The sequence below is a fragment of the Sphaerisporangium rubeum genome, assembly GCF_014207705.1.
In the GTDB taxonomy this organism is placed as follows: domain Bacteria; phylum Actinomycetota; class Actinomycetes; order Streptosporangiales; family Streptosporangiaceae; genus Sphaerisporangium; species Sphaerisporangium rubeum.
This window is the reverse complement of the sequence record NZ_JACHIU010000001.1, coordinates 7,333,851-7,447,354: the sequence shown is the minus strand read 5'-3', so window position 1 is coordinate 7,447,354 and position 113,504 is coordinate 7,333,851. Positions and strand designations below refer to the sequence as shown.

The window sequence follows — 113,504 nt, the reverse complement described above, 5'->3', positions numbered from 1 at the left end:
CCCCGGTGCTGCTGAAGCCCGAGGCGATGGCCGGCACCGGCTTCCTCGGCGCGCACGCCTCCGAGGTGTACCGCCTGGAGGCCGACGACCTGTACCTCGTCGGCACGTCCGAGGCCCCGCTGGCGGCCTACCACTGGAACGAGATCCTGGACGGCCGGTCGCTGCCGCTGCGGTACGCCGGGTGGTCCTCGTGCTTCCGCCGCGAGGCCGGCTCGTACGGCAAGGACACGCGGGGCATCATCCGGGTGCACCAGTTCGACAAGGTCGAGATGTTCTCCTACTGCCGGCCCGAGGAGTCGCAGGAGGAGCACGCGCGGCTGCTGGCGTGGGAGCGCGAGATGCTCGCCAAGGCCGAGTTGCCGTACCGCGTGATCGACGTGGCGACGGGTGACCTCGGCTCGTCGGCGGCGCGCAAGTTCGACTGCGAGGCGTGGCTGCCGACGCAGAACCGCTATCTGGAGCTGACCTCGACGTCCAACTGCACCGAGTTCCAGGCCCGCCGGCTGTCGGTGCGTTACCGGGACGGCGAGGAGAAGCCGCGGCACGTCGCCACGCTCAACGGCACGCTCGCGACGACCCGGTGGATCGTCGCGATCCTGGAGAACCACCAGCAGGCCGACGGCTCGGTGGTGGTGCCGCAGGCGCTGCGGCCGTACGTCGGGCTGGACGTTCTGGAACCGGTCAAGTAACTGTTCGACCGGCCGGTCAGCCCAGGGAGGCTCGGCCGCTTATCCAGGTGTTCTCCGGTAAGCGGCCACTCCCTGAGAGTTATGTTGACTTATGTCCACTTTCCGTAGTTAGTGCGCCCTATGGAACACAAAGGCGGAGGTCGCGTAAACGCGAACTCCGCCTACTGTGTGTCAGTGGTCAGACGGCGCGGACCTGCGACGCCTGCGGGCCCTTCTGCCCCTGTGTGACCTCGAACTCGACACGCTGGCCGTCTTCGAGGCTACGGTAGCCGCTGCCTACGATCTCGGAGAAGTGCACGAACACATCCGGAGCGTCATCGTCCGGAGCGATGAAGCCGTAGCCCTTCTCGGCGTTGAACCACTTGACGGTTCCCTGAGCCATTAAAGCTCTCCCTGCGATTGATCTGGGGGTTCACACCTCGCGAACCCCGGGTTGTGTCGCACAGCTACCCGGGGCCGCTCAGACAGTCAAGCTGGTTCTGCACATCGGGTTCAGCTAATACAACGCCACCACATCTAACACTATCGGAGAGCCTTTGTTCCCCCTCACGCGAGATTCTTTTCCGGGACTCCGGTGGTGGCCGCACCGCCAGGGGGAGGCAAACTGGAGCTTGTTATGGTCAGCCCCAGACTCGTCGCCACCGACCTGGACGGCACCGCCCTGCGCTCGGACGGCAGCGTCTCCCCGCGCACCGCGGCGGCGTTCGCGCGCGTGGAGGAGGCCGGCGCGAAGCTCGTGTTCGTCACAGGCAGGCCGCCACGCTGGATGGCCACCGTGGCGGGTGCGGTGCGCCACCGCGGTCTCGCGATCTGCGCCAACGGGGCACTGGTCTACGACCTGCACACCGAACGCATCGTCGAGTCCCACCTGATCGAGGCCGAAGTGCTCACCGAGGCGGTGGGACGGCTGCGCGAGCGGCTCCCCGGCCTGAGCTTCTCGGTGGAGTACGAAGGCGGCTTCGCGCACGAGAGCGGCTTCGGGCTCGGCCGCTGGGACAGGCAGGAGACCTCAGGCCTGCGGGTCGGGGTCTCGACCCTCACCTCACGGCCCTGCGCCAAGCTGCTGGCCTTCCACAACGACATGGACCCCGATCTGCTGCACCTGCGCGTCGAGGAGGTCGTCGGCGATCTGCTCACCGCCACGCACTCCAGCGGACGGGCCCTGATCGAGATGAGCGCGCACGGCGTCACCAAGGCGACGGCGTTGGCGCGGCTGGCGGGCCGCCACATGATCGGCCAGGCGGACGTGGTGGCGTTCGGCGACATGCCGAACGATCTCCCCATGCTGAGCTGGGCCGGCACGGCCTACGCCGTGGCCAACGCGCATCCGGACGTGCTCGCCGCCGTCACCCACGTGACGGCGGCGAACGACGAGGACGGTGTGGCCGCCGTACTCGAACGGCTCTTCGGCGTGACACCGCCTGAACGGCCCTGAGCGGCCTTCGGCACCGGCGACGCCGGGGTGCGGCCGTCTCGGAGCCGGCCGCGCAGCCGCAAAGGCTTACAGGCTCACAGATAAGGGCCGGAGGAGCGGTGGGGTTGCTCCTCACCCTGGGACACGCCACCCGGCAGCGCGCGCCGCATCTGCTCCAGCTGAGCGCGTGCGGCCATCTGCTGCGCGAACAACGTGGTCTGGATGCCGTGGAAGAGGCCTTCGAGCCACCCGACGAGCTGAGCGTGCGCCACACGCAGCTCGGCGTCGCTCGGCGTCGGGCTGCCTTCGCCGTCCGCGAACGGCAAAGAGAGGCGCTCGAGCTCTTCCACGAGCTCAGGCGCCAGGCCGTCCTCAAGCTCCTTGATGGAGCTGGCATGGATGTCCTTGAGCCGTTTGCGGCTCGCCTCGTCCAGGGGGGCCGCCCGCACCTCTTCGAGGAGCTGCCGGATCATGCTGCCGATCCGCATCACTTTGGCCGGCTGTTCCACCAGCTCGGCGACCGGCCGCTCCTCGGGCTCGTCACCCTGCCCCTCGACCGACAGGCCCTGCGGGCCCACGACCAGGATGTGCGGCTTGCTCTCCTCAGCATTCATGAAACTCAACCTAGCTCACCTCGCCAACAGGACTTTCCCGATGTGGGAACCGGATTCCATCAGGCGGTGGGCCCGCGCCGCCTCCTCCATCGGGACGATCGTGTCGACCACCGGCCGTACGGCTCCGGCCGCCACCAGCGGCCAGACGTTGTCGCGGACCCCGCGCACGATCGTCCCCTTCTCCGCGACCGGCCGGTCACGCAGCCGGGTGCCGATGACGGTGGCCCGCTTGCCGGTCAGCACGCCGAGATCGAGCTCTCCCTTGGTGCCGCCTTGCATGCCGATCACCACGAGCCGGCCCCCGCTGTTCAGCGCCTTGAGGTTCCTGCTCAGGTACTTCGCGCCGATCACGTCGAGGATCACGTCCGCCTCGACCAGCTCGGCGAAGTCCTCCTCGCGGTAGTCGATCACCTGGTCGGCGCCGAGCTCGCGGCACCGCGCGGCCTTCTCGGGGCCGCCGGTCGTGACCGCCACCCGTGAACCGAAGGCCTTGGCGAGCTGGAGCGCGAACGTGCCGATGCCGCCACCGCCGCCGTGCACCAGCAGCGTCTCGCCACGGCGCAGCCGCGCCGCCATGAAGACGTTGGACCACACGGTGCACGCGACCTCAGGCAGCGCGGCGGCCTCGACGAGCGGGACCCCCTCAGGGGCCGGCAGCACCTGCTCCCACGGCACCACGACCTTCTCCGCGTAGCCACCGCCGGCGAGCAACGCGCACACCTCGTCGCCGGGTGCGAACCCCATGACGTTCTCACCGATCTCGGTGACCACCCCGGAGCATTCCAGCCCCAGCACAGAGGAGGCGCCTGGCGGCGGCGGGTAGAAGCCCTGCCGCTGCAGAAGGTCGGCGCGGTTGAGCCCGGCGGCGGCCACAGTGATGACCAGTTCGCCAGGCCCGGGGCGGGGCTCTGGCACCTCACGCCACTCCAGTACCTCGGGTCCGCCCGGCTCGGTGACGACGATCGCGTGCATGTGCCCAAACTATCCGGGTAGCGAGATCGGCGGTTGACCGCGTTGCGTGTGATAGCGGGCGGTAATCTTCATTCTATTTGCTGCCCCTTTAGCCCAGTCCCGAGGGGGAACACGGTGGCAAGACACGATCGCGAGGATCCTCATTCCCTGGAGGAGCAACTCGCCTGGCTTGACGCCATCAAGGAGAACGAGGACGACTCCCTCTCCGACGCCGTCACCCCGGAGGAGGCCGCGGCCTCGCCGTACCCCAAGGACCCCTGGGCCCACATCCCGAGCGGGCCACCCGCGTCGTCGTCACCGCTGCTGCGCGCCGCCGCCGACACCGCTCACCCGCGGAAACCCGCGGAACCCGAGCCGTTCTCCGCACCGGAACCGGCGGAGCCGGAGCCGTTCTCCGCGCCGATCACCGCGGCGTCCGAGCCGCTGTCACGGACGAGCACCGGCGAACAGCCCACCCCCGGTGAACGCACCGGCGGCGGCCCGTTCGGCGAGCGGCAGACGCCGTCGTCCGGCGGCGCCTTCGGGGAGCGCTCCAGCGGTGGCTTCGGCGAGCGGCCGGCCGGCGGCGCGCTCGGTGACCGCGGCACGCAGGAGCGGCCCTCAGGTGGCGCCTTCGGTGAGTCGTCCCGCGGTCTCGGCGCGTTCGCCGACCGGCCCGCGCCGTCCGGTGGCGGAGCGTTCGGGTCCCCCGGCGCGTCCCGGGGTGGCGGCGCGTTCGGCGAGTCGCAGGAGCCGGCCAAGGAGCAGCAGGCCGTCAGCGACGACACCGACAGCTTCACCTTCGGTTCGTTCGACGATCCCCCGGTCGAGACCGGCACCGGCTGGCTGCCTCCGGGGCCGCTCACGCCGAGCGCGGACACCGGCACGCAGCGTCCGCCGGAGCCCCAGACCGGTGAGCAGCCGGTACGCGGCTGGCTTGAGGCCGCGCTTCCCGCCACCAGGTCCGGTGAGGCCCGGCCCGACGAGACCCGCCACCTGGAGCCGCCGGTCGCGGAGAAGCCCGCACCGGCCGAGGAAACGCCGCGGGCCGAGGAGAGCGACCCCGAGCAGGAACGTTTCAACAAGTTCGCCGCCGGCACCGACGAGGAGGCCGTCGTCGTCCCCCGCGGACCGCTCGCCGGCCGCGCCACGACCGAGACCGAACGGCCGGACCCGTTCACCGGCCGCGCCACCGAGGCAGAGCGACCGGACCCGTTCACCGCACCCCCCGCCACGACACCCCCCGCAACGGCGCCGGCCGCCGAGGCTCCGGTGACGCCGCCTCAGGCACCACAGCCCGCGCCGGCCGCCGAGCCCGAGAAGCCCGCGGCCCGCGAGGAGACCTCCGGCGAGAGCGAGGAGCGCGAGCCGTACCGTCCGCGCCGCGGCCGTCCCGCTCCCGCCGCTCCGCAGCCGTCCTTCGGCGCCCCGGCACGCCGCGGCACCCCCAAGACCGGTGCGCCGCCTCGGCCGAGCGCCGACAGCCTCGACCCGGTGTCCCTGCTGCGAGGCCGCAGGAACGCTCCGGCGAGCGGCTGGCGCCGTCTGGTCTTCAAGGCCTCCGCCGGCCTGATCAAGCCGGGTGAGTCGCCGGAGGTCCGCCGCCGCCGCGAGCTGCTCACCCGGGCCCGCACCCCCGTCGCCACGGGCCACCACCGTGTCGCGGTGCTGAGCCTGAAAGGCGGTGTCGGCAAGACGACCACCACCGTCGGACTCGGCGCCACCCTGGCGTCCGTGCGCGGCGACCGCGTGATCGCGGTGGACGCCAACCCCGACCGCGGCACCCTGTCGGACAAGGTGGAGCTCGAGACCTCGGCGACGGTCCGCGACCTGCTCAACGAGCGGCAGCAGATCAAGAGGTACGTCGACATCAGAGCGTTCACCTCGCAGGCGCCGTCCCGGCTGGAGATCCTCGCGTCCGACCGCGACCCGTCGGTCTCCGAGGCGTTCAGCGCCTCCGACTATCAGAGCGTCGCGCAGGTCCTGGAGAACTTCTACTCGATCTGCATCACCGACTGCGGCACCGGCCTGCTCCACTCGGCGATGTCCGGTGTGCTCGGCCTCGCCGACCAGCTCGTGCTGGTCAGCTCACCTTCGGTGGACGGCGCGCGGGCCGCGTCGGCGACCCTGGACTGGCTGGAGGCCCACCACTACGGCGACCTGGTGAAGGCCGCGACCGTGGTGCTGTGCAGTGTGCGGCCCCGCTCGAAGTCGGCCATCGACCTGGACAAGCTGGAGGCGCACTTCGCGGCCCGCTGCCGCGCGGTGATCAGGGTGCCGTACGACCCCCACCTTGAGGAGGGGGCCGAGATCGACCTGGACCGGTTGCAGCCCGCCACGCGGGAGGCCTACATGCTGCTCGCGGCCTCGGTGGGTGACGGCTTCGGCGGTGCGTCGGGCTGACGCGCCGTGAGAGCGGAGGGTGTGGGATTCGAACCCACGAGACCGTCGCCGGCCTGGCCGCTTTCAAGGCGGCTGCACTCGTCCACTATGCGAACCCTCCCGTGCGACACCAACGATAGCGGTGCCGGACGGCCTCCCGCGCGCGAGGCGGGCCCGCTGGGGCCGTCACTCGTAGGGCTCGTCCGGCTGCGCGATCGTGACCACCGAGGTCGCGCGCAGCTCCGGGGCCACGGTGCCTGCGGGGATCCGGTCGTACGGCGTCGGCACCCACGTGCCGGTGACCTCGACCCAGGTGTCGATCTTGGGTGCGGGGACGCCGAGCACGCCGACCCGCAGCGGGAACGCGTCCGCGGCGCAGCACCGCAGCTGCATGCGGGTGAGGTACCACTGGCCGTGTTTCCTCGACGGCGTCACGAACCCGGCGAGTCTGACCTGCCGGTCCCTGAGTGACGCGTGCTGGTCACCCCAGGCACGGCCGATGAACTCGCCGAGCGGCATGGCGGCCGGCCCCCGGGTCGTGAGCGCCGCGTACGAACCGGTGGCGGCGGTGGGTCTGGCCTGCGGCGTCTCGTCGCGTCCCGCGGCGAAGGCGCCGAGCGCGGGGGGTGAGATGAGGAAGATGGCGACGACCGGCAGGCAGAGCAGCCACGCCACCCCCGGCCCGTGGTCGTCGTGTCCCTTCTCGCGCGGCGCGTACGGCCGCCGCCACTCCTGCACCAGGCCGTGCACGCCGAGCACGAGGACGACGACCCCTGCGGTGATCAGGAACGGCCGGAAACCGGGTCTGACGTAGTTCAGGTAGATGGTGGAGAAGGCGGACACCCGCAGCAGCGCGCCGCCGAGCAGGGTGAGCACGAGGCCCTGGGCCATGCGGTTCACAGCAGCACCCACCCCGCCAGCACGCTCATGGCGATCGCGAGCGTGAACGTCAGCGGCACGAACCGCGCCGCGAACGCGCGGCCGAACGTCCCCGCCTGGAGCGCGATCAGCTTCAGGTCGACCATGGGCCCCACCACGAGGAACGCGAGCTTGGCGGTGGGGGAGAACGCCGTCAGCGACGCCGCGACGAAGGCGTCGGCCTCGGAGCAGATGGACAGCACGACGGCGAGCACCGCGAGCACCAGCACCGACAGCCAGGGATTGCCGGCGACCGCGTCCAGCCAGGAGCGCGGCACGACGACGTTGAGTGTGGCGGCGGTCAGGCCGCCGACGACCAGGAACCCGCCGGCGTGCAGCAGGTCGTGCCGCATGGCCGCGACGAACGACGCGACGCGCGACCTCCCCGCCACCTCGGGCCGCACCGGCACGCGCAGCAGGCCGGGCCGGCCGAGCAGTTGCCACAGCCAGCCCGCCAGTACGGCCACGGCGAGCGAGGCGGCGAACCTGGCCAGCACCATCTCGGGCCGGCCGGGGAACGCCACCGCGGTCGCCACGAGCACGACCGGGTTGACCGCGGGTGACGACAGCAGGAACGCCAGGGCCGCCGCCGGGGTGACCCCCCGGGCCATCAGCCCCGCGGCCACCGGCACCGAGGCGCACTCGCAGCCGGGAAGCACCACGCCGGCCGCTCCGGCGACCGGTACCGCCGCGTACGGCTTGGCCGGCAGCAGCCGTGTCCACAGCGACCGGGGGACGAACGTCGTGATCGCGGCGGAGAGCGCCACGCCGAACACGAGGAACGGCACGGCCTGCACGCAGATCGCCACGAAGATCGTGGACCAGGTGCGCAGCGCGGGTGCGGTCAGGTGGGGGGCGAGCAGCAGGTTGCCGAGCAAGAGGAACCCGACCAGGGCCACGAACACCCAAGGGAGGACCTGCGCCTCCGGGGCACGCCTGCCCCACGTCGGCGGCGGGACAGGGCTGTCCGGCTCGGCTGCCCAGTCGAGGGTACTTCGGTCGTTCATCTAGTGATTCAGTACGAAATAGCGGTATCTGGGAGGAGCTACAGGCAAAACGGCCGCCTTGGTAGTCGTTCTACGTCCCCCGACGCTACACCCGTCATGTTGCTGGAAGTTGCCCAAGCAGCCAACCCGGCCCCGCCACCTCGGCGCCGAGCGCCGTCACCCGGCGCCGCAGCTCACGGTCCGCCGTCACCACCAGCACCTTCTCGTGCGGCCTGTTCTCCCTGATCTCCCGCACCGTGCCGGCGATCGTGTCGTCCCCCTCGCCAGGCGCCTCCACCACCTCGACACGCCGGACCGGCGTGAGCCCCCTGGCGCGTCCCTCGACCACCATCACCACCCGCGGGAACCACGTGGCCGGCGCGGGGAACCCCTCCGGCGGACGCAGCCCCTGCTCCGCGGCCGCGTCCACCGCGTCCCGCAGCCGCCGCGCCGCCGCCGCGCGGTCCCGCCACCAGCCGTGCTCGGCCCGCGCGCCGACGATGTTGGCGGCGTCCAGCACCACGACGGACGGTGGCAGCGCGGGACGGATCTTCGGCCACGTCCGCGCGAACCCCGGATGCAATTGCTCACCGCCGACCTCGTCGGCCGGCAGCCACCGCAGCGCGATGCTCTCGCCGTTGGCCGGGACGGCAGGCAGCAGCGAGGCCGCCTCGGCGATCACGGTCTGGAACGACCAGCCGCCGTGGTCGTCGGTGTACACCCCGAGCACCCGCAGCGCGTCGGCCAGCAGCGCCGCCTCTTCGAGCGCCTCCCGCAGAGCCCCGGACACCGCGTCCTCATGGCTGTCCAGCGCACCCCCCGGCAACCCCCACGTCCCCCCGTGGTGGCTCCACAACGCGCGGTGCTGCATCAGCACGTGCGGCACGCCGCCTGAGTCGAAGTGGACGGCCAGCAACCCCGAGGCGCCGTGCAGCCCCCAGTGCCTGTGCCCCTCAGCGCACAGAGCCCAACCGTCTCCATCCCCGGACGCCACATCTTCCATCCTGCCGCAACCACCCGTCCGCGCACTCCGGGGTTCGCTAGCATCCGACACGCGATGGACGGTTCACTCTCCCCGATCCGCCTGCCGTACGACACGGTACGGCTGGCGGCACGCCTGTTCCTGCCCCTCGCCTTCTTCTACACGCTCGGCCGCCTGGCCCACCAAGGCGTCCTGCTGCTGGCCGTCCGCCTGTCGGAGCCCCGAGGCTGGCAGGCCTACGCCGGCTTCGCCGTCCTCAGCCTCGGCGTCCTCGTCACCCTCGCCGCGTACATCGCGATGCTCAACACCGTGGGCCGCGCACTCGGCACCGTCACGAACACGACACTCACCCAGGACCAGCGGGAACGCCGCCTCGTCGACGCCATCGCGCACACACTGCTGCCGTTCCTGGTCTTCTACAGCGCGTGGGGCCTGTTCGTCGAGGACGTACGCGCCTTCCTGCGCCTGTTCACCGAGATGCGTCCCGAGATCGACCCCGAGGCCGGCGCCGTGCTGCTGGACCTGATGGACGTCAACGTGCTGATCGTCGTCGTCACGCTCGTCATCTACGGGTTGAAGGCCGGCTGCGAGCGCCTGTACGACACGTTCGGCAACCGCCTGCTCGGCTTCGGCAACAGCGTGCTGGAGTGCATGTGGATGTACTTCGGCATCATCTCGCTCGGCAACTGGATCGGCGGCGGCGTCGACTGGCTGACCGGCCGGGTCTTCTGGGCCGATCTCACCGGGCTCGCCGACCTGGTCCCGTTGGTGCCGCAGCTGAAGGAGGCGTGGGCCTTCCTCGCCCCCTACCGGGCCGAACTCGGCGACGGCCTGCTGCAGCCGCTGGTGTGGCTCGCGATGGCGGCCGTCGTTCACGGGTCCTCCGTCACCGACGAGACCAAGGTCATCGAGGGGACCCGGCTGGAGCCGCGTCTTTCCGGACTCTGGCGCCGCCTTCCCGCTCCTGTGCGGGTGACCGCGGAGTTCTTCTCGCGCGGCCTGCGCGACAAGTACGTCCCCGTGGCCAACGGCCTGCGTTTCGTCCTGCGTAGCGGCCTGGTCTTCTACCTGGTGTTCTGTCTCGCCTACGTCATGATCGAAGCCCTCGCCGCCGTCGGTTTCATGGCCCTGACCCGGCTCGTCGGCCCGCACGAGACGCTGTGGTGGCAGATGTGGGAGGGTGCGGTCACCTTCCCGGTGGACCTGCTGCACGAGGTGCTGCGGATCTGCCTGCTCGCCGCCGCCTTCGACCTGGCTCTGCGCCGCGCCGGACCCGCGGCGGTCCCCGCGCGGCCGGCCGCTCCGCGGGACAGGGTTTCTCCCGCGGCTACCGCGCCAGCCGTATCGTGACCGGGTCCGGCGACAGCCGGATCTGTGACGACAGCGTCGGGAACGCGTCGGCCGGCACGACGTACACGACCTGGATCGTGAGGGTGCGGCCCACCGGCAGAGGGACCATGTTGTAGTCGGCGTCGAAGGCGCGGCAGGTCATCGCGTAGTCGGAACGCTCGACCAGGTCACTGCGCGTCGCCGGGCTCCAGACGCGTCCCGCCGCGTCCGTGGCGAGGAACTTGCAGGAACCGGTCTTCTGGCCGAACCACTTGCTCGCGGCCTCGGTGAGCGGCCGCGCCGAGATCAGCATGACGGCTATCTTGGTGCGCGGCGGCAGCGGCCGTGACGGGTCCTTCGGCGGGCTCTCCTCGACCTCGACCAGCCGCCACTCCACCCCGGCGTGCCGGGCCGCCTGGCCTCGCGCGGCTGCGACCTCCGTGGCCCCCTCCCCGCTGAAGGCGACGTACTTCTCCCGCCACGGCAGCACCGTGGCGGCGAGCACCGCGGGGACGAGCACCAGCAGGCCGAGGCCGTACAGCAGGTTCGCGCGAAGGCTCACAACGCCTGCACCTGTCCCACGGTCAGCGACGGCGGCGCATCGGCCACCAGACGCGCGGCGTACTCGGCGGACAGGCCGAGATCGACGTCGATCGCGGGGCCGAGCGTGTCAAGGGCTCTCGCGCCGCCGCTGTGCCGACGTACGGCGAGCCAGGTCCCGGCCAGCCGGTCTTCGGGGATCTCGAACAGCATGGGCCCGTACATCGGGATCCCCGGCTGGAGCGGCGTCTTGTCCAAGGTGGAGAAGATCGAGCTGTTCGCCAGGTACTCCGTGCCGTCCGGCGTGCGAAGCCGGGTGCCCTGGACGGCCATCTCCTCGCGTGTCGCCACGACGGTGGCCCAGACGACCACCCACACGCCGGACGTGCTGCTCGGGTCGCGTACGAAGCCGAAGTCGTCCGTCATGCGGATCGAGGTCGCGAGCTGCACGCGGTCCACCCGGAACCGGAACGCGGTGGTGTCGACCTGCTCGCCGAGCCTGCCTCGCGAGACGATGGGGCCGTACCGCTGGTCGACGGACGGGGTGGCGCGCTGCACCACGACGATCGCCACGAACAGCGAGGCCGCGGTCAGCACCCCGAGGACCGCGCGGATCATCGCGTCACCTCCAGGTCGTACCTCGCCAGCGTCTCCCCGGCCCACCACTCCGACAGGGAGGATCGGAAGCCACCTCTGTACTCGGAGTCCTCGACGGTGACCGCGACATGGGTGGGGTCAGGCAGCGGTACCGGCACCTGGTACACGATGGCGACCTGCTCGGGAAGCCCCGGCTGAAGCTGGTCGCGGTCGTGACGACCGTCCCTGACAACGAACCGCGCGGTGCCGTTCTCCAGCCACGTGAGCGAGGCCCCGCTGGGGGACAGGACCACGGTCAGCCGTCGCGCCAGGTCCTGCACCGTGGCCGTCTCGTGGCTCACGTTCTCGACCCGCGTCTCCAGCATCAGGAACCGTCCGGGTCTGGCGTCCCCGAGCCCTGGCGCCGGGTCCTTCTCCACGTACGCGGCCTTCCGCGGCGTGATGGAGAACCGCTGCCCCGTGGTCGTCTCCCCGGCCCCCCGGCGCGCGACATCCTGCGGCGCCTCTTCGAGCCCACCGGCCGGCCACGCCAGCGCCGGCACCGTGGCCAGCACGAACAACAGGGCCGTGACCACCACCCACGGCCCGGGTGCCCTACGCCGCGGCGCGTCCCGCCGCGGTACCAGCTCCCGAGACGTCACGGCCAGCGATCATAGCCATCAAACCACCGCAAATACGGCCGAATCCTCCATCAGCCGCCACCCTTGGCGAAGTGCTGGTAGTCCTTGGCTCCGTTGAAGTACCCACCCCACTCCCAGCCGTGCTCGGCGAACAGGTCCACCACGCGGTCACCCGGGTTGATGACCCCCGGCTTGCGCAGCGGCCGGGTCGCGAAGCGTTCGGCGTTGCGGTGGGCCACCGAGCCGTCCGGCTCCACCCAGGGGTTCTCGCGGGGGTTGATGTCGATGGCCTTGCCGTAGGAGTGCTTGGACCAGCCGCTGCCGCCGGTGACCTTGCGGCAGTTGAAGGCGGAGGTGTTGTCGGCCTCGATCGAGTCGAAGTCGCTGGCCTCGTAGGCGTCGATGTTCTCCATGCGGGTGATGGGGTAACGCCATTCGTACAGCTTGCCGAAGATGTCGGTCACGTCGCCGGTCACCGAGCGGTGCACGATGAGCTCACCGGTGTGCGCCTTCTTGTCGAAACCCCAGTAGGTCATGGTGACCTTGCGCAGGCCGGACGGCTCGACGGGGCAGCCGGGACGCCAGGACGTGCCGAGTTCCTTCGCGGTGACGGGGGAGACCTTGGCGGTGAACTCCGGCGGGCCGGTGGGGGACGGCGACGGTGACGGGCTCGGCGGGGTCGTCGTGGGTTCGGCGGAGGTGGTCTCAGCGGACGTGGGAGCCGCGGATGTGGGGCCGGCCGCGGGGGTCCCCGCGCCGCCGCAGGCGGTGACGGCCGCCGCGACACAGGTCAGGGCCAGGACACCCAGGTGACGAGGCTTTCCAATCTCGGGCATACGCCAGCGTACGGCTGCGTCATGACTGGTCGTGACGTGATTGTGATCCTCGGCGGCAGGGATGTGTGGCCGGTCTGTGTCGTGCCTTTTACCGGCGAGTGCTCGCGCACGTGTTCGAAGAGGCGCTACAGTTCTGGCAGTCGGATCGAACACCGGTTCGGTCCGAGGGGTCCCAGATGAGGGGTGGTGTGCCATGGCGGCGCTCGCTGCACCCGTGCGCACGGTCACCGGCCTGGTTCCAGAGCCACGCTCCTCCGCGACACGCCGTAGCCCTTTCTACGGAAATCTAGGACGGCCGGTATATCCGGTCATACAGTCCGAGAGCGTGGACCCCGTGCGCAATCCCTACGCCCCGGGTGCGGGGCAGCGTCCGCCGGAGCTCGCCGGACGCGATCGTGAGCTGCAACAGTTCGAGGTCGTGCTGGAGCGGGTGGCCCGGGGCCGTCCCGAGCGGAGCATGGTCCTCACCGGGCTGCGCGGAGTCGGGAAGACCGTGCTGCTCAACACCTTCAAGTCCATGGCCATCCAGCGGCTCTGGGGCACCGGCAAGATCGAGGCGCGTCCCGAGCAGTCGATCCGCCGGCCGGTCGCCGCGGCGCTCCACATGGCCATCCGAGAGCTCGCCCCCCGGCACCGCGCGCCTGAGCGCATCGAGGAGTTCCTCGGCGTGCTCAAGGCCTTCGCGATGCGTGACCCGGCCGCCGCCAAAGGCACCTCCCACTGGTCGCCGGCCATCGACGTCCCGGCCGGCCGGGGCCGTGCCGACTCCGGCGACCTCGAGATCGACCTCACCGAGCTGTTCGTGGACGCCGCGTCGGTGGCCACCGACCTCGGCGTCGGCATCGCCTTGTTCATCGACGAGATGCAGGACATCCAGGCCCCCGACGTCTCGGCCCTGTGCGCCGCCTGCCACGAGCTGTCCCAGAGCGGCGGCCCGCTGATCGTGGTCGGCGCGGGCCTTCCTCACCTGCCGGGTGTGCTCAGCGCCAGCAAGAGCTACTCCGAGCGCCTCTTCCGGTACGCGCGCATCGACCGCCTCGACCGCGACGCCGCCGACCTGGCGCTCATCGCCCCCGCGGAGCGCGAGGAGGTCGAGTTCACCCCCGACGCGCTCGACGCGCTGTACGAAGCGGCCGACGGCTACCCCTACTTCGTCCAGGCGTACGGCAAGGTCGCCTGGGATCTCGCACCGCGCAGCCCCATCACCGCCGACGACGTCCGGGTGGCCGCTCCCGAGGCCGAGGAGGAGCTCGCCGTGGGTTTCTTCGGCAGCCGGTACGAGCGCGCCACCCCCGCCGAGCGCGACTACATGCACGCGATGGCCTCGGTCGGCGACGAGCCGGTGCCGACGGCCGACGTCGCCGAGCGGCTCGGCCGCAAGCCGTCCAGCCTGTCCCCGGCCCGCGACAGCCTCATCAAGAAAGGGTTGATCTACAGCGCCGAGCGCGGCCTGATCGCGTTCACCGTCCCGCACTTCGGCCGGTTCCTCCGCGCGCAACCGGTCTAGCGCGCGAGGTGTCCGTCCCCATTGGCCTCTCTACGGCTTTCTAGAGGGGAAGCTAGAGAGCCGTAGAGAGCTGAATTCGTGGTGCCGGCCGTCCGATCGGCGGTCGGCCGACCGGCACCACGACAGACGTACTCGCGACCATGTGTGTGCGGCCTAGAGCTGTCTAACGCTGTCTAGCGCACAGCCGATACTCCGATAGATTCACGCATACCGTTCCCCTCCAGCTCCATCACTCCCACCCGCACCGGAGCCCGGCGGCCTGTGAGGTAGACCGCGAAGACGACCTCGGCCGGGGTGCCGTCGGCCGTGCGGCCGGGGTAGACGAAGAACCGCCAGCACAGTTCGCGCCAGGTGTCGGACGGCTCCGCCGAGACCAGCAGCGGCGCGTGCGCACGCCACTCGCCGCTGGCACGCAGGCGGTGGAGCGCCTTCCCCGCCGCGATGGGACGCTGCTCGCACGGCGCGCGGTGCCGTACCCGCGCGATCCCCTCACTCATCTCCGGGGACAGCAGTATCAGGACCGCGAAGCCCGCCGCGCTCGCCATCACCAGGCCAGGGGAGAAGCCGGCGACGACATCGGCCCCGGACACCGGCACCACCGTGACCACGACGGCGAGGCCGGCGAGGAGAGAGGCGCGCGCGATGGACCGCAGGCCCACCGGCGCGGAGCTGGCGTCGCCGAAGCAGCCGCAGCCGACGTCGGGACGGCGGCGGCGCAACTCCCACAGCACATATGTCGCCACCGCGAAGAACGCGATCGTCCCCCAGCGGGCCGGCGGCCACGTGGTGCACAGCAGGCCGGCGGCGAGCACGACCTCTCCGGCCGCGCAGAAGATCATGAAGGGCCTTCGCCACCGCTCCGGCATCAGGACTCCGGGCCCGAGCCGCGAGAGGTTCCCCGGCTGTCCGCGCTCGCCTGCCGTCGCGAGCTTGGCCAGGCCGCCGAGCAGCAGCATGAGGACCAGGAGTTCCAGTGCGACGCCGGCGAGCGTCGTCTGCGCGGTCATGCCTCACTCCCCTCCATGGCCGCGCCGCCGTGAGCGGCCCGGCCGTACCGGCGTTCCGGCACGCTCATCCAAGGCCCACGCGAGCGTTGAAGCACCCCACGGTCAGGTCGCCGCCGAGCTCGACGAACGACACCGGGGACAGCTCGGCCACCCTGCCGCGCGGCGAGGTGCCGCACTCCACGCACCGGTCGCAGAACCGGCCCGCGACGCAGCCGCAGGCCACGATCGGCAGCACCGCCGACCGTCCTTCACACACGTTGCCGACGTACAGCATCGAGCCGAGCGCCAGGTAGGGGAGCCCGGTGCAGGAGACCCCGGTGTCCTCGCAGTCGGCGTCGGCCCGCTCCAGCTTGGGGTAGGCGGCGCCGGACTCGCCGTCGTCGAACGCGTCCGACCAGGCCACGGCGCCGGAGATCCGGGACTGTGTGCCGCCGTACCCGGGTGGCGGGGCCGGCACGGCGGTGGCGCGGTACGCCGGCTGCGAGGCGGCAGGCAGCCAGGCGCGCGTGATGCCGGCGGTGCGGGTGCCGATGGCGTCGAAGAGGAACCCCGGCTCCAGCTGGGGGTGCCGCACCCGGATGCGGCCGGAGGCGGTGTAGGGGATCACGACGGTGCGGGTGCCGCGATGGGGCCCGCAGTCGAGCTCGGCCACGACGTCCTTGCCGTCGGCGCCGATGGTGCGGATCACACCGGTGACGCGGGTGATGTCGGCCCAGATGCGCTCAGCCACCCGGCCCGCCTGGCGGGTGCGGACCACGACGCGCGACCCGGTCGGCAGCTCGGCCGGCGCGACGGCCTTCCCGCGCCACGCGACGGCCCACGGCGCGATGACCAGCCGCTCCTCTGCGCCGTCCGGTGTCTCCACGATGAGCAGGTGAGGGCTGATGTCGCGGATCTCGCCGGTGATCCCAGTCAGCGGCGCCGCGCCTGGCTCGGTCTCTGGACGCGGCGCGGGGCCGCGGCCGAGCGCTGCGGATGCCAGGGCATGGCGGCGCTCGACACCCATCGGCCCCTCCCCGGTCGCCGTCCTGACGCAGTGATCCGGGGATAGCGTCACATGTTTTCCAGCCGGCCGGTAATCGGGTGGGAGCAAAGAATCACTCCTCTCCCGGCTTCCGTGGCAAATCCCTCATACCAGGGTGAATTACTCACCGCCTGGAGCGTGCACCGGGCTGTAAACGATCTTTGCCGTTGGCGGGGCGAAACCAGGACGAAGGTTCGTCCGCCGCGAGGCGCCGGGCTGCGATTCTGACCCCGAGACCGAATGACTCCTGCCTCCCGGTACCGGTGAACCGAATGAGCGGTAAAGACGAGGAGTTCCGCGAGTACGTCGTCGCCCGTGGTCCCGCGCTGCTGCGCGCCGCACACCGGCTGACCGGCCAGCCCGCCGACGCCGAGGACCTGCTCCAGGCGGCTCTGGCCAGGACCTACCTCGCCTGGGAACGGATCAACGACCCCGCCGCGCTCGACGGGTACGTGCGCCGCGCCATGGTCAACATCAACATCTCGTGGTGGCGGCGCAGGAAGCTGGAGGAGTACCCCGCCGAGCATCTGCCGGATACTCCGGCACGGGAGGTGCCGAGCCCCGGCGAGATCCACGAACTGCTGGAGGAGGCACTGGCCCGGCTGCCGGTGCGGCAGCGTACGGCCATCGTGCTGCGCTACTACGAGGACATGAGCGAGCCGGAGATCGCACAGGCGCTCGGCGTCAGTGTGGGGACGGTGAAGAGCACGGTCTCCAGGGGGATGGCCAAGCTCCGCGGCGACGTCGTGCTCGTGCGGGCCCGCCGCGACCCGCTGCCACGGTGAGCCGGACGGCCGGCGCGTGCGCGCCGGACGGCCGGCGAGGCCGCGCACCCGCGGGGGACCGCGGACGGCCCCGCCGGCGTGGGTGGGAAGCTAGGAGATGCCGACCTCCTGTTCGGCTCCGGCGGTGGCGCAGGGGCGCACCACGTCCCGGATGACACGCAGCGCGTCGAGCAGCGTGTCGAGCTGGTCCGGGGCGAGGAGGCCGGTGAACCACCGGTCGATGTCCTCTATGTGCTTGGGAATCACGGATTCAAGGCGTGTCAGGCCTTCGCCTGTGAGGGTCGCGTAGGATGCTCTCCGGTCGCTGGCACACGCGACACGCCGCACGAGCCCCTCGCGTTCGAGGCGATCGACGACGCGGGTCACGCCGCTGGTGGACAGCGAGGTCTGTGCCGCCAGGTCGCTCATGCGCAACCGGTGGCCGGGGGAACGTCCAAGACGGATCAGGGTCTCGAAGTCGATGTCGGACAGCTTCGACTCCGCGAAGGCGCCCGCCATCTTGGCCATCAGACCGGTGTGCACTTCGGCGAGCAACCCCATCGCGGTCAGTCTGGGGTCGTCGAGTGGGATCACGTTCATAGTCTACGCCAGAGATAGTTGACGTGGGGAATATTCCTCAGGTAGATGTTTGTTGCTGCAAACATCCGCACGGAAACCACTGATCCTCAGGAGTAACACCATGGGCACTCGCGCCTGGGAAGGCCTCACCATCCCCGAGGCCGGCACTTTCGACCTCGACGCTTCGCACACCCACGTCGGCTTCGTCGCCAAGCACATGATGGTCACCAAGGTCCGTGGGTCTTTCACCGACTTCACCGGCAGTGTCACCCTCGCCGAGGACCCGCTGCAGTCGTCCGCCGAGCTCACCCTCAAGACCGCGAGCATCGAGACCGGCAACGTCGACCGCGACGGGCACCTGCGCAGCGACGACTTCCTGTCGGTGGACAAGTTCCCCGAGATCTCCTTCCGCTCCACCCGCGTCGTCAGCCACTCCGACGAGGACTTCGTGGTCCTCGGCGACCTCACCATCCGTGATGTCACCAAGGAGGTCACCCTCAAGGTCGAGTACGGCGGCACCGGAACCAACCCGTGGGGCGCCGAGGTCTTCGGCTTCTCGATCTCGACCGAGATCGACCGCGAGGAGTTCGGCCTCACCTGGAACGTCGCCCTGGAGACCGGCGGCGTGCTCGTGAGCAAGAAGGTCAAGATCGAGATCGAGGGCGAGGCCGCGCGCCGCACCGCCTGACCTCGCGCACCGATCGTCCCCTCGCGGCGAGGGTTGTGGCCATCAAAACGGTCATAGCTACTCCAAGGGTCACGCACACCTTGTGTCCACACTCTGTGGACACAAGGTGTGCTGCCTGACGATCCGGCTGTACCGGACCGCCGTTCCGCCTTCGTGCAAGGCACTTTTGATCTCCTCCGCAATCCACTTTGCCGCCCGGCGAGAACGCCGGTACGCTGTCCTGAGCCACTCGGCCATCAGGAGGCTTCGCCTAGTCAGGTCTATGGCGCCGCACTGCTAATGCGGTTTGGGTTCATCGCCCATCCGGGGTTCAAATCCCCGAGCCTCCGCTCCACTCGAAGGCCCTCACCCGACTCCGGGGGAGGGCCTTTTCGTTTCCCCAGCCCCTGCCGCCCTCACATCGATGTCACCCCCTCCCCGTGCCACAACCAACCCTCATCACCTTGACGCGCCTCAGGCGCGTACAAGGACAGTACCGGCACCCTTCCATCCTGATCCGCTGTGGAAGGTCCGAACATCGATCGTCCGCAGGATGTATTTCCCCCGATACCGATCCCCTTCCTGCCTCTTCCTGTCACCCTGCCGCATCCGGCCTGCCGATGGCCCGCCGCGCCGGACGACTTCACGCACCCCTGTCACTCAGGCGACTTCCTGAACAGCGGTGCCGGCCCCTGTCCTCGTCGTCTCGGACACGACGCCGGACCTCCGGTTCCCGAGCCGGCGGTCCGATGCGCGAGCCGAGTGACACAGGCGGCACGGAATCCGTGCCGCCACTTCTGCGTACGGCCCCTTTCGGCGGGTTCATCGCACAGGCCGGTACCGAAGGGCTGTGCCCTTTTCCCCCACCCCGTCGCCGCATTGAAAGGCCGTGCACCCCCGGATCTCCCGTTGTTCCCCGTGGGAAGGTCTCCAGGTCAACCAGGCTAGTCAGGCCGTCCACATTTCTTCTACAAGCCGGTTCCGCCCCCCTTACGCCGCCGTGGTTATGCTGCCAGTGGTGCATTGCCGGCAAGACTTCGGAGCTCGCATGGCTGAGGGCATCTTCATCCGTCTTCTCGGACCTGTGACAGGGACGCGTGACGGTGTGGACCTTGAGCTGGGATCGCCGAGGCAGCGGGCCGTCATGGCCGTCCTCGCGTCGCGTCCCGGCCGGGTGGTGACACTGAGCCGGCTCATCGGCGACGTGTGGGGCGACCAGCCGCCGCGCAGCGCCGAGCAGAACGTCTACACCTACATCGCCGGTCTACGGCGTGCGCTCGAACCGGGCCGGGGCCGCCGGGGGCATTCCGAGGTGCTGGCCGGCACCACCGGTGGGTACGAACTGCGGCTCGACCCCCGGCACATCGACGCCGGCGCGTTCGCCGACCACATCGGCACCTCCCGCCGATTACAGGAGTCCGGCGATCACGCCGGTGTGCTCGGCTCGCTCGATCTGGCGCTGCGCATGTGGAACGGTCAGGCACTGACCGGCATCCCCGGTCCGTTCGCCGAGGTGGAGCGAGCGAGGCTGCACGAACTCCGCCTCGTCGCACTCGAACGGCGCGCCGAGACGCTGCTCAGGCTGTCCAGACCGGAGGAGGACCTGCTCACCCTCAGGGACCTCACACGCCGCCATCCGCTGCGCGAAAGGGTCCGCGAGCTGCTCATGCTGGCGCTCCACCAGTGCGGACGCCAGGCCGAGGCGCTGGAGGTGTTCGAGGAGGGCCGCCGCGTCCTGGCGGAGGAACTCGGCGTCGACCCCGGCCCCGGACTGCGTGCCTGCCACGCGCTCGTGCTGGGCTCGGTGGACGAAGGCCGGAGACCGCCGCGTCAGTTGCCGCGCGAACTGACCGGGTTCGCCGGCCGCACGCGGGAGGCCGTCCGGCTGCGGTCCCTGCTGGCGCCGGAGGACGGTGCCGCGCCGGTGCCGCTCGTCGTGGTGTCGGGGGCGGCAGGAGTGGGCAAGTCCACGCTCGCCGTCCAGGTGGCGCACGAGGTCAAGGACCGATTCCCCGACGGACAGCTCTTCGTCAACCTGCGAGGCGCCACACCGGGGGTGCCGGCCCTGACGGCGCACGAGGTCATCGGCCGGTTCCTGCGCTCCCTCGGGCTGCCGAGCACAGCGCTGCCGCAGGACGAGGACGAGGCCGCGGCCGTGTGGCGCAGCGAACTGGACGGCAGGCGCATGCTGGTGGTGCTGGACGACGCCGCCGGCCTCACCCAGATCCAGCCCCTGCTGTCGGCTCCCCGGGGCACGGGCCTGCTGGTGACGAGCCGGGAGAACCTGTTCCCCGGGGACGACTCCGTGCGGCTGCGGCTCGACCGCATGCCGCACGCCGAGGCCGCCGGCATGCTGGCCACGCTCGCCGGCGCGGAGCGGATCGCGGCCGAGCCCGCGGCGACGGCGGAGCTGATCGAACTGTGCGACGGCCTGCCGCTCGCGTTGCGCATCGCGGGGGCCCGCCTGGCCGACCGGCCCGGCTGGCCGGTCTCGTCCCTGGTCGCACGGCTGCGAGAAGAAGAGGGACGCCTGCGCGAGTTGGAGGCCGGTGACCTCGCCGTCCGGTCCAGCCTGTCGGCCGGCCTGCGGTCCCTGCGGCGAAGCGATCGCGAGACGAGCAGGACGGCGGCCCGTGTCCTGGTCCTGCTCGGCCTGCTGAACGTGCAGGACACCACGGCCGAGGTCGCCGCCGCGTTGCTCGGCACACCCGTCCCCGAGGCGGAACGCGCCATGGAACGCCTGGTGGACGCGCACCTGCTCGACCGCGGCCGGCCCGGCCACTACCAGTTCCACGACCTGGTGCGGCTCTACGCCGCCGAACTGGCGCGGGAAGAGATCACCTCCCCCGAGCCGCTGCACGCGGCATTGCGGTACTACGTGCTCTCGGCGCGGCACGCCAGCGAGACGTGGCATCCCCAACGGGTGCAGCCGTCACCTCCGGACATCGGCCCCGGCGCCGGCGTACGGCACCACGTCGGCGGCCGTGCCGAGGCGGCCGCGTGGTTCATGGAGGAGGAGCTGAACCTGACGGCCGCCGCCGCACAGGCCATGTCGCAGGCCGATCCGCGGACGGCACGGCTCGGAGTGGCCCTGGCGTTCGCATTGCTGTGGGCCCAGGAGAGCACCTACCGGGCCGTCGAACTGTTCTCGCTGAACCGGCAGGCGCTGGAGGTGGGCCGGCGGCTGGGAGATGAGGCCATCGGCCTTGAGGCGCTCGGCCACATGGCGAGAGGGCTGCAACTGCTCGGACGGGTGGATGACGCGGTCGCGCTCCTGGAAGACCAGCTGGAGCTGGCGAAGCGGCTCGGCGACAGATTCGCGGAGCAACGCACGCTCGGCAATCTGGCCAACACCCACCTGGGAGGAAAGCGGTACGAGCGAGCCCTGCACTACGCCGGCCGGCAGCTGGTCATCGCACGGGGGCTCGGATCGAGAGGCAGCACGCGGTACGCCGGGCTGGTCGCCGCGGAGGCGCACGAGAGGCTCGGCAAGCTCGTGGAGGCACGGCAGGAGATCCTCGACGTGCTGGCCGCCGCCGAGGAGGACGAAGACGTCCTCCACCAGGGGCAGGCACAGCGGCTCCTCGGTCAGCTGAGCCTTCGAGAGGGTGACGGTCCCACCGCGCGGCACCACCTGCTGCGAGGCCTGACCATGATGAGGGACTGCGGCCATCGCCTCGGCGAACTGCGCTGCCTGACCGGGCTGTCGGTGGCGTCCCGCCTGATGAGCGACCTTGACGGCGCCATGACACACGCCGACGAGGCGCTGCGCCTCGCGGAGCGGCTGGGCGACGGCTCCTGGCAGCGCCAGGCGAGACGGGAACACGCGTTCGTACGGGAACTCCTGGCCCGCCGGTCCACGGCCTGCGGGCCGGACGGCCCTCGGTAGCGCCGCCCCCGTCGTCAGCCGTGATCCCGGCGGGCCGCCACGCGAGGGAGGAATAGGCCGGTCGCCTGCCGGTTATCCCCTACGGACGACATGACCTCGGGGGACATGGGTCCGCCTGGTGGACGAGGAGGGGCGGAAGATGCCTGACTACGGGCACGAGCTGGTGCTGGGGACGTTCGTCACGCCGAGCGCGGGAACGGCGCGGGACGTGGTGGAGCTGGCCGAGCTCACAGAAGCGGTCGGACTGGACACCGTGACGATCCAGGACCACCCGTACAACGCGGAGTACCTGGACACGTACACGCTCCTCACGTGGATCGCGGCGCGCACCACCCGCCTGCGGGTCTCGGCGAACGTCACCAGCCTGCCGCTGCGGCCACCGGCGGTGCTGGCCCGCATGGCCGCGAGCCTCGACATCCTGTCCGGCGGCCGCTTCGAGATGGGCCTCGGCGCGGGACTGCCGACGGCCGCGAGCAGGATGACCGGCAGGCAACTGAGCGCGGGGGAGTCGGTCGACGCTCTGGAGGAGGCGATCGACATCCTGCGCGGCGTGTGGGACACCGGCACGGCGGGCCCGCTGCGCCATCACGGCCGGCACTACGAGATCCCCCAGATGAGGCGCGGCCCGAGACCCGCGCACGACATCACGATCTCCCTCGGCGCCTACAAGCCCCGCATGCTCGGCCTGGTGGGCCGCAAGGCCGACGGCTGGCTCCCCACACTCGACTACATCAAGGACCCCGACATCGCGACGTCCAACGCGCTGATCGACGCCGCCGCCACCGAAGCGGGCCGCGACCCCCGCGACATCCGCCGCCACCTCAACCTGTTCGACATCGGCTTCACCCCCGTGGGCCGGGCCTTCCTGCAAGGTCCTCCGGAGCAATGGGTCGACGACCTGCTCTCCCTGATCGTGGAACACGGCTTCAGCTCGTTCTACATCGGTGGCGACGACCCCGCCATGATCCGCACCTTCGGCGAGGAGGTGGCCCCCGCGCTGAGAGCCGAGGTGCAGGAACACCGCCGAGGCGCGTAAGCCCTCCGCACGAGCGGACCTAGGGCTTTCGTCCGATGTGGCCGGCTCGATCCGGTCATAACGTACGGGTATGGCACAGGAGAGCACGACGTACCGAGCGTTGACGGTGGGACTGGTGGCGCTGATGTCGCTGGTCGCGTTCGAGTACATGGCGGTCGCGGTCGCCATGCCGGTGGCCGCGGCGGAACTCGGCGGGCTGCGGCTGTACGGGCTGGCGTTCAGCGGCGCGATGGCCGCCGGGGTCGTGGGGACGGTGCTCGGCGGCCGATGGGCCGACCTGAAAGGACCGAAGGCGCCGCTCTGGACCGGTACGGCGGGGTTCGCCGGAGGTCTGGCGCTGGCGGGGACGGCTCCTTCCATGGAACTGCTGATCGCGGGACGCATGCTCCAGGGGATGGGAGGCGGGCTCGTCGGTGTCGCGCTGTACGTCGTGGTCGGCCGCGCCTACCCGGAGGAGACCCACCCGAAGATCTTCTCGTTGTTCGCCACGGCCTGGGTGGTGCCGTCCATGATCGGCCCCGCGCTGGTCGGGGCCACCGTGGACGTCCTCGGCTGGCGCTGGGTGTTCCTCGCCGTGCCGGCGCTCACCGCGGTCGCCGTCGCGCTGCTGTTCCGCGGCCTCGCCGGTCAGCGGCTCACCGGCCGGATATCAGACGCCGCACCAGGAGGCCTCGGCCGGAAGGTCGCGTGGGCCGCCGTCACCGCCGTCGGCGCGGGCCTGATGCAGTACGGCGGCGCGGCCAACCCGTGGCTGCTGGTGGCCGGCCTCGTGGTGCTGGCCCTGGCACTGCCGAGACTCCTCCCCACCGGCACGCTGCGCGCGGCCCGCGGCCTCCCCGCGGTGGTGGGGCTGCGCGGCCTCACCGCCGGCGCGTTCTTCGCCACCGAGGTCATCGTCCCGCTGATGCTGATGGCCAAGCGTGACCTGTCCCCGCTCGCCGCCGGCCTCGCGCTCACCGGTGGTGCGCTGACCTGGTCGTTCGCCTCCTGGCTCCAGGGCCGTGAGGTGTTCCGCCGCACCACCAACCTCGTCATGGGCACCGGCGCCATCGGGCTCGGCGTCCTGCTGATGGGGGCCGTGACGTTCGAAGCGGTCCCCGTGGCGGTCGCCTACCCGTCCTGGATCGTCGCCGGCTTCGGGATGGGCCTGGTCTACCCGACGCTGTCGGTCCTCACGTTGGAGCTGTCCCGGCCAGGCGAGCAAGGCGTGAACAGTTCCGCACTCCAGGTCGGCGAAATGGTGTTCTCAGTGGTGGCGGTCGCGCTGACCGGTGCCCTGTTCACCGCCACCGGCTCCGCCTACTGGACGGTCTTCGCCGTGGCCCTGCTCCTGGCCGCCACAGGCCTGTGGGTGGCCCCCCGCCACGTACCGTCCGGCGACACCGTCGACCCCGTCCCGGCCCACGCGGCGGCCCGATAGCCGCACGACGTGCTTGAATGCCGGCACGGCCGAGACGCCGAGCTCGGACGCCGACACGGACGAACGGCGTGCTCGGACGCCGGCACGGACGAGTCGCCGTGCTTGGATGCCGACATGGACGAGCACACGAGGTTCAGCGCCGCGCAGGTGGCGAGACTCGCGACCGTCACCCCCGACGGCGCACCCCACCTGGTCCCCGTGACCTTCGCCATGCAAGGCGATCTCGTCCTGACCGCCGTCGACCACAAACCCAAGACCACCACCGCTCTACGCCGCCTCCGCAACATCGAGCACGACCCCCGCGTGTCCCTGCTCGTCGACCACTTCGAGGACGACTGGACCCACCTGTGGTGGATACGCGCCGACGGCCACGCCTCCATCCTGTACGGCGACGACCGTCCCCTGGCCCCCCTGGTCGCCAAGTACCCCCAGTACGCGGCCCGGCCCCCCGAGGGCCCGGTGATCGCCGTCCAGGTCACCCGGTACGTGAGCTGGGCCTACGCGGATCACCTCTGATCGCGTGCGACACCGGCGACCGAACGGCCTGACCCGAACAGGCTTCGACCCTCCGACAGCCGACCGCTTCGCCGTATTCACCGCGATCGGCAGACCAGGCGACCTGTCGTCCCACCTGGCCACCGCCACGTCCTCATCGGAAAGCGGCCTGCACGCCGAGCGGCAGATCGGCGTGCACCCGCCACCCTCCCTCATGCGGCCCCGCCGACACCGAGCCGCCGACCCGTTCCGCACGACGCCGCATGGCCGTGACCCCCTGGCGCTCCCCCCGCGACTCCCCCCGCGCGTTCAACCGGCTGTCCACCGTGATCGTCACCCGGTCCCCCCGGTACGCGAGGGTCACCGTGGCACTGGCCGTCCCGTGCCGGTACACATTCACCAGCGCCTCATGCACGATCCTCATCGCCGCCAGATCGACCGGATCAGGCAACGCGCACGGCGCTCCGGCCACATGCAACCGCACCGTGAGCCCTCCCTTACGCGACGCCTGAACCACATCCGCGATCGAAGGCCGCGGATAGTCGTACTGCACCCGCAGCAACAACCGCGCCAGATCCTCCACCCCCCGAGCATGCGCCTCCCGCACCCTCCCCATCCGGCGCCGCCGCCGTACCCCCACCCCCACAGCGATCACCAAGATCCCCACCAGCACCCCCAGGGCCACCGCCGAACTCCACCCCGGCAGCCTCCCGAACACGTCCAACCCAACGTGATCCATATCGTCGCCTCACCGCCCCCCGCACGACCACCAGGTCATCGGTGAACATTGCCGGACGATCCGGACGCCACGCCGCCCAAACCACAACCTTTGCGGAGATTCACACCAAACCCTCCCGCTCTCCACCCCCCACCTATCCTGTTCAGGTGGACGACAGCTACCAGGAGGGCACCTTCCGCCTCCGCACCGACTACATCCCGCTGTGCGACCTGCTCAAGGCCTGCGACATCACGGACACCGGCGGCCTCGCCAAACTCCTCATAGCCGACGGCGAGATCTCAGTAGACGGCCAGGTAGAACTCCGCAAACGCGCCAAGATCCACCCCGGCCAGACAGTAACCGGCCAAGGCTTCAAGATCCATGTAGTCGCCTGACCCCCAATCCGGTTCGGCACACCCCCCAAGACCCGCTATGCTTGTCCCGAGTCAAGCGGCCGTAGCTCAATGGATAGAGCATCTGACTACGGATCAGAAGGTTAGGGGTTCGAGTCCTCTCGGCCGCGCCAGCTGGAAGCCCAGGTCATCTCTCGATGACCTGGGCTTTTCCGTGCTTCGATCAGCCTCCGCTGTCCGGCTGTGTCCGGCTGGGATCGGGCGCGTACGGCTGGTCCTTCCCAATGCCTTCCCGCGCGCCGGGCCGTAGGACTTTGCTGATCCGGCGCATAGCTAGCTGGTCTTGTCCTGCGAGGCACTTGGCGTAGGTGCGTAGGAGGACTTCCACGCTGTTGCCCGCCCAGTCGGCTACCTGCTTGGCCGGCACTCCAGCGTTGAGCCAGGTGGACAGGCAGGCATGCCGCAGGTCGTAGGACCGCTTAGCCAGCGGTGAGTCGTACTCGTCCCTCGTGAACGTGTCCTGACGGGCCTTGTCCCACGCGCGCCGGATCGTGCTGGTGGCAAGCACGGTCCCTTGTACGCCATGGAAGACGCGCCCGCCGGAACCGGTGCCGTGCTCCTTCAGGTGGTCGCGCAGGATGGCGACCAGTTCCGGCGCGCACGGCACGATATGGCTTTCTCCTTTGTCCCGGTGCTTCAGGCCGCGCTGGTCGGGCTGTTCACCGGAGTCGGTCCATTCTCTTCCGGCGTCGGGCGCGGCGCCGGTCAGGTAGATCTCACCCAAGGCGTCCGCGGCATCAGGCAACGTCAGGTCCTTCTCTCTGATGTTGACGGCTTTTTCGGGCCGTAGTCCGGCGAAGTAGAGCGTTGCGAAGAGCGGCATGAGCAGGGGGCCGCTTGGCTTGCGCTTTTCGATGGCGCTGAGTAGTGCGCGGGCTTGCTCAGGAGTCACGACCGATCGACGGTCCACCTGAAACGTGCTTTTGGAGGGTTTCCACGTCAAGCCTGTGATCTGGTTATTTTCCAGCAGCTTCAGTTCCACCGCGTACGCCATGGCGCCGGACAGGATGACCCGGTGACGCTGGATCGAGCTGGCGGCCACGCGCGTGCCGTCGAGCCGCGACGTAGCCGCATTAAGCAATGCCCGCGCGGTGGCTGGCACTGCGAGCACTGAGATGGGACGGCTGTGGCGCTCCACCCAGGCGAGCACCTCACGAGTCGCGGCGGGGCAGTTGTCGCGCCCCTTCGTGTTGAACGCCCAGCGTCGGAGCGCCGTGCGAACTTCCTTCGCATCGTAGGGGCCGTCCTGTCGATAAGCATCGATGGCGTCGCCAGCGCCAGGACGTAGGCGATCCCTGCCCGATGTTTGGCTGATGCGTCGGTCCATTCCATGTCCACGAACTTGCAGGCGAACGCATACCAGCTCATCTCCGCCTTCACCTCGCGCGCCCACGAGACAGGTTCGCCGGTGGCCAGACTGAAAGCCTCACCTTTCCGGGCTGCGGTCACAAGAACACTGCGGAATGCGTCGGCTTGAGGGGCCTTCTGAAATGTCTTCTACCATGGCTCTCCGTCGGTCTCCCAGTGCACTCGGTGCGACATAACAACGCCTTTGGCGTTCTTCCGCACTCGGTCTTGAAGATACGGACGTTGTAGGTGGTTCCGTTCATCAGGCGGCGTCCTCCAGGCTGGCCAGCCAGCGGTCATATTTAGCGCGGCGCACCAGAAGGGTGCCGTTGGGCAGGCGCATGCACTTGGGTGCACGGCCCTTCTGCCGCCATTCGTAGAAGGTGGAGCGGCTAATACCGAGGTCTTCGCAGATGAAGGCGATGGAGAGTCTTTCGACCCTGGGCACGGGGATGTCTCCTTACGTTCGGCAGGAGCGGGAGCGGTAATGGGAGGGGGAGCCGTACCGGCCGTACCGGCATCGTTTTGGCTGATCAGGGCCGGTACTGCTTTTCTGGTGGTACGGCTTGAGTCGTACCAGTGGCGCAAGCCTCATCCCCCCTGACCTGCGATGTTGAGGGTGGTACGGCCGGTATGGCTGCCCCTGCCGAGTGGGATGACCTCGCCCTGTTCGGGGCGTCGGGGCCGGGGCAGTAGCGAGTCCAGGCCTCGGTGAAGTCGATGCGCTGGTATCCCTTGGCGTGGCTTACGGGGGGTGAGAAGCGGATGGTGGCGGATCGGATGTCGTATTCGCGCAGCAGCACGCCGGGTTTCATGGCGGTGAGCCTGTTGGGTCCGTAGTCGACCCACGGTGCTTCGGGGTCGGCTCTGAGCCGTTCCAGCAGGGTGACGTTGGGGAGGGCGGTGTCGGTGCGGAACGCGGTGCGGCAGTCGGCTAGGAGCCGCACGCGGGGGGAAGGCTGGCCGCTGTCGTCGGCTTCGGCGGTGAGGGTGAGCGCGGCGGCGCGGGCGCGTTCAGGCCAGTCTCCTGCGGCGTGGTCGGCGACGGCCACGAGAGGTTCCCAGGTGTCGGCGGCGCGGTCTTCAACAGGCATTTCCGGTTCAGCGCGTTCCAGGGTGGCCAGATCGGCACGCAGCCACCCCGAAAGGGCGTCGGCCAGGCGGCGAAGGGTCTCCCGGTCGCGTTTGTGGCGGTAGGGCGCCACGGTTTCCCAGGGCCGCGGCGGCGCATGCGGACGACGACGGCGCGGTCTTCGATGGTGTCGGGCATGGCGCCGATGCCAGCGAGCGCGGCCATGGCGAAGGTGGGGATGCTTTTCAACGCGGTTGGTGGCGGCGTCGTATCTCTTTGCTGGGCGGTTGCGTTGGTGGCCGGCGTTGAGCAGGCCGCGTAGGTCTTCGTTGCCGTCGGCTTTGGGGCCGAAGATGGCGAAAGCCGCCGATCTTGACGCCGAAGCCGTGCAGGTGCAGCCCGTACCTCGCGAGGGTGGCCCCGATGAGTGCGATCTCCGCTGTGGACTGGCGGTGGCAGACTTCCCAGAAGGTCTGAGCGTGTTGTATTGGAGTCCCTTAGGTTTCCCGGGTGAGTTCTGATGAGTGGGTCGCTGATGAGGTGTTCGCTCGGGTGCTGAACGTCCTCACCATCGAAAACGACAACCAGCGCAAGGAACTCGACAAGAGTTGCGCTTCCACCGTCACGTCCATAAGGTTGCCAAGGCGTTAATGATCAAATCTTTTTGAGGCATAAGCCTGGCATATACTTATAGACGAATCTGTTGCCTTTCGGCAGAATGCCGTGGGAGAGAGTCCCTTCCTGAACCGGCCTACCGCCTACCATGAAATAAGATTTGCCAGGCTTCATGGTTAGCCGATATTTACCACGGACCTCTGGGATTTGCTTGCGGGCATTACTGGTCACCAGCCAGACCGGCTCGAGCGCCGGTGCTTTGACAACCAAATCGACTACAATACGAATTATCTTTCCCGTCTTATCCTTAACGGCTTTGGCCGCTTGGATGGTGTAGTCGGGATATCCATGGCTGGGAACTGAAACGTATGGACGGGGGGAAGCCTCCCGGCTGCCCGGACCCTGCCCCAGATTCGACTGGAGGACTACGTTGCCAATGGCGAGAACCGCTGCAACTGCGACCAGCACACTGACCATCTTAACAAATGCGGCGGCACCAGGAATCTGCCACTCAACATACGTGGTCTGTTCGATATATACCGCAATGCGTGCCATGATCCTCCAGGTGCGGGTCCACTGCCTCAAGTACCAGGCCGGGAAAACCGTGAGGAGAACAACGCATATCGCATGGCCTAACTTGGTGAGCTTGCCCGGGGCCTGCTCAAGATTGTCGAGCCACTCGTCCTTATAGCATTCGAGCTCATCGCTAGTTTGCGCATGTTTCTTTGCGGCCCAAACTAAGATTTTCCGCGCCAGAAATGGGGCTAGCTCGCTGGTCTCATTGACCATGAGCGGCAACACGATAGCAACAATGACGAACCCGATGAGCGTCACCATCGATCAGCTCTCGACAAGGCCAGGGAAGGCCGGAACAGATCTCTTGCCGACGGACTTCCTGGCCGCGATACTGCGTTTCTCGCTAAGCAGCTCGTGGGCAGCCTGACGCCCTTCTTCGGTTAGATGATAGAGGCGTCGACGTGGGCGTCCTTCCGGTGCTGGCTCAGCCCAATAGCTTTCCAGCCACCCAGCTTCCTCCAGCCGACTAAGAGCCGGATAGATGCTCCCGGTGGGACGGCCGACCTGCTTGGCGAGCGCGAACCCGTGCTGGTCCTCCTCGGCGTTCGCCAAGGCATCCAGGACGTCGAGCGTGGCCTTACCCACCCGACCCAGCTTCTCCATGCTTCTTCTATATATGAAGATTTAGAGATGGTCAACCATCCGGCGCCGCATCCACTGCGGTTGCTCCTGCGGGCAAGGGATTCCGGGAAGGACGCCGACGCTGGAGTTGAGGATCAGGTCGATGCAGTGCAGGTAGTCGGTCGGCTAGGTGCCAGCCTTGCAGGACCGGGATGAACGGCAGCTCGGGTGTGATGGCGCGCAGATGCAGGTAGTTGGCCACGGTGCGTTCTTGGTGCTCGGCGATGCTCAGGCCGGTGCGTTCCAGCATGAACGGCTCGCACATCCAGTCCTGGGGGGCGGCGAAGTCCAGGCCGCCGATGGTGTGGGTGTAGGTGGCCACGGCTTCGGCGTAGACGGCGGGCGGGGATGGTCCACCTGCCGTGTAAGGCAAGTTCGGTGAAGTCGCCGGAGTCCGGTGCCTAGCGGCACGGGGCCGCGAGCTGCCGGCGGGGCCGGCGGACGAGCTGGCGATGACTGACAAACAGCGGGATGCTGACCCGCTCCAGCCAGTGCGGTTGATGTGTGCCCAGGTAGAACCGGGCGCGGTCGCCCGAGGGTAGGGGGTCGGTGCTCATGCCGCACGCTCCGTGTGGGTTGCTGAGTTGGGCAGGCGGCCCCAGTGGGTGCCGAGGATGGCGGCGTCGGCGAGGGAGGATCGGCACGCCGCGGAAGGTGGTCGTCATGGCCTGCTGCAGGGCGTCGCGCAGGCGTTCGGCGTCGGCGTGGGGGGCTTGAATGAGCACTTCGTCGTGGACGAAAAGCCACAGCTTGGCGGTGGGGTGGTGGGTGGCGAAGGTGTAGACGGCGGCTAGTGCTGTGACCGGAAACGATCACCGGGTTGGGCGGTCGTCAAGCCGCGGTCTTTGAGAGTGGTCGGCCGCCCCAGCGGATGCCTTTCTCGCTGCGGATGCGGGCGCGTTCGCGGCGCTGGGCGGCCAGGACGTCCGGGTGGCGGGCGTTGGCGTTGCGCCAGCGCAAGTAGGCGTGCAGAGCTCGGGTCTGCACGGTGTGGCTGGGGTGGTGGGAGCCTGCGATGGTGAACTGGCGCAGCGGCCCGAAGTGTGCCTCGATCGGGTTGGCCCAGGAGGCGTAGGTCGGGGTGAAACACAGCTCGACCTTGTTCTTCTTCGCCCAGGTGCGGATGCGCCAGTTCTTGTGCGCCGACAGGTTGTCCAAGATGACGTAGATGGGAGCGCCGTCGGGGCGGGCGGCCCGGATGGAGCGCAGTGCGGCCCAGGTGTGGTCGATGCCCTTGCGACGCCGGTTGACGCCCCACAGCAGGTCATCGCCGACCGAATAGCAGCCGTGGAAGTAGGTGATCCCTTGAGTGCGGTGGTGGGTGGCCGGCAGCCGGTCCGGCCGGCCCTTCCTGGCCCATCCGGACCCGTGTGCGGGGCGGATGCCCAAGGGGCCGAACTCATCGAGGGCGAAGGTCCGCTCCGGCCGCTGGGTCAGGGCGTACTCGATCCGGTCCAGCTTGGTCTCGAAGTCGGGGTCAGGGGAGTCTTTCCAGGTCTTGGTGCGCTGGAAGGTGACCCCGTGCCGGGCCAGCAGGGCACGTAATGCCTCCCGGCCGATACCGATGGCTCGGCCGGGAAGAGTCTGCAGGTAAGCGGCAAGTTTCCGGACCGACCAGCGGATGAAGGGCTGCCCGAGCCGGGTCGGGCGGGTGGTGGCCGTCTGGACGACGAAGGCTCCTTCGTCGTCACTGAGCAGGCGGGGACGGCCTCCCGCCCACCGAGGGTCCAGGCAGGCCAGCCCAATCTCGTTGAACCGGTGAATGACATCGCGGACGGTGTCCTCATCGGCCTGCACCAGGCGGGCGATCACCGGAACGGTGTTACCCCCGGCCGAGGCCAGCAGGATCATCGCTCGCCGGTACCGCACCGAGCTGGTGCTGCCCCGCCGGACGATCCGCTGCAGCTTCTGCCCTTCCTGATCCATCAGTCTTCGCACCCTGACCGGTTCTGCCACTACGCCTCCCCGCGCCGATCGGACTCGTACAGCACATCCAATCGGCGCGACGGACTACACGCGAACCCGGTGATCCTTTCCGGTCAGAGCACTAGCTCGGGTTACTACGCATCATCTTTCATGGTGCCTTCATGATCGAGATCATGTTTCCGAGCGCTCCACAAGAGTTGTTCCGACTGCTTCAGGTCGTCTGGCGTCTCGGCATGGGGACGTTTGGTGAGCTTATCGGCGATCTCGCGAAGCCCTTCCTCATCAACCAACCCCGGTGCTCCTTCCTGTAGAGCGGCGAGTAGGGCTGTCATGGCCCAGTAACTGCCGTTCTGGTCAGAGATCTTCGCTCCTAGGCTTTCCAGGATCCTCAGCAGGGGATACCACCACCGATCGCTGTTACCTAAGCTCACGGCAAGCCGTTGGAACGCGGCCACGTCGATATTTGTCGCCAGCTCGGGACGGCGATCCAGGTAATCGATGGCCAGCAGCGCTGGGTCGTTGTACAACATCTTCTTCAGGTAGAGCAGACGCTCTACGTGGGCTATAGCGCGCCGGTACTCCATTGCATCTTGCTGGGCCGCAGTGGGCAACTGGATTTCTACCCGCGCGACGAGCGCCGAACAGTACGGTTCGGACGAGACGTCGACCATTCCCACCAGGGCGTTGATGGCGTCCTGCGCGGAGTGCAGATCATCGGCGTGGTATTTCACCGCCTCGAGGCGCGCGCGATTAGTGACGCACGTGGCGATCAGCGCATCGAGGTCGTGATGCAACTCCTTGCCGTCATGCCACTCGGCCCAAAACCGCATTTCAAAGCAGACTCCCGCCGTCGCACTGTCGAGCAGCCGGGCCTGATCGAAGTACTTGCCGTTCTTGCGGCGGCGGCGCCTCCACATCATGCGTCTGCGCGCTCCACGGGAACAGCCGCTATCGGAGCGCCGCCGAAGAGCAAGACGCCAAGCTGATCCTTCACGGTGCTTCCATCCGACAAGGTGATGTCGAGCTCCTTGATTAGGCGTAGCCATGTGGCCACGTCCCTGTGCCGACGCAGGGCGTCGGCAACGACCTTCAGCAGTCGCCGGGACAACTGGAGGTCATGCGCGCACAGCTCGAACCAGCGGATGAGAGGCGGGCCGGTAGCAGCGAGCAGGTCGAGATCCGCGAGCAGCTCTCGGAGGCCATCCATCACGTCGAGATCTTGATGCTCGTACGTGAGCAGCCAGGGCAGGTGCTCGTGCTCCACGTCCATGAGCGCGAGCAGAGCAAGCTTGGAGGACATGGGCATCTGTCCCTTCCGCTGCAGGTCGACGACCCTGTTCATGATTATTGCAGCCGCGGCAGAATCCTTTGCGATCTTCCGGAACTCGCTGAGGATCTCACGCTGCACTTGTGGAGATGCTGGAGAGTCCGCGATGCGGCATAGCCGCACCAATGCCACATCGTGGTTGTCGGTCAGGATCGCCTGGCAGACGCGGATGACGATGCGCTGCGTTTCCACGCTGCGTTGGCCGGCCCAGTCATAGAGCAGGGCACGAGTACGACGTCCCATGTGTTCGTCCCTGCTGCAGTCCGCCATTACGTGGACGATCACCTCGTGGCGGTTTTGCCGCAGTGCCTCATCCCGTACGACGCTGAGCCGGTCTGAACCCTTTGCCCGCAGAAGGAGCCGGATCAGCGTCCTGATGGCCGGATCCTGCGCCGTCCGGTCCTGCTTGGCGCGTCCGATCATCCATTTGACAAGGAGGTCTCGCATGTCCGCATAGTTCTCCCAGACATAGAGCAGCGCTGCCTCGCCGAATCCGGTCTGCTTGTACGTGACGTGGTCATGCCTGTCGATGGTTGCGCCCAGAGCTGTCATCCTGGTCCGCAGGCCCGGCCCGGAGAACATGGCATAGGCATTCACCTTGCGCTTCCGTTTCCCGGGTCCGTCACTCTTGAGGAGATCCTCCAGCTCCCGAGCGTCGGCCTGGATGTCCTCTGCAACGCCCCGCTGGCGTAGGCCGAGCGCGAGGAGCAAGCAGCGGTCCTCGACAGACAGGACCTGAGGGCCGGCCTTTGCCGTTCCGAAGAAGGAATTAAGCTTTTCCTGCCAGTCGTCTAGCGCCGTTTCGACGTCGGTCTGTATGAAATCAGCCACCGAGCCCGACTCTTTGGCGGCCTCTGCGTCCTTGAGTTTTTGAGGGGGCGCCTGTCGCTGAAAATCCTCCCATATCTGGATGACCGTTTCGACGGCACGGACAGCGTCGATCACGTTGTGGCCGCTTAGATGCTCCTGCGCCTTTGAGGAATTGACGCATGGAATGAGATAGCCGTGGTCTTTATACCTGAGGTGGCTCTCGACTACTTCCAAGGCCTTTGGTGGCGCTGCGAGATGAACCTTTGTGACGCCTGCGGGCACGCTCGCGCCGCATTCGGTCCACAGGTCCTCTGCCACGGAGAGCACGAGGTAGGAGTCGAGATTCCTGAGTCGTCGCGAGTGTTCCGCGAGATTGTCGATGAAGGAGGTGTCGAACCGGTCGCTATCGGAATCCTGCAGGTCGAGCTGGCACGCGACGTTGCGCCGGCAGGGGAGACGGCCCACCTTGGGCGAGGTCCAATCTGTCTCCAGCCGTACGAGCTCGGTGGAGGAGGCCGTCTCCCGGGCCAGCAGTCTGAGCGAAAAGGTCGTCGACCCGTAGCCCCGGGGAGCCACGACGATTACCACGCGATTGTGGGGCAGGGCGTTAACGAGCTCCGCGTACGCTTTTCGCCATTCGGGCGGGAACACGTACCAGGGCGGTGCGCTGTAGAGGTGTCGATTAATACGGTTCTCGTCCGGTAATGCTTGCGCGCGGACCTCCGGGTTGATCGTGACCGGCCCGTCATTGCTCTCAAAGAAGGCGCCGACAGCGTCGATTCGTGCGCCGCTTTGGCTGATCGTATGGACGGTGCCGGTAGGTCTGTGATCGGAATTCGAGATCGGGTAATCATGCAATTCGTTCATGCGGTTTCACATGCTCCGGGTCAGAAAGTGAGAAGTACTATTGGTCGCCGCGGACGTCCATGCGGATGCGGACGGGGGCGTTGGACGTCTCGGCGAAGTGGCCGATGTGCCCGATGGAGTACTTGGGGGCGGCGGCATTGACCGTAGCGCTCGCTGTGGCATTGGTATCGCGTGGCGCCACGGCGTCGTTGTTGGTCGGCGTGGACAGGGACTCGAAGGCCGACGCTCCGACGCGCGGGGCATGCACCCAGGCCAGGGCCTCGAAATTCTTACACGGAACAGTCGCGATGACCTTGTGGAAGTCCCGGTGATCCAGTCGTTCAGTGCGGCCCTGACGAACCACGACCTGGAAAACCTCATCAGAGATGATCAGTGCGACGAAGGCCCTGCGCTCGACCGCGATGGTTAGCGCCGCGCTGGCCTGGTCACTGCTGACCAGCCGACACAGGTCGTTGATCGCGCTCCCGCGATAGCTGTCCGGCAGCGGGCCGAGATGGACGCTCACCCGCAGGCGTACGGCGGGCGTCGACGCCAGTCGGACCTGGTCGTACCGGTACAGCACACGATCCAGATTCTCGATCAAGGGATCGAGCAGGCGCCACATGCGAGTGGTGGGCAGACCGAGGATGAAACCGTCGCCAGTGTCATTGCGCAGTTCCGGGCTCTGCCACTCCTCGCTTAAGCCACTCTGCGCGAACGCCGTGGCGAGCAGATCGTCAATGTCCTTTCGGACCTGCTCCATCGAGGGGTCCGCAGCGCTGCTGTAATCCCGCATGTCCACCACGAACAAGGCGCGGTGGCGGGGCAGGTCACGTGGATTCCGCTCGTCGATGTCCATATGCTCTTCACTTCGCTTCGGGTGTGACGGCTGTCCGAGTCCGGCAATGATGCGTCTCGCCGGTGGAGTCTCGGTGCCCACTGGTGGGCACCGAGAGGGTGACGTCAATCACGGTGAGGACAAGACATGGGCCTGGGCACGGAGTGCTTCGACGTTCTCCAGGTAGAGGCCGCCGCCAGGTGCCGTACGCACCCAGCCGCGATCACGCCAGGCCTTCAGGGCGCTGCCGACAGCGTTACGCGAGGCGCCAATCAGCTGGGCCAGTTCCTCCTGGGTCAGGATGATGTGCGGAGTCGAACACGACCGGATGGCGGATATCGCGGCTAGACGGACCAGCGTGCAGGCAAGCCGTATCGCCACGGGCGCCATCGCCAGTTCGATGTTGATCCGTTCGGCTGCCCGCAGCCGGCCGATGGACTGGCGCAAGAGTGTGCCGTGCAGCGCGTGCTTGTCCACGAACTGCAGAAACTCCGGGGCGGGAACCGCATGGACCCGGCAAGCCTCCGCCGCGATCACCGTGGCGGTCCGTGGCTGACCGTCCAGTACCGCTAGGTCGCCCAGCAACTCTCCTGCGGCGCGCACGGAGATCAAGGTCTGTTTGCCTTGTCCCGACTTAACCGTGATCATGACGGACCCGGTATGCAGGGCCATCACGTGTGTCCCCGGATCCCCTTGCCGCAGGAGTACGCTCCGCGCAGGGCGGCGTTGCTCTCGGGCAAGTTTGCGTAACTCCGCCCAGAGCGATTCTCCCAATAGCGCGCGATGTGGCTGATACACGTACTTCTTTCCCCCTAGAAGTCGCCGGTGTGCACTCAGCCTCTCCCTATCTCCCCGCCCAGACCAGTAGCACTGTGATACCCAGCCCCAGCAACCCGGTGCAAAGGCAGTCCGTGGCAGTACGAAGGAGTAGGAGCTTGCGTTTCGCCAGGGCGGAAACACCCACCAGATGACGGGCGTAGGCCATGCGAGTGGCGTGTGCCGACATGCGTGTCACTCGTTCCAGCGCCTCGGTCGCTGTTGTCTCGCTGAATGTCAGGAAGAGGAACGGTGAGTGCATGGACCCGTAACGCCTCAGGGACGGCCGGACAGCCGCGATTGCGGGGATGAGTGCAGCGCCGAGTCCGACGCAGGCGATCCCCAGCGCGACCTGACAAGCGACCGTTAGCACTGGCCTGACGGCCAGAGCCGCCACGATGATCGAGAAGATCGCGCCACTCGTGCCACAGATCGCTGCGGCCTTCACATCGCACCGCTGGATTTCAGCGAACGCGTGGTGGCTGAGTGACATGAGGCGCTGTGTGATGACATCCTCGGTCAAATTATCCAGGGCGGCCCTTTTCGCCGGTGCCGATTTCATGAGTCTTCTCCCAATATGTCGCTCCGCCGTCACTCGCTGAACCGAGTGGCATCCTCAAGAGTGCTTCGCCATATCGGTCCCTGCCGCCCAATAGTGGGCACGGTAGGTGCGATCTCGGTCACGGTTTTCGTGTGTGGGGTGGGCTCGCTTCGGCGGGTGGGTCCGCGACAGTCTCGCCAGGTTCGGCCAGCGAGCCGATCTACGGGAGTTCCTCCTTGGCGCTGCTGAGCGGGTGCTGGTGGAGGCGAGCCCCTGGGCCGCATTTTCGGGGATCGAACTGGCGGTCGACGACGAACGAGCCGAAAGGCCGGAACGATAGCAAGGCATGAACCTTCTGGGATTTGCTCTGATGGCGGTGAGACAGCTGCTCCGGCAGTCATTACAGTGGCATCGGGGGCGCCTGAGCATGGTGAGTTCTGATGCGGCGCCAGTCGTAGCGGTACCGAGCCCCTTTGCCAACCCCGGTGCTAACACTGGTCGTGGATTTCGGTAGGTGGCCTTAGAAGATGATCACAGCGATGCGGGTCCTGAGCGGCCAGTTAAGGGTATCGGTGGACGTCGATAGACGATCTGGAACTGGCTACAGATCAGAAGGTGAGGGGTTCGAGTCCTCTCGGCTGCGCAGTAGGTCAAAGGCCCTCGGGGATGATCCCGGAAAGCCTTTGACATAGCCGTACAGCAGCGATAGATAGCAACGCTGTCAGTCGTCACCGTCCAAACTCTGGTTCAGCCGGTCGAGCACCCTCCTGGTCTCGGCGGACGGGATCTGCGTGTAGACGTCCATGGTCATCGAGATCTGCGAGTGTCGCATGATGCGCATAGCCACCCGAGGATGGACGTCGAGGGCGGCCAGGAGCGAGGCGCAGGTGTGTCGGGTGTCGTGGACGCGGATACGCGGGACGCCGGCCTTCCGGCAGTGCGCCTCGAAAGGCGCTTTTCGACCTGGACAACATGCTCATCGATCCCGTGGTCCTTGCTGGTCCATGGGTCGAGCGCCATACGCGTGGACTCGTCGGCCCCATCCCACCGAGTGGCGAGGCGACGTGATTTCATGACAGGTAGGTAGCGCTGGCCCGTCCCCCTGGCCATGTGAGGGAGGGGCGGATATGGAGATCACACCGCAGGCGGTTGTCATTCCCAAGGGGACCGATCACCTGGAACAGGGTAAATACGGCCCAATCTTTCCTCGAACCCCGGCGTGCTACGGGTTCACCATCATCGCGAAGGTCAAGCCCGGCCGTGCCGAGGCGATTCGCGATCACGGTCACACGCTGGCCAAGGCGCTGGAGGCCGACCCGCATCTGCTCGCGCCGCTCAAGCTGCACTATCTGCGCTGGGTGCTGTTCGACGACGACACGCGGTTCATGTACCAGGGCATCTTCGACACCGACTTCGACAAGTACACCGAAGACGCGGTCGACCTGTTCAGCAGGTCAGGGGTGAACACGGCCTTCGAGAACCTTGAGGGGTTTCCCGAGGATTGGCGGACCAACCCCGAGGCGTTCACCCGGTTCGTGCGCGCGCACCACTGCCCGAGCTTCATCGAGTACGGGGAGTATCCGTACGTCACCGCCGACGAGATCAAGAAGGCTCTGCGGATCAAGAGCGCCTTGTCGGAGATGCTGGACCAACTGCAGTGACGCGGCTCACGAAAGGGGGGCCAGATGAACGAGTTCACGACCGCGCGCACGTACAACCAGCACCACGTGCCGCGTCCGTACACCCCCGGCCGGCGGCGGTTGAGCATATACGTGGCGTGGAGTTACCCCGCCGAGGCGGGCCGGAACACGGCCGAGCTGGACAACCGGTTCTCCACCATGACCGAGGTGCGCCGGGTGACCTGGCCGGCCTACGAGGACGGGCGATGGTCGGATCCGCTGCGGTTCCAGCAGGGCATCTCCGGCGGGCTGGAGCTGTTCTTCTGGGGCTGGCTGCCGTTCCAGCAGTTCGTCCAGGAGACCACCGGCCACCCCGTGCCGGTGTATCAGCGCGTCGACCAGGCGGGCTTTCACACCCCCTTGGACGAGCGGGTGCTGGCGGACACCGACACCCTGTTCGTGTGGGGCCTGGATCACATGATCACTGGACAGGACGCCGCGTCCGAGGAGATCGAGGCCGTCCGGGACTTCCTCACGCGCGAGGGGACCTGCCTGGCCCTCGGACCGCACCACGACGTCGGGGCATCGGACGACATGGCCGTACGCGACATGGAGTACCGCCATCACGGCGACGCCTTGGTGCCCCGCCAGCAGCGCTTCGGCCGGTACACCAGATCATTGATGGCAGGTCTTGGAGTGCCGGTGGAGAACCGGTACGGGCTGCGGCCGGCGGTACGGGACGGAAACAAGATCGCCCCGTTGTCCATCGCCAGGGATCTCGACACCAAAGGCTGGCTGGAGGGAGTGACCAGCTTCAACTTCCACCAGCACCTCCCGCACTACGCCGTGCTCACCGAAGCCCCGGACGTCGTCCGCGTACTGGGCAGGCAGCCGATCGACACCGCGCGGCCGCATCCGTTCACCGAGGCGGGCAACAGCGAGTTCAACATGTTCCTGTGGATTCCGCCCCGCGACGACCGGGCCGGTGACGTGATCATGGCCGACTCGACGATCTTCAGCACCCTGTTCGGCGCCGACGACAGCCTGCGCGCCTTCTGGGGAAACCTCGCCTCGGCGAAGTAGCGCCACAGAGAGGCCGGCCATGGGCGGCGACCGAACGCGGGGGGTGCTCGAACTCCACGACATACAACGCGGCGTGCTCAGCCCCCGGCCGACGCCGTACGCGGCGACGTACATCCTGCTCCGCATCGACCACCCCGCGCACGGCAGGGAACTCATGCGACGCGCGAGTACCACGGTGACCTCGGCCGCCGACTCGATCAGCCCGCTGGGCGAGTGCTGGGTCAGCGTCGCGGTCACCTACCACGGCCTCAGAGCGCTCGGCGTGCCACAGGACTCGCTGGACACCTTCGCCTGGGAGTTCCGCCAAGGGATGGCGGCACGGGCCAAAGCACTCGGTGACACCGGACCGAGCAGCCCCGAGAACTGGGAACCACCACTCGGCACCCCCGACGTCCACGTCGTTCTGGTGGCGCTCGCCCCCGACGGAGCACAACTTGAGACGGCCGTCACCCGTGCACGCTCGACCTTTGACACCCTTCCGGGTGTCACACTCATCTGGCGGCAGAACTGCCACGCACTGCCCACCGGCACAGAGCCTTTCGGCTACCGCGACGGCATCAGCAACCCGGCCGTCGAGGGCAGCGACGTACCGGTGTCGAACCAACTGGAGCCACCGCTCAAGGCCGGCGAATTCGTGCTCGGATACCCTGACGAACTCGGCGCCGTCCAGTCACCCCGTCCTGAGGCGCTCGGCCGGAACGGCACCTACATGGCCTTCCGCAAGCTCCACCAACGCGTCGCCGCGTTCCGCCGCTACCTGAAGGACAACTCCACCAGCGCTCAAGACGAGGAAATGCTGGCAGCCAAGATCATGGGACGCTGGCGCAGCGGCGCACCCCTGGCCCTGAGCCCGCTGCACGACGCTCCCGACCTCGGCGCCGACTCGCACCGCAACAACACCTTCCTGTACCGGCACGACGACCCGGCCGGCTTCACCACTCCCGGCGGCTGCCACATCCGCCGCGGTAATCCCCGTGACGCGTCGGTGGCCGGATCCCCGAGGCTGCACCGCATGATCAGACGCGGCACCGCCTACGGCCCGCCACTCCCCGAAAACGTCCTGGATGACGACGACGCCGATCGCGGACTCATGTTCGCCTTCATCGGCGCACACCCGGGCCGGCAATTCGAATTCGTCCAGTCCGAATGGATGAACAGCGGCGTCTTCTTCGGCGCCGGCGACGAACAGGACCCCATCGTCGGCTCCGGCCCCGACCTTCGCGACTTCACGATCCCCCGCAGACCCGTACGCCGGCGCCTGCACGGGCTGCCTCGCTTCGTCGTCACACGCGGCGGCGAATACTGCTTCATACCCGGACTGCGCGCACTGCGCTGGCTCGGCGACCTCCAAGAGTGATGTACAGCAGCGCGTACAGCAACACCGCCTTAGAGGCGCGATAGGGCGACCTGTACAGCAATGCCTTACGGATTATCCACTCGTGTGCCGAGCGTGGGCCTCGTTGATTTCCGCCTCGTGGAGTACGGCCCAGTCGGCCAGGGCTGACAGGGGTTCCAGGAGGGTGCGGCCCAGGGGGGTCAGGCTGTACTCGACGCTTGGGGGGACGGTCGGGTGTACGGCGCGTTGCACCAGGCCGTCGGTTTCGAGGGTTCGCAGGGTGCGGGTCAGCATGCGTTGGCTTATGCCTTCTACGGCGCGGTGCAGGTCGTTGTAGCGGTGGGGGCGGGCTCCGAGGAGGATCACCAGGAGCATGCTCCACTTGTCGCCTACTCGGCGGAAGATGTCGGTCACCGGGCATGCGGCAAGTTCTTCTTTTGGGACGGGGCGGGGGAGGTCGTGTGCCAGTACTGAGGGAACACGGGTGTGCGTACCGGACATGGAACTGCCTTCTTTCGTCAGGCGCGGGGGCGGCCGATGATCGGGTGTGCCGCTTGCGAGCCTAGGGAGGCATGTCGTGCCGGGCCAGATGTCCAAGAACGTTGTCATCAGTGGGGGGACCGCCGGTATGGGGCGGGAGGTGGCGCTGGCACGGGTGGCCCGGGGGGATCGGGTCACGGTGATCGGCAGTAGTGAGGCTCGGGGACGGGTTCTTCTCGATCATGCCGGCAATCCCGGATTGCGGTTTGTCCGGGCTGATCTGTCGTCGATCGCGGAGGTGGAGCGGGTTGTCGCGGATATCGCTGAGCGGTATCAGGTCGTCGACGCGCTGGCGTTGTTCGCGAATCGGGTCAGTCCGAGATATGTCGAGACGGCGGATGGGCTTGAGTCCACCTTCGCGTTGTACTACCTGAGCCGGTATCTGCTCGGTGAATGGCTGCGGCCGTTGCTTGATGTGGCATCCGATCCTGTGATCGTCAATGTGGCCGGGGTGGGGAACACGGCGGGGAAGATTTATTGGGATGATCCGCAGTTGAGGGGTCGTTACGGTCAGGTGCGTGCTCAGCTCCAGGCGGGCCGGGCGAACGACCTGCTCGGTGTCGCGTTCGCCGGTCGGGGGGAGAGCAGGGTTCGGTACGTTCTCTACCATCCTGGATTCACCCGTAGTGGGGCCGACGCATATCCGAATCCGGTCATCAGGAACACGATCAAGCTGCTCGGGAGGGTGTTCGCCAGACCGGTCGCCGACGCGGTACGGCCGGTCGTCGAATGGGTCGACAGGCCGCCTGCGGACGCGCTGACGGCGATCGACCGCGGCAGGGTCGTGGACCCGTCGCTGAAGACCTTGGATCCTGAGGAGGCCGGCCGTCTCATGGTCTACACACGGGACCTACTGCGGGACCGGGGCCACTGAAGTCGTGTGGTCGGCGCCGAAATTTTCAGGCGCCGGGTCGAGGCGTTGATCAGACCTGGAGGCTCGGTCGGCAGGTCCGATGGGTGCTCCGGGGTCGCCGGCCGGTGCCGATCTTTGGCGGTCATGTGGGGTCGTTGACAGTGAGACGTGGTCGGCTTGACGCTTTCGCCGTGGGGCCGACAGTTTCGGACCTCGGCTACCGCTGATCTGAGGCGGGTCGCCGCGACGCGGTGCCCGGGTCGTCGGGTACGACGGTCCGTTGAGTCCGCGGCGTCGTACGGCGTCGGCGTGGTGGTGGCCGTCACTCTGGTCCCCGGCTAAGCCTCCAGCCGGGCCTTAGGAGGAAGCACGCTCATGAACGACGCTCTCACCCAATCGTCGTATCGCGGTCGCCGTCGCGGCGGGCTGTTCATCGGACGTACCTGCGTGCTGGCCCTCGTCGCGTTCACGATGTTGCTGCCGGGTACGGCTGACGCGGCGGTGACCACCAACCAGACCGGGACGCACAACGGGTACTTCTTCTCGTTCTGGACGGACAGCCAGGGCACTGTGTCCATGGAGCTCGGGGCCGGTGGCAACTACAGCACTTCGTGGCGTAACACCAACAACTTCGTCGCGGGTAAGGGCTGGAAGCCTGGGACGCGCAGGACCGTGACGTACTCGGGGAGTTTCAACCCTTCCGGGAACGCGTATCTGACGTTGTACGGGTGGACGCGTAGTCCGCTCGTCGAGTACTACATCGTGGACAACTGGGGGTCGTGGCGGCCCACCGGGACGTACAAGGGGACCGTCACCAGTGACGGCGGCACGTACGACATTTATCTGACCACTCGGTACAACGCTCCCTCGATCGACGGGAACCAGACGTTCAACCAGTACTGGAGCGTCCGGCAGCAGAGGCGCACGGGTGGGACGATCACGGCGGGCAACCACTTCGACGCGTGGGCCCGGAACGGGATGCCTCTCGGGAACCACGACTATCAGATCCTCGCCACGGAGGGTTACCAGAGCAGCGGTAGTTCGAACGTGACGGTGGACGGCACCTCCCCCAGTCCTTCGCCGTCTCCCTCTCCCTCGCCTTCGCCTTCCGCGTCGCCGTCACCTTCGCCGAGCGGTGGCACCGGCGGGCCCTGCCGGGTCTCGTACGTCAAGAACGAGTGGAACAACGGGTTCACGGCCAACGTCACGGTCACCAACACCGGCAGCAGTGCGATCAACGGCTGGACGCTCGGCTGGTCCTTCCCGGCGGGCCAGAAGGTCACCAGTTCCTGGAGCGCGGACGTCAGCCAGAGCGGGTCGTCGGTGACGGCCAGGAACGTCTCCTACAACGGGTCCATAGCGCCGGGAGCGAACACCACGTTCGGCTTCCAGGGAACGCACACAGGTAGCAATCCCAACCCGACGACGTTCACCCTGAACGGCTCCACCTGCACCAACGGCTGACGGGTCTCAGGAGAGATCCATCGGCGTCGGATACGCCGCCACCCGGACGAGGGTGGCGGCGTATCGTCGTCCTGCCGACGGGTTGCCGGCGCCTTCGCTGCATCAGGCCTTCGAGGAGGACGAACGTGGACGTCGCGGGAATCATCGAGAAGATCAAGGACGCGGCCACCGTCCGGCGTGCCTATGGGGACCCCATCGAGTGCGACGGCGTGACGGTGATCCCGGCCGCGCGTGTCGGCGGCGGCGGGGGTGGCGGCGGTGGCGCCGGTGGTCACCGTGAGGGGGAGCCGGCCGGCGAGGGGTCGGGTGGCGGTTTCGGGGTGGGGATCACGCCGACGGGGGTGTTCGTCGTCAAGGACGGCACGGTGCGCTGGAACCCGGCGATCGACTACAACAGGCTCATCGTGGGGAGCCAGATCGTCCTGGTGGTCGCGCTCCTCACGCTGAACGCGATCCTGCGCCGGCGCGCTCGCCGGTCCTGATCCGCCGGGGTCCTAGGCGGCGTAGACCGGTGCCAGGTCGACGAAGATGCGGTAGTCGGTGATCAGGCCGTCGTCGCGGGTGTGCCAGATGGACACGGCCACGACACTGACCTCTTTGCCGTCGAGCCGCCGATAGGTGACCTCGGTCTCGGCGATGGTGTCGGCGTCCACCTGCCAGTTCCGGACGATCCGGTGCCGCAGGCCGGCGATGGTGGAGAAGAACGAGCCCAGTCCGGCGGCGACGGCCGCACGTCCCACCAGCGGCTCGGCGTTGCCGAAGACGAGTGTGGCGTCCTCGGCCAGCAACAGGGCGAACGCCTCGGCGTCGAAAGCGTCGGCTGCCTGGAAAACGCGCCGCACCATATCGTCGGTCATGCCGTCCCTTTCTCGGGAAACCGGGATCACTGGTGGGGACGATACGGCGCGAACGATGGCGTACAACTAGCGAGAAGGTGGGGATCTCGTCGCCATAAGACTCGCCGAAGTCGTAGATTGCGAAATTGGGACACGGCATTCCGATATTCGGCAGGACCGGAAATCGGTTCTCCCGCGAAAACGCCGCGGACAGGGAGGACATGTGACAGAGACACGAGTACTCGTGATCGGTCTCGACCCGGCGAAGATCGAGGGCTGGGACCCGGCACCGGTACAGGCGGCGCTGGCCCGTGGCAGGGCCCGGTTCGACGACCACGGGATCGAGGCCGACTGGTGCCTGGTGACACCCGGTGAGGACCCTGAAGGAGCGATCGAGCAGGCCCTGATCCGCGCGCGGTACGCCTGCGTGGTGATCGGCGGCGGCATACGCAAGCACGAACCGTTGCTCGAACTCTTCGAGAGGACGGTGAACCTGACCCGGCGGCACGCGCCGGACGCGGCCATCGCCTTCAACAACACCCCCGAGGACTGCGCCGACGCGGCGCTACGGTGGCTGCGGTAGCGGACCGGAAGCGCACCGGGTCCGGTGGCCGGGGGAAAACGGTTGCGCCGGCCCTTCATGGTCGGGGATGGTGCGTGCCATGACGGAAACGGTCGATGCGCGCGATGTGGCCGGGCTGGTCGAGGCGGTCAAGCGTGGCGGACGGGTCAAGTTCCTGATGTTCTGGGGGCACCGGCCGCCGCGTTCCGGCGGAGTCGGAGCCGGGTGCCTGTCGCAGTGGTGGCCGGCCGATTTCGTCGAGGACGGCGTCGTCTACCGCACCGCGGAGCATTTCATGATGGCGGCCAAGGCGCGGCTGTTCGGTGACGAGGAGGCGGCGGCGGCGATCGTCGCGGCCGGTCACCCCAAGGAGGCCAAGGATCTCGGACGGCGCGTGCACGGGTTCGACGAGGCCAGATGGACGGCGGCGCGTTTCGACCTGGTGGTCCGCGGCAATCTCGCCAAGTTCGGTCAGCACCCTGAGCTGAGGGAGTTCCTGCTCGCCACCGGTGACCGCGTCCTGGTGGAGGCGAGTCCGGTGGACCGCGTCTGGGGGATCGGGCTCGCGGCCGACGACGAACGAGCCGAGGATCCCGAGTCCTGGCAGGGGGCCAACCTGCTCGGCTTCGCCTTGATGGAGGTCAGGCAGGCGCTCAGGACATGACGGGTACGGTCCGCGGCGGCCGGGACCGGGAGGGAAGCGGGTGGTGATGAGCGGGGACGGGCCTGACGCGGGTGCCAGGGAACAGAGACGGGACAAAGGAGGGATCCTGGGTCCTGTTCTGGTCAACCTCGCGCTCGGTGTGCCGGCTGCCGTGCCGTTCTTCCTGGCATGGTGGCTGGTGACCAATTATCTGCCGATGGACTGCAGGAGTACGCGGGACCTCGGCGACCCGGGGCTCGTCAATTGCAACTACACCGTTCTCGATCAGGCGTCTGTCGTCATGATCCTCCTCGTGCTGAGCGGTGTGTTCATCGTGGGGTTGGTGGCGGTGTTCGATGTGGTCGTGCCGCTGAGCAGGGGCCGGAGTCCGTGGGTGTGGCTCGGCGCGACCGTGCTCATTCCTGTTCCGTTCCTCGTGTGGCTGGGGCTGGCCTGACGGTGGCATGCCGTGCGGCGAGCGCACGGGAACGCGGGGTCGACCGCACGTACGTAGAGGCGCTCGCGGGACGGGGCTCGTCCGTAAGCTGATGGTGTGTCCCCCGCACTGGTACTGCTCGACGGTGTTCGCTGGCAGGGGGTGCGCGTGGTCGGTGATCGCGCGCAGACCCTGCTGGCGGTGCTCGCCATGCACGCGCGCAGCGGGGTCGGGGACGATCGGCTGGTCGAGGAGCTGTGGCCCGAGGAGGCGCCGGCCAACCCGACCAAGGCGCTGCAGGTGGTCGTCTCGCGGACCAGGGCCGCCACGGGGGCCGAGGTCGTGGTGCGCACGCCGCGTGGGTACCGGCTGGGGTTGCCGGCGGGACAGGTGGACGCGCTGCTGCTCGGTGTGCTGGTCGAGCAGGCCCGGGTGGCGCTGGGGGACGGGGACATGGTGCTCGCGCGCCGGCGCGCGGAGGAGGCCATGGGGCTCGTCGCGGACGGGGCCGAGGGGGGTTCCGGAGCGCTGGCCGAGTTGAGAGGGGTCGCGGCGGGGTGGGTGGCCGAGGCGCGGCGGGTGGTGGCGGTGGCGCGGGGCCGGAGCGGGGATCACGAAGAGGCGTTGCCGCTGCTGGAGGAGGCCGCGGCGGCGCGGCCGTTCGACGAGGAGCTGCTGGCGTGTCTGCTGCGCAGTGAGGCCGCGGTGCGGGGGGCCGGTGCGGCCCTGGAGCGGTACGAGCGGTACCGGTCGGGGGTGGTGGCGCGGCTCGGGACCGGGCCGGGGGCGGAGCTCACGCGGGTTCACGCGGAGCTTCTTGTGGCCGACCAGCCGGTGCGCGACGGCATCCTGTACGACGGGTCCTCGTTGCTCGGACGCGACGGTGACATCCGTGCGATACACGCCTTGCTGCAGACCGATCGGGTGGTGTCCATCGTCGGGCCGGGAGGGCTCGGCAAGACACGGCTGGCTCATGTGGCCGGCCGGAACGCGGTGCAGCCGGTCGCGCATTTCGTCGAGCTGGTCGGTGTCTCCTCGGCGGACGGCGTGGTGGGTGAGGTCGGGTCGGCCCTCGGGGTGCGCGACTCGGTCAGCGGACGCCGTGTCCTGAACGCCGGACAGCGGGCCGACGTCCGTGCGCGGATCGCGCAGCAGCTCGATCAGGCGCCGGCGTTGCTGATCCTGGACAACTGCGAGCACGTGATCGAGGCCGTCGCGGAGCTGGTGGCGTTCCTCACCGTGACGACGCGCGACCTGCGGGTGCTGATCACGTCGCGTGCGCCGTTGTCGATCCCCGCGGAACGCGTCTACCTGCTCGGGGAGCTGCCGGCGAAGGACGCGGTGGAGCTGTTCCGGCAGCGTGCCACGGCGGCCAGGCCAGGTGTCCGGATCGACGAGAAGGTCGCAGGTGAGATCGTCGCGCGCCTCGACGGGCTGCCGCTCGCGATCGAGCTCGCCGCGGCCAAGGTGCGGGTGATGTCCGTCGAGGAGATCGAACGGCGGCTGGCCGACCGGTTCGCGCTCCTGCGTGGCGGCAACCGTACGGCTCCCGACCGGCACCAGACGCTGCTCGCGGTGATCGACTGGTCGTGGAACCTGCTGGGGGAGGCGGAACGGCAGGCGCTGCGGTGGTTGTCGCTGTTCGGCGACGGTTTCACCCTGGCGGCGGCCGAGTGCGTACTCGGGCCCTCCGCGCTGCACGCCGTGGACGCGCTGACCGAGCAGTCCATGCTGAGCGTCCGTGAGACGGCGTACGGCCTGCGGTACCGGATGCTGGAGACGGTCAGGGAGTTCGGCCGGATGCGGCTGAGGGAGGCCGGCGAGGAAGAGCTCGCGCGCGCGGCGCAGCGGGACTGGGCGACGTCCTACGCGCAGGAGCACGCCTTCTCGTTGTTCGGGCCGGGGCAGTTCGCGGCGGCCGACGCGTTGCGCGCCGAGGAGGGCAACCTCGCCGATCTGCTCAGGCAGGCTCTCGGCGAGTCCGATCCCGTGACGACCGTCCGGTTGCTGGCCGGGGTCGGCGCGCTGTGGTCGATCCGTGGCGACCACCAGCGGATCATCGCGCACTGGAGAGCGATCAGCCAGGTGATCGGCGGGTGGATGCCGCCACCGGATCTCGTCGAGGTGACCAGGGCCGTCGTGCTGATCACGCTCATGAACATCGCGATCATCACCGATCACCAGGTCGACTCGTTGCACGACCTTCTCCGTAGGCTGCCCTCCACGGAGGGGGAGGACCGGCGGGTCTCGGCGATGGCCACGGTGCTGCTCGCCTGCTCGGGGACCGACGGCCCCGGGATGCGCGGCCGGCTGGCCGAGCTGAGCCGGAGCGAGGACCCGGCACTGGCCATGGCGGCGACGCAGATGAGCGTCCATGTCCTGGAGAACGCCGGTGAGGTGGCGGGGGCCGTCGAGGCGGCCGAGCGGGTCCTGACGATGGTCGGTGCGGATGACGGGCCGTGGGCGAGCGCGATCATGCATACCGTGCTGGCCCACCTGTGCGTACGGCGCGGTGATCGCCGGCGTGCGGTCCGGCACGCGCGGGCCGCGATCCCGGTGCTCAGCAGGATCGGCGCCACCGACGACGAGACCATGCTGCGCTCGGTGCTGCTGAACGCGGCGCTCGCCGACGGCGACCTCGGCACCGCGGAGGCCGAACTGGCGGAGATCAACCGGATCAACGAGAACGAGGCGGTGCTCAGCGGGGCGGCCATGGTGGCGTTGTGCTCGGCGGAACTCGTCCTGGCCCGGGGCGATGTCGAGGCCGCGCTCGCGCAGTACCGGCTGGCCGTCCAGCAGGCACGTGATCTGTGGCTGCCGGGGGTGCCGCGCACCGTAGTGACGCCGTGGACGGTGATCGCGGTGTCGGTGAGCCTGACGGCCTACGCCTACCACGCCGGACCGCAGGACGTCTCGTACGGCAGGCAGTTGTTCGCCGACGCGCTCGCGTACGACGTGCTCGCCGTGGACGACCCCGTGCTCGACTACCCGCTGTGCGGTTCCCTGCTCTTCGCGCTCGGCGTCTGGGGGCTGCTGCGGGGAGCCATGGCGGAGGGCGACGCGGTCAGGTTGCTCGTCATCGCCGATCGGTTCGCCTACAACGGCGGCATGCCGGGCATGGCCTTCGAGCTGGTCGAAGGCCACGCGGAGCGCGCCGCGCCCGGCATGATCGCCGCCGTGCGGGCCGAGTACGGCGATCGGCGCGGCTCCGGTCTGCTCGACGAGGCGAGGAGCCTCGTCGAGCGGATCTCCGGTCGTGGCTCGCGTGGGTCACATGTGTCGCTTGTAGCTGCGGACCGACAGCGGCGCGAAGATCAGTATGACGGCCAGGCCCGCGATGATCGTCCAGGCCACCTCTCCGGTGACGGAGCCGTTGTTGGCGAGGTCGCGCGCGGCCGTGACGAGGTGTGAGACCGGGTTGACCCGGACGAACGCGGCCAGTGCACTCGGCAGGGTGTCGACCGGGACGAAGGCGTTCGACAGGAACGTCAGCGGAAAAAGGATCATCATGGAGACCCCCTGCACGGTCCGAGCGCTCTGGACGAGCGTGCCGACCCAGGTGAAGATCCACGCCAGCGACCAGCCCGTGAAGATCGACAACAGGATCGCGGCGAGCACACCGCCGGCGCCGCCGCCGGGACGGTAGCCCATCAGCAGGCCCATGCCGAAGGTCAAGGTGGCCGCGATCGTGTACCGCAGCAGGTCGGCCACCATCGGGCCGGCGAGTGGCGCGATCCTCGCGATCGGCAGCGACTTGAACCGGTCGAAGACCCCCTTGTCCATGTCCTCACGCAGTTGCGTCCCCGTGGCCATACATGTCGTCAGCACGGTCTGGGCCAGGATGCCGGGGACCATCAGCGGCAGGTAGCTCTGCACGTCGCCGGAGATGGCGCCACCGAAGATGTAGGCGAACATCGCGGTGAACAGGATGGGTTGCAGCGCCACGTCGAAAAACTGTTCCGGGTTGCGGAGCATCTTCTTGAAGGCCCGCCACGCCATCATCAGGGTCTGTTCCAGCGTCTCGGCCACTGAGACACGCCGCCTGGCGGACGCCACGCGGTCGGCGGGCCGGACCACCTGGCGGGCCGGTGCGGTGATCGTGCTCATCTGTGGTCCTCCGTGGCGGTGTCCGGCTCGCCGGTCTTGTCGTCTGTCTCGTGGCCGGTCAGGGCCAGGAACACCTCGTCGAGGCTGGGCTTGTCCACGCTCACCGAGGTGATCGACACCCCGGCGGTGCGCAGCGCGATCAGTACGTCCGCGGCGAGGTCGGCCTGGTCGAGCGCGACGTTGAGCCGGCCGCGCTCGGGGCTGAGCACGGGCTCGGAGCCGAGGACGCGCCGCACGACGTCCGCGGCGGCGGCCACCTGGCCGGGGTCGGCGAGCAGCAACTGGAGGGTGGAGTCGCCGACCGTGGTCTTCAGCTCGTCGGGGGTGCCTTCGGCGACCTTGCGGCCGTGGTCGATGACGGCGACGCGGTCGGCGAGCTGGTCGGCCTCGTCCAGGTACTGCGTGGTCAGCAGCACCGTGCAGCCGTCCACGACCAGGCCGCGGATGGTGTCCCACATCTGGCCGCGTGTCCGCGGGTCGAGGCCGGTGGTCGGCTCGTCGAGGAAGATCAGTGGTGGTCTGGTGATCAGGCTGGCCGCGAGGTCGAGTCGCCGGCGCATGCCGCCGGAGAACTGCGAGATCGGTTTGGCGGCGGCGTCCTCCAGGCCGAACTGCCCGAGCAGTTCGGCGGAGATACGCCGCGCGCGGGCCGCGGGGATGCCCTGCAGGCGGCTGAAGAGCCAGAGGTTCTCGCGGGCCGTGAGGTTCTCGTCGACCGACGCGTACTGTCCGGTGACGCCGACGAGCTGGCGGATGACGTGCGGGTTGTTCGCGACGTCGACGCCGAAGATCTCGGCGCGGCCCGCGTCGATCTTCAGCAGGGTGGCCAGCATCCGTAGCGTTGTGGTCTTGCCTGCGCCGTTCGGGCCGAGGACGCCGAAGATCTCACCGGGGTGCACCTCCAGGTCGATCCCGTCGACGGCACGGTGCTCGCCGAACGTCTTCACCAGGCCTTGCGCGCGTACGGCGAGATCGGTGCCTCCGCCGGGAGCCGGGACCGTCCCGGTGCGTCCGAGTTCTGTGATGCTCATGGCTTCACTGTCGGCGGAGCCGGTTTCACGGTGCCCTCGACCGGGTTTCACCGGTTGCCACACCGTGGAACAGGCCGCTCACCAGGGGATACTCCTCGCGGTAGTGAGACGGGGCCGTTCCGTGCCGACAGAAAACGGGGTGACATTCGGCCTCTCGTGCCGGAGGGTTGGTGCGGTCGATGAGTTTTTGTCGGTGGGGCCCGGCAGTCTTGGGTTTGACCGCGAGTTCATGTGAGACCCCCGGCTGGGGGCCAGCCGTGAAGACGTCATGTCCGACAAACCCGATTGAGGTTGCCGTGTCTGTTACACAGCTTGATACGCCTGGCAAGTCCGAGGCCCCCGTCTCAGGACGCACGCCGGCCGTGATCCGGCTGCTGGTGCTGGCCACGTTCGTGGTGATCCTGAACGAAACGATCATGATCAACGCGATCCCCCGGTTGATGGAAGCTCTGGCGATCACCGAGCAGACCGCGCAGTGGCTGTCGACCGCCTTCATGTTGACCATGGCCGCGGTCATCCCGATCACCGGCTGGCTGCTGCAGCGGATCTCCACCCGCCGCGCGTACGCCACGGCGATGGGGTTGTTCCTGCTCGGCACGGCGCTCGCCGCCGTGGCGCCGACGTTCGAGGTGCTGCTCGGAGCCCGCATCGTCCAGGCGTCGGGGACCGCCGTGATGATGCCGCTGCTGATGACCACGCTCATGCAGGTGGTGCCGGAGCGCGACAGAGGCCGGGTGATGGGGAACGTCAGCCTGGCGATCTCCGTCGCACCCGCCATGGGTCCGACGGTGTCGGGGCTGATCCTCCAGTTCGGGTCCTGGCGGCTGCTGTTCCTCGTGGTGCTTCCCATCGCGGGCCTGATCACGTGGGGCGGGCTGAGGCAGCTCAAGAACGTCGGCGAGACGAAGTACAGCACCATCGACTGGGCCAGCGTCGTGACCGCGGCCGCCGGTTTCGGCGGGCTGGTCTACGGGCTCAGCCGGTTCGAGGGTGGCGACCCCACGGTCGCGTCCACGATCGTGGTGGCCGGGCTCGTCCTCATCGCGGTCTTCGTCGCGCGGCAGCTCCGGCTGCAGAAGCGCGGCACGCCGCTGATGGACCTGCGCACCCTGACCCACCGCACCTACACGGTCGCGCTGGTCCTGATGTCCGTGGCCTTCATGGCGATGCTCGGCTCGATGATCCTGCTGCCGCTGTACCTGCAGAACCTCCGCGGGCTGAGCGCTCTGGAGACCGGGCTTCTGGTGATGCCGGGTGGCCTCGCCATGGGACTGCTCGGCCCGACCGTCGGCCGCCTGTTCGACCGGTTCGGTGGCCGGGTCCTGGTCATCCCCGGCGCGGTCCTGATCACGCTGACGCTCGCCGGCTTCACCCAGGTCACCATGACCACGCCGTTCTGGATGATCCTCGGTCTGCACGCGCTGCTGATGGTGAGCCTGGCCGCGATGTTCACCCCGGTGTTCACCCTCGCGCTCGGCTCGGTCCCGCCGCCTCTGTACCCCCACGCCAGCTCGATCCTGAGCACGTTGCAGCAGGTCGCGGCGGCCATCGGCACCGCGCTCGTGATCACCGTCATGAGTGTGCGTGCCGATGCTCTGCGGTCGGCCGGAGCCACCGACGCGCTCGCGCTCCTCGGCGGCATGCGGCTGGCCTTCATCATCGGCGCGGCGCTGTCCCTCGTCGTGATCGTCACCGCGCTGCTCCTCCCCGCGCGGGCCGGCACCTCCGGTGAGGCCGCGCCTGCGGTCCACTGAGACCGGCGCCACACCACAGCGGCAGGGCCGCTTCCGGGAGACCGGAAGCGGCCCTGCCGTGTGTGCGGGAATCAGGCGCCGACGTACGCCGCGAGGTGCTCGCCGGTCAGGGTGGAGCGTGCGGCCACGAGGTCGGCCGGGGTGCCTTCGAACACGATCCGGCCGCCGTCGTGGCCCGCACCCGGGCCGATGTCGATGATCCAGTCGGCGTGGGCCATGACGGCCTGGTGGTGTTCGACGACGATGACCGACTTGCCGGAGTCGACGAGCCGGTCGAGCAGGCCGAGCAGTTGCTCGACGTCGGCGAGGTGCAGGCCGGTGGTCGGCTCGTCGAGCACGTAGATCCCACCCTTCTCCGCCATGTGGACGGCCAGCTTGAGGCGCTGCCGTTCGCCACCCGACAAAGTGGTGAGCGGCTGGCCCAGCGTGAGGTAGCCGAGCCCGACGTCGGCGAGCCGCTTGAGCACGGCGTGCGCCGCCGGGGTGCGTGCCTCGCCGGCGCCGAAGAACTCCTCGGCCTCGGCCACCGACATGGCGAGCACCTCGCTGATGTCCCGGCCGCCGAACCGGTGCTCGAGCACCGACGCCTCGAACCGCCTGCCGTCGCACTCGTCGCAGGTCGTGGCGACGCCGGCCATCATGGCGAGGTCGGTGTAGATCACTCCGGCGCCGTTGCACCCGGGGCAGGCGCCTTCGGAGTTGGCGCTGAACAGCGCCGGCTTCACCCCGTTGGCCTTGGCGAACGCCTTGCGGATCGGGTCGAGCAGCCCGGTGTACGTCGCCGGGTTGCTCCGCCGTGAACCGCGGATCGGGCTCTGGTCGACCGACACCACCCCGGCGCCGGCGGGGATCGATCCGTGCACGAGCGAGCTCTTGCCTGAGCCCGCCACACCGGTCACGACCACCAGCACACCGAGCGGGATGTCGACGTCCACGTCACGCAGGTTGTGCGCCGTGGCGCCACGGATCTCCACCCTGCCGGTGGGTGTGCGCGGCTTCTCCTTGAGCGCCGCGCGGTCGTCGAGGTGCCGGCCGGTGACGGTGCCGGAGGACCGCAACCCTTCGACGTCACCTTCGTAGCAGATGGTGCCGCCGGCGCTGCCGGCGCCGGGGCCGATGTCGATGACGTGGTCGGCGACCGCGATCGTCTCGGGTTCGTGCTCCACCACGAGCACCGTGTTGCCTTTGTCCCGCAGCCGCAGCAGCAACTCGTTCATCCGCTGGATGTCGTGGGGATGCAGGCCCGTGGTGGGCTCGTCGAAGACGTACGTGGTGTCGGTGAGCGACGAGCCGAGGTGCCTGATCATCTTGGTGCGCTGCGACTCGCCACCGGAAAGCGTGCCGGACGGCCGGTCCAGCGAGAGGTAGCCGAGCCCGATCTCGACGAACGAGTCGAGCGTCCTGCGCAGGTTGGCGAGCAGCGGCGCCACCGACGGCTCGTCGAGCTCGCCGATCCACTCGGCCAGGTCGCTGATCTGTGTCGCGCAGACGTCCGCGATGCTCATCCCGTTGATCTTGGACGACCGGGCCGCCTCGCTGAGCCGGGTGCCGTCGCACTCGGGACAGGTGGTGAACGTCATCGCGCGCTCCACGAACGCGCGGACGTGCGGCTGGAGCGCGTCGACGTCCTTGGACAGGAACGACTTCTGGATCTTCGGGATCAGGCCTTCGTAGGTCAGGTTGATGCCGTCGACCTTGATCTTGGTCGGTTCCTTGTGCAGGAGGTCGTGCAGTTCCTTCTTGGTGAACTTCGCGATGGGCTTGTCCGGGTCGAAGAAGCCGCAGCCGTTGAAGATGCGGCCGTACCACCCGTCCATGCTGTAGCCGGGGATGGTCAGCGCGCCTTCGTTGAGCGACTTGCTGTCGTCGTACAACTGGGACAGGTCGATGTCGGTGACCGACCCCCGCCCCTCACAGCGGGTGCACATGCCGCCGGTGCGGGTGAAGGTCGCCTTGACGGTCTTGGCGTTGCCGCGCTCGACGGTGATCGCGCCGCTGGCGCGCACCGAGGGGACGTTGAAGGAGAACGCGTTCGGCGAGCCGATGTGCGGCCGGCCGAGCCGGCTGAACAGGATGCGCAGCATCGCGTTGGCGTCGGTGGCGGTGCCGACCGTGGACCGGGGGTCGGACCCCATCCGCTGCTGGTCGACGATGATCGCGGTCGTCAGCCCGTCGAGCACGTCCACGTCGGGCCGCGCCGACGCCGGCATGAAGCCCTGCACGAACGCGCTGTAGGTCTCGTTGATCATCCGCTGCGACTCCGCGGCGATCGTGCCGAACACCAGCGAGCTCTTTCCCGACCCCGAGACACCGGTGAAGACCGTCAGCCTGCGCTTCGGGATCTCGACGCTGACGTCCTTGAGGTTGTTCACGCGCGCGCCGTGCACGCGGATCAGATCGTGGCTGTCGGCGATGTGCGGTTCGGCCGACAGCCGGTCCGTCCTCGTGCTCATAAGTGTCGTCTCTCCATCTTCGTCGCCGGCGGTGGTGGGAGCCCGGCCGGGCTCCCACCGGGGTCGTGTCCGGATCAGTGCACTTCCTGGATGCGGACCATGTTGCCCGCGGGGTCGCGGAAGGCGCAGTCGCGGATCCCGTACGGCTGGTCGGTCGGCTCCTGGACGACGTCGGCGTCGCCGGCCTGCAACCGCTCGAAGGTCGCGTCGACGTCCTTGGTGGCCAGGATGATGCTCGCGTAGGTGCCCTTGGCCATCATCTCGGTGACGACGCGCCGCTCGTCGTCGGTGATGCCGGGGTCGACGGCCGGCGGGTGCAGCACGATGGACGTGCCGGGCTGGTCGGCCGGGCCGACCGTGATCCAGCGCATCCCGCCGTACCCGACGTCGTTGCGCACCTCGAAGCCGAGGGTGTCGCGGTAGAAGGCCAGCGCCGCGTCGGGGTCGTCGTGGGGGAGGAAAGTCGCGCTAATGGTGATGTCCATGCAGGTCAGGCTAGTTGTGCCTCGGGGACTCGCGCTTCTCGATTCCTGACCGGTCTCGTCACCTGTTTGGCGACGCACGACGGAATCCCCCTGGCGTCCCGCGCGGCCTCCCGCCGGTAGACGCTCGGTGGCATGCCGACCAGTTCGGTGAAGCGTGTGCTGAAGGTGCCGAGCGACGAGCAGCCGACCTCGAAGCACACCTCGGTGACGCTGAGGTCGCCACGACGCAGCAACGCCATGGCGCGCTCGATGCGCCGTGTCATCAGGTAGGAGTACGGCGACTCACCGTAGGCGAGCCGGAACTGACGGCTGAGGTGTCCGGCCGACATGTTCACGCCGGCGGCGAGCGCCTCGACGTTCAGCGGCTGCGCGTACTCCCGGTCGATGCGGTCACGGACCCGGCGTAGCCGCGCGAGGTCGCGCAGGTGCTCCGCCGCGGCGGGTCTACTGCTCACACGGACCATCATGCCACTTCGCGTCCGCTTTGCCGGGTTTCTTGACCGGTCCACAGGGGCCCGGCACGGCTCGCGAAGAGACACCGGCTCACTGAAATATTCATCTCCCCAGCAGGCGTGACGTGATCGTCACGTCCCCAGCCTGCTCACACATCACGGTCCCCCCGGTGCGCTTCCGGCCACGTTGACCAGGTTCTCCCACCCCTTTCATGCTCAGACGAAATACCGATGACGGGACGTTCTGGAAGGACTCACCATGAAAGGTCGACTGGCGGTCTCATGGGCCGTCGCGCTGCTGGCCGCGGCGGGTTTCCTGATCCCCGCGGTGGCGAGCGCGGCATCCGGAGGCACGAGTGGTGTGGCCACGACGACGCCTCCCGGCTCGCCGAGTCCGAGTCCGTCGCTGTTATGGCCCTGCTACGACCCCCGGACGCTCCCGCCGAGCAGCCCGCCGAAGACGCCGCCGACCTTCACCGGCACGCCGGAAGCGGTGCAGGTGGTCAACAACTACGTGCGCATGCGCTGGACCGCCGCCACCGACCCGGACGGCATCGCCTGTTACCAGGTGTTCGAGGTGCTCAACGGCAACAAGGTCAAGGTCGCGACCTTCGGCCCTGGCGTGACAGAAGGCTCGTTCGCCGTGGCCTGGCCGTCAGGCACCACACCAACGCGCGTCGCCACCATTTATGTGGTGGCCATCGACTCGTGGGGTGCGGAAACCGCGTCCCCGAGCGTCCAGGTCACCATCCACAACGACATCATCACGTCGCCCAGTCCCACCCCGACCCCCAACCCCTCGGGCCCCTGCCGCGTCGCCTACAGCTCCAACGGATGGCCCGGCGGCATGACGGCGTCGGTGTCCATCACCAACACCGGCACGACCGCGATCTCCGGATGGCGCCTGACCTTCACCTATCCCGACCCCGGCCAGCGTGTCACCGGCGGCTGGTCCGCCACGTGGTCGCAGACCGGCTCGGCCGTGACCGCCACCGCGATGTCCTGGAACCAGAACATCGCCCCCGGCGCGACCATCGTCATCGGTTATTACGGCGTCAACCAAGGGGCCAACCCGTCCCCGACGACCTTCCAGCTCAACGGCGCCACCTGCCGGTGACTCCGGGACCCGTGGACGGCCTGAGCAGGCCGTCCACGGTCTCACCCGGTGACCTCGGGGATCCGGTAGACGGTCACGTGGGAACGTGACTCGGCGGTGAACTCCGATCCGGTCCAGTCCGCGTGCCTGGATTCCAGCTCGAAGCCCGCGAGCTCGGCCATGAGGTCGAGCTCGGAGGGCCAGATGTACCGGTGAGGGCTGCGGTACAGCCGGGCCTGTCTGGTGTCGTCGAACCTGAAGTGGTGCGAGACGAGGTGCTGGCGCAGCACGTCGAAGGTGTCGACCCCGATGTAGCCGGGTTCGCAGTGCCAGACCGTGGCCTGGCTGCCAGGTGGCAACCGGCGCAGGTCCGGCGCCCCCAGCTCGACGACGAACCGGCCGCCGGGCCGCAGGTGCCGCGCGGCGTTACGGAAGCACGCGACCTGCTCGGCCTGTGTGAGCAGGTTCGAGATGGTGTTGTAGACCAGGTAGACGAGGGTGAACTCACCGGGGACGACGGTCGTCGCCATGTCGCCGCGCACCACCGGGATCACGGCCTCGCCGGCCTTGGTCCTGAGCTGCTCGATCATCGCGGCGGACAGCTCGATCCCGGTGACCGGCACCCCCCGTTCCGCGAGCGGCACGGCCACGCGTCCGGTGCCGACGGCGAACTCGAGCGCGGCCCCCTCACCCGCCAGCTCGGCGAGCCGGTCCACGACCGGCCCGAGCACCTCGGGGGCGAACATCCCGGTCCCCGGCGTGTCATAGCGTCGCGCGGTCTCGGCGTCCCAGATCTCCTCCTGTCGCATCCCCTCACGATCGTCGCGCTCCGTGCGCGGTGTCCAATGATTTAGCGAGGTGACAGGCCCTCGCCGTGAGGGGATCAGCGGAAGGGGCCGGTGACGCAGTAGGTGATGCCTCCGGTGGAGGAACCCGAGGTGCCGCGCTGTGAGGAGAAGTACAGGCGGTCGCCGGGTCATGCACAGGTCCACGGGTCGTCCAGGAGGCGGGGGCCGTCAGGGGTGCGGGTCAGGACGGGGCCGTGGGGGCGGGCCCAGGCGGTGAGGGAGACGCCGCCGCTCGGGGTCTCCATCTGGCAGTCGATACGGCCCGGCAGCGCGGTGAAGGACGTGACGAGGCGTGCGGCCTCGTCGCGGGCCAGGGGGTGAGGGGTGCGGACCAGCAGATCCAGGTCGCTGCCGGGGTGGGTGGCCGCGCGGCCGGTGGCCAGTTCGTAGCCGACACCACCGATGGGGCCCCAGGCGGCGCCGTCCAGTTCGATGGACAGGACGTGGGCCGCGGCGGTGAGGATCAGGCCGAGCAGGACGAGCCTCGGCCGCCGGCCGGTCAGCTCTTCGGGAGGTACGACGCACGTGATCGCGTGCACGGGGACGAGCGCGGTGTGCCACTGCCGCCGGCCGGGGCCGCGCATGCCGACGGGGACGAAACCCGGCGGGTGCGCCGCGCGCCGCACGACCCCCCACGGGTCGGTGGCGAGGGTCGCGCTCATCCAGGCGGGAACCGGCCCGCGCAGGGCCGCGCTCCCGACGAAGCGCACAAGATCATGCGGACGCGCGGTCAGCGCGTCCGTCCGAAGGGATCGCCTCCCCGCGTCCGTCCGAGGCCCGGGATCGCCTCCCCGCGTCACGGCCATAGCGGCGTGATGCCGCGGACGTCCGTGCGGCTAACCCCGGCGCGGGTAGATCTTTTCCCGCGGCGTCACCCGGAGCGCCGCACCAGCAGGGTGACGAAGCCGAGCAGGCCGCGGTAACCGGTGAGCCACAGGTCGCGGTGTTCCTTGGCGACGGCCACCGCCTGGTCGCCGTCCGGCCCCGGCCGGCCGGCCCCCCACCGTGCCAGAGTGCCGGTCCACGACCACTCATAGTCGTCCCACTCGGCGAGTGTGCTCGTGTGCGCGTAGACGGTCAGCCAGCCGTGGGCCTCCACGGTCTCCACCGTGGCCGGCAGGTCCTGGTAGTCACCGATCGACTGCACGAGGCCGGCGCTCGGCGGATGTTCCCAGAAAGCCTCGCCGACCAGGGCAAGCCCGCCGGGACGGACGAAGCCGGCGACGGCCTCCATGGTCTTCGCGAGACCGCCGAAGGCGTGGGTCGCGCCGACGCAGAGCACCAGGTCGTACGGCTCACCGCCGGCGAACCGGTCCGCCGGCGTGAGATGCAGGCCGAGCCGGTGCGCGAGACCGCGCGTGCCTGCCGCGCGTCCGGCGGACTCCAGTGCCTCCGCCGAGATGTCCACACCGTCCGCCACGGCCGAGGGGTACAGCTCAAGCGCGCGCAGCGACCATTCGGCCTCACCGCAGCCGAGGTCGAGGATCCGGGCCTCCTCGGGGAGCGCCGCGCGGCGCAGCAGCCGGTCGAGGTTCTCCGGGAAGATCGGTGAGGCGATGGGGTGGTCGTGGTGCGCGATCGCGCTGAGTGCCTGGCGGTCCATGCCGCCAATGCTGCCAACGACCGCAAACGGTTTTCGCCTTGCGCTTCTCGGCGCCGGCATCGCGTCTGTCAGTGCCGGTCCGCGCCGATGACCGACGGCAGCCGGAGCTTGTCGTGGCTCTCGGAGCCCGGTGCGGACAGGTCGTGCGCCGCTCCGCGCTTTCCGGTGGAACCGTTCACGTCATTCTTCGGTCACGCTCACCCGGTCGGGGTAGAACGCGACGTGACCGGCGATCTCGCGTACCGGGTCGTACGGTGTGCGGTACGTCCACACGGCGTCGGTGAGCTCCTGGCCGTCGACGGTCAGGTGGTAGTAGGACGCCTCACCCTTGTAGGGGCAGTAGGTCTGCGAGTCGCTGGCGAGCAGCAGGTCCGGGTTCACGTCCTGGAGCGGGATGTAGTGGACGGGAGGGTAGGTCGACTCGCGCAGCACCAGCGACGACGTCGTGTCGGCGACGATCGTGTCGCCGACGCGCGCGACGACGCGGCTCTTGCCGGGCTCGACGGTGATGGGGTGATCGGGGCCCGGGGTCAGCACCTGACGGCTCATGATCGGGTTCCTTTCGCGAGCTGACTTTCTGTGCCTTTCGCACGCTACGTCACCACGGGACAGCCGCGGACGGCGCGTGGCCTCACCGCCGTCAACCGCTTGTGGCGGCGTCGGCACTGGGGTCGCTGTCCCCGCCGGCCGGGGACGTGCCGAGCGAGAGGGGACGGTGGGGTGCGGCGGGGATCAGGGGGAGGCGCAGGGCGAACCTCGCACCGTACGGGGAGTCCTCGACACGCAGGGTGCCGTCGTGCGCGAGAGCGATGTCGCGGGAGATGGCGAGGCCGAGGCCGCTGCCGCCGGGTTCGCGGCGCCGGCCCGATTCCAGGCGGACGAAGCGCTCGAAGACCCGTTCCCTGTCGGCCGGTGCGATGCCGTCGCCGTCGTCGGTCACGGTGATCACGGCGTACTCGTCGTCACGGCCGGCGGTCACCTCGATCCGGCTCTCGGCGTGCCGCCGCGCGTTGGCGAGGAGATTGCCGATGAGGCGGACGAGCTGGATCCTGCTGCCGCGCACGATCAGGCCGCGCGCGACGCGCATGTCCACAGGCGGGCCGCCGGCCATCGCCGTGACCTCGTCCTCGACCAGATCGCCGAGGTCCAGTGGCTCGTGCGCCGCCGGGTCGCCGGCCCGCAGCCTGGCCAGCACCAGCAGATCGTCGACGATCATCTCCAGGCGCCGGGTCACCAGCAGGGAATCCTGGATGGCCTGACGGGGGTCGACGTCACCGGGGTACATCATCGCCTCTTCCAGGCGGGTGCGCAGTCCTGTCAGCGGTGTCCGCAGCTCGTGTGAGGTGGTGGAGGCGAACCGGCTCTGCTGCCGCACCGCCTCCTCCAGCCGGTCGAGGGTCTGGTTGGCGGTGCACGCCAGGTTCGCGAACTCGTTGTGGCCGTGCGGCTCGGGGACCCGCAGGCTGAGGTCGCTCGCCGTGATCTCCGCCATGGTGGACCTGATGCCTTCCACGGTCCGCAGGGTGCGTCCGCCGACCCACCAGTTCCCCCAGGCGATCAGGCCTGTGAGCAGCAGGACTCCGCCGGCGGTCAGCCATTCGAGCAGGTGCGAGGCCAGGAGAGGCGGCTGGACCATCCCCGCGTAGACGAAGTGGGGGACGCCGTGCCAGATCTCCTTGGTCTCCAGCGGAGGCAGGCGGACGGCGGTGACCATGAGGCACCGGCCGTGCCTGGGGCAGACCACCTGGTCCTCGATCCGGTTGTCCGGAGGCGGCTGCGCGGTGCCGAGCGGCCGAAGGCGAGCCGCCGCCGGGGACGCCAGTTCCACATGGCCGTGAGAGTCGACGAGTTGCAGCAGGTTGACGCGGCCCTCCCCGGCGGGTAGCGGGGTGCTGCCGGGTTTGAAGGTGCCGACCCAGTTGGTCGCGGCGCGTTGCGCCTCCTGGTAGACGGCGGCCTCACCGCGGTCGAGTGCCAGGAAGTCGAGGCTGGCGCCGATCATCGACAGGAACAGCAACGACAGCGCGGTCACGGCGATCGTGGTGCGCGCGCGTATGGAGTCCGGGAGAAGCGACACGCACCCTCCGAGGTGAAAGCCCAGTTCAGATACATTTGGACGGTATCTACCGGCTTGGTATGGCTGCAATCGCGTGCCTGGCCCTGTACCGATACCAGGCGGGTGCGTTGCCGTACCGTGACGGTCGCTTTGCCGCCGGGCCGGCAGGCGGCCGGGAACGCGGCCGGGCCCCCGCGCGTGCGCGCGAGGGCCCGGAAGTGAAGCGGGATCAGGTGGTGCCGGTGCAGGTGAGCGAGGACGGGGTCTGGCTGTTGCCGTTGGCGAGGAACCCGAAGTTGGTCGTCGCGCCGGAACCGAGGTTGCCGTTGTAGCTGGCGTTGGTCACCGTGACGGAGCCGCCGCTGCCGCTGAGGGTGCCGTTCCAGACCTGCGTGATGGTCTGGCCACCGGAGAACGTCCACTGGACGCGCCAGCCGCGGATGGCCGAGGAGCCGTTGCGCACGGTGACCTCACCCTGGAAGCCGCCGGACCACGAGTTGGTGAGCGAGAAGGTCGCGGTGCAGCCCGCGCCACCGGTCGGGGTCGGAGTCGGCGTGGGGGTCGGGGTCGGCGTGGGAGTGGGGGTGGGGGTGGGGGTCGGCGTACGCGGCGGGGTCGGGGTGGGGGTGTTGGTGGGAGGCGGCGCGGCGATGGCCAGGTCGTAGGCCCGCTGCGGCACGAACTGCCCGGCGGGGGCGATGCAGCCGTCGGACTCACCCGGGGGCTTCACCCACAGGTAGGCCTCGATCTGGGAGTCGCCGGTCTGGTTGGTGCTCCAGGTGCCGGTGGCGCGGCCACCCGGGTCGCACCATTCGCTGCCCTGCGGCCCGTTGCCGTTGCGGCTGGTGTCGATGACGGCCTTCAGCCGGGAGTTGCCGATCGCGGACAGCACGCTCTTGGCGTACGACACCAGGCCGGGGGTGGACCGGTAGTTCGAGACGTTCACCGCGATGCCGTCGGCGCTGTTGGAGATGTCCGCGCCGTTGAGGCGGCTCGCGGCCTCACCGGCGTTGACCCAGGCGTCGTGGCCGATGTCGAAGAACACCTTGACCTGGGACGACGTGGAGCGGAACTTCTTGCCGGCGTACGCCATCGAGGCCTTGACCTCGTTCTGCTGCGAGGCGTTCATGCAGTTCGGCATGATCGCGAGCGCGTCCGGCTCCAGGATGATGATGGCGGGACGGCCGCCGAGGCCGAGCGCCACCTGGTCGATCCAGGCGCGGTAGGACGAGTGGTCGGGTGCGCCACCGGCGCTCGGGCCGCCGCAGTCGCGGTTCGGCATCTCGTAGACGACCATGATCGGGATCTTGCCGGCCGACGCGGCGGCGCTGACGTAGGAGTTCACCTCGCTGCGGACGGTGCTGGGGTTGTAGCTGGCGTACCAGCGGCCCTGCGGGACGGCGGCGATCCGGTCCCGGATCACGGCGGTCTTGCTGTCGTTGGGGTTCGCGGCCACCCACTTGGCGGCGCTCGTTGTGGGATCGGTGTAGTACACCGAATCGGCGGCCTGGGCGGCAGGGGTGAAGATCGCCATCCCCGCCGCGGCCGTGGCGGCCGCTGTCACGATGGCGGTCACCAGTGACCTTCTGCGAGACATGAATACTCCGTCCGAGGGGTATGTGGGAGCGCTCCCACTGCTCGGATAGTAGGAAGCATCGCCGGGTCTCCAGAAGAGCCGGTCACCTCGCCTTGGGTCCGCGAACCCTATCGCCGCAGGCGGGACCGGAATGAAACTTTGTCCCCATGTGAAAATTTCAGCACATCAGGTGTCCTGAGACTGTGATGTGTGCGGGCCATCGTCCTGTTCATGGCACGGTGTCCTGGCCTCCGGCGGATGCGACCATCGCGTCGAGTGTCTGGGTCATGTGGGTGCGCAGTTCGGTGAGGCGGACCTCCAGGATGATCGACGCGCTCTCCGGGCCGGCTTCGATGTAGTCGCGCAGCAGGCTCCGGCCGGGGCCGTGGACGAAGCTGTGGCGCACCAGGGTCTGCGTGGCGGACGCGGCGGGTTCCAGCTCGTAGCGCCAGGTGGAAGAAGGAAGAGCCGGATCGCGGTCGTCGAGGACGATCCAGGCGAAGGCGCGAGGCGGGTCGAGCTCGGTGATGGTGGACGTGGTGGTCCAGGCGGCGTCCTGGCGAAGGTTGCGGCACTGGAAGCGGGAACCCAGGCGTGGTTCCGCGGTGACGGGTTCGAGCCAGCCGATGTGGCGGCACTCGGGGCTCCAGTCGCTGATGCGGGGGATCTCGGTGATCAGATCCCAGAGGCGCGCAGGAGGCAGGGGGACGGTCATCTCCAGGTCTACTCGTGAACCGGTGACGCCGTAGTCGTCCATGCCGTCCTCCGCGCTTCGTCTTATATGGGGATTTCTAAGATGAACGATTGTGGCGGCGGTGACCAGGGGGACGGAGAAAACAGGGGCCCACCTGCGTTAACGAGATTTTCATGTGCCGTACTCCGAAGGCCGGCGGCCCCGGGAACGAGTGCGTAGCGGCATCGCGCCAGGCCAACGTCATGTGGTGCCAGGTTAAGGGCGATTTTCTCTAAATCTGACAGGTCTGACCAATCAATGTCTGATATTTCATGACTTCAGGAACTTAGCGACTCTCCGAGCTGTCTGACCGTTCCGTTCGCTGCCAGCCCCCAGCCTGGCCGGAACGGCGGACGGCAAGGAGAAGCCCCGTGAGGCGAGCCTTCGCCGGCGTCATCGCCGCCCTCACCGTCCTGATCCTCACCCTCACCCTCACCGCCGGGCCGGCGTCCGCCACGCCACCCAACATCCCCTCCGCGAGCACCGCCGCCGCGCGCCTCGCCACGCTCACCGTGACGGCCGAGTCCCACCAGTCGACGTACAACCGCGACCTTTTCCCGCACTGGATCACCATCTCCGGCGCCTGCAACACGCGAGAGTCGGTGCTCAAGCGGGACGGCACCGGCGTCGTCACCGACTCCTCGTGCGCCGCCACGTCGGGAAGCTGGTACAGCCCGTACGACGGCGCGACGTGGACCCAGGCGTCCGACGTCGACATCGACCACATGGTCCCGCTGGCCGAGGCCTGGCGCTCGGGAGCGTGGAGCTGGACGACCGCGAGGCGCCAGGAGTACGCCAACGACCTCGGCGGGCCCGAGCTGTGGGCCGTGACCGACAACGTCAACCAGGCCAAGGGCGACCAGGACCCGAGCACGTGGAAGCCGTCGCGCACCGCGTTCTGGTGCACCTACGCGCGCGCCTGGATCCAGGTGAAGTACTACTACGGGCTGAGCCTGCAGAGCTCGGAGAAGTCCGCGCTGACCACCATGCTCGGCTACTGCTGAGCACACGTCCCGGCTCCGCGGCACGCGGAGCCGGGACGGCGCGTGGCGCTCAGTCGTCCTCTTCGTCGTCGGAGGTGTAGGCGTCGAGCAGCTCACGGCGCAGCAGGTCGGTACGCACGGTGAGCGCGCCGAGCAGTTCCTCGTCGTTGAGCCCGTCGGTCCGGCGGAAGGCCCACGATGAGCGGCCCTCCTCGTCGAAACACTTGACCAGGACGATGGCGCCGAGCGCCGTCCACCCCTCAGGCAGCGGAGCGACCGTCAGCCCGCTCAGGGCCTCACCGACGGGGACGTAGTCATCGTCATCCACACTGGCCTCCCCTGGTGACACCCGTCCCGGCGATATCGATGAGGGGAATCCTGTCACGTCCGGGAACGGCCGCGGAGCCACAGGGTCGCCGCGACGAGCAGGTACGGCGCGGCGGCCAGCGCGAACAGCGGCCCCGGGCCGCTCCAGGTGGAACCGAGAGCGAAGGACGCGTACGCCAGGAGCGCGAACACCTCGGAGCCGAACCCCGCCATCGACGTGACGGTGGCTCTGGCCCGGTCGCCGATGGCGTCCTGCAGCCGCGCCTCGGCATTGGACGTCGCCCACTGGAAGACGCCGTACGCGGCCCCCACCAGCGCCAGTCCACCGGGACGGCCGCTCCAGGCCCCCGCCGCCAGGCACAGCGCGGCGGCGGCGAGCACCGGCGCCGTCCAGCGGACACCGCGTCCGGCGAACCACCCGCCGGCGGTGGCCGCGGCGGTCTCGAGCAGCATCAGCAGCGGCACGGTGGCCGCGCTCACGCCGGTCGCCGAGGCCAGCAGCGGGATGTACTCGTCGAGCGAGCCCACCCCCATGAGCACCACCAGCAGGACAAGGGCGCCGGCGGCGGCGGGCTCGCGCCGTGCCTCACGCAACCCTTCACGCAGCACCGCGAGATAGCCGTCCTCCGCCTCGCCGGGTGAGCGGGACTCCGGCAGCATGAGCCCCGCCAGCCCGCTCATCACGAGCACCGCCACGCTGGCGACGCCGAGTGCGGTGTACCCGCCTACGGCGATGACCGGAGCGGCCAGCGCGGTCGCGGCCAGCACGGCGGTGGTGCCGATGGCATGCGATCGTCCGATGAGCCGCGCGTAGGAACCCGCCGCGCCGAGACGGTCCAGCTCCTCGTAGACCAGAGCCTCAAGCGCACCGGAGCTCAGCGCGTTACCCGTTCCCCACAGCACGAAGCCGGCCGCGAACACGAGATAGGAGGGCAGGAACGTCCACAGCCCGAACCCCACGGCGGTCAGCAACGGCCCGGCCACCACCAGGCGGCGGCGCGAGAACGTGTCGGCCCACATGCCGGAAGGGATCTCGACGACGAACGACGTCACCGACCAGATGACGAAAAGCGAGGAGATCTCGGCCGTGGACAGCCCGTGCTCGGCGAAGAGCAACGCGTAGACCGGATACAGCAACACGAAGTCTTCGAGGAACCGGTACGCGTACAACCTGCGGGCCAGGCCCGCCTCAGGTCTAGATCAATGTCGGCGTCGCTTCATGGCCGCGACCCTACGGTCCAGGAGCCACAGAAGGAAAGGGATTTTCGGCTGCTGTGGATATCGGGATGCGTCGGGCCGGTCGCGCTAGGTACTCTCCGCGAGGAACAGTGGAGGGGATCGTCGTGGGGCATGTCGAGGTGGGACGCCTGACCTACGTGCTGCCGGACGGGCGGCCGTTGCTCAACGAAGTCTCCTTCCGGATCGGCGAGGGTGTGAAGGCCGCGCTCGTCGGCCCGAACGGCGCGGGCAAGACCACGCTGATGCGCCTGATCGCGGGGGACATCCGTCCCGTGGAGGGCGGCGTCACCAGCTCCGGCGGGCTCGGCGTGATGCGCCAGTTCATCGGCGGCCTGCGCGACGGCAGCAGTGTGCACCAGTTGCTCCTGTCGGTGGCACCCGGCCGTGTGCGCGAGGCGGCGCGGCGCCTTGAGGACGCCGAGCTCGCCATGACGGAGCGCGACGACGTCAAGACGCAGATGCGCTACGCGCAGGCGATCACCGACTACACCGACGCCGGCGGGTACGACATCGAGGTCCTCTGGGACACCTGCACGATGGCGGCGCTCGGCGCGCCGTACGACAACGTGAAGTACCGCGAGGTCGACACGCTGTCCGGCGGCGAGCAGAAACGGCTGGTGCTGGAGGCGCTGCTGCGCGGTCCCGACGGCACGCTCCTGCTCGACGAGCCGGACAACTACCTCGACGTGCCGGGCAAGCTGTGGCTCGAACAGGCGCTGCGCGAGACCACCAAGACGGTGCTGATGGTGTCGCACGACCGACAGTTGCTGGCCAACGCCGCCGACCGCATCGTCACCGTCGAGTCCGGCGGGGTGTGGATCCACGGCGGGGGCTTCGCGACGTACGCCGAGGCGCGCCGCGAGCGCAACGCGCGCCTCGACGAGCTGCGCCGCCGCTGGGACGAGGAGCACGCCAAGCTCAAGCGCCTGGTCGTCATGCTCAGGCAGAAGGCGACGTACAACGACGGCATGTCCGCCGCCTACCACGCCGCGCAGACACGGCTGCGCAAGTTCGAGGACGCCGGGCCACCCGAGCTCGCCCCCAAGGACCAGGAGATCAGCATGCGGCTGCGTGGCGGCCGCACCGGCAAACGGGCCGTCATCTGCGAGGGTCTGGAGCTCACGGGGCTGATGCGGCCGTTCGACCTGGAGGTCTGGTACGGCGAGCGGGTGGCGGTGCTCGGGTCCAACGGCTCGGGCAAGTCGCACTTCTTGCGCCTGACCGGCGGCGAGCAGGTCGCGCACAACGGCGTCCTGCGGCTCGGCGCGCGCGTCGTCCCCGGCCACTTCGCGCAGACCCACGCGCGGCCCGAGCTGCGGGGACGCACGCCGTGCGAGATCGTGATGACCGAGCACGCCAGGCTGAAGAACGAGGCGATGAAGGCCCTGGCCCGCTACGAGCTGGCCGGCGGCGTCGCCGAGCAGCGGTTCGAGACCCTGTCAGGCGGACAGCAGGCCCGGCTGCAGATCCTGCTGCTGGAACTGTCCGGCGCGACGCTGCTGCTGCTCGACGAGCCGACCGACAACCTCGACCTGGCGAGCGCCGAGGCGCTGCAGGACGGCCTGAACCAGTTCGACGGCACAGTGCTCGCCGTGACGCACGACCGGTGGTTCGCGGCGGACTTCGACCGCTACCTGGTCTTCGGCTCCGACGGCCGGGTGTACGAGTCCTCGGAACCGGTCTGGGACGAGGCCCGGGTGGTGCGCCGCCGTTGACCTGTTGAGCACAGGCCGGGTGGTTTCGTCGGTTTGGAACCGTAAAACTTCGCCAGATCGGCGCGTGTCGGAGGAGTCACGTCCGACTAACCGGGCTATGACGGCCTTGTGACCCAGCGTAGTCGAAAGACGACAGCACGCGGACTCGGCCTCGGGCTCGCCGCGGTGGCGGCGCTGCTCGCCGGGTGCGGCGGCGCGGACGAATCCGTGCCGAAGAACGCGATGAAGCCGCTCGTGATCAAGGAGCAGACCTCCGCAGTCACCCAGGGGACCGCGGGTTTCGTGGTCAACTGGGCCGGCGTCGTCGGCAACCCCAACCGGTGGCACTTCGGCGAGAACGTCGCGGCGACCGTGATCGGCAAGGACGCCGCCGGCAAGGAGGTGGTGCGCACCGAGCAGCCGCTGGATGCCGTGCCGCCGTCCGGCGTGCTGAAGTTCAGCGGCCAGGCCATCGCTTCGGCGCGGCCCGTGCAGGTCAAGCTGACCTTCACGCAGCCGAGGTGGCGGCGTGCGGCGCGCATACCGTCCGCGTTCGTGCCGTTCCCCATCTCGGCCGCCAACACCGAGAAGCTCGGCAACGGCTCGTACCTCGTGACCGGGGCCGTGGCCAACCCGTACCAGAAGGCCGCGACGAGCCTGGTGGTGACGGCGTTGCTGCGGGACAAGGACGGCAGGCTGCTCGGCGGCGCGAGCACGTACGTCGACGACGTGCGCACCGGCGCGCCGCGGCGGTTCGTGCTCACCGTGGAGGGGCTGAACGGCGTGGGGCCGGTGGCGCGCACCGAGATCGCGGCGCGCACCTGGGGGTCGAGCGCGCGGCCGTACGAGGAACTGGCGCTGAGCGGCGCGGTGTCCGCGCCGGCGGCCAAGCCGAAGTCGCCGCCGTTCGCCAACGACCGGGGGAATCAGGCCATGCCGGAGGATCACCGGCCGTGAGCGCCGGAACGGCGGTCGCGGCTCCGCGGGGTGACCCCGCGGCCCCGCTCTGGATCTTGAAAAGCTCGGGGAGTTACGGTACTTACATGACGTCCCCCCGGATTGTCCTTTTCGGCGCCACCGGGTACACCGGGCGGCTCACCGCGCGGGCCCTGCTGGCGTACGGCGCACAGCCCGTGCTCGCGGGCCGCGACCCGGTGCGGCTCGAGGAACTGGCGTCCTCCCTTCCTGTGGAACTTCCCACCGCGGTGGCGGACGTCGACCGGCCGGCCACGCTGCGGCGGCTCGTACGGCCCGGCGGTGTGCTCATCTCCACGGTGGGGCCGTTCACGCGCTGGGGTGAGCCGGCGGTCGAGGCGGCCATCCAGGCCGGCGCGGTGTATCTGGACTCGGCCGGTGAGCCGACGTTCATCCGGCGGATCTTCCAGCGGTACGGTCCGGCAGCCGCCGCGGCCGGCGCCACACTGGTCACCGCGTTCGGCTACGACTACGTGCCGGGGACGATCGCCGCGGCGCTCGCGCTGAAGAAGGCCGGCGACGACGCGGTGCGGGTGGACATCGGCTATTTCGTGCAGGGGAATATCGCTCGGCGGGCCAGCACGGGAACTCGCGCGTCGGCACTGGGGGCCATGCTGGAGCCCATGTACAGTTTCCGGGACGGCCGGATCATGCACCAGCACGGTCGTACTCGAGTTTTTCTCGTGAACGGCCGCAAGCGGCCAGGGTTGTCCATCGGCGCACTGGAGCATTTCGCGCTTCCGCGCACCCATTCCCGGCTGCGCGAGATCAATGTCTACATGGGCTGGCTCGGCGGTTTCACCCGGGCCGCCGGAGTGATGGCCCGCGCCACTCCGTACGTCGCTGCCGTTCCCGGCGCCAAGCGCGTCACTGAGGCGGTGGCCGACCGCGTGATCCGCTCGGCCGACCGTGACGGCCCGCCTGCGGTGTCCGGTCTGTCCACGACGGCGGTGGCCGAGGCGTACGACGCCGAGGGGAACCGGCTCGCGTCGGTGGAGCTCAGCGGGGGGGACCCGTACGAGGTGACCGCGCGGGTCCTCGCGTGGGGTGCCATCGCGGCGACGGCCGACGGGGTGTCGGGGCCCGGCGCGGTGGGGCCGGTGGAGGCGTTCGGCCTGGAACGGCTGCTCCGGGGATGCGCGGAGGCGGGCCTGCACCCCCTGCCGTGACCGGTGCGCGACCATGAATAATTCTCAATGCCAATGCCATGTCGTAAAACATGCGGTAAATCGTGCCGTTAAAGGGGTTTGAAGACGGCGATATCAGCATCTCGCGGATGTCTGAGCAGGTGCGGCGAATGGCCGTTTCGCCGTGCTGATGACGGTAGTGGAGAAATATCCGCCACGTGTTCGGCTCTCTTCATCACGGTCTTAACACAACACCGGTCAACCTGCGGGAAAAGCTGGAGCGACCAGTTACCAAGCATTTACTGTCGGTCACATGAATGACAGCGACCTGGTCGAGGCTCTGCGTGCCCGCGATCCCGGTGCTCTCGCCACCCTCTACGACACCTACGCCGAGGGCATCTACCGCTACGCCTGGGCCATGCTCCACAACATCGACGGTGCCGGAGTCGCGCTGCGCGACACACTGATCGCGGCGGAGGCGCACGTCCACGCGCTCGCCGACCACGACAGGCTCCGCGTCTGGCTGTACGCACTGGCGAGAGGCGAGTGCCTGCGCCGCAGGCAGGTCCCGCACACCGGCGACCCCGGCGACCCCGGCGACCCCGGCGACCCCGGCGACAGGGACCCCGCCACGGACGCCACGGTGCCGGGCATGCCGGTGTCCGCGGCGACCGACGACGCCGGCATGCGGCAGGTGGCGATCGCGGCGGTCGACGGCATGCCGGAGGACGAGCGCGAGGTCCTCGACCTGCTCACCCGGCACGACATCCCCGAGACCGAGCTGCCGGCCCTGCTCGCGATCTCACCCGAGCAGGCCGAGGAGCTGCGCGACACCGCGTCGCTGCGGCTGCAGGACCTCGTCATGGCCGAGATCGCCGCGCGGGCCCCGGCGGGGGTCTGCGCCGACCGTGACGCGTTGCTGCACGCCGAGCACGGAGACGCTCTGGACGACGAAAGACGCGCTCTGCTGCTCCTCCACGTCGGCGAGTGCGAGCGCTGCGCGCCGTACGGCGAGCGGCAGATGTCCGCGGCCGAGATCTTCGCGCTGCTGCCGGCCCCCGAGCTGCCCGAGACCCTGCGCGTGCGGGTGATGAGCTGCTTCATCGACCCCGAGCTCGTGCCGTACCGTCGCTTCGTCGCGCGCCGTGCCGGTCTGCTGGACGGTGACGGGTTTCCCATGCCGGACGCCGGGCCGCGGCACCGTCCTCGGTTACTTGCTGGCACTGTGGCGGCGATCGCGATCGTCACCACCGCCCTAGTGCTCGTCAACGAGATCAGCGGGGCCGCCGAGCCGGTCTCCGGCGCGATCCCCGGCCGCGGCGTCACCGGCCTTCCCCGCGCCGGCGACCCCACGGCCGAGGCCGGCCGTTCCGGCACCGCACCGGGTACCGGCACCCCGGCCGCCGGCCGGCCGACCCTGACCCCGGTCGCTCCCTCCGCCACCGCGAGACGCCACCAGGTCGTGGTCCCCGTCGCCGTGCGCCACCCCACGGGGCCGACGGCCGTGCCGGCCGTCCCGGTGCCGCCGCCGGTCCGCCGCACGCCGACGGCGCCGCCTCGCGTCACCCCGCGGCCGGCACCGTCGGCGACCCTGGCCCCCACGTCTCCCTCGACGACCCCGACCGCGGCCCTCCCCACCGCTCCACCGACCATGACCCCGCCGGCCCCGTCCGCCTCAACCTCTCCGCTGCGCCGTCACGGCACCCCCAAGGGCCGGCACACCTGCGCCACTCCTGCGGCCACCCCGGCCCACGTCCCCCGCCGCGCCGCGCCGTCCTTCGGCGCCGTCACCCGGTCACCCTGGTTCGGCGGGCACCGCCACGGGGCCTTTCCCACGGCCGGCCACCGCCAGATCTCGGCGCGGTGGCCGTTCCCGCACGGCACCCCGGAGACGGGCCGGGCCTTCCTGCCGTGGTCACGCGGCTGACACACGTCCGACGCGATCCGCCGCGGGTCGCGTACACGATCAGGGACGATCCGCACCTCGGCACGCGGGTGTACCCCCGGCCGGTCCCACCCGGGCTGGCCGGGCTCGCGCCGCGGGTGCACCGGGCCGACTGGCCGGTGTGGCTCGGGCCGGCGCCGCGCACATCGAGGGACGTCCTTGAGCTGTGCCGCCTGCAGACCGCACGCGGGCTGGCCGTGCTGGCATGGCTGGCCGGCGCCGGCGTCCCCGATGACATCGGCTGGCTCTGGCCGGGCTGCCGGCTCTCCGGGGCACGGCAGCAGCTCATGTACGGCGCCGCCGCCGCCGTCCCCGGCCCTGTGCTCGGCCTGGTCGTCGCCAACTGGACCTGGGTGCTCGACACCCGCCTCGCCGGCCAGGTGACCGCGCCGTACCTCGCGGGCACCGCCTACCCCGACGACGGCTTCACCGCCGCGCAGGCCACCGTGACCCTCACGCGGATCTGGGAACGTCACCAGGCGGCCCGTCCCGCGCTCGGCGCCGCGTGGGCCGTGACCCGCACGGTGGCCGACTGGTACAAGGCCGCCGAGCTCCACGCCACCCACGGCCACGACGCGCCGGTCTTCACCTACCCCCGTGGGCCGCTCCCGCCGCCAGGCGAGTCACGGCCCTGGATCACCCGGCTCCTGCGCCTGGCCTGAGCGCCGTCAGTGCACGGCGTCCGGTGAGTCGAGATGCCGCTTGATGGAGCGCTGGATCTCGACCTCGGCCTCCACACGTCCCACCCAGTTGGCACCCTCGACGGACTTGCCGGGCTCCAGATCCTTGTAGACCTCGAAGAAGTGCTGGATCTCCAGCCGGTCGAACTCCGGCACGTGATGGATGTCCCGGATGTGCTCCATGCGCGGGTCGGTCGCCGGGACGCACAGCACCTTGTCGTCCCCGCCTTTCTCGTCCGTCATGCGGAACATGCCGACCGCGCGGCAACTGATGAGGCAACCGGGGAACGTCGGCTCCTGCAGCAGCACGAGCGCGTCGAGCGGGTCGCCGTCCTCACCGAGGGTGTTCTCGATGAAGCCGTAGTCGGCGGGGTACTGCGTGGAGGTGAACAGCAAGCGGTCCAGCCGGATGCGGCCCGTCTTGTGATCCACCTCGTACTTGTTGCGTTGCCCTTTCGGGATCTCAACGACAACGTCGAACTCCACCGCGGTTCCTCCGCTCAGCCCACCGGGCAGTCCCGGATGGGCATTAATGTCTCGTAGGCGTATATCCAGGATGACGCATGCGGGAAAGGGGCCGGTGACGTGGTGCACCGCGAACGCTTGGTCGCTGTGGCGACGCTCGCCGCCCTGCAGGTGTTCGCCGCGGCCGCCGGCGCGTCCCTGCTCGCCGGCGACACGCTGGGTACGACACGCCGTCCCCCCGCCGTGGCGGCCTCCCCCACCCGCGCTCCCGTGCCCATTGTGACGTCAGAACCGGTGCTCGCGCCGGAAAGCCAGGGAGCCGCCCCTGCCAAGGCCGCGCTCGGGGCGAGGCTCGCTCCGGCGCTCGGGGACCGCGCGCTCGGCGGGAACGTCGCCGCGGTGGCGGTCGACGTCGCCAGCGGCGACCGGTTGTTCGGCAGCCGCGCCGACCAGGGTCTCACTCCGGCGTCCACCACCAAAGTGGTGACGGCCGTCGCCGCGCTCACGTCCCTCGGTCCCGACACCAAGATCACCACACGGGTGGTCTCGGGGAAGGGCCGGTCGATCGTCCTGGTCGGCGGTGGCGACGTGATGCTTGCCGGGCCCAAGGCGGACAAGGGTGGATATCCGCGGACCGCCACGCTCGCCACGCTGGCCGCGCGCACCGCCAAGGCGCTCAAGGAGCAGGGAGTGACATCGGTCACCCTGAGCTACGACGACTCGCTGTTCTCCGGTCCGAGGACCGCGCCGGGGTGGAAACCCGGGTACGTCCCCGAAGGCAGCGTCGCGCCGGTGTCCGCGCTCACCATGGACGAGGGACGGGTGAACCCGGGCAAGGACGCCAGGTATCCCGACCCGGCGGGGGCCACCGCCGGCGCGTTCCGCACCCTGCTGGCCAAGAGCGGCGTGAAGGTGGCAGGGCCGGTCAAGCGCGAGCGGGCCGCCTCGGGGGCCGGGGAGCTGGCCAAGGTCGAGTCGGCGCCGGTGTACGAGCTGGTCGAGCACATGCTCACCGTGAGCGACAACGACATGGCGGAAGCACTGACCCATCTTGTCGCGATCAAGGAGGGCAGGCCGGGCAGCTTCGCCGGCGGCTCGCAGGCCGTACAGGCGATCTTGAAGAAGCTCGGCGCCGCGCAGGGGATCACCACCTACGACGGGAGCGGCCTTTCCACACGCAACCGCATCACACCGGCGGCGCTCGCGCGGCTCGTGTCCCTGGCCGCCGCGCCGGGCAACCCGCACCTCCGGTCGGCGATCAGCGGACTGCCTGTGGCGGGTTTCACCGGCACGCTGGGCAACCGGTACGGCCGGTCCGACACGCGGCAGGGTGCGGGCATGGTGCGCGCCAAAACGGGCACCTTGAACGGGGTGAACACACTCACCGGCCTGGCGAGGACCACCGACGGCCGGCTTGTCGCGTTCGCTTTCATGGCCGACGATGTGGCCGATCCGCAGGGCGCCATGGCCGCGCTCGACCGGCTCGCCACCCTCGTCTCCCGATGCGGCTGCTCATGAACACGCCGCGCGACGTACGGTGGTGAACATGCAGGTGATCGACTGGGACCTGGCCGTCGCGACCGGTGTCCGTCTTGTCCGTCCAGGTCCGCAGGTGAGCCGAGAGGAGGCCAGGCATGCCGTCCAGGAGCTCAGGCGGCTTTCCAGAGAAGCCGAGGTGCACGTCCAGGAGTTCGCGCGCATCAACGGCGCCGCGGCCCCCGTCGAGGCCACCGTCGTCGACCGTCCCGGCTGGATCAGGGCCAACGTCGACGGTTTCCGCGTCGTCCTTGAGCCACTGACCGAGAAGGTCAACGAACGGCGATCCCAGATCCCCGCCATAGTCGGCGCCGTGGGGTCCCGGGTCACCGGAGTCGAGGTAGGCGCGGTGCTGGCCTTCCTGGCGGCCCGCGTGCTCGGCCAGTACGAGCTGTTCCTCCCCCCCGACCCGAGCGGCCAGGCACCCACCGGCCGGCTCACCCTGGTCGCCCCCAACATCGTCCACACCGAGCGCGAGCTAGGCGTCGTCCCCCGCGACTTCCGCCTCTGGGTCTGCCTCCACGAGGAGACCCACCGCGTGCAGTTCACCGGTGTCCCCTGGCTGAGGGAGTACGTCCGCGGCCAGATGACCGAGTTCCTGCTGGCCTCCGACCTCGACCTCGGCACCATGCTGGAACGCCTGCGCGCCGCCTCCGACGCCGTGGCCGACGCCATCAAGGGCGGCGAGGGCAACCTGATCGACGCCATCCAGACCCCCGAGCAAAAAGAGATCCTCTCCCGCCTGACCGCCGTGATGACCCTGGTCGAAGGCCACGGCGACTACGTCATGGACGCCGTGGGCCCCTCCGTGGTCCCCTCGGTGGCCGAGATCCGCGCCAAGTTCCAGCACCGCAGAGAAGGCGGCTCCCGCCTCGACCGCACCATCCGCCGCCTCCTTGGTGTCGACCTCAAGATGAAGCAATACGCCGAAGGCTCCACCTTCGTCCGCCAGGTGGTGAACGAAATCGGCATAGACGGCTTCAACCGAGTCTGGCACTCCCCAGAAACCCTCCCCACCCACACCGAAATAGCCGACCCCACCCTCTGGCTGACCCGAGTAGGCACCCCCAAAGAACTCCCCAGCCCCAACGGCCACAGCTGACCCACCCCACCCACCACCGTCCCGTCGCCTCTCGCCGCGGCATTGAGCAGGTCCCTTACGTGGCACCGCGGCGGGACGTGGCACGGCGATTCCGGCGACGGCCTGCGGTGGTGAACCGGTGGGGGAGACTAGGGGGATGGGGCCGCATCCTGCCGTGGCTGAGATTCGCCGGGCTGTTCGAGGGGTGCTCGACGGGGTGCCGGAGGGTGCTCTGGTGTTGGTGGCTTGTAGTGGGGGTGGGGACTCGCTGGCGTTGGCGGCGGGGGTGGGGTTCGTGGGGGCTCGGGTGGGGATGCGGGTGGGGGTGGTGAGTGTCGATCATGGGCTGCAGGAGGGGTCGGCGGAGCGGGCTCGGGACGTCGTGCGGGTGGGGAAGGAGCTCGGGCTTGATCCGGCCGAGGTGCTGACGGTCTCGGTCGGCAGGGAAGGGGGGCCGGAGGCGGCGGCGCGGCAGGCGCGGTACGCGGCGCTGGGGGAGGCGGCGGTCAGGTTGGGAGCCAGTGCGGTGCTGCTCGGGCACACATTGGACGACCAGGCCGAGACGGTGCTGATGCGGCTCGCGCGGGGGAGCGGGACGCGGTCGCTGGCGGGGATGCCGGCCGTTTCGGGGATCTACCGCAGGCCGCTGCTGAAGATCAGCCGCGCGACCACCAGAGCGGCGTGCGAAGCCCTGGGTCTCGTGCCGTGGGACGATCCGCACAACGAGGATCCCGCTTACACCAGGGTGAGGGTACGGCACGAGGTCCTGCCGGTCCTGGAGCGCGCGATAGGCCCGGGGGTGGCCGAGGCGCTGGCGAGGACGGCCTCGCTGTGCAGGGACGACGCGGATGCGCTCGACCTGTGGGCCGACGAGGTGTACGCGCGGGCCCGCTCGCTCGGCGAGGGGCTGAGGGCCGCGGACCTGGGTGACCTGCCCGGCGCGGTGCGCCGCAGGGTGATCCTGCGGGCCGCGCTCGACGCGGGTGCGGACCGGGCCGCGCTCGGGGCCGCGCACATCGAGCAGGTGGAGCGGCTGGTGACCGCGTGGCGGGGCCAGCGCCTGGTAGAGCTACCCGGGGGGGTGGGAGTCGTACGGCGGTATGGCACCCTGATATTCGCCAGCACCGTCTCGTGAAGGAAAATCCCTGGTGGACGCAGCCGACATGGGCAGGGACCTGGAAAAGGTCCTCATCTCCGAGGAAGAACTCCAGACCAAGATCAAGGAGCTCGCCGGGCAGATAGACGAGGACTACGCGGGCAAGAACCTCCTCATCGTCGGGGTGCTCAAAGGCGCCGTCATGGTCATGGCGGACCTCGCACGTGCCCTGCACATCGAGGTCCAGATGGACTGGATGGCCGTGTCGTCGTACGGCGCGGGCACCAAGTCGTCCGGCGTCGTGCGCACTCTCAAGGACCTCGACACCGACATCGCCGACCGGCACGTCCTCGTCGTGGAGGACATCATCGACTCCGGCCTGACCCTGTCGTGGCTGATCCACAACCTCAGGTCCCGCCGTCCCGCCTCCGTGGAGATCTGCACGCTGCTCCGCAAGCCAGAGGCGGTGAAGGTCCCGATCGATGTGAAATATGTCGGTTTCGACATCCCCAACGAGTTCGTGATCGGTTACGGCCTCGACTACGCCGAGCGGTTCCGCAATCTGCCTTTCATCGGCACGCTCGCCCGCCATGTCTACAGTCCGGAGTAAGCCCTGAGCGAAGCGGGCATTCGCCAACTGGGGTGATGCCCCGTTTTTCCGCCTCCTCGTGGGGAACACGGGACTCCCTGGCGTACGTTGGTAGGACAAAGCCGGTGCGCCGGCGCAGTGACCCTGCGCGGCCTTCCGGTGTACCTTCGGATCTTCCGGGGAGCCCGCGCTCCCTGGGGTTTCACGAGGGAGCGGTTCGGGATGCCGCTACCCCCGGGTTCGCCCGGGGCCAGGCCGTGCTGAGGGAAGGGACGGGCCCGCAGGGGTTCCGCATCGGATGGATCTCAAGCGATTTACACGTGGGCCACTGCTGTGGATCCTGGGCATCGTGGTGCTGCTCCTCCTGGCCTCCACGTTCTGGAGCGGCAACAGCAACTATGCCCAGAGGGACACTTCGTTCGTCATCAGCCAGATCCAGAAGGGCACCGTCGACAACGCGGTAATCGTCGACAAGGACCAGCGGATCGAGATCAAGACGAAGACGAAGATCGACGGTGAGGACCGCTTCTTCGCGAACTGGGTGCAGGGCCAGGGTGTCGAGCTGCAGAAGCAGCTCCAGGCGCAGGCCGACGCCGGCCGCCTCCCCGGCGGATACAAGGTCACCGTGCCGACCGAGAACTTCCTGGTCGGGCTGCTGGTCAGCTTCCTGCCGATCGTCGTCATCGTCCTGATCTTCCTGTTCATCATGAACCAGATGCAGGGCGGCGGCTCTCGGGTGATGAACTTCGGCAAGTCCAAGGCCAAGCTGATCACCAAGGACACCCCGAAGACCACCTTCGCCGACGTCGCGGGGGCCGACGAGGCCATCGAGGAGCTCCAGGAGATCAAGGAGTTCCTCCAGGCCCCGGCCAAGTTCCAGGCCATCGGCGCCAAGATCCCCAAGGGTGTGCTGCTGTACGGCCCGCCGGGCACCGGCAAGACCCTGCTCGCCCGCGCGGTCGCGGGTGAGGCGGGGGTGCCGTTCTACTCCATCTCCGGCTCCGACTTCGTCGAGATGTTCGTCGGTGTCGGCGCCTCCCGGGTCCGCGACCTGTTCGAGCAGGCCAAGGCCAACGCTCCGGCGATCATCTTCATCGACGAGATCGACGCCGTCGGCCGGCACCGCGGGGCCGGGCTCGGCGGCGGCCACGACGAGCGCGAGCAGACCCTCAACCAGCTTCTGGTCGAGATGGACGGTTTCGACGTCAAGGGCGGCGTCATCCTGATCGCGGCCACCAACCGGCCCGACATCCTCGACCCCGCGCTGCTGCGTCCGGGCCGCTTCGACCGCCAGGTCGTCATCGACCGGCCCGACCTCGAGGGCCGCAAGGGCATCCTGCGGGTGCACGCGCGCGGCAAGCCCTTCGCTCAGGACGTCGACCTCGACGTCATCGCGCGCCGCACCCCCGGCTTCACCGGCGCGGACCTCGCCAACGTCATCAACGAGGCGGCGCTGCTCACGGCCAGGCAGGACCAGAAGCTCATCACGATGGCTCTGCTCGAGGAGTCCATCGACCGCGTGATGGCCGGTCCCGAGCGCCGCAGCCGCGTCATGTCCGACCAGGAAAAGAAGATCATCGCGTACCACGAGGGCGGCCACGCGCTGGTCGCGCACGCGCTGCCCAACTCCGACCCGGTACACAAGATCACCATCTTGTCCCGTGGCCGCGCGCTCGGCTACACGATGACCCTCCCCATGGAGGACAAGTTCCTCGCCACCCGCTCCGAGATGCTCGACCAGCTCGCCATGCTGCTCGGCGGACGCACCGCCGAGGAGCTGGTGTTCCACGAGCCCACCACCGGCGCGGCCAACGACATCGAGAAGGCCACGTCGATCGCTCGCCGCATGGTGACCGAGTACGGCATGAGCGAGCACCTCGGTGCGCGCAAGTTCGGCTCGGGTAACAGCGAGGTCTTCCTCGGCCGCGACATGGGCCACGAGCGCGACTACTCCGAGAAGATCGCCTCCACGATCGACGAGGAGGTTCGCCGGCTCATCGAGGCCGGTCACGACCAGGCCTGGGAGATCCTCGTCCAGTACCGCGACGTGCTCGACAACCTCGTGCTGGAGCTCATGGACAAGGAGACGCTGTCCCGCGAGCAGGTGCTCCAGATCTTCGAGCCGGTCGTCGTGAAGGAGAAGCGTCCTTCGTACTCCGGGTACGGCAAGCGGCTGCCGTCCGACCGGCCGCCGATCCTGACCCCGCGCGAGATGGCGGGGAACGGCAAGAGCGCCATCCAGGCGGCCACTCCCATCCAGCCGGGGCTGCTCGGCGGCAACGACCGTCCCACGCCGCAGGACGAGGTCTGACGAGTGACCGAACCGCTCATGGTCGACTCCGAGCGGATCGAGAAGGCCGTCCGCGAGATCCTCATCGCCATCGGTGAGGATCCGGATCGCGACGGCCTTCTCGACACTCCTTCGCGGGTGGCCCGTGCGTACGCCGAGCAGTTCGCCGGGCTCGGCCAGGCTCCTGAGGACGTCCTGACGACCGTCTTCGACGCCGACCACGACGAGATGGTGCTCGTGAAGGACATCGAGGTGTTCTCCACCTGCGAGCACCATCTGGTGCCGTTCCACGGCGTCGCGCACGTCGGCTACGTGCCGAACGACAAGGGCCAGATCACCGGCCTGTCCAAGCTCGCCAGGCTGGTGGACGTCTACGCGCGCCGTCCGCAGGTCCAGGAGCGCATGACGTCGCAGATCGCCGACGCGCTCATGAGCGTGCTCGCGCCGCGCGGCGTGATCGTCGTGATCGAGGCCGAGCACCTGTGCATGACCATGCGCGGCGTGCGCAAACCCGGCGCCAAGACCATCACCTCGGCGGTACGCGGCGACTTCCGCGACAGCGAGAAGACCCGCGCCGAGGCCATGGCCCTCATCCTCGGCCGCCGCTGACCCCGGGCCGGGGCCCCGAGGGCTCTCCCTCACCGACGAGCAGCGAGAGTATGTGCGCGCCTGCACGGACACGGATCGGCTCCCTCATCCTTGGCCGCCGCTGACCCGGGCCCCGGCTGCTCGCCGGCCCGGCCTGCCGGCGGCGCTCGCGGTGCGGTTTGACCGCCGGGTCGAGATCTGTCGATCGCCGTCCGGCCGATCTTCCGTCCGGCACTCCCTGGCGGCGCGCGCGGGGTCGATTCGTTATCCACAAGGCGGACCCACGGCATGGCGGGGCCGGGGGAACCGCCTAGGCTGGACGCCATGACCACATGGACGGTCCCTGGGTTGCCTGAGGCAGGTCGTTGCCTTGTCATGGGTGTGGTCAACGTCACCCCCGATTCCTTCTCCGACGGCGGCGAGTGGTTCGACCCCGAGGTGGCGGTGCGCCATGGGCTCCAACTGGTCGAGCAGGGTGCCGACATCGTCGACGTCGGCGGCGAGTCCACCCGTCCCGGCGCGGCACGGGTCTCCCTGCCTGAGGAGCTGCGCCGTGTCGAGCCGGTGATCCGCGCGCTCGTCCAGGAGGGTGTGACGGTCAGCGTCGACACGATGCGGGCCGAGGTGGCCGAGGCCGCGGTGGCCGCAGGCGCCGCGCTGGTCAACGACGTCAGCGGTGGTCTCGCCGACCCCGCGATGCCTCGTGTGGTCGGCGCGGCCGGTGTGCCGTATGTCGTGATGCACTGGCGCGGCCACAGCCAGGACATGGAGTCGCGCGCCGTGTACGCCGACGTCGTCACCGAGGTGGCCGAGGAGCTACGCAAACGGGTCGACTCCGTGCTCGCCGAAGGCGTCGCGGAGAGCCAGATCATCATCGACCCCGGCCTGGGCTTCGCCAAGCACGCCGAGCACAACTGGTCCCTGCTGGCCGCCATCGGCAAGCTCAACGAGCTCGGCCACCCCGTGATCGTCGGCGCGTCCCGAAAACGCTTCCTCGGCAGGCTGCTGGCCGGGCCCGACGGTGCTCCGAGGCCGTTCAGCGGCAGCGACGACGCCACGCTCGCGGTGACCGCGCTGGCAGCGCACGCCGGCGCCTGGTGCGTCCGCGTCCACCAGGTGCGGGCCAATGCCGACGCGGTGCGGGTCGCCGCCGCGTGGCGCGCCGGTGAGGGGGTCCGATGAGCACCACGTCCGCCGACGTCGAGAAGCTCAACGAGGAGTTCTACAGCTCGATCGAGAGCGGCGACCTGGACAAGATGACCGAGCTGTGGGCCGAGGACCAGCCGGGCCGGGTGGCGATGTGCGTGCACCCCGGCTGGCCCATGCTCACCGGCCGCGGCGAGGTGCTCCGCTCCTGGGCCCTGATCATGGCCAACACGCCGTACATCCAGTTCGTGCTGACCGACGTGCGCACCACGGTGCTCGGTGACGTCGCCGTGGTCACCTGCGCGGAGAACATCCTCACCGCGGCCGACAGCGAGGACGCCACGTTCGCCGCGGGCCGCGTCGTCGCCACCAACACCTTCGTCCGCACCTCGGCCGGCTGGAAGCTCTGGTTCCACCACGGCTCACCGGTGCTGCAAGGCGACGACGACGAGGAGTCCGAGGAATGACCCCGCCGGCACATGGCGCCGCCACCCACCGGATCGCAGGAACCGGCTCTCGGGCCGATCTGGTGGCCGGCTCTCGGGCCGATCTGGTGGCCGGCCCGGTGACACGCACAAGGATCGGCGGTGGCGTGGCCGGCTCGGGAGTGTCCTGGTGACCGGGCCGGTGAGCGACACCGTGCGGCTGGCCGGGCTGCGGGCCAGGGGGCGGCATGGCTGCCTGCCGGCCGAGCGGGAGCTCGGGCAGGAGTTCGTGGTGGATGTGACGCTCCACCTGGACACCGTGCCCGCGGCGGTGAGCGACGACCTCGCCAAGACGGTCGACTACGGTGAGCTGGCGGTGCGGCTCACCCGGATCGTCGAGGGCGATCCGGTGAACCTCATCGAGACGCTGGCCCATCGCCTGGCCGCGGCCTGCCTCGCCGACGAGCTCGTCGAGGAGGTCGAGGTGGCCGTCCACAAGCCCGCCGCGCCGGTCCCCGTCCCGTTCGACGACGTGGTCGTGACAGTGAGGAGGAGGCGGTGATGAAGGTCGTGCTCGCGCTCGGCAGTAACGTCGGTCACCGGTACGAGACCCTGCAAGGCGCGGTCGACGCGTTGTTCGACGCGCCTGGCCTGGAGTTCGTCGCGGTGTCCCCGGTGTACGAGACCGAGCCGATGGGAGGTCCGCCTGATCAACGCAACTACTTCAACGCCGTGGTGATCGGCCAGACGATGACCCTCGGCCCGCGAGCCATCCTGGAGCGCTCGCTCGGTGTGGAGACCGCCTTCGGCAGGGTCCGCGACGAGCCGTGGGGCCCGCGCACCTTGGACGTCGACGTCATCATGGTCGGTGAACTCATGTCCGACGACCCCGAGCTCACCCTCCCCCACCCGCTGGCCCACGAGCGCGCGTTCGTGCTGGCCCCATGGGCCCAGATCGACCGCGAAGCCACCCTCCCCGGCCGGGGCTCCGTGGCCGCACTGCTGAGCGGCCTCGACCAGAAAGGCATCTGGCTCCGCACCGACCTCCCGTTGCAACCTCCGGGCTGATCCCGGCCACCCGCCACGTTTGGACGTTATCCGCTGCCGAGGAGCCTCAGCCGTCCCGGTACGAGAGCACGCGGAGACGGATGATCCGAATTCGGTGGGTGGCGTGGGAGAAAGGGACGGTGGGTTTCCCGTTGGTCTGGTGTGAGGGCAGGTAGAGGGACGCACTGAGCGTGCCGTTGTGGCTTGAGGAAAGGTGGGGCTGGTGACGCCGAGTCGTCCCGGGGTGCTCGTTCTGGTGCTGGCGGGTGTCGCGGCGCTTACGTGGGTGGTGCTGCAGCAGGTCTACTCCAGTCTCCCCACCGTCCCCTGGACCGCCATTCCCACGGTGCTCCTGCTCGCCGTCGGTGAGGCCTTCAGCGGGTACATGACGCGGGCCCGCATCCGGCGTGAACCGGGTACCAAGCCGGTCGAGCCGCTGGCGGTGGCGCGGCTCGCGGCCCTCGCCAAGGCGTCCGCGCACGTCGGGGCCGTGTGCGGCGGCATCTTCGCGGGATTCGTGCTGTACGTGCTGCCGCTGCTCGACCAGGACACCCCGCGCCGTGACTTCTTCCTGGCCGGCGGATCTTTGATCGCCTGCGTGATCCTGATCTGCGCGGCCCTGTACCTGGAGCACTGCTGCCGCGTCCCGAAGTCCCCGGACGAGGAGAGCCGTCCCTGACCGCTCACCACCGGCGACCTGGCAGGTGACGTCTCTGACCGGGCCTCGCCGTGTTGCGATCACCGCCGGGGATGGCGGTGACCGGTCGAGGGGGAGGGCGTGGTCCTCTGAGAGGCGGTGCTTCTCACGGTGGGTCGGCTGTGACAGGCGCAGGTCTGCCAGGGGTGTCGCAGGTGGTCCGGAGACTCGTGGATTCTCGTCGGACGGCCCCGGGACACAAGTCGGGGGGCCCGGCGCCTGCCGGGCCCCCCGACTTTGGAGCCACCCTGATCTTCACCCTGTCCCTTCACGCACCGGTCATCTTCACCGGAGCGCGGTGATTAAACGTTCCGGCGGGAAACTTTCCGGGGTCACTTGTCGATGTCGCCGACGACGAAGAACATCGAGCCGAGGATGGCCACCATGTCGGCGATCAGGTGGCCGGGGAGCATCTCGCGCAACACCTGCACGTTGTTGTACGAAGCGCTGCGCAGCTTCAGGCGCCACGGGGTCTTCTCGCCTCGGGACACCAGGTAGTAGCCGTTCAGGCCGAGCGGCGACTCGGTCCAGGCGTAGGTGTGGCCCTCGGGGACCTTCAGCACTTTGGGGAGGCGCTGGTTGATGGGGCCGGGGGGGAGTTCGCGCAGCCGGGCCACGCAGGCGTCGGCGAGGTCCAGGGACACCTTGGCCTGTTCGAGCAGCACGTCGAAACGTGAGTGGCAGTCGCCGGCCGAGCGGGTGACGACCTTCACGGGGAGTTCGTCGTAGGCCAGGTACGGCTCGTCGCGGCGCAGGTCGAGATCGACGCCGGAGGCTCGCGCGATGGGGCCGCTGACGCCGTACTGCATGATCGTTTCCTGGTCCAGCACGCCGACGCCACGGGTGCGGGCCAGGAAGATCTCGTTGCCGTGGATCAGGCGCTCGATGTCGGGGAGCCGGCGGCGCACCTCGGCCACCGCGGCCGAGGTGCGGTCCAGCCAGCCTTCCGGCAGGTCCTCCTTGAGGCCGCCGACACGGTTGAACATGTAGTGCATGCGGCCGCCGGAGATCTCCTCCATGACGGCCTGCAACGTCTCGCGTTCCCGGAAGGCGTAGAACACCGGGGTGATCGCGCCGAGCTCGAGAGGGTAGGAGCCGAGGAACATCAGGTGGTTGAGCACGCGGTTGAGCTCGGCCAGCAGCATGCGGGCCCACACGGCGCGCACCGGCACCTCCATGCCGAGCATGCGTTCCACGGCGAGCACCACGCCGAGCTCGTTGGCGAACGCCGACAGCCAGTCGTGCCGGTTGGCCAGCACGATGATCTGCCGGTAGTCGCGGACCTCGAACAGCTTCTCCGCGCCGCGGTGCATGTAGCCGATGATCGGTTCGCACGAGGCGATGCGTTCGCCGTCCACGGTGAGCCGCAGGCGCAGCACGCCGTGCGTCGACGGGTGCTGCGGCCCGATGTTGAGGATCATGTCCTCGGTCGCCAGCTCCTTGGCCCCGGCGCCGATGCCCACGACGCGTTCGGTGGGGTGAGCGGCTCCTGCGGGACGTTCCGTCATACCCTCATGCTGTCACGTCACCGCCGGGTGACAAGATCTGCCAGCGCGGTGAGCAGCCGCTCGACGTGCTCGACGGTGGTCCCCGCGCCGATGGACGCGCGTACGGCCCCCGACGCGCCGCACGGCCCCACGTCGCCGAGCAGGTGGCCGACGAGGAGATGCGCGCAGAACCGGCCGTCCCTGACGCCGATGCCGTACTCGGCGGACAGCGCCTCGGCGACCTCGCGTGCGGTCCAGCCCTCGACGACGAACGCGACGATGCCGACGCGGGGATGGCCGGGGCCCCACAGGGACAGCTCGTGCACCCCCTTGATCGTGGCGAGGCCGTCGCGCAGCCGTGCGAGCAGTCGCTCCTCGTGCCTGATCAGCGGGGTCCAGCCGGTGGCGGTGAGCGTGTCGCAGGCGGCGGCCAGAGCGATCGCGCCGAGGACGTTCGGGGTGCCGGCCTCGTGACGCTGCTCGGGGTCGGCGCTCCACTCGGTGCCGACCTCGCCGGTCTCGTCCAGGGTCACCGCGGCGGAGGCACCGCCGCCGCGCAGGTACGGCCCGGCGGCCGACAGCCAGTCGGAGCGGCCGATCAGCGCACCGGCGCCGAAGGGTGCGTACAACTTGTGGCCGGAGAAGGCCACGTAGTCGATGTCGAGCGCGGTGATGTTGAGCGGCCGGTGCGGCACGAGCTGCGCGGCGTCCACGAAGATCCGCGCGCCGTGCCGGTGCGCGATGTGCGCGAGCGCCGCGACCGGCCACAACTCGCCGGTGACGTTGGACGCGGCCGTGACCACCAGCAGCTTCGGCCCGTCGATCGCGGCGAGCGCGTCGTCGGCGGCCCGGATCGCCGTGCCGGGGAACTCGGGGGCCGGCAGCCGTACCGCGTCCTGCCACGGCAGCAGGGACGCGTGGTGCTCGGTGCCGAACACCACCACCGTGGTCCCCTCGGGGAGACATCGCGCCAGCAGGTTGGCCGCGTCGGTGGTGTTGCGGGTGAACACCACCGCGTCGTCGCGCCGCGCGCCTGCGAACGAACGCACGGTGTGCCTGGCCTGCTCGTACCGCGCGGTGGTGAGCTGCGAAGCGTAACCGGCGCCTCGGTGCACGCTGGAGTACGCCGGCAGGGCCGCCGCCACCGCGTCGTTCACCGCGGCGAGGCACGGCGCGCTGGCCGCGTTGTCGAGGTTGGCGTAGTTCAGGAGCCGTCCGCCTTTGACCGGCACCTGCAGGTCGGCGCCGAGCACCTCGGGGAGGCCGGGTGCCGGCAGGGTGCGGTGCGGCTCGCCGGACACGGCGCGGCCGGTGGCGGGGCGGGTGGCGGGGACGGAACTGAGAACGGTGAGCGACAACGCCGGCCTCCTCGGGTCATGGGACCCCGGTCGTGGCGTCGATCGACGGAGCCCGCGCTTGACCGGCGCACCGCGCGCCGGACCAGGTCCTCACCCGGGGCACCCCGCCGCGAGCGCGAGGGTTGCCGGCCAGCGAGCCGGGGCTTGGCGCTGGCACTCATGACCTACCGGGACTATAACCCGGCACCCCGCCTTCCTCGCAACTCCCTACGTGCCTTGTGGGGAATCGCGGCGTGTCCCGGCATGCCGTCCGGATCCCGTCGAAGGCCGGCCCGAAATTCGGCGGCCCGGTGGCGAACTCTCCGGGTGGGTTGTGCGTTCAACAGTTCAATGTCCGCGTTCGGGTCGTTCACCGCCGGTGGAGGACGGGTCGTGATGCAAGAGGAGGCGAGATGGATTGGGTGGCCGATCCGGGGATATGGATCGGGTTTCTCACCTTGGTCGCCCTGGAGATCGTGCTGGGGATCGACAACATCGTCTTCATCTCGATCCTCGCGGGGAAGCTGCCTCCCGAGCAGCGGGATCGAGCGCGGAAGCTGGGGCTGGCGCTCGCGCTGATCAGCCGGCTGGCGTTGCTGTTCGCGTTGTCCTGGGTGGTGCGGCTGACCGATCCGCTCTTCGAGGTGGTCGGGCAGGAGATCTCCGGACGTGATCTGATCTTGCTACTCGGCGGGCTCTTCCTGCTGGGGAAGAGCGCGTTCGAGATCGGCGAGAGCATGGAAGGCGGTCACGGCAAGGCCGGCGGCCGGGCCGCGGCGTCGTTCGTGTCGGTGATCGCGCAGATCATGGTGCTGGACATCGTGTTCTCGCTCGACTCGGTGATCACTGCGGTCGGCATGGTGGACGAGCTCGGTGTCATGATCGCGGCGGTGATCGTCGCGGTCGCGGTGATGCTGGTGGCGTCCGGGCCGATCAGCCGGTTCGTGGAGAGCCACCCGAGCATCAAGATGCTGGCGCTGGCCTTCCTCGTGCTGATCGGCGTCATGCTGATCGCGGAAGGCTTCGACCAGCACATCCCCAAGGGCTACATCTACTTCGCCATGGCGTTCTCGCTGTGCGTCGAGCTGCTCAACATCCGGGTACGGCGCAGGTCGCGTCCGGACGCCGAGGAGCAGCCGGCTGCGGACCAGGAGCCTGCGGTCGAGACGCAGCCGGCCGCCGAGCAGCAGCCGGCCGTCAAGGAGCGTCCCGCCGGTGAGGAGGCCGCTCCGCACGTCTGAGCGCCACGCTCCGGCGTACTCCGGGTTCCAGGGACCAGGAACACGAACGACCAGGTCGGTGGGGGAAAAAATCCATCTACCATGACTTTGTGCTCTTTGACCCATGGAATCCGGAGTTCGTCGCTCATCCGTACGACGTGTACCGGGAACTCAGGGACACCGAGCCGGTGCGGTACTTCGAACCCACCGGCCAGTGGCTCGTGGCGCGGCACAAAGACGTGAACGCGGCGCTGCGCGACCGGCGGCTCGGCCGTTCCTACCTGCATCTCGCCACGCACGAGGAGTTCGGCAGGCCGGCCGAGCCGGAGTTCCAGGAGCCCTTCTGGCGGGTGACGAGGGCCGGCATGCTGGACGTCGAGCCGCCGGTGCACACCAGGCTGCGCCGCCTGGTCTCCAAGGCGTTCACGCCGCGCATGGTCGAGGAGCTGCGTCCCCGTGTGCGGCGCGTCGCTCGTGACCTGGTGGACGGTTTCGTCGAGCGCGGCGGCGGCGACCTGATCGCCGAGGTCGCCGAGCCGCTGCCGGTCACGGTGATCGCCGAGATGCTCGGCGTTCCCGAGGCCGACCGCCACCTGCTGCGTCCCTGGTCGGCCGGCATGTGCGGCATGTACGAGCTGAACCCCTCGCTGGATGCGCAGCACACGGCGGTGCGCGCCGCGTCGGAGTTCGCCGCCTACCTGCGCGAACTGGCCGCACTGCGCCGCGCGCACCCCGGGGACGACCTGATCAGCGCACTGGCCCAGGTCGCCGACGGCGGTGACACGCTCACCGAGGACGAGCTCGTCGGCACCTGCGTGCTGTTGCTCAACGCCGGCCACGAGGCGACCGTCAACGTCACCGGCAACGGCTGGTGGTCGCTGTTCCGCCACCCCGGCGAGCTCGCACGCCTGCGGGCCGACCCGTCGCTGCTGACCACGGCCGTGGAGGAGCTGATGCGCTTCGACACCCCGCTGCAGATGTTCGAGCGCTGGGTGTTCGAGGACGTCACCATCGGCGGCGTGGACATCCCGAAAGGCGCGGAAGTGGCGCTGCTGTTCGGCTCGGCGAACCGCGACCCCGAGGTCTTCCCCGACCCCGACCGCTTCGACGTGGCCCGCGCCGACAATCCGCACATCTCCTTCGGCGCCGGCATCCACTTCTGTCTCGGCGCTCCACTGGCCCGCGTCGAGCTCGCCGAGTCGTTCCGCGCGCTGCTGGAGGCGGCCCCCGCGTTGCGCCTGGTCGAGGAGCCGGTCTGGAAGCCGAACTACGTGATCCGCGGTCTTGAGTCCCTGATGGTGTCCACCGGTTAGGACGCCGGAGTGGCTCCGGGGGGCCACCCGGCCAGTGAACGGCAGGTGGCCTGCGCGAGCCAGCCGAAGCCGCCGAGCCCTGCCGGGTCGATCAGCTCCGCCTCACGGGAGGCCCGGGTGAGTCCGCGCAGGTACGCGGCCGGGTCGGCGTCCACCGTGCCGAGGGACGGCCGGGCCCCGGTGATCCCGAGCGAGCGCAGCGCGTGCCGCTGGGTGGTCAGGGTGGTGGACACCGCGCCTGCTCGTTCCCCGGCGGCGGCGCAGGCGTCCAGCGCGACATGCGCGGTGATGTCGCAGGATCCGTCGGGTACCGGGGCCACCCCGGCCCCGGCCCGGTATCCGGTCAGGGTGCCGAATTCCGGACGGTCGTCCACAGGGTGTGCGTAATCCACGGCCACCGCCAGCCCTCGGGAGAGACGTCCGACGACCGTGGCCCATGCCTCGTCCCTCGGCCGGCCGATCTCCGCGCGCCGACCGGCCGTCGGCAGCGGCCACCACCGGTCCAGCCATGCGAGGTCCCGCTCCTGGGGCCGGTCCCCGAGCCGTTCCGCACCGGTGCGAGGGTCGACGAGCACCAGTCGCGGGCCGTCCGGTCCCTGCTCGGCGACGTCGAGCGGCACGTTGTCCAGCCACTCGTTGGCGATCACCAGGCCGGTGACGTGCTCCGGCGCCTCGGCGGCCCACTTGATCGCGGGGTCCGCATCCGGCGGCGGCGGAGCGAGGTCGACGGCCGTGACCCGCAGGCGGGCCGCCAGCGACGGCTCCGCCGTCCGCAGCACCCGCGTCACCAGCGCGCCGTCCCCGGAGCCGACGTCCACGAGGTCCAGCGCGGCCGGCCGGCCGAGCGCGGCGTCGACGGCGCCGAGCAGCCGCAGCACCGCGCCGGCGAAGACCTCGGACGCGCTCACCGACGTGCGGAAGTGACCGCGTGGCCGCTCCCTCAGATAGAACCCACGCTCGCCGTACAGCGCGCGCTCCATGGCCTCCCGCCAGGTCACCCACACGGCACGGCACGTTACCAATGCCCGATCGCGGCGCGCGGCAGGCGCCGCCGTACCCTGGTCAACTGGGTCTGTCGTCGAGCGATGTGGACGGAACGTGATGGAGACCAGCGAGCGTCCCGGCCGCCTCGCCGTCGGTGTGCTCGGCGCCGGACGGGTGGGTTCCGCGCTCGGCACGGCGCTCGCGCAGGCCGGCCACCGGGTCGTGGCCGCCGCCGGGGTCTCCGACGCCTCCCGCCGCCGCGCGGAGGAGCGGCTCGGGGTCGGCATGTCACGTCCCGACGAGCTGATCGCGCGCGCCGACCTTGTGCTCCTCACCGTCCCCGACGACGTCCTGCCGGGCCTCGTCGCCGGTCTGGCCGCCGCCGGGGTGGACCTGCGGGGCAAGATGCTCGTGCACACCAGCGGCGCGTACGGCCTCGGCGTGCTCGACCCCGCCACCGCCGCGGGTGCGCTGCCGTTCGCGCTGCACCCGGTGATGACCTTCACCGGCCGGGAGGACGATCTGCGCAGGATCAGCGGCTGCTCCTTCGGCGTGACCGCGCCTGACCCGCTGCGTCCGGTCGCCGAGGCCCTGGTCATCGAGATGGGTGGCGAGCCGGTGTGGGTCGCCGAGCAGGACCGCGCGACCTATCACGCGGCGCTGGCGAACGCGGCCAACCACATGGTGACGCTGATCGCCGAGTCGCAGGAGATCCTGCGCGGCATCGGCGTGGAGCACCCGGGCCGTGTGCTCGGCCCCCTGCTCGGCGCCGCGCTGGACAACGCGCTGCGCCTCGGCATCGCCGGCCTCACCGGCCCGGTCGTGCGCGGCGACGCCGGCACCGTACGCAAGCACGTGGACGCGCTCATGGCCGTCGCCCCGGAGGCCGCCGACGCCTACGTGGCGCTCGCCAGGCTCACCGCGGACCGGGCCCTCGCGGCCGGGCTGCTCAGACCGGAGGCCGCCGAGCGCCTCCTCGACGCGCTGGGAGGCAAACCGTGGACGTGATCGTCGCAGGGAACCGAGCCGAGCTGGCCGCGGCCCGTGCCGCGCTCGGGGTGACCGGCGCGGCCGGTGCTGACGTGGTGGCGAGGCCTGGTGTGGCGCCGGGGACATTGGCGCTGGTGCCGACGATGGGTGCGCTGCACGAGGGCCACCGGTCGCTGATCCGGCTGGCCCGTGAGCACGCCGATCACGTCGCGGTGAGCGTCTTCGTCAACCCGTTGCAGTTCGGCCCGGCCGAGGACTTCTCCCGCTACCCGCGCACGATGGAGGCCGACCTCGCGGTGTGCGCGGCCGAGGGGGTGAGCCTGGTGTTCGCACCCGCCGCGGACGAGATGTACCTGCCGGACCGGCAGGTCGGCGTGTCGGCCGGCGCCATGGGGACGGTCGTGGAGGGGTCCTTCCGTCCCGGCCACTTCGACGGTGTGCTCACCGTCGTGCTGAAGCTGTTCAACCTGGTGCGTCCCGACGTCGCGGTGTTCGGCCGCAAGGACGCGCAGCAGCTCGCGCTCGTCCGGCGCATGGTGGCCGACCTCGACGTCCCGGTGACCGTCGTCGGCGGCGAGACGGTCCGCGAGCCCGACGGTCTCGCGCTCTCCAGCCGCAACCGCTACCTGTCCCCGGCCGACCGCGTGACGGCTCTGGCCCTGTCCGCCGCGCTCCGCGCCGGCGCGGAGCGCGAGACCCCCGAGGAGATCCTGCGCGCGGCCCAGGCCGTCCTGGACGCCGCGGTGGCCGCCGATCCGCCTCTGGTGCTCGACTACCTCGTGCTGGCCGATCCGGCGACGTTCAGCCCCGTCTCCGATGACCACCGCGGCGAGGTCGTGCTCGCCGTCGCCGCCAGGGTCGGCACGACGCGTCTGATCGACAACGTGGTGCTGACGCTGATCTGACCGGTGCCACGGGCCGCGTACCCTGTTCGGTGCCGCTGACCTGCGGAAATCACGAAAATCACCCCCATGGACGGGAACATGCGCGCCATCGGTTATCGTCATAGTGACGAAATTAGGAGCGACCCATGACGTACCCGCCCCTCCCCCGGCGGCTCACCGCCCCCGAACCCGGCTGGACCGTCCACGCCGACCTCGTCGTCGTCGGCTCCGGCGTGGCCGGCCTCACCGTGGCCCTGCGGTACGCACAGCTCGCGCCGCGTGCCCGTGTCCTCGTCGTCACCAAGGACGTGTTGTCGGCCGGATCCACCCGCTGGGCCCAGGGTGGCATCGCCGCCGTGCTCGACCCCGCCGACTCGGCGGCCGAGCACATCCGCGACACGCTGACCGCGGGTGCGGGGCTGTGCGACGCCGATGCCGTACGCCTGCTGGTCACCGAGGGACCGGCCGCGTTGCGCCGCCTCATCGACAGCGGCGCGCGGTTCGACCGCGAGCCCGGCGGCGGGCTCCAGCTCGGCAGGGAGGGTGGCCACCGGCGCGACCGCATCGTGCACGCGGGTGGCGACGCCACGGGAGCCGAGGTGCAGCGCGCGCTCGTCGCCGCCGTTCGGGCCGCCGAGCCCGCGGGGCCGGGGGTTCCTGGCATCGAGGTGATCGAGCACGCGCTCGTTCTCGACCTGCTCAAGGACGCCGCAGGCGCCGCGTGCGGCGTCACCCTGCACGTGATGGGTGAGGGTGCGCGTGACGGCGTCGGCGCCGTGCGCGCGTCGGCCGTCGTGCTCGCCACCGGCGGCATGGGCCAGGTGTACGCGGCCACCACCAACCCGCTCGTGTCCACCGGGGACGGCGTGGCCCTCGCACTGCGCGCCGGTGCCGTCGTCAGCGACCTGGAGTTCGTGCAGTTCCACCCCACGGTGCTGTGGCTCGGCGGGGACTCCACCGGCCAGCAGCCGCTGATCTCCGAGGCGGTGCGCGGCGAGGGGGCCGTGCTGATCGACGCCGGCGGCGAGCGGTTCATGACCGGCGTGCACGAGCTCGCGGACCTCGCACCTCGCGACGTCGTGGCCAAGGCGATCATGCGCCGCATGCTGGAGACCGGCGCCGATCACGTCCACCTTGACGCCAGGCACTTCGGTGAGGAGAAGTGGCGCACCCGCTTCCCCACCATCCACGCCATCTGCCTGGAACACGGCATCGACCCGGTGCGCGAGCCCATTCCCGTGGCCCCCGCCGCGCACTACGCCAGCGGCGGCGTGCGCACCGGCCTCGACGGACGCACGGCCGTCCCCGGGCTGTACGCCTGCGGCGAGGTGGCCTGCACCGGCGTGCACGGCGCGAACCGGCTCGCGTCCAACTCGCTGCTCGAAGGCCTGGTCTTCGCCGAGCGCATCGCCACAAGCCTCGCGGCCGGTCCGCCGCGGCCCGGCGAGCCGGTGGACGACGGCCGCGCCACAGGACTCGCCGACCCGCGGGTCCGTCCCCGGCTCCAGGCCCGCATGAGCGCGGGTGCCGGGGTGCTGCGCGGCGGCCGGAGCCTGCGTGACGTACGCCAGGCCCTGCTCGACGCGCGCTGGACGCCGGTGGCCGTACAGCCGTGCACGGAGGCATGGGAGACCACCAACCTGCTCACCGTGGCCACGGCGCTCGTCACCGCCGCGGCGGCCCGTGAGGAGACCCGCGGCTCGCACTGGCGCGAGGACTTCCCCGGACCCGACGACACCTGGTGGCTCGGACACCTGGACCTGAGCCTGACCGAGGAGGGGCTGACCATGACCTACCGCCGCCACGACGAGGACCGCACCGCCGCTCTGCCGAGTCACGTCGAGGCCGAGCTCCTCGACGCCGGCCTGGACCCGGCGGCCGTCGTCTCGCTCGTGGACGCCGCGATCGCCGAGGACGTCGGCCAGGAAGGCGACGTGACCACCGTCGCCACCATCCCCCCCGGCCAGAACGCCACCGGCGAGGTGGTCGCGCGCAGGGACGGTGTCGTGGCCGGCCTGCCGGTCGCGGAGGCGGCCTTCGCCAGGCTCTCCGGCGGCCGGCTCACCGTCAAGGCCCGCGCCAAGGACGGCGAACGCGTGGCCGCGGGCGACGTGCTGATGACGGTGACCGGCCCGGTCCGCGACCTGCTGACCGCCGAGCGCACCGTGCTGAACCTGCTCACCCACCTGTCCGGCATCGCCACCGAGACCGGACGCTGGGTGCGGGCCGTCGAGGGCACGGGGGCCAGGGTCAGGGACAGCCGCAAGACGATCCCCGGCCTGCGGGCCCTCGCCAAGTACGCGGTCCGCTGCGGTGGTGGTGCCAATCACCGGATGTCGCTTTCGGACGCGGCCTTGATCAAGGACAATCACGTGGTGGCGGCCGGTGGGGTCGCCGAGGCGTTCCGCGCGGTCCGGCGGGCCTTTCCCGGCCTGCCGATCGAGGTGGAGGTCGACCGGCTCGACCAGATCGAGCCGTTGCTGGCCGAGGGGGCGGAGGAGATCCTGCTGGACAACTTCGCCGTCGACGATCTGGCGCGCGCCGTGCGCCTGGTCGGCGGTCGCGCGCGCCTGGAGGCCAGCGGCGGCCTCACCCTGGCCGTGGCGCGCGAGGTCGCCGCGACCGGCGTCGACTACCTCGCCGTCGGGGCCCTCACCCACTCGGCCCCGGCACTGGACATAGCTTTGGACCTCCAGGGGACTTGATGCTGCTCACGATCGACGTCGGCAACACCCACACGATGCTCGGCCTCTTCGAAGGGGAAGAGGTCATCGAGCACTGGCGCCTCGCGACCGACGCGCGGCGCACCGCCGACGAGATCGCGGTGGTACTCCAGGGCCTGCTCGGCCAGAGCCCTCTGCTGAAGGACGCCGACATCAGCGGCATCGCGCTGTGCTCCACGGTGCCGTCGGTGCTCAACGAGATGCGGGAGATGTGCCGCAGGTACTACGGCGACGTGACCGCCGTCATCGTGGAGCCCGGGGTCCGCACCGGTGTGCCGGTGCGCATGGACAACCCCAAGGAGGTCGGCAGCGACCGCATCGTCAACGCGCTGGCCGCGGTCACCCTGTACGGCGGGCCGTGCGTGATCGTCGACTTCGGCACGGCGACGTCGTTCGACGCGGTCTCGGCCAAGGGTGAGTACGTCGGTGCGGTCACCGCGCCTGGCATCGAGATCTCGGTGGACGCGCTCGCGGCGGCCGGCGCGCAATTGCACAAGGTCGAGCTGGTCCGTCCGCGCTCGGTGATCGCCAAGAACACCGTCGAGGCCCTGCAGGCCGGCATCATCTACGGCTTCGCGGGCCAGGTGGACGGCATCGTGGAACGCATCGCCCCGGAGCTCGCCGCCGACCCCGACGACGTGACGGTGGTCGCCACCGGCACGCTCGCCTCGCTGGTGGTGAACGAGGCGCGGTCGATCGACGTGCACGAGCCGTGGCTGACGCTCATCGGGTTGCGGCTCATCTACAACCGCAACGTGGGCTGACGCCGGCGGTCGAATAGCGCGCACGCCTCGGGCCGGGCCGGGCAATTGCCCCGGCCCTCGCTGATCGCCGAGGCGGCGGGCATGCGGAAATGCCTGTGGAAAGTGGGCCATATTTCGCGGCTAATAAGCGCGCACGGATCCTGATCATATCCCGGCAGGACGGTGGGACGAGCATGGCCGACCCGGCCGTGTGACCGCGATCCGCCGTTCCACCAGGCATGCCGTCACACCTGAGCGTGGCCTCCTCCGGTGGCCCTCCCTTGATCACCGGTGTCCACCTCGCTACAGGCTCGTAAACATGTCATGAGTAGTTCACATATGGAGTGGTATGTCAATGACGAACGTAACAGGTATCGCGGTCAGTGCTTGACGACCTTTCAACGTGGCGTTTACCGTTCCTGACGGGCGGGCCGAAGCATTCAAGTATGTTGCCGAGTTCGTCGTGGGGGAGAGGACACCCGATGGCGTATCCGGATCTGGTTTCCCGGGGAAATGACATTCCGACGGGATCAGACGTGGGACTGACCGACGATGATCTTTTGCTGCTCGCCGAACTGGCCAAAGGGGTCACCGTCGACCGGGTCGGCAGGCGGCTCGACGTGAGCGGCCGCACCGTGCGCCGGCGCCTGCGCGGCATCTGCGACCGCATCGGCGTGGCCACCGCGATCGAAGCGGTGGCCTGGGCCGCCAGACGCCGGCTGATCTGACCCGTGCGTCCGCGGCCGGGTGGCCGCGGACGCACGGGTCAGGCGGCGCGGTCAGTCGGCGATGCGCACGGCTCCCGCGAACGGCCGGTTGCCGATCGGCGCCACGCGCACCACGTCACCGGTGCGCGGTGCGTGCACCATCATGCCGCCGCCGATGTAGATGCCCACGTGGTGCAGGTCGTTGTAGAAGAACACCAGGTCACCCGGACGCATGTCCTCACGGGACACGTGGGTGCCGGCGGTCCACTGGTCGCCGGTGTAGTGCGGAAGGCTGATGCCGACCTTCTGGTAGGCCCACATCACCAGGCCGGAGCAGTCGAAGGAGTTGGGCCCCTCGGCACCCCACACGTACGGCTTGAGCTGCTGCGTGAGGGCCCACCTGACGGCCTCGGCCGCCTTGCCGTCCCCGGGGATCGGGATGGCCACTCTGGTGGCCCTGCCGTAGCCGGCGACCTGCGCGCGGGCCTGGCGGAACAGGCTGCTCTCGGTGCGGCCCACCAGGCCGCGGATCTTGTCGCGCTTGGCGTCGAGCTCGCCGACGAGCTTCTTGACCTCCGCCTCGCGGGCCTTGGCGCTCTCCCGCGCGCGCTCCGCGCTGTCCATCGCCTTGGTGATCAGCGAGACCTCCTCGCCCTGCTGGAGCTGCAGAGCGTAGGTCGTGGCCGCGCGGTTGAGGTAGCCGTCGGGGTCGCCGGACATCGCCAGGGCCAGTGAGGAGCCGATGCCGCCGGTCATGTAGGCGTCCTGAGCGTAGACGCCGGCCTTCTGGCGCTTCTCCTCCAGGTCGGCCTGGCTCTTGTCCAGCGTCTGCTTGGCGAGCTTCGCCGACCGCTGTGCCTGCTTGAGGCGCTCCTTCTGGCCGTTGTACTGCTCGGTCAGCGCCTCGATGTCCTCGTAGAGGCGTTCGACCTGCTTCTTGAGCTCGTTCAGGCTCGGCTTCGGTTCGGCGCTCGCCGACATCAGCGGCGTGCCGAACGTCAGGGCCATCAGGACGGCGGTGAGCATGGCGACGCGGCGGGACAGCCGCGTGCGGGCCGCTCCGGCCGCCAAGGCGGCCATCGCCTTCGACGGAGCCGTGCCGGACCGCGGCCGGTGGCCGCGGGGACGGACGTGCCGGCCCGTGTTCTTCCCAGGCGTGCGCCCAGCGTGCACCAACGAGCTCCTCTCCTCGGACGCCTACCGGGTTAGCTGACGGGTTCGGGCGGGAGTGGCCCTACCGAGTGACTGGTCGCGGAGGATCGCGATGCCTCCCTCTCGGATTCACCCCGGGGGGTCGGCGACCGCCGGTACGGGCCCGGCGTGTGCCTTTTGGTTCCCCGGTTCCCGGCGGTCGCATGTGGCCGGGATTAGGCGGTCCGGCCACCGTGGGCGATGACCGGGATCGAGCCGTGACACTAGTGCAGCGCGGGTTCCTGCTCAACCAGAACTACGAAACCTGTAGAGGAATCACAACCGGCCGATCACGGAACGATCACGCCGCCGGACCCCCGGAACCCGCATTACGCTGGGAAGACGTCCACTTTACGATCTCTTGGCGTGTGAAGTCGCAGGTCCCGACGTCTTGTAACGGCATTAAGGCGGCGTACTGCCACGTTTCGACGTCGCGCGCTCACCCGGCTACCCAACGCGACCAGAATGGGACGCCGGCCAATTTGGGTCCGTCCGTTATCTCGGACACCGGCTGGTGCCGTCGGCGATGCGGGGTGCCTGCGGATACGCTGACCGGTCATGGAGCAGGTCATGGCGTCCGTGCCACCTGGGAGCGAACTGGCCGTCCGGCGTGCCCGCGCGACGGACGTCCGGGCCATCGGCCGGCTGGTCGCGTCCTATTCCGGCGACGGGCCGCGACTGCTGCGCAAGGCGACGGTGACGCTGTACGAAGACGTCCAGGAGTTCTGGGTCGCCGAGCGGGACGGCGAGGTGGTCGGCTGCGGGGCCCTGCACGTGCTCTGGGAGGACCTCGCCGAGATCCGCACGGTGGCGGTGGACACGCGGCACAGAGGGCGGGGCATCGGGCACCGCATCGTGGCCGCGCTGCTCGCCACCGCGAGAGAGCTCGGGCTGCGCCGGGTCTTCTGCCTCACCTTCGAGGTGGAGTTCTTCGCACGGCACGGATTCACGGAGATTCAGGGCACACCCGTGTCACCTGAGGTGTACGCGGAGTTGCTGGACTCCTACGATGAGGGTGTCGCGGAGTTCCTCGATCTGGAGCACGTGAAACCGAACACTCTGGGCAACACCCGCATGCTCCTCCATCTCTCACCCCCATCCTGACTCTCCCTGACCGGCGGGATGACGCGCTGGAAAGGTGACTGTTGATCCCGCTGTCGCTACGTTGGGCTCCACCACAGCATGCGTGTCTGACATTTGCCGCATGCGAAGCCGAAGTGAGGTGAAACGGTGAGCACCGGACAGCCGCCGTACCCACGTGACGAACCGGACGACCACGCGTCGTCCGGACCTCCGCAGTATGGACAGCCCGCCGAGCGTCCTATGGACCCGGAGGTCACAGTCGTCCACCGCCCCCAGCAGACGTCGCAGAACAGCTACCCCCAGCAGCAGTCCTACGGCCAGCAGGACCCGTACGGCCAGCAGAGCGGGTCGGGAGCGTACGGGCAGGGATATCCCCAGCAGAGTCAGCAGGGACAGCAGTACGGCCAGCAGCAGAGCTACGGCCAGCAGCAGGGTTACGGCCAGCAGGGCTACAGCCAGCAGGGCTACGGCCAGCAGCAGGGCTATGGTCAGCAGGAGAGCTACGGCCAGCAGGAGGCGCAGGCCGCCTACGGGCAGCAACAGTACGGCGCGCAGGGCTACGGCCAGCAGGGCCAGCAGCAGGGCCAGCAGGGCTACGGTCAGGCTCAGCCGGGCCAGCAGTACGGCCAGCAGGGGTACGACCAGAGCGGCTACCCGCAGCAGCAGTACGGCCAGCAGGCCCAGCAGGGCTACGGCCAGCAGTACGGCCAGCAACAGCAGTACGGCGACCAGCAGTACGGCCAGCAGGCCCAGCAGGGCTACGGCCAGCAGTACGGCCAGCAGCAGGGGTACGGCCAGCAGCAGTACGGCCAGCCTCAGTACGGTCAGCAGGAGCAGCAGGCCGCCTACGGCCAGCAGCAGTACGGCGCGCAGGGCTACGGTCAGCAGCAGGGCTACGGCCAGCCGGCCTATCCCCAGGCCTACGGCCCGGCGGGTCAGGCCCCGCCTGGTGTGCCGGCGCCGCTCGCCGAGTGGTGGCAGCGCCTGGTGGCGCGGCTGATCGACGGCCTCATCCTCGCGGTCCCCACGGTCATCCTCACCTTCATCCTCCTGGCCGTGCTGGTGACGCAGCCGAGCTTCGACCTGTCGACGGGACAGGTCACCGAAGGCAGCGGCCTGTTCCTCTACGAACTCGTGCTCGCGGTCCTGGTGACGGCCGTCTACTTCGTCTACGACTTCTTCCTGCACAAGAGCCGGGGGCAGACGGTCGGCAAGATGGCGATGGGCATCAAGGTCATCACGCTCGGCGGTTCCCTCGACGGCGGGCTGCCGGGTGACGCGGCGATCAAGCGGTCCGGCGTCATCTTCGGTCCGCAGTTGCTGCGCTGGATCCCGTTCGCCAACGTCGTGATCGGCATCTTCGGGCTGGTGAACGTGCTGTGGCAGTTCTGGGACAAGCCGTACCAGCAGTGTCTGCACGACAAGGCCGCGAAGACCGTGGTCGTCAAGATCAGGTAGCTTGACACAGGCAGGGCCGGGGAATCATCCTCGGCCCTGTTTTCATGTTCTCGCGGGTGAACATTACGGGTGCGAAGTGGGCAAAGTGGTAACGGGCCTACCCCTACTTGCGATAGGACCTTGCATGAACGGCGAGTGCCCGTTCGCCTGTCGCGAAAGGTGATCAGATGACGGCGGAACCACCCCCCGGAAACGGCCCCTACGGGCACCCCCAGCAGCCCGACCCGCAGTACGGCCAGCAGTACGGTCAGCAGCAGTACGGTCAGCCCCAGCAGGGCCAGCAGTACGGCCAGCCCCAGTACGGGCAGCAGCAGGGTCAGCCCCAGTACGGGCAGCAGCAGGGCCAGTCCTACCAGCAGTACGGTCAGCCGCAGGACCCGCAGTACGGCGGCGCGCAGGGGTACGGCGCTCCGCAGCAGGGCTACGGCCAGCCCGCGTACGGCGAGCACGGCCACCAGCAGGGCTACGGGATGGATCCCGCAGGTGCGCCTGCGCTCTGGTGGGAGCGCTGGGTGGCGCGTTTCCTCGACGGCCTGATCTTCAGCGTCGTCTACGGGATCTTGAATTCCATCTTCTTCTCCATGTTCGGGCCCTCGGTCGCCGATATCCTGGCCGACCCCTCGCTGGCCTCTGGATCGGTCATCCTGCCGGCGCTGCTCGCCGGCGTCATCGCGTTCGGCGCGTATGCCGCCTACGACTATGTCCTTCATTCCAAGGACGGGCAGACGCTCGGTAAGAAGGTCATGAAGATCCGCCTGGTGTCGGCGGCGGGTGGCGCGCTTGATTCGGGTGCCGTCTTGAAGCGGTCGGCTATCTTCCCGGGTGCGATGGTCCTCTACGGCATTCCTGTCGTCGGATGGCTGTCCTCCATCTTCGTGCTCGTGCTGGCGATCCTAATCCTCGTGGACAAGCCCAGGCATCAGGGCCCGCACGACAAGATCGCCGGGACGGTTGTCGTCAAGGCGGCCCGCTGAGACGGGCATTTCCGACGGGGCGGCCGCGCTGCGGCCGCCCCGTCGGTGTTTTCGGGGATCACCTTTACGAGCGCATCCGGTAAGACCGCTTGCTAGACGGGATTACCGTGGAACGGTCCTTCGGCAGGCTATGGACCCGCAGTCTCGCAACCCGTCTGACCTCGCGTGGGGCTAGAGTCGGATCCTGACTCCCGGATCAGGCAACCGTGGTACGGACCGAGGGGGTCTCGTGTGACAATTAACGTGGGGGGCAGGGGGAATCCGCCCCCCACGTGGATCGAGGATCAATGAACGATGTATTGTCCGCGTTGATACCACCGGCGGTAGTCGCCACGGTGGTCATCGTCGCGGTGGTGAAGCTCGTGCGTTCCGAAGCGGAGGCCCGGAGGCGGGCGGCGGAACCCTCGGAGAAGTCTTCGGAGGCTTCATCCGGCTGACCCGGCGACGGGCCGGACGGTTCCACTTCAATCACGACAGCATCCTGAAATTGTCAGCCAGGGTTGCCGGGTATATGTTTGGCTGACGAAAAGAACTATGCTCTGCGAAAGGAATGCCAGATGGCCACGCAGATCCAGAAGATACTCATCGACGACCTCGATGGTGGCGAGGCCAGTGAGACTGTCACCTTCGCGATTGATGGCACCTCTTACGAGATTGACCTGAGCGGCGATAACGCCAAGAAGCTCCGCGACGCACTGTCTCAATTCGTCTCCAGCGCACGCAGAGCCGAGAGCGCACCCGCCCGCGGCCGCAGGCGGGGAGCGGGCCAGCGTCCGTCACGGGAAAAGAGCTCGGAGATCAGGGCCTGGGCGAAGGCCCACGGCATCTCGGTCAGCGAGCGGGGTCGCATTGCCTCTTCTGTCGTGGAGAAGTACGAAGCGGCGCACTGACGGGTCCACATATGATCAGCGGCTATGGCGGCTTCAGGGGCCGCCATAGCCGCATGATCCCGTTTATCCGGGCGTGATCGTCCGGGGCTTCGTCGCGCACCCGTAGGAAAACTGCGGGTTAAACGTCGTTCGCTTGCGGCGTAGAGGGAACACGCAGGCCCCCAACAGTAGTTGGATGGAGCGTGAACGCCCTGCACCCGGGGAACGCTCATGTGCATGGAGCGGTCGCCGGTCGGGGCTAGCATGCGGATGCGGCGGGCCCGGATATCCCGAGCAGCCTGGCCGCTCTGTGAGGAGCGACGACATGTTCGAGAGGTTCACTGACCGCGCACGGCGGGTTGTCGTCCTGGCTCAGGAGGAAGCCAGGATGCTCAACCACAACTACATCGGTACTGAGCACATTCTTCTCGGGTTGATCCACGAGGGGGAGGGTGTGGCCGCCAAGGCTCTGGAGAGTCTTGGGATCAGTCTTGAAGGTGTGCGGCAGCAGGTCGAGGAGATCATCGGGCAGGGCCAGTCGGCTCCGTCAGGGCACATCCCCTTCACCCCGCGCGCCAAGAAGGTGCTAGAGCTGTCGCTTCGTGAGGCTTTGCAGCTCGGTCACAACTACATCGGCACAGAGCACATCCTCCTTGGCCTCATCCGTGAGGGTGAGGGTGTAGCGGCTCAAGTGCTGGTGAAGCTCGGCGCCGACTTGAACCGCGTGCGCCAGCAGGTGATCCAGCTGCTGCACGGCTACCAGGGCAAGGAACCCGCGGCGGCCGGCGGCCCCGCCGAGTCCGCCCCCTCCACATCGCTCGTGCTCGACCAGTTCGGCCGTAATCTCACCCAGGCGGCCCGCGAGGGCAAGCTCGACCCGGTGATCGGCCGTGACAAGGAGATCGAGCGGGTCATGCAGGTGCTGTCCCGCCGCACCAAGAACAACCCGGTGCTGGTCGGCGAGCCCGGCGTGGGCAAGACCGCGGTCGTCGAGGGCCTGTCCCAGAAGATCGTCAAGGGCGAGGTTCCCGAGACGCTCAAGGACAAGCAGCTCTACACGCTCGACCTCGGTGCTCTGGTCGCGGGCTCCCGCTACCGCGGTGACTTCGAGGAGCGCCTGAAGAAGGTGCTCAAGGAGATCCGCACGCGCGGCGACATCATCCTGTTCATCGACGAGCTGCACACCCTGGTCGGCGCGGGTGCCGCCGAGGGCGCCATCGACGCCGCCAGCATCCTCAAGCCGATGCTGGCGCGCGGCGAGCTGCAGACCATCGGCGCGACCACGCTCGACGAGTACCGCAAGCACCTCGAGAAGGACGCCGCGCTGGAGCGCCGCTTCCAGCCGATCCAGGTGGCCGAGCCGAGCCTCAGCCACACCATCGAGATCCTCAAGGGCCTTCGCGACCGTTACGAGGCCCACCACCGGGTCACCATCACCGACGCCGCACTGGTGGCGGCGGCGCAGCTCGCCGACCGTTACATCAGCGACCGGTTCCTGCCGGACAAGGCGATCGACCTCATCGACGAGGCCGGCTCGCGCATGCGCATCCGCCGCATGACCGCGCCGCCGGACCTGCGCGAGTTCGACGAGAAGATCGCTCAGGTCCGCCGCGACAAGGAGTCCGCGATCGACGCGCAGGACTTCGAGAAGGCCGCGGCCCTGCGCGACCAGGAGAAGCAGCTCCAGCTCAAGCGGGACAGGCGCGAGAAGGAGTGGAAGGCCGGCGACATGGACGTCGTGGCCGAGGTCACCGAGGAGCTCATCGCCGAGGTCCTCGCGACCGCGACCGGCATCCCGGTGTTCAAGCTCACCGAGGAGGAGTCCCAGCGGCTGCTCCGCATGGAGGACGAGCTCCACAAGCGGATCATCGGCCAGGACGACGCGATCAAGGGACTGTCGCGGGCCATCCGGCGCACGCGCGCCGGTCTGAAGGACCCGCGCCGTCCCGGCGGGTCGTTCATCTTCGCCGGTCCGTCCGGTGTCGGCAAGACCGAGCTGTCCAAGGCGCTCGCCGAGTTCCTGTTCGGGGACGAGGACGCGCTGATCATGCTGGACATGTCCGAGTTCATGGAGAAGCACACCGTCTCGCGGCTGTTCGGCTCCCCGCCCGGCTACGTCGGGTACGAAGAGGGCGGCCAGCTCACCGAGAAGGTCCGGCGCAAGCCGTTCTCCGTGGTCCTGTTCGACGAGATCGAGAAGGCCCACCCGGACATCTTCAACTCGCTGCTCCAGATCCTGGAGGACGGTCGCCTGACCGACGCTCAGGGTCGCGTCGTCGACTTCAAGAACACCGTCATCATCATGACGACCAACCTCGGCACCCGGGACATCTCCAAGGGCATCGGGGTCGGGTTCGCCAAGACCAACGACGTCGAGGGCAACTACGACCGCATGAAGGCCAAGGTCCAGGAGGAGCTGAAGCAGCACTTCCGGCCCGAGTTCCTCAACCGTGTCGACGACACCGTCGTCTTCCACCAGCTCACGCCGAACGAGATCATCCAGATCGTCGACCTGATGCTGGCCCAGGTGGACGCGCGTCTGAAGGACCGCGACATGGGCCTGGAGCTCACCTCCGAGGCCAAGCAGGTGCTCGCCGACCGCGGGTACGACCCCGTGCTCGGCGCGCGGCCCCTGCGCCGCACCATCCAGCGCGAGCTGGAGGACACTCTGTCGGAGAAGATCCTCTACGGCGATCTTCGTCCCGGCCAGGTGGTCAAGGTGACCATCGAGGGCGAAGGCGAGAACGCCAAGTTCATCTTCACCGGTGAGCAGAAGCCGCAGGACCTGCCGGACTCGGCCGAGGGCTTCCGTGAGCCGGCGAGCAGCCGGGCCGGCGCCTCCGCCGCGCCGGCGGACCGCCGTCCCGCGTAGCACCGGGAGCCTGTGACAGAACGCGCGAGACCCCCCGTGAGACATCTCACGGGGGGTCTTTCGTATTTGGTGAAGGTGTTTCGGCGTGATTCGCTATGTCACCACGCCAAGTAGTACTACACTCTGTAGAGCGAATCCGGCCGGGCCTGCGACCTGGCCGTCCACCGATCGTGTGGTGATTCGCGCGGAGGTCCTCCCACCGGCGTAGCGGGCCGGGCGAACACGGGGAGGGATGCGCGCCGAGCGGACCCGCTCCGGCCGGATCCCGTGAGCCGGGACCGCCGTGGCAGAGGCCGCGCCGTGTGCGGGCCTGACAAACGCAGCACGCCTGGGAGGCACCGGATGCGCCTGTGTCACGAGGACGGCACGCTCGTTCACCTGTCCTACAACGCGGGTGTCCACCCCGCGGAGGACCTGGAGAACCTGATCGCTCACCTGACCCGGTACGCCGTACCGGTGCGCAGACGGCTCGGCGTGGACCGCCTCGGCATCGGCCTCTGGCTCGCCCCCGCCGTCGCCGACCACCTCACCGCCGACCGCATCGAGCTGGTCAGGCTGCGCCGTTCCCTGGAGGAGCGCGGCCTGGAGGTCGTCAGCCTCAACGGCGCCGGTGGCCGCGGCATGGGCCAGGACTCCCCCGGCCCCGACTGGGCCAAGCCCGAGCGGTACCGGTACACGATGGCCCTGGCCAAGATCCTCGCCTACCTGCTGCCGGACGACGTCCGCTTCGGCAGCATCACCACCATCCCCATCGGCTGGCGCCGCGACTGGCCCGCCGACCTGCACGCCATAGCGTCCCGCCGTCTCGACCGCCTGTCCCGCGAACTGCGCGGCCTGCACAGCGTCACCGGCAAGACCATCCGCGTCGGCTTCCAGCCCTGGCCCGGCTGCGTCCTCGAGACCACCGAGCAGGCCGTCGAGCGCGTCTGCGGCATCGACTCCGAATACCTCGGCGTCTCCCTGGACGCGTGCCACCTCACGTGCGGCGGCACCGAGCCCGGCGCCGCGCTGCGTGGCGTGGCCGCGGCCGGCTCGTCGGTGGTGAAACTCGGCCACGTCCACAGCACGGAGACCCCGCAGGCCCTGCTGGAGGACACCCTTTCCACGATCCTCAGCACCCACCCCGGCACCGGCGCGCACATCGAGGTCGAGACCCACGGCCTGACCATCCCCGCCAAGAACAAGGGCCCCGCCGCGCTCGTCGCCACCCTGGCCGCCGACCTCGACTGGACCCGCCGCAACCTCACCGCTCTCGGTCTGAAACTCGCCGCCTGACCCTCGTGCCGGGGAACGCCTGCGCCTGCGGCACCAGGCAGGCACGGCGACCGCCGCCGGAGGCGACGAACACGTCCTTGAAATGGTCCATAGTGATCTTGTCCGGCGGACCCTGGACGAGCTCGCGGCCGTTCCAGCCGGATCACCGGGTGGAGGAGGTCCGACCCCTCTCCGGTCGTTCGCCGGACCTGCCTTCCCCGGCCCCCACTAGGCTCTCGGCATGGCCGGTGCGTTGCGTGAGGCGATTGTCGATTGGTACGGGGTGGCGGCGCGTGACCTGCCGTGGCGGCGCGCCGGGGTCGGCGCGTGGGGGGTGCTGGTCAGCGAGATCATGCTCCAGCAGACGCCGGTGGCGCGGGTGCTGCCGGTGTGGGAGGACTGGATGGAGCGGTGGCCCACCCCGGCGGCCCTGGCGGACGAGCCGCCGGGTGAGGCCGTGCGGCACTGGGGCCGGCTCGGCTATCCGCGACGCGCGCTCAATCTCCACGCCTGCGCCAGGGCCATCACCGACGACCACGACGGCAAGGTGCCGTCCACCTACGACGAGCTGCGGCGGCTGCCGGGCATCGGCGACTACACGGCGGCGGCGGTCGCCAGTTTCGCCTACGGAGGCAGCCACGCGGTGCTGGACACCAACGTCCGGCGGGTGCTGGCCCGCGCGGTGCGGGGAGAGGAGTTCCCGCCGAAGGCCACGACGGCCGCCGAGCGCACCCTCGCCGAGTCGCTGATCCCCGAGGTGGACGCACCACGCTGGGCCGTCGCCGTGATGGAGCTCGGTGCCCTTGTCTGCACCGCGCGGGCCCCCCGCTGCGCCGATTGCCCCGTCGCCGGCGAGTGCGCGTGGCGCCTCGCGGGCCGGCCCGCGTACGACGGCCCGGCCCGGCGCGGCCAGACCTACGCCGGCACCGACCGCCAGTGCCGCGGCCGGCTGCTCGCCGTGCTCCGCGAGGCCCACGGCCCGGTGCCGAAGCCGGCGCTCGACGCCGTCTGGTCCGACGCCGTGCAACGTGAGCGTGCCCTCGACGGCCTCGTCGCCGACGGCCTCGCCGAGCCCCTCGCGGACGGCACCTACCGCCTGCCGGGAACGGTGATCTGACTCAGAACGCGGATCGGCCGGGCCTCCGCGGAACGGCACGTGGTGGTGAGCGGGAACGACACGCCGGTCATCGTGGGTTTCCCGGCGGGTCTACACCCTCCCGATGGACAGTTATCTCCATACTGTGAGTATGGATCCGGACACGTTCCGTGGCGATCTGGGGGTCGAGGGGCCTGAGGTGTACTGGCGCAGGCGCGTCGCCGTGCTGGTCGGGGTGCTCGTGGTGGTCGCGGTGGTCGCGTGGGCCTGCAGCGCGTCCGGCGGGCTCGGGGCCGGTGGCCGCGGCACGCCGGGACGGGACGGCGGCGGCGGGTCGCCGTCCCGTGAGGCGGCGGCGCGGCCGGGTGCGGTGGCCACGGCGCCGCCGTCACCTGACGGCGAGGAGCCGTGCCGCGGCGGAGACCTGGTGCTGAGCCTGCACGCCGAGTCGCAGGTGTACGCCGGTGACCGCAAACCGAGCTTCCTGCTGACGGTCGTGAACACCGGGGACATGTCGTGCGAGGTCGACCTCGGCAGGCGGGCCGTCGAGACGCGGATCACCTCCGGCGGGGACCGCATCTGGTCCACCACCGACTGCGTCAGCGGCCCCGGCCGTGACATGCGCACCCTGCGCAGGGGTGTGCCCCACGTGACCAAGGTGCAGTGGGACCGGCGCAGATCCGGCGCGGACTGCCGCTCCGAGCGGCCCGTCGCACGTCCCGGCACCTACGTCGCCACGGCCCGCCTCGGCGCGCTGCGCAGCCACGAGCTGATCTTCCACCTGCGCTGACCCGGCGACCCCGAGCTGAGCGGACCGGCCGCGCCGAGCGCCGTGCCGGAGTGCGCCGGCCCGGAGGGTCAGACGTAACGCTCCAGGATGGACGCCTCGGCGAGGCGGGAGAGGCCCTCGCGGACGCTGCGGGCCCGCGACTCGCCTACGCCGCCGACGGACTGGAGGTCGGCCGTGCTGGCCGCCAGGAGCTTCTGGAGGCCGCCGAAGTGGTCCACGAGGCGGTCGACCACGCTGTCCGGCAGGCGGGGCACCTTGGCGAGCAGACGGAAGCCTCTCGGGCTCACCGGGGACTCCAGGGCCTCGGAGCCGGCGTGGCCGAGCACGCGGCCCACGGCGGTGAGGTCGAGCAGGTCGGCGGCGGAGAGACGGTCGAGCTCGGCCAGGGCCTCGGGGACACGGCGGGAACGGCGCTCCTTCCCCGACGGCAGATAGTCGCGCATGATCAGGTCGCGGTCGCCTTCGACACCGGCGACGAGCTCGGCGAGCTGCAGGGACAGCAGCCGTCCGTCGGTGCCGAGCTCCACGACGTAGCCTTCGATCTCGCCGGCGATGCGCCGCACCATCTCCAGCCGCTGCACCACCACCGCGACGTCGCGCGCCGTGACGAGATCCTCGATCTCCAGCGCCGACAGCGTGCCGGACACCTCGTCGAGGCGGGTCTTGTAGCGTTCGAGCGTCGCGAGCGCCTGGTTGGCCTTGGAGAGGATCGCCGCGGACTCCTCGAGGACGTACCGCACGCCGTCGAGGTACAGCGCGATGATGCGCATCGACTTGCTGATGGAGATCACGGGGTACCCGGTCTGCTTGGCGACGCGCTGCGCGGTGCGGTGGCGCGTGCCGGACTCGTTGGTCGGCAGGTCGGAGTCGGGCACGAGATGCACGGCGGCTCGCACGATCTTGTCGGCGGCCTGGTCGACGACGATGGCGCCGTCCATCTTGGCCAGCTCACGCAGCCGGGTCGCGGAGAACTCGACGTCGAGGAAGAAGCCGCCGGTGCAGACCTTCTCGACCCCGGCGTCGTACCCGAGGACGATGAGAGCCCCGGTGTGGCCGCGGAGTATGCGCTCCAGGCCGTCACGGAGGTCGGTACCCGGAGCGAGCGCGGCAAGGACCGATCTTCGTCGCTCGTCGATCCCCTTGTCGATGTTAGCCACATGGCCCCCGCTGGTCGCTGACGTCGCCAGTTTACCGGGGAGGGGCCGAGTGGGCCCGGACGAAGGCGGCCCGACCCGGCGGTCTCACCCCGGGGTCAGGTGACGTGGGTGAGCGCGTCCCAGACGTTCTCGGCCTCGGTCACCTCGAAGCCCGAGGTCAACGCGGTGGTGCGGGCCGGACGGCGGCCCACCGGCACCGGACGCAGCGCGTCGCCGTCCTGCTCGCCGGGTGGCGGCGTGTCCTGGTCGAGCGACCCGGCCGGGACCAGTGCGCGGGTGAAACCCAGCCTGGCGGCCTCGGCGACGCGGCGCCTGATGTCGCGCACGGGCCGCAGCTCACCGGCGAGGCCGACCTCGCCGAGCACCACGAGCCCCGGCGGCAGCGGCCGGTCACCCGCGGCGCTGGCCACGGCGAGCATGACCGCGAGGTCCACCGCCGGGTCGTTCAGGCGGATGCCGCCGACGGTGGCGGTGAACACGTCGCAGCCGCTCAGCCGCGCGTTGAGCCGGCGTTCGAGCACCGCGAGGATCATGGTGACGCGGAACGGGTCGAGACCCGAGGTGGACCGGCGGGGTTGCTGCGCGTCGGTCGGGCCGACCAGGGCCTGCACCTCGGCCGGCAGCGGACGGGTGCCTTCGACGGTGACGGTGACGCAGGTGCCGGCCACCGGCTCCGAGCGACGGGAGACGAACAGGCCGCTCGGGTCGGCCAGGCCCTGGATGCCGCGCTCGTTCAGGTCGAAGCAGCCGACCTCCTCGGTGGGGCCGAAGCGGTTCTTGACGCAGCGCACCATGCGCAGCCGCGAATGCCGGTCGCCCTCGAAGTGGAGCACGACGTCCACCAGGTGTTCGAGCACACGCGGGCCGGCGATGGAGCCGTCCTTGGTGACGTGGCCGACCAGCACCGTGGACATGCCGCGCTCCTTGGCGAGGCGCACGAGATTGCCGGTGACCTCGCGCACCTGCGTGACGCCACCCGGCACGCCGGTGGTCTGCGTCGACCCGATGGTCTGCACCGAGTCGACGATCAGCAGCCGGGGCTGGACCTTCTCGACATGGCTGACCAGCGCCGCGAGGTCGGTCTCCGCGGCGAGGTAGAGCTGGTCGCGGATGGCGCCGATGCGGTCGGCGCGCATGCGCACCTGGGCCGCGGACTCCTCACCCGTGACGTACAGCACGGTCTCGTGCCTGGCGAGGCTCGCCGCGGCCTCCAGCAGCAACGTGGACTTGCCGATGCCGGGCTCCCCCGCGAGCAGCACGACGGCACCCGGCACGAGCCCGCCGCCGAGCACCCGGTCGAGCTCACCGACCCCCGTCGTGCGCGCTCTGGCGAACTCGGCCTTGACCTGGCCGATCGGCAGCGCGGGTGCGGAAACCGCGCCACCTTGGACGACGTGCACCCCGGCCCGCGCGCCTTCCTCGTCGACCGTGCCCCACGCCTGGCACTCGCCGCAGCGACCCACCCACTTGGTCGTGCGCCAGCCGCACTCGGCGCAGCGGTAGCCGGGCTTCTGCGTCTTGGTCATGGGGGCACGTTATCCCCCGCCGGTGACAGTCCGGGTTCAGAAAAGACGCCACCGCAGGACATTGGGGTAGTCGATCTCCAGCCCCGGGGTGGCCGCGACGGCCTCCTCGGCGACCTCCGGCGCGAACTCGATGCGCAGGACGGCCTCCAGGTGGCTTCGCGCCGTGAACACCATGCGCAGGTCCAGTTCCCTGCGCATCCACCCCTGACGCGTCCAGAACGCCTCCACACGCTCGGTGGAGTAGCTCGGCACGGTCCTGGTGAACCACCGTCCGAAAGCTCCTCTGGACCCGTCCAGGTCCACGACGAACGCGGCCCCACCCTTGCGCACGACCCTGGCCAGCTCCCGCAGCCCCGGCTCACACCCCGGCCCGAAGAAGTAGGCCCAGCGCGCCACGGCGACGTCCACCGAGGCGTCGGGGAGCGGAAGATCCTGTGCGGTCGCGGTACGCACCACGACATTCGGCGTCGTACGGCACCTTTCAGCCGCCTGCCTGGCCAGCCCCGGATGCGGCTCCACCCCGACCACCTCGCGCGCCGTGGCCGCGTACCCCGGAAGATGGAACCCCGTGCCGCACCCGATGTCGAGCACCACCCCGCCGTCCCACGACCTGACGGCCCGCATCGCCGCGTCCGCGACCCCTTCGGGATCGACGGCACGGTTCTCCAGCTCGTAGACCTCCGGCGTGTTCCAGATGTTGGGACTGGGGATGGCCCCCTTCACGATCCGCGCCATGCGTCCACGCTAGTGCGCCTCCGCGTCCCGGCGGGCCACCGTACGGCGGCGCCGGACACGGGGTCATGCCGGTGCGGAGAGGGGTGGCCGGCGGTGTTGTCCGGGAGGGGTTTTCGGGGGTTGACGTGGGGGGGAAGGTATGATCTTGGTGGGTTGCGGGTCGTGGCGCGCCGGGGGTGCGTGGACCGGCTTAGGCTGGCAATGTGACCGACGTCATCCGAGTGCCGAATGCCAAGATCGCCCTGTCCACCGCGTCGGTGTATCCGGAGCGCACTCCGGACGCCTTCGAGCTGGCCGCGCGTCTGGGTTACGACGGTGTCGAGGTCATGGTCGGCGCCGATCCGGTGAGTCAGGACATCGACGTGCTGGAGCGGCTGTCCGACCATTACCACGTGCCGGTCCTCGCCGTGCACGCCCCGTGCCTGCTGGTGACGCAGCGGGTCTGGGGCCGCGACCCCTGGGCCAAACTGGTCCGTGCCCGTAAGGCCGCCGAGCGGCTCGGGGCGCGGACGGTGGTGGTCCACCCCCCGTTCCGCTGGCAGCGCGAGTACGCACGCGACTTCGAGACCGGGCTCGCCCGCATGCGTGACGAGACCGACGTGATCTTCGCTGTCGAGAACATGTTCCCCCTGCGCGCGAGAGGTACCGAGGTGGTCCCGTACTCCCCGGGATGGGACCCCATCGACCAGGATTACCCGCAGGTCACCCTCGACCTGTCCCACACCGCCGTGTCCGGCTCCGACGCGCTGGAGATGGCGGAGAAACTCGGCGACAGGCTGGCCCACCTCCACCTGGCGGACGGCGTGGGGACCACCAACAAGGACGAGCACCTGGTGCCGGGCCGCGGCAGCCAGCCGTGCGCACGCATCCTGGAGCGGCTGGCCACCAGCGGGTACGGCGGCC

The 113,504-nt window shown here is 69.4% G+C and carries 108 protein-coding genes, 3 tRNA genes, 2 pseudogenes and 2 riboswitches (2 of these 115 cut by a window edge); of the genes and pseudogenes, 60 read left to right on the top strand and 53 right to left on the bottom strand.

Features of this window, described 5'->3' with window-relative positions:
- A protein-coding gene (gene serS / locus BJ992_RS31730; RefSeq protein ID WP_184987268.1) for a serine--tRNA ligase crosses the window boundary here: on the top strand, positions 1–689 show its 3' portion. The gene continues 574 nt to the left of window position 1, outside the view; 689 of the gene's 1,263 nt are visible here — the last part of the coding sequence; the start codon falls outside the window, past its left edge; the stop codon is at positions 687–689.
- A 178-nt stretch (positions 690–867) separates the two neighbouring features.
- Here serS and BJ992_RS31725 read toward each other — a convergent pair whose 3' ends face one another.
- Positions 868–1,071 carry a cold-shock protein gene (locus BJ992_RS31725; protein WP_184987267.1) on the bottom strand — a complete coding sequence of 68 codons (204 nt, stop codon included), beginning with the start codon at positions 1,069–1,071 and terminating at the stop codon, positions 868–870.
- A 234-nt stretch (positions 1,072–1,305) separates the two neighbouring features.
- Here BJ992_RS31725 and BJ992_RS31720 point away from each other — a divergent pair, with 234 nt between their 5' ends.
- Entirely contained in the window at positions 1,306–2,124 is an 819-nt protein-coding gene (locus BJ992_RS31720) for an HAD family hydrolase (protein ID WP_184987265.1), read from the top strand.
- Between the two features lie 74 nt (positions 2,125–2,198).
- Here the strand turns inward: BJ992_RS31720 and BJ992_RS31715 are convergent, their stop codons facing one another.
- Both BJ992_RS31715 and BJ992_RS31710 read right to left on the bottom strand, forming a co-directional pair.
- Positions 2,199–2,717: a bacterial proteasome activator family protein gene (locus BJ992_RS31715; RefSeq protein ID WP_184987263.1), complete on the bottom strand. Its 519-nt coding sequence runs from the start codon at positions 2,715–2,717 to the stop codon at positions 2,199–2,201.
- Positions 2,718–2,732: 15 nt separating this feature from the next.
- Entirely contained in the window at positions 2,733–3,689 is a 957-nt protein-coding gene (locus BJ992_RS31710) for an NAD(P)H-quinone oxidoreductase (RefSeq protein ID WP_184987261.1), read from the bottom strand.
- A 114-nt stretch (positions 3,690–3,803) separates the two neighbouring features.
- Between BJ992_RS31710 and BJ992_RS31705 the strand changes: the two genes are divergently transcribed.
- Positions 3,804–6,071, top strand: a complete 2,268-nt coding sequence (locus tag BJ992_RS31705) for a MinD/ParA family ATP-binding protein (protein WP_343072953.1) — start codon at positions 3,804–3,806, stop codon at positions 6,069–6,071.
- A 13-nt stretch (positions 6,072–6,084) separates the two neighbouring features.
- Here the strand turns inward: BJ992_RS31705 and BJ992_RS31700 are convergent.
- The 4 genes from BJ992_RS31700 to BJ992_RS31685 form a co-directional block, all read right to left on the bottom strand.
- Positions 6,085–6,171: transfer RNA gene (locus BJ992_RS31700), tRNA-Ser, on the bottom strand.
- Between the two features lie 65 nt (positions 6,172–6,236).
- Positions 6,237–6,941, bottom strand: a complete 705-nt coding sequence (locus tag BJ992_RS31695; protein ID WP_246497724.1) for a TIGR03943 family putative permease subunit — start codon at positions 6,939–6,941, stop codon at positions 6,237–6,239.
- Between the two features lie 5 nt (positions 6,942–6,946).
- Positions 6,947–7,975 (bottom strand): permease, encoded by a 1,029-nt coding sequence (locus tag BJ992_RS31690; RefSeq protein ID WP_184987256.1) that lies wholly within the window; start codon positions 7,973–7,975, stop codon positions 6,947–6,949.
- Between the two features lie 94 nt (positions 7,976–8,069).
- Positions 8,070–8,948 (bottom strand): NUDIX domain-containing protein, encoded by an 879-nt coding sequence (locus tag BJ992_RS31685; protein ID WP_184987254.1) that lies wholly within the window; start codon positions 8,946–8,948, stop codon positions 8,070–8,072.
- Positions 8,949–9,011: 63 nt separating this feature from the next.
- Here BJ992_RS31685 and BJ992_RS31680 point away from each other — a divergent pair, with 63 nt between their 5' ends.
- Entirely contained in the window at positions 9,012–10,286 is a 1,275-nt protein-coding gene (locus BJ992_RS31680) for a hypothetical protein (RefSeq protein ID WP_184987251.1), read from the top strand.
- Here the strand turns inward: BJ992_RS31680 and BJ992_RS31675 are convergent.
- The 4 genes from BJ992_RS31675 to BJ992_RS31660 are packed head-to-tail and all read right to left on the bottom strand — an operon-like array spanning position 10,264 to position 12,858.
- Positions 10,264–10,827, bottom strand: coding sequence for a hypothetical protein (locus BJ992_RS31675; protein ID WP_184987249.1), 564 nt, complete (start codon positions 10,825–10,827; stop codon positions 10,264–10,266). The two genes, BJ992_RS31680 and BJ992_RS31675, sit on opposite strands and share 23 nt — an antisense overlap.
- The gene (locus BJ992_RS31670; protein ID WP_184987247.1) at positions 10,824–11,423 is read right to left on the bottom strand and encodes a hypothetical protein; all 600 of its coding nucleotides are present in this window, start codon (positions 11,421–11,423) and stop codon (positions 10,824–10,826) included. The genes BJ992_RS31675 and BJ992_RS31670 overlap by 4 nt, the downstream gene beginning before the upstream one ends.
- A complete protein-coding gene (locus BJ992_RS31665) occupies positions 11,420–12,043 on the bottom strand; it encodes a hypothetical protein (protein ID WP_184987245.1) in 624 nt (207 codons plus the stop codon). Before BJ992_RS31665 ends, BJ992_RS31670 begins: the two co-directional genes overlap by 4 nt.
- Before the next feature lie 50 nt (positions 12,044–12,093).
- Complete coding sequence (locus BJ992_RS31660; RefSeq protein WP_184987243.1) at positions 12,094–12,858, bottom strand: M15 family metallopeptidase; 765 nt, start codon at positions 12,856–12,858, stop codon at positions 12,094–12,096.
- A 334-nt stretch (positions 12,859–13,192) separates the two neighbouring features.
- Between BJ992_RS31660 and BJ992_RS31655 the strand changes: the two genes are divergently transcribed.
- A complete protein-coding gene (locus BJ992_RS31655; RefSeq protein ID WP_425503718.1) occupies positions 13,193–14,365 on the top strand; it encodes an AAA family ATPase in 1,173 nt (390 codons plus the stop codon).
- Positions 14,366–14,538: 173 nt separating this feature from the next.
- Here BJ992_RS31655 and BJ992_RS31650 read toward each other — a convergent pair whose 3' ends face one another.
- Entirely contained in the window at positions 14,539–15,372 is an 834-nt protein-coding gene (locus tag BJ992_RS31650; protein WP_184987239.1) for a MauE/DoxX family redox-associated membrane protein, read from the bottom strand.
- A gap of 64 nt (positions 15,373–15,436) precedes the next feature.
- On the bottom strand, positions 15,437–16,378 hold the full coding sequence (locus BJ992_RS31645; RefSeq protein WP_184987237.1) for a hypothetical protein: 942 nt from the start codon (positions 16,376–16,378) through the stop codon (positions 15,437–15,439).
- A 290-nt stretch (positions 16,379–16,668) separates the two neighbouring features.
- On the opposite strand from BJ992_RS31645, the gene BJ992_RS31640 reads away from it, so the two are divergent.
- Positions 16,669–17,181, top strand: a complete 513-nt coding sequence (locus tag BJ992_RS31640) for a SigE family RNA polymerase sigma factor (RefSeq protein WP_184987234.1) — start codon at positions 16,669–16,671, stop codon at positions 17,179–17,181.
- A gap of 90 nt (positions 17,182–17,271) precedes the next feature.
- On the opposite strand, the gene BJ992_RS31635 is transcribed toward BJ992_RS31640, so the two are convergent.
- Positions 17,272–17,760 carry a MarR family winged helix-turn-helix transcriptional regulator gene (locus BJ992_RS31635; protein WP_184987232.1) on the bottom strand — a complete coding sequence of 163 codons (489 nt, stop codon included), beginning with the start codon at positions 17,758–17,760 and terminating at the stop codon, positions 17,272–17,274.
- Positions 17,761–17,860: 100 nt separating this feature from the next.
- On the opposite strand from BJ992_RS31635, the gene BJ992_RS31630 reads away from it, so the two are divergent.
- The 6 genes from BJ992_RS31630 (at position 17,861) to BJ992_RS31605 (ending at position 25,267) form a co-directional block, all read left to right on the top strand.
- Positions 17,861–18,427, top strand: a complete 567-nt coding sequence (locus BJ992_RS31630) for a YceI family protein (protein ID WP_184987231.1) — start codon at positions 17,861–17,863, stop codon at positions 18,425–18,427.
- A gap of 239 nt (positions 18,428–18,666) precedes the next feature.
- Positions 18,667–18,756 (top strand) — tRNA-Ser (locus BJ992_RS31625).
- A gap of 734 nt (positions 18,757–19,490) precedes the next feature.
- Entirely contained in the window at positions 19,491–22,295 is a 2,805-nt protein-coding gene (locus tag BJ992_RS31620) for a BTAD domain-containing putative transcriptional regulator (protein ID WP_184987229.1), read from the top strand.
- A 139-nt stretch (positions 22,296–22,434) separates the two neighbouring features.
- Entirely contained in the window at positions 22,435–23,331 is an 897-nt protein-coding gene (locus BJ992_RS31615) for an LLM class flavin-dependent oxidoreductase (protein ID WP_184987227.1), read from the top strand.
- A gap of 70 nt (positions 23,332–23,401) precedes the next feature.
- A complete protein-coding gene (locus BJ992_RS31610) occupies positions 23,402–24,751 on the top strand; it encodes an MFS transporter (protein WP_246496843.1) in 1,350 nt (449 codons plus the stop codon).
- 114 nt (positions 24,752–24,865) lie between these two features.
- The gene (locus BJ992_RS31605; protein WP_184987225.1) at positions 24,866–25,267 is read left to right on the top strand and encodes a TIGR03668 family PPOX class F420-dependent oxidoreductase; all 402 of its coding nucleotides are present in this window, start codon (positions 24,866–24,868) and stop codon (positions 25,265–25,267) included.
- A gap of 133 nt (positions 25,268–25,400) precedes the next feature.
- On the opposite strand, the gene BJ992_RS31600 is transcribed toward BJ992_RS31605, so the two are convergent.
- Positions 25,401–25,985, bottom strand: a complete 585-nt coding sequence (locus BJ992_RS31600) for a sensor histidine kinase (RefSeq protein WP_184987223.1) — start codon at positions 25,983–25,985, stop codon at positions 25,401–25,403.
- Positions 25,986–26,131: 146 nt separating this feature from the next.
- Here BJ992_RS31600 and BJ992_RS31595 point away from each other — a divergent pair, with 146 nt between their 5' ends.
- Positions 26,132–26,359 (top strand): RNA-binding S4 domain-containing protein, encoded by a 228-nt coding sequence (locus tag BJ992_RS31595; protein WP_184987221.1) that lies wholly within the window; start codon positions 26,132–26,134, stop codon positions 26,357–26,359.
- Between the two features lie 55 nt (positions 26,360–26,414).
- A tRNA-Arg gene (locus BJ992_RS31590) sits at positions 26,415–26,490 on the top strand.
- A 50-nt stretch (positions 26,491–26,540) separates the two neighbouring features.
- Here the strand turns inward: BJ992_RS31590 and BJ992_RS31585 are convergent.
- The 7 genes from BJ992_RS31585 to BJ992_RS34610 form a co-directional block, all read right to left on the bottom strand.
- Positions 26,541–27,704: a tyrosine-type recombinase/integrase gene (locus tag BJ992_RS31585; protein WP_246496841.1), complete on the bottom strand. Its 1,164-nt coding sequence runs from the start codon at positions 27,702–27,704 to the stop codon at positions 26,541–26,543.
- A gap of 282 nt (positions 27,705–27,986) precedes the next feature.
- Entirely contained in the window at positions 27,987–28,172 is a 186-nt protein-coding gene (locus tag BJ992_RS31580; protein ID WP_184987219.1) for a helix-turn-helix transcriptional regulator, read from the bottom strand.
- Positions 28,173–28,257: 85 nt separating this feature from the next.
- Complete coding sequence (locus BJ992_RS31575; RefSeq protein ID WP_221475053.1) at positions 28,258–28,929, bottom strand: DUF3631 domain-containing protein; 672 nt, start codon at positions 28,927–28,929, stop codon at positions 28,258–28,260.
- Positions 28,930–29,450: 521 nt separating this feature from the next.
- On the bottom strand, positions 29,451–30,248 hold the full coding sequence (locus BJ992_RS31570) for a hypothetical protein (RefSeq protein WP_184987217.1): 798 nt from the start codon (positions 30,246–30,248) through the stop codon (positions 29,451–29,453).
- Between the two features lie 3 nt (positions 30,249–30,251).
- Positions 30,252–30,590, bottom strand: coding sequence for a PadR family transcriptional regulator (locus tag BJ992_RS31565; protein WP_184987215.1), 339 nt, complete (start codon positions 30,588–30,590; stop codon positions 30,252–30,254).
- Positions 30,591–30,621: 31 nt separating this feature from the next.
- A complete protein-coding gene (locus tag BJ992_RS31560) occupies positions 30,622–30,981 on the bottom strand; it encodes a deazapurine DNA modification protein DpdA family protein (RefSeq protein WP_425503717.1) in 360 nt (119 codons plus the stop codon).
- 28 nt (positions 30,982–31,009) lie between these two features.
- Positions 31,010–31,165, bottom strand: a complete 156-nt coding sequence (locus BJ992_RS34610; RefSeq protein WP_425503716.1) for a deazapurine DNA modification protein DpdA family protein — start codon at positions 31,163–31,165, stop codon at positions 31,010–31,012.
- A 57-nt stretch (positions 31,166–31,222) separates the two neighbouring features.
- Here BJ992_RS34610 and BJ992_RS31555 point away from each other — a divergent pair, with 57 nt between their 5' ends.
- Positions 31,223–31,402, top strand: a complete 180-nt coding sequence (locus BJ992_RS31555; RefSeq protein ID WP_184987212.1) for a hypothetical protein — start codon at positions 31,223–31,225, stop codon at positions 31,400–31,402.
- A 37-nt stretch (positions 31,403–31,439) separates the two neighbouring features.
- Here the strand turns inward: BJ992_RS31555 and BJ992_RS31550 are convergent, their stop codons facing one another.
- From BJ992_RS31550 to BJ992_RS34090, 7 genes and pseudogenes are all read right to left on the bottom strand, one after another.
- Positions 31,440–32,534, bottom strand: coding sequence for an IS630 family transposase (locus BJ992_RS31550; protein ID WP_221475052.1), 1,095 nt, complete (start codon positions 32,532–32,534; stop codon positions 31,440–31,442).
- Between the two features lie 134 nt (positions 32,535–32,668).
- Positions 32,669–33,454, bottom strand: a complete 786-nt coding sequence (locus tag BJ992_RS31545) for a hypothetical protein (RefSeq protein WP_184987208.1) — start codon at positions 33,452–33,454, stop codon at positions 32,669–32,671.
- Complete coding sequence (locus tag BJ992_RS31540; protein ID WP_184987206.1) at positions 33,451–35,538, bottom strand: hypothetical protein; 2,088 nt, start codon at positions 35,536–35,538, stop codon at positions 33,451–33,453. The genes BJ992_RS31545 and BJ992_RS31540 overlap by 4 nt, the downstream gene beginning before the upstream one ends.
- A gap of 37 nt (positions 35,539–35,575) precedes the next feature.
- The gene (locus BJ992_RS31535; RefSeq protein WP_184987204.1) at positions 35,576–36,376 is read right to left on the bottom strand and encodes a hypothetical protein; all 801 of its coding nucleotides are present in this window, start codon (positions 36,374–36,376) and stop codon (positions 35,576–35,578) included.
- Positions 36,377–36,484: 108 nt separating this feature from the next.
- Complete coding sequence (locus tag BJ992_RS31530) at positions 36,485–37,153, bottom strand: cyclic nucleotide-binding domain-containing protein (RefSeq protein ID WP_184987202.1); 669 nt, start codon at positions 37,151–37,153, stop codon at positions 36,485–36,487.
- Between the two features lie 46 nt (positions 37,154–37,199).
- The gene (locus BJ992_RS31525; protein WP_184987200.1) at positions 37,200–37,733 is read right to left on the bottom strand and encodes a Pycsar system effector family protein; all 534 of its coding nucleotides are present in this window, start codon (positions 37,731–37,733) and stop codon (positions 37,200–37,202) included.
- A gap of 700 nt (positions 37,734–38,433) precedes the next feature.
- Positions 38,434–38,649: pseudogene (locus BJ992_RS34090) on the bottom strand (tyrosine-type recombinase/integrase); the annotation flags it as partial.
- 190 nt (positions 38,650–38,839) lie between these two features.
- On the opposite strand from BJ992_RS34090, the gene BJ992_RS31515 reads away from it, so the two are divergent.
- Genes BJ992_RS31515 through BJ992_RS31505 form a run of 3 tightly spaced genes read left to right on the top strand, consistent with a single transcriptional unit; the run spans position 38,840 to position 41,771 of the window.
- Positions 38,840–39,373, top strand: coding sequence for a hypothetical protein (locus tag BJ992_RS31515; protein WP_184987198.1), 534 nt, complete (start codon positions 38,840–38,842; stop codon positions 39,371–39,373).
- Between the two features lie 24 nt (positions 39,374–39,397).
- A complete protein-coding gene (locus tag BJ992_RS31510; protein ID WP_184987196.1) occupies positions 39,398–40,414 on the top strand; it encodes a hypothetical protein in 1,017 nt (338 codons plus the stop codon).
- 19 nt (positions 40,415–40,433) lie between these two features.
- Positions 40,434–41,771 carry a Dyp-type peroxidase gene (locus tag BJ992_RS31505; RefSeq protein ID WP_184987194.1) on the top strand — a complete coding sequence of 446 codons (1,338 nt, stop codon included), beginning with the start codon at positions 40,434–40,436 and terminating at the stop codon, positions 41,769–41,771.
- A 72-nt stretch (positions 41,772–41,843) separates the two neighbouring features.
- Here the strand turns inward: BJ992_RS31505 and BJ992_RS31500 are convergent, their stop codons facing one another.
- Positions 41,844–42,164, bottom strand: coding sequence for a winged helix-turn-helix transcriptional regulator (locus BJ992_RS31500; protein ID WP_343072952.1), 321 nt, complete (start codon positions 42,162–42,164; stop codon positions 41,844–41,846).
- Positions 42,165–42,327: 163 nt separating this feature from the next.
- Between BJ992_RS31500 and BJ992_RS31495 the strand changes: the two genes are divergently transcribed.
- From BJ992_RS31495 to BJ992_RS31485, 3 genes are all read left to right on the top strand, one after another.
- Complete coding sequence (locus BJ992_RS31495; protein WP_184987190.1) at positions 42,328–43,164, top strand: SDR family NAD(P)-dependent oxidoreductase; 837 nt, start codon at positions 42,328–42,330, stop codon at positions 43,162–43,164.
- Positions 43,165–43,518: 354 nt separating this feature from the next.
- The gene (locus tag BJ992_RS33545; RefSeq protein ID WP_184987188.1) at positions 43,519–44,607 is read left to right on the top strand and encodes a glycoside hydrolase family 11 protein; all 1,089 of its coding nucleotides are present in this window, start codon (positions 43,519–43,521) and stop codon (positions 44,605–44,607) included.
- Positions 44,608–44,732: 125 nt separating this feature from the next.
- A complete protein-coding gene (locus BJ992_RS31485; protein WP_184987186.1) occupies positions 44,733–45,089 on the top strand; it encodes a spore germination protein GerW family protein in 357 nt (118 codons plus the stop codon).
- Positions 45,090–45,101: 12 nt separating this feature from the next.
- Here the strand turns inward: BJ992_RS31485 and BJ992_RS31480 are convergent, their stop codons facing one another.
- Positions 45,102–45,464, bottom strand: a complete 363-nt coding sequence (locus BJ992_RS31480; protein ID WP_184987184.1) for a nuclear transport factor 2 family protein — start codon at positions 45,462–45,464, stop codon at positions 45,102–45,104.
- Positions 45,465–45,666: 202 nt separating this feature from the next.
- On the opposite strand from BJ992_RS31480, the gene BJ992_RS31475 reads away from it, so the two are divergent.
- The 4 genes and pseudogenes from BJ992_RS31475 to BJ992_RS34605 form a co-directional block, all read left to right on the top strand.
- Positions 45,667–46,026, top strand: a complete 360-nt coding sequence (locus tag BJ992_RS31475; protein ID WP_184987182.1) for a hypothetical protein — start codon at positions 45,667–45,669, stop codon at positions 46,024–46,026.
- A 79-nt stretch (positions 46,027–46,105) separates the two neighbouring features.
- The gene (gene ybiA, locus BJ992_RS31470) at positions 46,106–46,669 is read left to right on the top strand and encodes a riboflavin biosynthesis intermediates N-glycosidase (protein ID WP_184987180.1); all 564 of its coding nucleotides are present in this window, start codon (positions 46,106–46,108) and stop codon (positions 46,667–46,669) included.
- A gap of 43 nt (positions 46,670–46,712) precedes the next feature.
- On the top strand, positions 46,713–47,105 hold the full coding sequence (locus BJ992_RS31465; RefSeq protein ID WP_184987178.1) for a hypothetical protein: 393 nt from the start codon (positions 46,713–46,715) through the stop codon (positions 47,103–47,105).
- 189 nt (positions 47,106–47,294) lie between these two features.
- A pseudogene (locus BJ992_RS34605) lies at positions 47,295–48,311 on the top strand (AfsR/SARP family transcriptional regulator); the annotation flags it as partial.
- Between the two features lie 2,043 nt (positions 48,312–50,354).
- Here BJ992_RS34605 and BJ992_RS31455 read toward each other — a convergent pair.
- Entirely contained in the window at positions 50,355–51,191 is an 837-nt protein-coding gene (locus BJ992_RS31455) for an ABC transporter permease (RefSeq protein ID WP_184987177.1), read from the bottom strand.
- Positions 51,188–52,222, bottom strand: a complete 1,035-nt coding sequence (locus BJ992_RS31450) for an ATP-binding cassette domain-containing protein (protein WP_184987175.1) — start codon at positions 52,220–52,222, stop codon at positions 51,188–51,190. Before BJ992_RS31450 ends, BJ992_RS31455 begins: the two co-directional genes overlap by 4 nt.
- 296 nt (positions 52,223–52,518) lie before the next feature.
- Between BJ992_RS31450 and BJ992_RS31445 the strand changes: the two genes are divergently transcribed.
- Complete coding sequence (locus BJ992_RS31445) at positions 52,519–53,976, top strand: MDR family MFS transporter (protein ID WP_343072951.1); 1,458 nt, start codon at positions 52,519–52,521, stop codon at positions 53,974–53,976.
- Between the two features lie 71 nt (positions 53,977–54,047).
- Here BJ992_RS31445 and BJ992_RS31440 read toward each other — a convergent pair whose 3' ends face one another.
- The 3 genes from BJ992_RS31440 to BJ992_RS31430 form a co-directional block, all read right to left on the bottom strand.
- Positions 54,048–56,429 carry an ATP-binding cassette domain-containing protein gene (locus tag BJ992_RS31440; RefSeq protein ID WP_184987171.1) on the bottom strand — a complete coding sequence of 794 codons (2,382 nt, stop codon included), beginning with the start codon at positions 56,427–56,429 and terminating at the stop codon, positions 54,048–54,050.
- A gap of 74 nt (positions 56,430–56,503) precedes the next feature.
- A complete protein-coding gene (locus tag BJ992_RS31435; protein ID WP_184987169.1) occupies positions 56,504–56,914 on the bottom strand; it encodes a VOC family protein in 411 nt (136 codons plus the stop codon).
- A gap of 5 nt (positions 56,915–56,919) precedes the next feature.
- On the bottom strand, positions 56,920–57,378 hold the full coding sequence (locus tag BJ992_RS31430) for a helix-turn-helix transcriptional regulator (protein ID WP_221475909.1): 459 nt from the start codon (positions 57,376–57,378) through the stop codon (positions 56,920–56,922).
- Between the two features lie 247 nt (positions 57,379–57,625).
- On the opposite strand from BJ992_RS31430, the gene BJ992_RS31425 reads away from it, so the two are divergent.
- Positions 57,626–58,483: a cellulose-binding domain-containing protein gene (locus tag BJ992_RS31425; protein ID WP_184987164.1), complete on the top strand. Its 858-nt coding sequence runs from the start codon at positions 57,626–57,628 to the stop codon at positions 58,481–58,483.
- A 41-nt stretch (positions 58,484–58,524) separates the two neighbouring features.
- Here the strand turns inward: BJ992_RS31425 and BJ992_RS31420 are convergent, their stop codons facing one another.
- The 7 genes from BJ992_RS31420 to BJ992_RS31390 all read right to left on the bottom strand — a co-directional run bounded on the left by BJ992_RS31420 (position 58,525) and on the right by BJ992_RS31390 (position 65,302).
- Positions 58,525–59,271, bottom strand: a complete 747-nt coding sequence (locus BJ992_RS31420) for a class I SAM-dependent methyltransferase (RefSeq protein ID WP_184987162.1) — start codon at positions 59,269–59,271, stop codon at positions 58,525–58,527.
- A gap of 167 nt (positions 59,272–59,438) precedes the next feature.
- Positions 59,439–60,116 carry a malonate decarboxylase holo-ACP synthase gene (locus BJ992_RS31415; protein WP_246496837.1) on the bottom strand — a complete coding sequence of 226 codons (678 nt, stop codon included), beginning with the start codon at positions 60,114–60,116 and terminating at the stop codon, positions 59,439–59,441.
- A 65-nt stretch (positions 60,117–60,181) separates the two neighbouring features.
- Entirely contained in the window at positions 60,182–60,913 is a 732-nt protein-coding gene (locus BJ992_RS31410; RefSeq protein ID WP_184987158.1) for an SAM-dependent methyltransferase, read from the bottom strand.
- Positions 60,914–61,093: 180 nt separating this feature from the next.
- Positions 61,094–61,462 carry a DUF427 domain-containing protein gene (locus tag BJ992_RS31405; RefSeq protein WP_184987156.1) on the bottom strand — a complete coding sequence of 123 codons (369 nt, stop codon included), beginning with the start codon at positions 61,460–61,462 and terminating at the stop codon, positions 61,094–61,096.
- Between the two features lie 91 nt (positions 61,463–61,553).
- The gene (locus BJ992_RS33540) at positions 61,554–62,990 is read right to left on the bottom strand and encodes an ATP-binding protein (RefSeq protein WP_184987154.1); all 1,437 of its coding nucleotides are present in this window, start codon (positions 62,988–62,990) and stop codon (positions 61,554–61,556) included.
- A gap of 208 nt (positions 62,991–63,198) precedes the next feature.
- On the bottom strand, positions 63,199–64,566 hold the full coding sequence (locus tag BJ992_RS31395; protein WP_184987152.1) for a glycoside hydrolase family 6 protein: 1,368 nt from the start codon (positions 64,564–64,566) through the stop codon (positions 63,199–63,201).
- A gap of 208 nt (positions 64,567–64,774) precedes the next feature.
- Positions 64,775–65,302, bottom strand: coding sequence for an SRPBCC family protein (locus BJ992_RS31390; RefSeq protein WP_184987150.1), 528 nt, complete (start codon positions 65,300–65,302; stop codon positions 64,775–64,777).
- 347 nt (positions 65,303–65,649) lie between these two features.
- Between BJ992_RS31390 and BJ992_RS31385 the strand changes: the two genes are divergently transcribed.
- Positions 65,650–66,282, top strand: a complete 633-nt coding sequence (locus BJ992_RS31385) for a GmrSD restriction endonuclease domain-containing protein (protein ID WP_184987148.1) — start codon at positions 65,650–65,652, stop codon at positions 66,280–66,282.
- A gap of 49 nt (positions 66,283–66,331) precedes the next feature.
- On the opposite strand, the gene BJ992_RS31380 is transcribed toward BJ992_RS31385, so the two are convergent.
- Entirely contained in the window at positions 66,332–66,589 is a 258-nt protein-coding gene (locus BJ992_RS31380; RefSeq protein ID WP_184987146.1) for a hypothetical protein, read from the bottom strand.
- A 53-nt stretch (positions 66,590–66,642) separates the two neighbouring features.
- Entirely contained in the window at positions 66,643–67,728 is a 1,086-nt protein-coding gene (locus BJ992_RS31375) for an MFS transporter (RefSeq protein WP_343072950.1), read from the bottom strand.
- Positions 67,729–67,931: 203 nt separating this feature from the next.
- Here BJ992_RS31375 and BJ992_RS31370 point away from each other — a divergent pair, with 203 nt between their 5' ends.
- The 5 genes from BJ992_RS31370 to BJ992_RS31350 all read left to right on the top strand — a co-directional run bounded on the left by BJ992_RS31370 (position 67,932) and on the right by BJ992_RS31350 (position 74,230).
- Positions 67,932–69,542, top strand: coding sequence for an ABC-F family ATP-binding cassette domain-containing protein (locus BJ992_RS31370; protein ID WP_343073001.1), 1,611 nt, complete (start codon positions 67,932–67,934; stop codon positions 69,540–69,542).
- A 108-nt stretch (positions 69,543–69,650) separates the two neighbouring features.
- Positions 69,651–70,478, top strand: coding sequence for an FxLYD domain-containing protein (locus BJ992_RS31365; RefSeq protein WP_184987144.1), 828 nt, complete (start codon positions 69,651–69,653; stop codon positions 70,476–70,478).
- Between the two features lie 86 nt (positions 70,479–70,564).
- Positions 70,565–71,665 (top strand): saccharopine dehydrogenase family protein, encoded by a 1,101-nt coding sequence (locus BJ992_RS31360; protein ID WP_184987142.1) that lies wholly within the window; start codon positions 70,565–70,567, stop codon positions 71,663–71,665.
- Between the two features lie 271 nt (positions 71,666–71,936).
- Complete coding sequence (locus BJ992_RS31355; protein WP_184987140.1) at positions 71,937–73,550, top strand: sigma-70 family RNA polymerase sigma factor; 1,614 nt, start codon at positions 71,937–71,939, stop codon at positions 73,548–73,550.
- Positions 73,535–74,230, top strand: a complete 696-nt coding sequence (locus tag BJ992_RS31350; RefSeq protein WP_184987138.1) for a hypothetical protein — start codon at positions 73,535–73,537, stop codon at positions 74,228–74,230. Before BJ992_RS31355 ends, BJ992_RS31350 begins: the two co-directional genes overlap by 16 nt.
- A 6-nt stretch (positions 74,231–74,236) precedes the next feature.
- On the opposite strand, the gene BJ992_RS31345 is transcribed toward BJ992_RS31350, so the two are convergent.
- Positions 74,237–74,734 (bottom strand): inorganic diphosphatase, encoded by a 498-nt coding sequence (locus BJ992_RS31345; protein ID WP_184987136.1) that lies wholly within the window; start codon positions 74,732–74,734, stop codon positions 74,237–74,239.
- Positions 74,735–74,860: 126 nt separating this feature from the next.
- Here BJ992_RS31345 and dacB point away from each other — a divergent pair, with 126 nt between their 5' ends.
- The 11 genes from dacB to BJ992_RS31290 all read left to right on the top strand — a co-directional run bounded on the left by dacB (position 74,861) and on the right by BJ992_RS31290 (position 85,190).
- On the top strand, positions 74,861–76,231 hold the full coding sequence (gene dacB / locus BJ992_RS31340; protein ID WP_343072949.1) for a D-alanyl-D-alanine carboxypeptidase/D-alanyl-D-alanine endopeptidase: 1,371 nt from the start codon (positions 74,861–74,863) through the stop codon (positions 76,229–76,231).
- Positions 76,232–76,259: 28 nt separating this feature from the next.
- A complete protein-coding gene (locus tag BJ992_RS31335; RefSeq protein ID WP_184987132.1) occupies positions 76,260–77,351 on the top strand; it encodes a zinc-dependent metalloprotease in 1,092 nt (363 codons plus the stop codon).
- 136 nt (positions 77,352–77,487) lie between these two features.
- Entirely contained in the window at positions 77,488–78,465 is a 978-nt protein-coding gene (gene tilS, locus BJ992_RS31330; protein WP_184987130.1) for a tRNA lysidine(34) synthetase TilS, read from the top strand.
- A gap of 13 nt (positions 78,466–78,478) precedes the next feature.
- Positions 78,479–79,036 carry a hypoxanthine phosphoribosyltransferase gene (gene hpt, locus BJ992_RS31325; protein WP_184987128.1) on the top strand — a complete coding sequence of 186 codons (558 nt, stop codon included), beginning with the start codon at positions 78,479–78,481 and terminating at the stop codon, positions 79,034–79,036.
- A gap of 277 nt (positions 79,037–79,313) precedes the next feature.
- On the top strand, positions 79,314–81,326 hold the full coding sequence (ftsH, locus tag BJ992_RS31320; RefSeq protein WP_184987126.1) for an ATP-dependent zinc metalloprotease FtsH: 2,013 nt from the start codon (positions 79,314–79,316) through the stop codon (positions 81,324–81,326).
- Between the two features lie 18 nt (positions 81,327–81,344).
- A complete protein-coding gene (gene folE, locus BJ992_RS31315; RefSeq protein ID WP_184989418.1) occupies positions 81,345–81,914 on the top strand; it encodes a GTP cyclohydrolase I FolE in 570 nt (189 codons plus the stop codon).
- 303 nt (positions 81,915–82,217) lie between these two features.
- A complete protein-coding gene (gene folP, locus BJ992_RS31310; RefSeq protein WP_246496835.1) occupies positions 82,218–83,075 on the top strand; it encodes a dihydropteroate synthase in 858 nt (285 codons plus the stop codon).
- On the top strand, positions 83,072–83,506 hold the full coding sequence (locus BJ992_RS31305; protein ID WP_184987124.1) for a nuclear transport factor 2 family protein: 435 nt from the start codon (positions 83,072–83,074) through the stop codon (positions 83,504–83,506). The genes folP and BJ992_RS31305 overlap by 4 nt, the downstream gene beginning before the upstream one ends.
- Positions 83,507–83,654: 148 nt before the next feature.
- Positions 83,655–84,026 (top strand): dihydroneopterin aldolase, encoded by a 372-nt coding sequence (folB, locus tag BJ992_RS31300; RefSeq protein WP_343072948.1) that lies wholly within the window; start codon positions 83,655–83,657, stop codon positions 84,024–84,026.
- Positions 84,026–84,532: a 2-amino-4-hydroxy-6-hydroxymethyldihydropteridine diphosphokinase gene (gene folK / locus BJ992_RS31295; RefSeq protein WP_184987122.1), complete on the top strand. Its 507-nt coding sequence runs from the start codon at positions 84,026–84,028 to the stop codon at positions 84,530–84,532. Before folB ends, folK begins: the two co-directional genes overlap by 1 nt.
- A gap of 202 nt (positions 84,533–84,734) precedes the next feature.
- Positions 84,735–85,190 carry a DUF3180 family protein gene (locus BJ992_RS31290; protein ID WP_184987120.1) on the top strand — a complete coding sequence of 152 codons (456 nt, stop codon included), beginning with the start codon at positions 84,735–84,737 and terminating at the stop codon, positions 85,188–85,190.
- Between the two features lie 350 nt (positions 85,191–85,540).
- On the opposite strand, the gene BJ992_RS31285 is transcribed toward BJ992_RS31290, so the two are convergent.
- Positions 85,541–86,716, bottom strand: coding sequence for an NADH-quinone oxidoreductase subunit D (locus BJ992_RS31285; RefSeq protein WP_184987118.1), 1,176 nt, complete (start codon positions 86,714–86,716; stop codon positions 85,541–85,543).
- 17 nt (positions 86,717–86,733) lie between these two features.
- Positions 86,734–88,053 (bottom strand): aminotransferase class V-fold PLP-dependent enzyme, encoded by a 1,320-nt coding sequence (locus BJ992_RS31280; protein ID WP_425503715.1) that lies wholly within the window; start codon positions 88,051–88,053, stop codon positions 86,734–86,736.
- A 49-nt stretch (positions 88,054–88,102) separates the two neighbouring features.
- Positions 88,103–88,218: riboswitch (SAM riboswitch) on the bottom strand.
- 227 nt (positions 88,219–88,445) lie between these two features.
- On the opposite strand from BJ992_RS31280, the gene BJ992_RS31275 reads away from it, so the two are divergent.
- Together BJ992_RS31275 and BJ992_RS34490 are read left to right on the top strand one after the other, a co-directional pair.
- Positions 88,446–89,273 carry a TerC family protein gene (locus BJ992_RS31275; RefSeq protein ID WP_184987116.1) on the top strand — a complete coding sequence of 276 codons (828 nt, stop codon included), beginning with the start codon at positions 88,446–88,448 and terminating at the stop codon, positions 89,271–89,273.
- 89 nt (positions 89,274–89,362) lie between these two features.
- Positions 89,363–90,565 (top strand): cytochrome P450, encoded by a 1,203-nt coding sequence (locus BJ992_RS34490; protein WP_184987114.1) that lies wholly within the window; start codon positions 89,363–89,365, stop codon positions 90,563–90,565.
- On the opposite strand, the gene BJ992_RS31265 is transcribed toward BJ992_RS34490, so the two are convergent.
- Positions 90,562–91,569, bottom strand: coding sequence for an SAM-dependent methyltransferase (locus BJ992_RS31265; protein ID WP_343072947.1), 1,008 nt, complete (start codon positions 91,567–91,569; stop codon positions 90,562–90,564). The genes BJ992_RS34490 and BJ992_RS31265 overlap by 4 nt on opposite strands.
- Before the next feature lie 97 nt (positions 91,570–91,666).
- On the opposite strand from BJ992_RS31265, the gene BJ992_RS31260 reads away from it, so the two are divergent.
- The 5 genes from BJ992_RS31260 to BJ992_RS31240 all read left to right on the top strand — a co-directional run bounded on the left by BJ992_RS31260 (position 91,667) and on the right by BJ992_RS31240 (position 97,617).
- A complete protein-coding gene (locus tag BJ992_RS31260; RefSeq protein WP_184989403.1) occupies positions 91,667–92,557 on the top strand; it encodes a Rossmann-like and DUF2520 domain-containing protein in 891 nt (296 codons plus the stop codon).
- Entirely contained in the window at positions 92,548–93,444 is an 897-nt protein-coding gene (gene panC, locus BJ992_RS31255) for a pantoate--beta-alanine ligase (protein ID WP_184987112.1), read from the top strand. The genes BJ992_RS31260 and panC overlap by 10 nt, the downstream gene beginning before the upstream one ends.
- Before the next feature lie 125 nt (positions 93,445–93,569).
- Complete coding sequence (locus BJ992_RS31250; protein ID WP_184987110.1) at positions 93,570–96,128, top strand: L-aspartate oxidase; 2,559 nt, start codon at positions 93,570–93,572, stop codon at positions 96,126–96,128.
- Positions 96,128–96,910: a type III pantothenate kinase gene (locus BJ992_RS31245; protein WP_184987108.1), complete on the top strand. Its 783-nt coding sequence runs from the start codon at positions 96,128–96,130 to the stop codon at positions 96,908–96,910. Before BJ992_RS31250 ends, BJ992_RS31245 begins: the two co-directional genes overlap by 1 nt.
- 515 nt (positions 96,911–97,425) lie before the next feature.
- Positions 97,426–97,617 (top strand): helix-turn-helix domain-containing protein, encoded by a 192-nt coding sequence (locus tag BJ992_RS31240; protein ID WP_343072946.1) that lies wholly within the window; start codon positions 97,426–97,428, stop codon positions 97,615–97,617.
- Between the two features lie 51 nt (positions 97,618–97,668).
- On the opposite strand, the gene BJ992_RS34085 is transcribed toward BJ992_RS31240, so the two are convergent.
- Complete coding sequence (locus BJ992_RS34085; RefSeq protein ID WP_343072945.1) at positions 97,669–98,769, bottom strand: C40 family peptidase; 1,101 nt, start codon at positions 98,767–98,769, stop codon at positions 97,669–97,671.
- A gap of 5 nt (positions 98,770–98,774) precedes the next feature.
- Positions 98,775–98,980: riboswitch (cyclic di-AMP (ydaO/yuaA leader) on the bottom strand.
- Between the two features lie 365 nt (positions 98,981–99,345).
- Between BJ992_RS34085 and BJ992_RS31230 the strand changes: the two genes are divergently transcribed.
- The 8 genes from BJ992_RS31230 to BJ992_RS31195 all read left to right on the top strand — a co-directional run bounded on the left by BJ992_RS31230 (position 99,346) and on the right by BJ992_RS31195 (position 109,183).
- Entirely contained in the window at positions 99,346–99,891 is a 546-nt protein-coding gene (locus tag BJ992_RS31230; RefSeq protein ID WP_184987104.1) for an amino-acid N-acetyltransferase, read from the top strand.
- A 126-nt stretch (positions 99,892–100,017) separates the two neighbouring features.
- Positions 100,018–101,328: an RDD family protein gene (locus tag BJ992_RS31225; protein ID WP_221475051.1), complete on the top strand. Its 1,311-nt coding sequence runs from the start codon at positions 100,018–100,020 to the stop codon at positions 101,326–101,328.
- Between the two features lie 167 nt (positions 101,329–101,495).
- On the top strand, positions 101,496–102,302 hold the full coding sequence (locus tag BJ992_RS31220) for an RDD family protein (protein WP_184987102.1): 807 nt from the start codon (positions 101,496–101,498) through the stop codon (positions 102,300–102,302).
- Between the two features lie 557 nt (positions 102,303–102,859).
- On the top strand, positions 102,860–103,192 hold the full coding sequence (locus BJ992_RS31215) for a histone-like nucleoid-structuring protein Lsr2 (protein ID WP_184987100.1): 333 nt from the start codon (positions 102,860–102,862) through the stop codon (positions 103,190–103,192).
- 304 nt (positions 103,193–103,496) lie between these two features.
- Complete coding sequence (locus BJ992_RS31210; RefSeq protein ID WP_184987098.1) at positions 103,497–106,043, top strand: ATP-dependent Clp protease ATP-binding subunit; 2,547 nt, start codon at positions 103,497–103,499, stop codon at positions 106,041–106,043.
- Between the two features lie 342 nt (positions 106,044–106,385).
- Positions 106,386–107,318 carry a sugar phosphate isomerase/epimerase family protein gene (locus tag BJ992_RS31205; protein WP_184987096.1) on the top strand — a complete coding sequence of 311 codons (933 nt, stop codon included), beginning with the start codon at positions 106,386–106,388 and terminating at the stop codon, positions 107,316–107,318.
- Positions 107,319–107,538: 220 nt separating this feature from the next.
- The gene (locus BJ992_RS31200) at positions 107,539–108,414 is read left to right on the top strand and encodes an A/G-specific adenine glycosylase (protein ID WP_184987094.1); all 876 of its coding nucleotides are present in this window, start codon (positions 107,539–107,541) and stop codon (positions 108,412–108,414) included.
- 130 nt (positions 108,415–108,544) lie between these two features.
- On the top strand, positions 108,545–109,183 hold the full coding sequence (locus BJ992_RS31195; RefSeq protein ID WP_184987092.1) for a hypothetical protein: 639 nt from the start codon (positions 108,545–108,547) through the stop codon (positions 109,181–109,183).
- Positions 109,184–109,251: 68 nt separating this feature from the next.
- On the opposite strand, the gene disA is transcribed toward BJ992_RS31195, so the two are convergent.
- From disA to BJ992_RS31180, 3 genes are all read right to left on the bottom strand, one after another.
- Positions 109,252–110,340 carry a DNA integrity scanning diadenylate cyclase DisA gene (disA, locus tag BJ992_RS31190; protein WP_184987090.1) on the bottom strand — a complete coding sequence of 363 codons (1,089 nt, stop codon included), beginning with the start codon at positions 110,338–110,340 and terminating at the stop codon, positions 109,252–109,254.
- Between the two features lie 95 nt (positions 110,341–110,435).
- A complete protein-coding gene (gene radA, locus BJ992_RS31185; protein WP_184987088.1) occupies positions 110,436–111,866 on the bottom strand; it encodes a DNA repair protein RadA in 1,431 nt (476 codons plus the stop codon).
- 36 nt (positions 111,867–111,902) lie between these two features.
- Entirely contained in the window at positions 111,903–112,601 is a 699-nt protein-coding gene (locus BJ992_RS31180) for a class I SAM-dependent methyltransferase (protein ID WP_184987086.1), read from the bottom strand.
- A 203-nt stretch (positions 112,602–112,804) separates the two neighbouring features.
- Here BJ992_RS31180 and BJ992_RS31175 point away from each other — a divergent pair, with 203 nt between their 5' ends.
- Positions 112,805–113,504, top strand: partial view of a TIM barrel protein gene (locus BJ992_RS31175; protein ID WP_184987084.1) — the 5' portion only. Its footprint extends 116 nt past the window's final position; only the first 700 of its 816 coding nucleotides appear in the window; the start codon lies at positions 112,805–112,807; the stop codon falls past the right edge of the window.

Excerpts from the sequence above, each read along its gene's own strand:
- BJ992_RS31630 (WP_184987231.1), top strand. The coding sequence starts at position 17,861 with ATGGGCACTCGCGCCTGGGAAGGCCTCACCATCCCCGAGGCCGGCACT.
- BJ992_RS31200 (WP_184987094.1), top strand. The coding sequence starts at position 107,539 with ATGGCCGGTGCGTTGCGTGAGGCGATTGTCGATTGGTACGGGGTGGCG.
- BJ992_RS31715 (WP_184987263.1), bottom strand. The coding sequence starts at position 2,717 with ATGAATGCTGAGGAGAGCAAGCCGCACATCCTGGTCGTGGGCCCGCAG.
- BJ992_RS31540 (WP_184987206.1), bottom strand. The coding sequence starts at position 35,538 with ATGAACGAATTGCATGATTACCCGATCTCGAATTCCGATCACAGACCT.
- BJ992_RS31250 (WP_184987110.1), top strand. The coding sequence starts at position 93,570 with ATGACGTACCCGCCCCTCCCCCGGCGGCTCACCGCCCCCGAACCCGGC.
- BJ992_RS31405 (WP_184987156.1), bottom strand. The coding sequence starts at position 61,462 with ATGAGCCGTCAGGTGCTGACCCCGGGCCCCGATCACCCCATCACCGTC.
- BJ992_RS31645 (WP_184987237.1), bottom strand. The coding sequence starts at position 16,378 with ATGGGTGTCGAGCGCCGCCATGCCCTGGCATCCGCAGCGCTCGGCCGC.
- BJ992_RS31640 (WP_184987234.1), top strand. The coding sequence starts at position 16,669 with ATGAGCGGTAAAGACGAGGAGTTCCGCGAGTACGTCGTCGCCCGTGGT.
- BJ992_RS31670 (WP_184987247.1), bottom strand. The coding sequence starts at position 11,423 with ATGATCCGCGCGGTCCTCGGGGTGCTGACCGCGGCCTCGCTGTTCGTG.
- BJ992_RS31415 (WP_246496837.1), bottom strand. The coding sequence starts at position 60,116 with ATGGCCGTGACGCGGGGAGGCGATCCCGGGCCTCGGACGGACGCGGGG.
- BJ992_RS31285 (WP_184987118.1), bottom strand. The coding sequence starts at position 86,716 with ATGACGGAACGTCCCGCAGGAGCCGCTCACCCCACCGAACGCGTCGTG.
- BJ992_RS31615 (WP_184987227.1), top strand. The coding sequence starts at position 22,435 with ATGCCTGACTACGGGCACGAGCTGGTGCTGGGGACGTTCGTCACGCCG.
- BJ992_RS31425 (WP_184987164.1), top strand. The coding sequence starts at position 57,626 with ATGAAAGGTCGACTGGCGGTCTCATGGGCCGTCGCGCTGCTGGCCGCG.
- BJ992_RS31555 (WP_184987212.1), top strand. The coding sequence starts at position 31,223 with ATGGCGGCGTCGGCGAGGGAGGATCGGCACGCCGCGGAAGGTGGTCGT.
- BJ992_RS31610 (WP_246496843.1), top strand. The coding sequence starts at position 23,402 with ATGGCACAGGAGAGCACGACGTACCGAGCGTTGACGGTGGGACTGGTG.
- BJ992_RS31395 (WP_184987152.1), bottom strand. The coding sequence starts at position 64,566 with ATGTCTCGCAGAAGGTCACTGGTGACCGCCATCGTGACAGCGGCCGCC.
- BJ992_RS31440 (WP_184987171.1), bottom strand. The coding sequence starts at position 56,429 with ATGAGCACGAGGACGGACCGGCTGTCGGCCGAACCGCACATCGCCGAC.
- folK (WP_184987122.1), top strand. The coding sequence starts at position 84,026 with ATGAAGGTCGTGCTCGCGCTCGGCAGTAACGTCGGTCACCGGTACGAG.
- radA (WP_184987088.1), bottom strand. The coding sequence starts at position 111,866 with ATGACCAAGACGCAGAAGCCCGGCTACCGCTGCGCCGAGTGCGGCTGG.
- BJ992_RS31605 (WP_184987225.1), top strand. The coding sequence starts at position 24,866 with ATGGACGAGCACACGAGGTTCAGCGCCGCGCAGGTGGCGAGACTCGCG.
- BJ992_RS33545 (WP_184987188.1), top strand. The coding sequence starts at position 43,519 with ATGAACGACGCTCTCACCCAATCGTCGTATCGCGGTCGCCGTCGCGGC.
- BJ992_RS31205 (WP_184987096.1), top strand. The coding sequence starts at position 106,386 with ATGCGCCTGTGTCACGAGGACGGCACGCTCGTTCACCTGTCCTACAAC.
- BJ992_RS31220 (WP_184987102.1), top strand. The coding sequence starts at position 101,496 with ATGACGGCGGAACCACCCCCCGGAAACGGCCCCTACGGGCACCCCCAG.
- BJ992_RS31230 (WP_184987104.1), top strand. The coding sequence starts at position 99,346 with ATGGAGCAGGTCATGGCGTCCGTGCCACCTGGGAGCGAACTGGCCGTC.
- BJ992_RS34610 (WP_425503716.1), bottom strand. The coding sequence starts at position 31,165 with ATGAGCACCGACCCCCTACCCTCGGGCGACCGCGCCCGGTTCTACCTG.
- BJ992_RS31550 (WP_221475052.1), bottom strand. The coding sequence starts at position 32,534 with ATGGATCAGGAAGGGCAGAAGCTGCAGCGGATCGTCCGGCGGGGCAGC.
- BJ992_RS31565 (WP_184987215.1), bottom strand. The coding sequence starts at position 30,590 with ATGGAGAAGCTGGGTCGGGTGGGTAAGGCCACGCTCGACGTCCTGGAT.
- tilS (WP_184987130.1), top strand. The coding sequence starts at position 77,488 with ATGGGGCCGCATCCTGCCGTGGCTGAGATTCGCCGGGCTGTTCGAGGG.
- BJ992_RS31195 (WP_184987092.1), top strand. The coding sequence starts at position 108,545 with ATGGATCCGGACACGTTCCGTGGCGATCTGGGGGTCGAGGGGCCTGAG.
- BJ992_RS31180 (WP_184987086.1), bottom strand. The coding sequence starts at position 112,601 with ATGGCGCGGATCGTGAAGGGGGCCATCCCCAGTCCCAACATCTGGAAC.
- BJ992_RS31720 (WP_184987265.1), top strand. The coding sequence starts at position 1,306 with ATGGTCAGCCCCAGACTCGTCGCCACCGACCTGGACGGCACCGCCCTG.
- BJ992_RS31335 (WP_184987132.1), top strand. The coding sequence starts at position 76,260 with ATGCAGGTGATCGACTGGGACCTGGCCGTCGCGACCGGTGTCCGTCTT.
- BJ992_RS31535 (WP_184987204.1), bottom strand. The coding sequence starts at position 36,376 with ATGGACATCGACGAGCGGAATCCACGTGACCTGCCCCGCCACCGCGCC.
- BJ992_RS31695 (WP_246497724.1), bottom strand. The coding sequence starts at position 6,941 with ATGGCCCAGGGCCTCGTGCTCACCCTGCTCGGCGGCGCGCTGCTGCGG.
- BJ992_RS31650 (WP_184987239.1), bottom strand. The coding sequence starts at position 15,372 with ATGACCGCGCAGACGACGCTCGCCGGCGTCGCACTGGAACTCCTGGTC.
- BJ992_RS31515 (WP_184987198.1), top strand. The coding sequence starts at position 38,840 with ATGGAGATCACACCGCAGGCGGTTGTCATTCCCAAGGGGACCGATCAC.
- folP (WP_246496835.1), top strand. The coding sequence starts at position 82,218 with ATGACCACATGGACGGTCCCTGGGTTGCCTGAGGCAGGTCGTTGCCTT.
- BJ992_RS31725 (WP_184987267.1), bottom strand. The coding sequence starts at position 1,071 with ATGGCTCAGGGAACCGTCAAGTGGTTCAACGCCGAGAAGGGCTACGGC.
- BJ992_RS31505 (WP_184987194.1), top strand. The coding sequence starts at position 40,434 with ATGGGCGGCGACCGAACGCGGGGGGTGCTCGAACTCCACGACATACAA.
- BJ992_RS31260 (WP_184989403.1), top strand. The coding sequence starts at position 91,667 with ATGGAGACCAGCGAGCGTCCCGGCCGCCTCGCCGTCGGTGTGCTCGGC.
- BJ992_RS31480 (WP_184987184.1), bottom strand. The coding sequence starts at position 45,464 with ATGACCGACGATATGGTGCGGCGCGTTTTCCAGGCAGCCGACGCTTTC.
- BJ992_RS31635 (WP_184987232.1), bottom strand. The coding sequence starts at position 17,760 with ATGAACGTGATCCCACTCGACGACCCCAGACTGACCGCGATGGGGTTG.
- BJ992_RS31390 (WP_184987150.1), bottom strand. The coding sequence starts at position 65,302 with ATGGACGACTACGGCGTCACCGGTTCACGAGTAGACCTGGAGATGACC.
- BJ992_RS31525 (WP_184987200.1), bottom strand. The coding sequence starts at position 37,733 with ATGAAATCGGCACCGGCGAAAAGGGCCGCCCTGGATAATTTGACCGAG.
- BJ992_RS31510 (WP_184987196.1), top strand. The coding sequence starts at position 39,398 with ATGAACGAGTTCACGACCGCGCGCACGTACAACCAGCACCACGTGCCG.
- BJ992_RS31305 (WP_184987124.1), top strand. The coding sequence starts at position 83,072 with ATGAGCACCACGTCCGCCGACGTCGAGAAGCTCAACGAGGAGTTCTAC.
- ybiA (WP_184987180.1), top strand. The coding sequence starts at position 46,106 with ATGACGGAAACGGTCGATGCGCGCGATGTGGCCGGGCTGGTCGAGGCG.
- BJ992_RS31690 (WP_184987256.1), bottom strand. The coding sequence starts at position 7,975 with ATGAACGACCGAAGTACCCTCGACTGGGCAGCCGAGCCGGACAGCCCT.
- BJ992_RS31245 (WP_184987108.1), top strand. The coding sequence starts at position 96,128 with ATGCTGCTCACGATCGACGTCGGCAACACCCACACGATGCTCGGCCTC.
- BJ992_RS31545 (WP_184987208.1), bottom strand. The coding sequence starts at position 33,454 with ATGATGTGGAGGCGCCGCCGCCGCAAGAACGGCAAGTACTTCGATCAG.
- BJ992_RS31585 (WP_246496841.1), bottom strand. The coding sequence starts at position 27,704 with ATGGACCGACGCATCAGCCAAACATCGGGCAGGGATCGCCTACGTCCT.
- BJ992_RS31420 (WP_184987162.1), bottom strand. The coding sequence starts at position 59,271 with ATGCGACAGGAGGAGATCTGGGACGCCGAGACCGCGCGACGCTATGAC.
- BJ992_RS31450 (WP_184987175.1), bottom strand. The coding sequence starts at position 52,222 with ATGAGCATCACAGAACTCGGACGCACCGGGACGGTCCCGGCTCCCGGC.
- BJ992_RS31600 (WP_184987223.1), bottom strand. The coding sequence starts at position 25,985 with ATGGATCACGTTGGGTTGGACGTGTTCGGGAGGCTGCCGGGGTGGAGT.
- BJ992_RS31360 (WP_184987142.1), top strand. The coding sequence starts at position 70,565 with ATGACGTCCCCCCGGATTGTCCTTTTCGGCGCCACCGGGTACACCGGG.
- BJ992_RS31660 (WP_184987243.1), bottom strand. The coding sequence starts at position 12,858 with ATGCCCGAGATTGGAAAGCCTCGTCACCTGGGTGTCCTGGCCCTGACC.
- BJ992_RS31275 (WP_184987116.1), top strand. The coding sequence starts at position 88,446 with ATGGATTGGGTGGCCGATCCGGGGATATGGATCGGGTTTCTCACCTTG.
- BJ992_RS31435 (WP_184987169.1), bottom strand. The coding sequence starts at position 56,914 with ATGGACATCACCATTAGCGCGACTTTCCTCCCCCACGACGACCCCGAC.
- BJ992_RS31455 (WP_184987177.1), bottom strand. The coding sequence starts at position 51,191 with ATGAGCACGATCACCGCACCGGCCCGCCAGGTGGTCCGGCCCGCCGAC.
- BJ992_RS31570 (WP_184987217.1), bottom strand. The coding sequence starts at position 30,248 with ATGGTGACGCTCATCGGGTTCGTCATTGTTGCTATCGTGTTGCCGCTC.
- ftsH (WP_184987126.1), top strand. The coding sequence starts at position 79,314 with ATGGATCTCAAGCGATTTACACGTGGGCCACTGCTGTGGATCCTGGGC.
- BJ992_RS31710 (WP_184987261.1), bottom strand. The coding sequence starts at position 3,689 with ATGCACGCGATCGTCGTCACCGAGCCGGGCGGACCCGAGGTACTGGAG.
- folE (WP_184989418.1), top strand. The coding sequence starts at position 81,345 with ATGGTCGACTCCGAGCGGATCGAGAAGGCCGTCCGCGAGATCCTCATC.
- BJ992_RS31215 (WP_184987100.1), top strand. The coding sequence starts at position 102,860 with ATGGCCACGCAGATCCAGAAGATACTCATCGACGACCTCGATGGTGGC.
- BJ992_RS31430 (WP_221475909.1), bottom strand. The coding sequence starts at position 57,378 with ATGGTCCGTGTGAGCAGTAGACCCGCCGCGGCGGAGCACCTGCGCGAC.
- BJ992_RS31680 (WP_184987251.1), top strand. The coding sequence starts at position 9,012 with ATGGACGGTTCACTCTCCCCGATCCGCCTGCCGTACGACACGGTACGG.
- BJ992_RS31355 (WP_184987140.1), top strand. The coding sequence starts at position 71,937 with ATGAATGACAGCGACCTGGTCGAGGCTCTGCGTGCCCGCGATCCCGGT.
- BJ992_RS31210 (WP_184987098.1), top strand. The coding sequence starts at position 103,497 with ATGTTCGAGAGGTTCACTGACCGCGCACGGCGGGTTGTCGTCCTGGCT.
- BJ992_RS31410 (WP_184987158.1), bottom strand. The coding sequence starts at position 60,913 with ATGGACCGCCAGGCACTCAGCGCGATCGCGCACCACGACCACCCCATC.